Below are 115343 nucleotides of genomic sequence, written 5' to 3'. Positions count from 1 at the left end.
AATAGGGCAACTGACGATGTCGGCGCAAACAGAACGAGATGATGTACTTATTCACGTCATTGATGATGGTCGTGGGATTGACATAGCCAATGTCCGGCGTAAGGCAGTTGAGCGCGGTTTAATAAGCAAGGAAGCAGCAACTACGCTCGACGATGATGCGGTACGTGCCTTTCTTTTTGAACCCGGCTTTTCAATGGCGCAGGAAGTAACAGAAATATCAGGGCGTGGTGTCGGACTGGATGTTGTGAAGCTTGCTATTGACTCGCTCGGCGGGCAGCTGCGGGTCGATTCGACGCTTGGAAAAGGCACTACGTTCACGCTGGTGCTGCCCACTTCTATTGCTGTGAAAGGAGCTCTGCTGTTTGAGTTGGATGAGCGCAGCTATGCCATTCCGCTCATGCACACCGACTCGGTAGTATCGTTGTGGCCAGAGCAGCTGCACATTGTTGGGGGTACATTACTTGCTGATATTCAAGAGGAAAGTGTGCCTGTTGTCAGCTTACGGCGTCTGCTGCACAATGGCGATGGACCGTTAAAGCCCGTGCATCGCGCGGAGGTGACTGGCCGGCAGGACATCATCATCGTGAATTACAACAACCGCAAGCTAGGCCTGATCGTGGACCGCTTTCTGCGCCAGCAAGCTATTGTGATCAAGTCTATGAGTAAGCCGCTAGACACCATTGATCTGTTTGGGGGCGTCACCTTGCTAGGAAGTGGGCAGGTTTGTCTGGTGCTCGATGTGCCAGCACTTACCCGCCTTTTTCTAGCCAAGAGGCCATAAAAAACGTATTGCAGAATTCAACTTGCTGCCGAGTTGTAGCAACTTGCCAATTGATTGATTATTATGGATTTGCACATGACGGAGCTGGAGCGGGATATCATCCGGGAAATTCTCAACATCGGCTTGGCCCGAGCAGCTGACTCGTTTGCGGTTATTGCGCAGGAGAAAGTTCTGCTTGAGGTTCCGAATCTGGATATTATGCCAGTTCGCAGCATCCTAGACAAAGTGCACGATTATCAGAATGGGCACGCTGTCATCCAATCTGATATCAAAGGTGACTTCAATGGCACCACGCTCATGTTTTTTTCCGGGCAGCATGTGCAGCGACTTTCCCGCGTCTGTTTGCGGCTGAACGTACCTGAATCCACTGATATCAATGAGATGCAGGAATCGCTGTTACTGGAAATCAGTAATATCATCACGGGGGCTTTGGTAACGCAGCTAGCTAATATCCTGAAAGCGCGCATCTATGGAGCGCCGCCCGTAGCGCCAAAAGGGGAGCTAGCCGAAGCGCTGAATAGCCTGTTGCTTCATAAACCAATGGTGCAGCCCCTTATTTTCTCCGTAATCACGCAATTTTCAGATAAGGAAAACTCAGTTGAGTTGCCGCTGATGTTGTTCTTCGATCGGCAGACGTTCGAAAAGATTTTGGAAATCATTCGTACCTACGATTTTTTGGGCGGTGTTAAGCCTTCCTAGCTAAGCTAGATTTTTATTCTCTTCATTGTCTGCGCTGTCATCCCGGATTAAGGCTTGCGTTTGCGCCAAGCAGACGCATGGCTGAGCCGTCTCTGACAGTTTTTATTTTTCTCTACGACTTTTTATGTCCGATTCTGCCTCTGGCTTGGCCCAGAAACTCGCCAACTTCGACCCTAATGCTCTCGGCGATGCAGCAGGTGGTTTGTACGGTTTGCCCTTCACAGTGGAAGAAGCGCAAGTAGTAGTAGTACCTGTACCGTGGGAAGTAACTGTATCGTACCGGGCTGGTACGGCGCAAGGCCCCGAAGCAATTCGGGAAGCTTCGCTACAAGTAGATCTTTACGATCCGGATATTCCCGACGCTTGGCGCCTAGGTTTGGCGATGGAAGAGGAAGACGAGCAGTGGTCAAAGAAAAGTCAGGAACTGCGTGCGTTTGCGGCCGATTATATCGGGTGGCTCGAAGCTGGGCAGCCCGCTACAGATGGGGCCGGGTTTGCGGATGTGCCAGCCCGTGTGACAGCCAGTAGCACGTCATTGCTAGGTTGGCTGAAGCAGAAAACCGGCGCTTACCTTGATGCTGGTAAAGGCGTGGTGGTGTTGGGCGGCGACCATAGCACGCCCCTAGGTTATCTGCACGCGTTGGCCGAGCGCCACGAAGAGTTTGGTATTCTGCAATTTGATGCGCACTGCGACTTGCGGCCGGCCTATGAAGGCTTTCAGTACTCGCATGCCTCCATTATGTACAATGCCTTGCAGCTGCCCCAGATCAAGAAGCTGGTGCAGGTAGGCATCCGCGACTATTGCCAGCAGGAAGCCGAGTTGGCGGAGCGGAGCAACGGGCGCGTCATCATGTTCACGGATCGGTTTCTGCGGGAGGAGATGTACGGCGGCAAGTCGTGGCGGAAGGAGTGCAAAAAGATCATTGCGCAACTCCCACAGAAGGTGTACATCAGCTTTGATATTGACGGCCTAGACCCGAAGCTATGCCCTGGCACCGGCACGCCCGTACCCGGTGGATTAGAGTTTGAGCAGGCTTTGTATCTGATCCGCATGGTGGTGCGCTCGGGTCGGCAGATCATTGGCTGCGACCTGAACGAGGTAGCCCCCGGCGATACTGACTGGAATGGCATTGTAGGCGCCCGCTTGCTGTATCACCTGTGCAACTGGATGGCAGTGTCGCAGGGACGACTGCGGGCACGAGAGTTGGAAAAATAGGCAGGATCAACATAAACCTAGGTTTTGCGTATCGTTGTCCGGCTGTTGTACGCCAACATTCTCTCCTAACCTAATTGCACCATTCTCATGGGTTTCATCCTCAAGTTCATTCTGACGGCCATTATCACTTATGCCCTAGGTAATTTTCTGCCGGGCGCGCATCTGGAAGGGTTTAGCGATGCCATTTTGCTCGTGCTCGTACTGGCTGTGCTCAATGCCGTTCTAAAACCCATTCTCAAGATTCTGGGCTTTCCGATTACGGTCCTGACCCTAGGTCTTTTCTTGCTGGTTATCAATGCCGTTATCGTGTTAATAGCGGCTGCGATTTTGCCGGGCTTCAAACTTGATGGATTCCTCGCTGCCGTGCTGTTCAGCATTGTGTTGTCCCTTGCGACGTCGGTAGTAGATATGGTAACTACCTAGGTTGCCGCCGAAAACAAAGCACAAAAAAGCCCCGCCTTTCTATAAGGCGGGGCTTTTTTGTGCTTGATAAATAGAGCTTTACTTTACAAACGACGAATCTGCGCACCTAGGGCGTTCAGACGCTTGTCGATGAACTGATAACCGCGGTCTATCTGCTCGACATTTTCAATTACGCTGCGGCCTTCAGCGGAGAGAGCCGCAATAAGCAAGGCTACACCAGCCCGAATATCCGGCGAGGTCATCGTGATGCCATGTAAGCGGGTGCGCTTGTTCAAGCCGATGACTGTTGCGCGGTGCGGGTCGCAAAGGATAATCTGCGCGCCCATATCGATCAGCTTGTCAACAAAGAACAGGCGCGACTCAAACATCTTCTGGTGAATGAGTACTGTGCCTTGTGCCTGCGTTGCTACGACCAAGATAACGCTAAGCAAGTCGGGCGTGAGGCCCGGCCACGTGTGGTCGGATACCGTCAGGATACTGCCATCGAGGTAGGTGGCAATTTCGTAGTGGTCTTGGGCTGGAATGAAGATGTCGTCGCCGCGAAACTCCAGCTGAATACCTAGCTTTCGGAAAGTGTCCGGAATCAAACCTAGCTCCTGAATCTGACAGTCTTTGATCGTGATTTCGGAACCCGTCATGGCGGCTAGGCCAATGAAGGAGCCGATTTCAATCATGTCGGGCAGCATCCGGTGGTCGGTGCCGCCGAGGCTCTCCACACCTTCAATCGTCAGCAGGTTAGAGCCGATGCCGTTGATTTTAGCACCCATGCGCACCAGCATTTTGCAGAGCTGCTGCAGATAGGGCTCACAGGCCGCGTTGTAGATGGTCGTGGTGCCTTCTGCCAGCACGGCCGCCATCACGATATTAGCCGTACCCGTTACAGATGCTTCGTCGAGCAGCATGTACGTGCCTTTCAGGCCATTCGGCGCTGAGATGCGGTAAAAGTCATTTCCTTCCAGCGTGAGCTGGCCGCCCATCTTCTCCAAACCTACAAAGTGCGTATCCAAGGGCCGACGACCAATCTTGTCGCCGCCTGGTTTTGGTAATTGGCACTTGCCAAACCGCGCCAGCATAGGACCTAGGATCATAACCGAACCACGCAAAGCCCGGCCTTGGGTCACAAACTGCTCTGAATCAAGGTAGTTTAGGTGAACGTCATCAGCCTGGAAGCGGTACGTGTCGGGTGAAAGCTTACCAACTTTCACGCCCATGTCGCGCAACAGTTCAATTAGCTTATTGACGTCGCGAATGTCCGGAATGTTGGAAATCGTGACGGGTTCCGACGTGAGCAGTACGGCACACAAAATCTGAAGCGCCTCGTTTTTAGCGCCTTGTGGTATAATTTCTCCTTTAAGCGGGGTGCCGCCGATTACTTCAAAACAAGCCATTGATCTTGAGCTATTAGCTTTCAGCTGCTAGCTTTTAAAATTATGAGGAACGGGAAAACTAAACTGGATAATAGCTAACAGCCAGTAGCTAACAGCTGGCAGCTTTCCGAGTTACTGTGGGGGTTGTTGAGGTTCTTGGCGCTTCTTGCCGCCCCGGCGCTGCTTGTCGCGGCGGTTGTTGCCATTGCCGCGGCGCACTTCACGGTCGCCACGCTCGGGCCGTTCGTTGCGGTCGTTGCGCGGCTGAGGCACGATAAAGGGGGCCGGTCGGCCGGTCGTGGCAAATTCAAAGAGGTTCTGCGCTTCTACCTGAGCCGGATCTAGCTCCAGCTTGCCTCCGGAAAGCTCTTTCAGGTGTTTCAGAATCGTGATGTCCTTGGCGTTTTCCTTGTTGTGGGAGCGGTACAAGAACTTCATCGTGCGCCCAATGGCGATGGTGGCTTGTTCGCGCTCAGCCGGATCTTCGAGGGTTAAGGCCTTCTCAATCAGTAGCTCCACGCTGCGGCCGTATGCCTTCAGCTTCGGGGAGCCTTTGGGATAAGCAACGCTCTCAGGATCTTTCTCAAGGTCTAAGCCCTTGAGTGGGAAGGGGCTATCTACGTCCAGGTCCTCGTCGGCCATCACAAACAGATGGTGCCATACTTTCTGCTGCGCGTCCGGCTGGTCGCGCAAGCTAGGGTTGAGGCGGAAAATAAGCTGTACAATCTGCTGGGCGCGTCGGGTGCGCTCGGCTTTGTCCTCGATGGTGCGCAGGGTTTGCACCAGTTCGTAGGTACTCTGGCCATATTCACGCAGCAGCAGCTCGTTTTTATAAGGGGAGGGAAGGTATGTCATCTAAAAAGAAGGAAAGACCTAGCTTTCGCTTGGGATGAAGCGCAGCCAGATCCTAGTTGTAAATATAGGCAGAACCTGATGGATAAAGGCTCTGGCAAGCTAGGTTGAGCGGGCACTTAGAGCACCCGCAACTTAGCAAAACTCAGCAGCAAGGTCTTCTCGCCAACCTCTTCAAACTGGATAATAGCCTTGGTAGAACCAGCTTGGGTTTCGAGCTTAGCCACCGTGCCAAAGCCGAATTTGGGGTGCTCTACGCGTTGCCCGGCAGCAAGGTTGGAAGTGTCACTGGGTTGAAAATCAGCAGGTGGCGTGTAGCCTTTTGCTACCGTCTTACGGGGAGCAGGGGGGATGAGGTTGCTGCGCCGCTCCAGCACGTGGCCGAACGGCGACTCGCCCGCGCCCGGACCGGAGCTGGCCGAGAACTTGAAGTCGACAAACTGCGGGTCAATTTCGTCCAGAAAACGGCTTTTCTCGCAGCTGCGCAGGTTGCCCCACTGATAGCGCGAGGTAGCGTAGCTGAGCGTCAGCTTCTTCTCGGCCCGCGTGATAGCCACATAAAACAAGCGGCGCTCTTCCTCTAGATCGGCGCGCGATGTAATCATCATCTGCGACGGGAAAAGGTTTTCCTCCATGCCCACGATGTACACGTTGCGGAATTCCAAACCCTTGGCTGAGTGAATCGTCATCAGGGTCACCATTTCGCCGTCTTGCTGGGCATCTTTGGTGTCGGCGTCGGTGACGAGGGCAATGTCTTGCAGGAAGGAAGCCAGCGACTTGTCCTCGCGTTCCGGATCATCGACGTACTCTTTGATACCGTTGAGCAATTCCTGAATGTTCTCGTAGCGCGACAGTCCTTCGATGCTCTTATCAGCGTATAATTCCTCGATCATGCCGGAGTTCTTGGCAATGAACTTGGCCGCTTCGAACGCGTCTTCCTTGCCTGCTACTACCGTGTAGCTCTTAATCTGCTCCGCGAAACCAACCACCGGATTGGCTACCCGCGTGGGCAAGAACTTGTCGGCATTGCTCACCACTTCCCAGATGGTGTGGTTCGACTCTTCCGCAGCGTTGATGAGCTTGCTTATCGTCGTGTCGCCGATACCCCGTTTTGGGTAGTTGATAACGCGCCGTAAGGCCTGCTCGTCGTTCGGGTTCACCGTCATGCGCAGGTAGGCCACTAAGTCCTTGATTTCCTTACGCTGGTAGAACGACAGGCCACCGACGATTTTGTACTTGATGTTGAGCTTGCGCAACGCTTCTTCCATCGCCCGGCTTTGGGCGTTGGTGCGGTAGAGGATAGCGAAATCATCGTAGGACAAATGCTGGTTCATCTTGTCCTCGTAGATCGAGTTGGCCACCAGTTTGCCTTCCTCGTTGTCGGAGGCCGCCTTGATAACCTCGATTAGCGTGCCTTCCTCATTCTCCGAGAAAACGTCTTTGCGCAGCTGAGCTTTGTTGTTCTTAATGACCGAGTTAGCCGCTTTTACAATGTTCTTGGTAGAGCGGTAGTTTTGCTCTAGCTTGAAAACTTGCAACTCAGGATAGTCTTTCTCGAAGTTGAGAATGTTGCTGATATCGGCGCCACGGAAGGCATAAATGCTTTGCGCGTCGTCACCTACCACGCAGATGTTACGCTCCTTGGCCGCCAGCTTGCGCGTGATGAGGTACTGCGAGTAGTTCGTATCCTGATACTCGTCGACCATCACGTACTTGAAGATGTTCTGATACTTGTTCAGCACATCCACATGGTCCTTGAAGAGCACGTTGGTCTGATAGAGTAGGTCATCGAAGTCCATGGCGCCGGCCTTGAAGCAGCGCTGGGCATATTGCTGGTAAATAACGCCAATCTTAGGTCGTAGCGCCGCCTCGTCGTCCTGGCGAATAACCGGGTCGTTAAGGTACTGCTGCACCGAAATCAGCTTGTTCTTGGCCGCCGAGATTCGACCTAGCACCATGCTAGGTTTGTAAAGCTTATCATCCAGCTCCAACTCCTTCACAATCTGCGACACCAGCGTTTTGCTGTCCTGCGTGTCGTAGATCGTGAAAGAGCGCGGATAGCCAATCTTGTCAGCCTCCGAGCGTAGGATACGGGCAAATACCGAGTGAAAGGTGCCCATCCACACGTTCTTGGCATCCGGGCCGACCACTTTCTCGATACGGGCCCGCATTTCTTTGGCCGCCTTATTGGTAAACGTCAGGGCCAGGATGTTGAACGGGTCCACACCTTTTTCCAGCAGGTGCGCAATGCGGTACGTGAGCACGCGCGTCTTGCCCGAGCCGGCGCCCGCGATAATCATGCAAGGACCCTCGGTGTTCATCACCGCGCCCGCCTGGGAAGGATTCAGTAAGTTGAGATAATCTAGTGCCATTCTTCAGTATACAACCAACACTGCTGCTTGAGCAAAGGTAGAGCTTTGACAGTGGAAAGCCGAGTAGCTGCCAATCAGCAGCCTGCGCTTTTCGAAAACGGTTTTGGCGCCGCTTTGGTGCCTTTTCCGGCGCCTGCCTGCGCTGAGTAAACGGGTATCACACGCCGTAGTCAGCCAAGGTGCTTAAAAGCATGAGCCATGCTTGCACGAACAAAGTTACGCAACGAAAATGGGCTTGCTGTTTTCCCGCCAAAACCTACTCACCTTTGTTCATTCGAAAGCTAGCCTTTCTCATTACGTGTAGCGCATGGCAGAGAGTAAACAGCCCCACAACACTCAACATAAAGTAGATTCATCGACGCCGAACCTAGGTATTCTGTGCCTATCGCGGAGTTGGGGTGGGTTGGAAATTAATACCGTCAAACTAACGCGGTGGATGCAAGCCAGAGGTTGGCAGATCACCCTGTTTGCGCCGCCCGATTCCCCGGCGTTAAAGCAAGCACAGCAGGAAAACTTGCTGGTTCAACAGCTGAGTAGTCGCTCGAAGACCTTTAGCCTAGGGGCCGCCCGCCAGATGTCAACGTACCTGCGCCAACAGCAGATTCGGGTGCTCATCGTTACCCAGAACCGCGACCTAGGTTTGGTGAGCTTAGTAAAGCTGCTCATGGGCAAGCAGATACATCTTGTCTATCAGCAGCACATGCAGCTAGGTCCTCCCAAGCGGGACTGGTTTCATACCCTGCGCTTTCGAGTCCTTGATGCCTGGCTTTCCCCTTTACCCTGGCTAGCAAAGCAGGTTACTGAGAAAACCCGCTTCGATCCGGCCAAAGTCCATGTGGTGCCGCTCGGCATTGAGTTGGCTAGCTTCATTGATCCAGGCCTGACGAAAGCCGCTGCTCGTGAGCAGCTAGGTTTACCGGCCACCAGCACGTTGCTAGGGCTGCTCGGTCGCCTTGATGACGGCAAGGGCCAGGACTTCGTGATTGAGGTAATTCAGCAGCTACGAACGCAGCATCAGCGAGCGGTAGAGCTGGTGTTGATGGGGGAACTTACTAAAAATGAAGGAGATGAATACCTGGCGAAGCTGCACCAGCTAGTACGAGACTACAACCTGGAGCAAGTCGTCCATTTTCGCCCCTTCAGCGCGCAAACCGAAGTTTTCTACCGAGCTATTGATGTGTTCGTGATGGCTTCCACAAACGAAACCTATGGTATGGTGACGATTGAGGCTATGGCGGCCGGTCTGCCGGTGCTAGGTACCCGCATCGGTGGCACCGCCGAAATCATCAAAGACGGCCAAACGGGCCTGCTCTATCCGGTCGGCGATACGGAAGCCTGCACGCAAGCTGTTTTACGTTGCCTCAACAATCCGGCGTGGGCACAACACCTAGGTCAGGCAGCCCAGCAAGAGGCCATCCGGGAGTATGCACACGAGCGCCAATGCGCGCTAACGGAACAGATTATCCGAAGGGTGACTTCGTCAGAGTAACTGAGTAGTGATGTTCAACGATTTACTCAGTCACTCTTCTGTATCTTTGTAGTCCGTTTGTCTGCAATACCATGATTATCATTCAAAATACCGTCATTTCCGACGACATCCGTGACAACTTCTTTGTCTGCAACCTGGAAGCTTGCAAAGGCGCTTGTTGCGTCGAAGGCGACCTAGGTGCTCCTTTGGAGGAAGAGGAGCTAGCTATTCTGGAAACCGAATACGATAAGATCAAGCCGTTTCTCACCGAAGCTGGCCGGGAAGCTATTGAAGCACAAGGCCTTTACATCAAAGACTGGGAAGACGACTACAGCACGACTACGATCAATGACCGGGAGTGTGCCTATGCGCTTTACGATGAGCGCGGCATCCTGAAGTGCGGCATCGAGCAAGCGTATTTGGCTGGTGCTACGAGCTTCAAAAAACCCATCAGCTGCCACCTGTACCCGATTCGCATCACCAAGTACGAGGACTTTGAGGCGCTGAACTACGACCGTTGGAACATCTGCAACCCGGCTTGTTCATTCGGCGCCAACCTAGGTGTGCGGATTTATCAGTTTCTGAAAGAGCCGCTTATTCGCAAGTACGGGGAAGGTTGGTACGGCGAGTTGGTGCAGGAAATTGAGAATCCAGTAGGCTCTTAAATACCTGACTAAGTGCTTAAAATGAAAAGGCCAGCTAATATTAGGTGGCCTTTTCATTTTAGAAGAACGAGAATTCTACAGCACCGAGAAGTCAAACGACTCCAAGAACGCTGTTGTGAAATTGCCAGCGCGGAAATCTACGTTGTCCATCAAAGCTAGGTGGAAGGGGATAGTGGTTTTTACACCTTCTACCACAAACTCGCTTAGCGCACGCTTCATCTTCACGATGCACTCCTCGCGGGTTTGTGCTACTGTGATGAGCTTAGCAATCATCGAGTCGTAGTTCGGCGGGATGGTGTAGCCAGCATATACGTGCGTATCAACGCGCACGCCGTGACCACCGGGAATGTGCAGCACGGTGATTTTGCCGGGCGACGGACGGAAACCATTCGAAGGGTCCTCGGCGTTGATGCGGCACTCCATGGCGTGCATTTGGGGGAAGTAGTCTTTACCCGAAATCGGCACCCCAGCCGCTACTTTAATCTGCTCTTTGATAAGGTCGTAGTTCACGACTTCCTCCGTAATCGGGTGCTCAACCTGAATACGGGTGTTCATTTCCATGAAGTAGAAGTCGCGGTTCTTATCAACCAGGAATTCGATGGTACCCACGCCTTCGTAGCTGATAGCCTTGGCACCAGCTACGGCAGCTTTGCCCATCTTTTCGCGGAGCTTATCTGTCATGAAAGGAGAAGGGGTTTCCTCCACCAACTTCTGATGACGGCGCTGAATAGAGCAGTCGCGCTCCGAAAGGTGAGCCGCGCGGCCGTACTGGTCACCTACGAGTTGGATTTCGATGTGGTGCGGCTCTTCCACATACTTTTCCAGGTAGATGCCATCGTTGCCGAAAGCTGCCTGTGCTTCGGTGCGGGCACTGTTCCAGGCCTTTTCAAACTCTTCATCGTTGCGCACGATGCGCATGCCGCGGCCACCGCCACCAGCCGTAGCTTTCAGGATGACGGGGTACTTCACTTTGTGCGCTACTTTCAGGCCTTCCGCAATGGACTCAAGCAAGCCGTCAGAACCGGGAATGGTAGGCACGCCGGCTTTCTTCATGGTGGCCTTTGCCGAAGCCTTGTCGCCCATCGAGTTGATCATCTCCGGGGTGGCACCGATGAACTTAATGCCGTTTTCCTGGCAGATGCGCGAGAATTCCGCGTTTTCGCTCAAAAAGCCATAACCAGGATGAATAGCATCGGCATTCGTGATTTCGGCGGCGGCAATCAGCGTCGGGATATTGAGGTAGGACTGCGCCGAGGGAGGCGGGCCTATGCACACCGCTTCGTCGGCGAAGCGTACGTGCAGGCTTTCCTTATCGGCTGTCGAGTAAACGGCTACCGTCTTGATACCCATCTCCTTGCAGGTGCGGATGATGCGCAGCGCAATTTCGCCCCGGTTGGCAACTAATATTTTCTTGAACATTGGGATCTTAGGGTCTTAGGAACTTGGGGTCTTCGTAAAAGAGAAAAGGGCCTCGGGAACCTAGGGGTGGTTTTGTGCAAACCCAAGACCCTAAGCTACCAAGACCCCAAAACCCAAAATTACATCGGCTCGATCAGGAAGAGCGGCTGGTCATATTCGACCGGGTTGGCATTCTCCACCATCACTTTCACTACGCGTCCTGATGTTTCGGCTTCTATCTCGTTGAACAGCTTCATGGCCTCGATAATGCAGATTACCTGACCCTGTTCTACTAAGTCGCCTACGTTCACCAGCGCCGGGCTGTCGGGGCTGGCTGCCCGGTAGAAGGTGCCAATCATGGGCGACTTGAGCGGCACGTAATTGTTGCTGGCGGGAGCAGCAGGTGCGGCCGCCGCCGCTGGGGCAGCAGGAGCCGGCGCCGCAGCCGCCGGGGCAGGAGCAGCCCCGGCTGGTGCTGGCGCCGCCGCCGCACTGATTACGGGCTTGTAGCTAGGCTCGCGCTGCACCGAGATTTTGAACTCCTCGGTTTCAATGTTGACTTTGTTCAGACCCGACTTGGCGATAAAGTCGATCAGATCCTGGAGTTCTTTTGCTTTCATAGCAGGCTGCTTCTGCGGGGAATTATTTGACTCGTTCGACATAAGAGTAGTCACGCGTATCTACGCGGATTTTCGTGTCTTGCTCGATAAACAGTGGCACCTGAATACGGGCTCCTGTTTCCACTGTTGCCGGCTTGAGCGTATTAGTGGCAGTGTCGCCGCGTAGGCCGGGCTCGGTGTAGGTTACCATCAGCTCTACGAAAGGCGGCAGCTCAGCGGTGAGAGGCTGTTCGGTTTCGGCGTGAAACAGAATCGTAACCTCTTGTCCGTCTTTCAGCAAATCATGAAAAGGCACCATCGACTCGGGCAGCGTTACTTGCTCAAAGTCAGCGTTGTTCATGAAGTTGTAGCCATACTCGTCTTTGTACAGGAATTGGTGTGGGCGTTGCTCCACGCGTGCCGTCGTCACTTTTACACCTGCGTTGAAGGTGTTGTCGATGACCTTACCGGTTTTGATGTTGCGCAGCTTGGTACGCACGAAGGCAGGGCCTTTGCCCGGCTTTACGTGCTGAAATTCCGTGATAATGTACAAATCGCCGTTGTACTCAAGGCAGAGGCCGTTTTTAAAATCTGCGGTGGTTGCCATTTATAAGAATGTTGAATTTTAAGTTTTGAATTTTGAATTAGAGTCTGAAAGCTGAATAGATAGGATTGCAGAGACCTGATAATTCAACACTCAACACTCAACACTCAGCATTCAAAATTAAAAAGAAGTGCCGTCCCGTAAGATGGCGGGGCGGCACAACGGGAGTGCAAGTATAGAGGTTTTCCGCGTTTAGCCCATTACGTGAGCCGATTGCGGATCAGGTTTTGGGTCGTAAGCCCATTTAAGGTACAAAGCGCCCCAGGTAAATCCTCCTCCAAACGCAGCAATGATCAGGTTGTCTCCTTTGTGAAGCTTCGACTCATAATCGGCTAGGCACAGCGGAATGGTACCGTTAGTGGTGTTGCCGTAGCGGTGAATGTTAAGCATCACTTTCTCTTCACCCACACCCATGCGGTGCGCTGTGGCATCAATGATGCGCTTGTTGGCCTGGTGCGGTACCAGCCACGCTACGTCGTCGGCGGTAAGGCTATTGCGCTCCATCACCTGATGAGCCACATCAGCCATGTTCTTCACCGCAAATTTAAACACCGTAGCACCTTCCTGATGCACATAATGCTCACGGTGAGCGACCGTCTCAGCTGATGATGGCCGACGGCTGCCACCGGCTTTCTGGTGCAAGTAGGGCTCGCCATTACCATCAGAGCACAAAACCTGGTCCTGCAAACCTAGGCCTTCGGTGTTCGGCTCGAGCAAAACAGCACCGGCGCCATCACCAAAGATGATGCACGTAGCCCGGTCAGTATAATCAATGATGCTCGACATTTTGTCGGCCCCGATTACAATTACTTTTTTGTAAGCGCCCGTCTGAATGAACTGAGCTCCAGTCGTCAACGCGAAGATGAAGCCTGAGCAGGCTGCCTGCATATCGAAGCTAAAGGCGTTGTTGATGCCTACAGCTGCCGAAATTATATTAGCAGTAGCTGGAAATACCAGATCAGGCGTAGTAGTAGCGCAGATAACTAGATCTATTTCCTCGGGCTTGGTACCCGTTTTTGCCAGCAGCTGTTCTACTGCCTTCACGCCCATTACGGAAGTGCCTTGGTTCTCACCCTTTAGAATATGGCGCTCCTCAATACCCGTTCGACTAACAATCCACTCATCGGTGGTTTCTACCAGCGTTTCGAGTTCCTTGTTGGTGAGGATGTAATCGGGCACGTAGGCGCCCACCCCAGTAATGGCGGCGGTAATTTTCATTGAGGGCGCAAAAGCAGCTTGCAGGTAGGAAAACTCCTACCTGGCTCAGGACTTGAAAGTAGATTTAATCTGATCCGCGATACCGGATTTAGCCATTTGGTAGCCTTGCAACAGCATGTTGCAGATAGCCTGAGGTGTACTGACGCCGTGCCCAATAATAGCATTGTCATTAATGCCTAGAATTGGACTTCCTCCAATAGCTTCGTAGTTGAACTTGTCGAAAAACGGGTCATGCATCTGTTTCTCAGCCAAGATGTCGTAGATCGACTCGGCCATCTTCAGAATCACATTACCCGTATAGCCGTCGCACACAATAACATCGGCCTTCGAGTTGAATAAGTCGCGTCCCTCAAGGTTGCCAAAGAAGTGAATATGAGGGTTCACTTTTAGCAACTGGTGCGCGGCTTGGGTGATAGCAGTACCCTTACCTTCTTCCTCGCCTAGGTTCATTAATCCAACCGTCGGCTTCTCAATGCCAAGTACATATTGTGCGTACAGCGAACCCAGCTCCCCAAACTGCTCCAACATCTCAGGCTTGCATTCGGCATTGGCTCCTACATCGAGTAGGATGCCGTAGCCACCAGTTAGCTTCGGAACAAAGTTGGCAATTGCTGGCCGCAACACACCGGGCACGGGCTTCACGCTGAACATGGCGCCTACGAGCATAGCGCCCGTATTGCCTGCCGAGCAGAAAGCTTCTACTTCGCCCGCGTGCAACATGCGGTAGCCAACGGCAATGCTGGAGTCCTGTTTTTGCTGATAGGCTTTGGCCGGGTGCTCTCCCATTGCAATTACCTGGCTGGCAGGGGCAAGGAGAAGGCTTTCAGCCGCGGACCCATGCTGCTGGAGCATGGGCCGCACGGCTTCTTCTTGGCCAATAAGCACAATCTGAGCTGAGCCAGCTAGCTTTTCAGCGGCCAGCACAGCGCCATCGACGGCAGCCTGGGGGGCGAAATCGCCTCCCATTGCGTCCAGGGCAATCTTCATGTACGAGGAATCAAGGGGTACGTAGTCGGGAAAGCGAGCCGATGGTAATCGGCAGGGCGGGGATTATTCCTCGTCGGTAGAAGGAGCAGCTGCAGCAACAGGAGCGAAATCCTTAATTGCTACTTTGCCATGGAGGTAAAGGTCGCCGTCTACTACATATGCCTTATGACGCAGGTGGAATTCACCGGTGTTCTGGCAGATGGTAACAGCTTTTGGAGTCAATTTGTCGTGGGTGCGACGCTTGTCGCGGCGGGTCGAAGATTGGCGGCGCTTAGGATGAGCCATGGTTAGGGAATTATAAGTGTTGAGTTTTAAGTTTTAAATTCAAGCTAGGTGTAGCGCCTAGTTCAGGTTCCGAAGGGCATCCCAACGTGGGTCAGTGAAGTTGTCATCATCGTCATCACCTTCTTTTTTGGTGGTAAAGATGAGTTTAGCATCAGCGTCAGGATTTTCGTCAGGCTCATTCTGAAAGCGTGGGTGCAGCTTTTTCATCGGAATAGCTAGCCCTATGTAGTCGAAGAGGTGCTGTGCGATGGGTAGGGTTTGAGTGTCCGGCGTGATTTGCAGCACGTCATCATCTAACTCCATTTCCTGGTCGCCGAAGCGAACTAGTAGCTGGTGTTGCACATCGATAGGCTGGTCGAACTCATCGAGGCTTCGGTCGCAGATTAGCTGTACGGTACCTGTTATGTGAAAATCTAGAGTCAGCAGAAGTTCGGTCTTGGTCAGATCTACGTCAGCGTGGAGTTTGCCGTTCTGAATCAGATTCTGGTCAAACTGCGCAAAAAAATCCGGACCTAGTTCAAACGCGAAATGATGCGTTTTGAGAGCTAGCTTGGCAATTGCCAAATCGTATTGAGGATCCTTTTTCACGGCGGGAATTCGTAATAGGGGGCAAAAGTAGGAAGATTTCCCCGTTTTATAAAAGTGTGAGGGATAATACCAGCCGGTTACGCCTTTTTAAGGATAAACTCGGGGCTGATGCCAAGCCGCTCGTAAAGCTTTTTGGCTAAGTCGAGAGTAATGCGGCGCTTGCCGCTGAGAATCTGCGAAAGACGGCCTGCCGGTACTTCCAGTAATTGAGCAAGATCTTTTTGCTTAAGTCTCAGTTGCTGACGCTTCAGTTCGATCATGTCGACCAAAGTATTCGGCAAGGCAGGCAAAAGCATCAGATGCAGCCGCTCTTCATACGTTTCGATAGCGGAAGTGAGTTGGATTATTTCTCCTGCCTTCTCCTGGTCATCCGCTACGTTGCTCATCATCAACACGTCTAGCTGACGAAGAGCTTCCTTGTATTGTTGCGGTGTCGTGATACTCATAGAAGGAAGCAGACAGAACCTAAATGTCAGCCAATAGATGCTAAAGAGATGCAAAGGTGTAAAAAGAATGGATTTATAGAGAAATAAATTTCGTTTTTGGAAAGAAAATTTACTTGCTGTTGAGCAGTACAGCACTTGTCAAACGAAACTACCCATCAGCTCGTAAAGCCAATGGGTAGTTTTTATATGCGCCAAGTTCTCCTTTATGCCTAGCGTTTTTCAGTGGGCTGCCCCGCTCGTTGCCTCACTAAGTCACAAGCTAGATACAAGGCTTCACGGAAGGAAGTGGGGTCGGCTGCGAATTTACCAGCCAGCCCGTAAGCGGTGCCATGATCGGGCGAGGTACGGATGACAGGCAAACCGGCTGTGAAGTTGACCCCACGCTCAAAGGCGATGGTTTTAAACGGAATCAGGCCCTGGTCGTGGTATAAAGCCAAGGTAGCATCGAAGCTGCGGAACTGGCCCGTGCCGAAGTAACCATCGGCGGGGAAGGGGCCATACACGAGATGCCCATTCTCCAGAAACTCCTGAATGAGAGGCGCTACGGTGTTGTTTTCCTCTGTGCCCAGTAGCCCGTTTTCGCCAGCATGTGGGTTCAGCCCTAGCACGGCCACGCGCGGTTTGTCGATGCCAAAATCCTGCTTCAATGATTGTAGCAAGATGCGCAGCTTCGTAGCAAGCAACTCCTTGGTAATCTTGCCCGGTACGTCTTTCAAAGGCATGTGGCCGGTGACAGTTGCCACGCGCAGCTCTTCGCTGGCCAGAAGCATCAGGCTTTCGGGGGCACCAAAGAAGCTGGTAAGGAACTCGGTGTGGCCGGGGTAGCGGAAGTCGTCGGCCTGGGTGTTTTCCTTGCTGATGGGGGCCGTAATTAGGCCATCGAGCAGACCTAGCTTTAGGTCGCGGCAGGCAGCCAGCAACGACTGACGAGCAGCGCGGCCGGAGGCTTCTGTGGGCTGACCCGGCGTCAGGGCAAAGTCCTCATCCCAGCACGTAACGGCGTTCAGCTTCCCCGGATCAATATCGGCGGCGGCGCGCACTTGACGAAACGTGAGTGGGCTAGCTTGCTTATCAACCGGAAAATCATCGAAAAGCACGGTTGCGGTGCCATACACGACAGGCGTGCAGTACTTGAGCAGGCGGCTGTCGAGAAAGGTTTTGTAGATAATCTCCGGCCCAATGCCGGCGAGGTCGCCGACCGAAATACCTAGGCGGGGCAGGTTGGTCATGAAGTGGTGAAATGGTGAGGTGATGAAATGGTGAGTAATATTCAGGATACCATTATTACTCCTTGTACCTGTGCTTTTAAGAAATCATATAGCAGTCGTACGGTTGTGCCGGTGCCACCTTTTCCGCGGTAGTTGTCGGGAGCAGTTAGGAAGGCGGGACCGGCGATGTCGAGGTGTACCCAGGGGTAGCCTTCGATAAAGCGCTCCAGGAACTTGCCGGCCGATATGGCGCCCGCGTCGGTTTTCCCTAGGTTGGCAATGTCGGCAATGTCGGATTTGATGTGGTCAGCGTATTCATCCCAAAGCGGAAACTCCACGATGCGCTCGTGTACGCGGTGGCCGGCTTGCTTGAGTTGGTGCAGGCGCTCCTCATCGGCCGTGCCCATCGCCACGATGCCTTCTTTGCCAATGGCGCGGGCAGCAGCGCCCGTGAGCGTGGCAATATCAACCACCATTTCAGGCTCATATTTGCGGGCAAACGCCAAAGCATCAGCCAAGAGCAGGCGACCTTCGGCATCGGTGTTGAGCACTTCCACGGTGAGGCCGCTGTACATGGTAATTACGTCGCCTGGCACGAAGGCGTTACCGCCGGGGCGGTTGTCGGTGGCGGGCACCAAACCGATAACGTGCACGGGCACTTGGTTCTTGGCTAAGGCGTAGAGAACCCCTGCAACAGCTGCGCCCCCGGCCATGTCGCACTTCATCAGGTCCATGGAGTTTGGCGTAGGCTTCAGGCTCAAGCCGCCCGTATCGAATACCACGCCCTTGCCTACCAGCACATAGGGTTTGACATTTCTGGCGTTTTCCGGCTTCCATTCCATGATCGTGAACGTAGGCGGCTCGGGGCTACCTAGGTTCACGGCCAGCAGCCCGCCCATGCGCAGCGTTTCGATGTGCATCATGTCCAGAATTTCGGTGTGAAAGCCAGCCTCGTCGCCGGCCGCAGCCATGCGCTCGGCAAACTGGGTGGCGTTGAGCTTGTTTAAGGGTGCATTCACCAAGTCACGCGTTAAATAAACACCTTGCAGCAGACCCTCCAGCTCCTGCACCTGCTCCGCCGAAACGCCAGCACCCGTAAGAATCAGCCGCGCAAGGCGAGCGGGCGCTTTGCTCTTGGCATCTGTCTTATAGCCTTCAAATTGATAAGCGGTCAGGTAAATGCCCTCGGCCAGAGGAAGAGCGGCAGTGCCTGCTGTGGTCAGGTCGCGGATGTATAGCTCCTGCACTTTCGTTGCTTTCAGCAGGGCGTGTAGCTGGTAGCCCGTTTTGCGCAGCTCCTCGGCTACCAGATCTGGCGTTGCCTTCTTGGCTGCTACTACAAAATAGTGCTGATGCGTGAAATGGTTGACCGTGATAAGCTTAGCTTCTGAGGCCAGTTGCTCGTGCACGTACTGGCGGGCCGCTTCCGGTAGATCGGTTAGATCGGCGGACAACTCTTTGGTATCGGCCGATAAAATGAAAACGGAGTTGGCGCTTTGGGGTAGATCAGCGGCATACGCGAGTTGAAGGGGCATGGGAGTAGAAGCTAGGGGACGCAATACAGGAGCTAGGCTTACGCACAGAGACCACAATCGGCCGCAACGCACGTATCTTTGACGCGCAAGGTAGCCGTCTTTTAAGAGATGTTAGTACAGAGAAGTAAGAAGTGAGACTCTGTATTGCCGTTTTTCAGGCAGCTGTATTCGCACCGGATTTTTCTCGCTTCTTCTATTACCGCACATACGTTACGAAATGGACCACGTTAGCCCCAAAAAACACCTAGGTCAGCACTTTCTAGCTGAACCGTCTATCGCCCAGCGTATTGTCGAGTCGTTGCAGCTGCCTGATGGTGTAACGGAAGTGCTGGAAATAGGACCCGGCATGGGCGTGCTCACGGCTAATCTGCTGCAACACACCGAGTACCAGACGACCGTCGTGGAAATTGACCGCGAATCGGTGACGTACCTGAAGGAGCATTTTCCGTCCCTGCAAGACCGCATCATTTCTGCCGATTTCCTGCGGCAGGACCTAGGTCAGCTGTTTCCGGGTAAGCCGCTCAGCATTATCGGCAATTTCCCTTATAACATCAGCACGCAGATTTTCTTTCAGGTGCTCGATCATCGTCAGCAGGTGCGCGAAGTGGTGGGTATGCTGCAAAAAGAAGTGGCTGACCGCATGGCTGAGCCGCCCGGCTCAAAAGTGTATGGCATCACGAGCGTGCTGCTGCAAGCTTACTATACTATAGAGATGTTATTCACGGTGCCGCCGCACGTGTTCATTCCGCCGCCCAAAGTGCAATCGGCCGTTATCCGCCTCACGCGCAACGACACGGAAAAGCTGGACTGCGACGAAAAGCTGTTTTTTAAAGTAGTGAAGCAAGCTTTCCAAACGCGCCGCAAAACGCTGCGCAATGCCCTGAAACCCTTCGGAATGCCCGCAGAGCTGACAACTGATCCGATTTTTGACAAGCGCGCCGAGCAGCTAGGAGTGCCGGAGTTCGTGTGGCTAACGAAGTGGATAGAACAGAATCGGGCAACTGTATAATATGTCACTGCGGCATCCTCTTATGAAATTCAATCTGGTTTTAATTATTGCATTGGCAGTTACACTAAGTGCTTTCACAAGCGGCGAAAAGTTCTTTAGTGGCCGTATTATCTACAAGAATTCATTTACTAACCTTCAAGGAGATGATATTTCAGATAAGCTTGCTCCCTTTTTTGGTGCTGAGCAGCACTATTATATAAGCGGCCCGAATTACAAGGCTTATAATGAGAAGCAGCAGTTGCTACAGCTGTATACAGGTGCAAACAATGAGTATATCTATTTCAAAGATGGACAAGTAGCTCAAAAGTTTGACGCTGCCAAGCCAAGCTCTACTGATACGAAAGTGACGCCTCTAGCACAAACGGCAACGGTGCTGGGACATCCTTGTAAAGCTGTAGAAATAGTAGCTGGTGGAGTCACTACAGTGTATTTCTATGCTACCGATTTGAAGGTAAGACCTAAAGATTATGCTAAACACGCATTCGGCGACTGGTACACCTATCTAAAGGCAACCCAAGGGGGCTTGACATTGAAATATATGAGCACCAATCCAAAGGTTGGCTATGTTATGACTAGCGAGGCTGCCTCCGTACAGGCTATGCCTTTAACCTCAACTGAATTCTCCGTAACTGCGTCAGAACGCCAGTAAAATCCCATTACCAGAATGTCTCTTTGCCTTGTCATTGATGAAATGCACCCGTCGTTGGAGGCTATGCTCCGCGAAATTGGCGTACAGATTCATTTTCGGCCCGATCTGAAAGCTGCGGAAGTGTCGGCGGCCCTGGCCGCTCATCCGTACGATGGCCTGATGGTGCGCAGCAAGCTGCGCATTACGGCCGACGTGTTGGCTCACGGTCCGCACCTGCGCTATGTAGCGCGCGCCGGGGCCGGCGTTGACAACATTGATGAAGAAGCTTTGGCGGCGGCTGGGGTTACGCTGCTCAACGCCCCCGAAGGCAACCGCGACGCGGTAGGAGAGTTTGCTATTGGCTTGCTGCTGAGTTTGTTTCGCAACGTGGTCCGGGCTGATAAGGAAGTGCGGCAGGGCGTGTGGCGTCGCGAAGCAAACCGGGGCGAGGAGCTAGGTGGCAAAGTTGTGGGCATCATTGGCTATGGCCACATGGGGCGGGCTTTTGCGCGGCGGCTTTCGGCTTTTGGCTGCACCGTGCTGGCCTACGATACCGACCCAACCGTGCAGGCCGATCAATATGCGACCCTCGTGACCCTGGCCGAGCTGCAAGCCCGTGTCGAAGTAGTGAGCCTGCATTTTCCGTACTCCAAGGCCAATCACCACTTCATCAATGACGCGGTGCTAAGCGCTTTTCAAAACCCGATCTGGTTTATGAACACGGCCCGCGGCGAGGTGCTCGACCACGCCGCGCTGGTAGCGGCGCTGCAAAATGGCCGGGTGCGCGGGGCGGCGCTGGATGTGCTGGAAAACGAAAAGCTAGGTACGCTTACGCCCGAGCAGCAGGCGCGCTTCGATTACCTGAAAAGTGCTGATAACGTGATTTTATCCCCGCACATTGGGGGCTGGACGCACCAGTCGTACTATCGCATCAACGAGGTGCTGACCCGCAAAATCGCTGCTTTCCTGGCGCGCAAACCGGCGCAAGGGTAAGCAGAAGTTTAAAGCAGATTCGTATATTTGTCTCAAACCTGTTCGGAGAACGGTTGGCTTGGCCGACCGTTCTCCTTGTTTTTTAGCTTACCACCCTCCGACATGGCTACCATCAATTATTACACTCCCGAAGGCTTGCAGAAACTGAAAGATGAGCTGCAGGAGCTTAAAATCCGCGGTCGGGCGGACGTAGCCCGACAACTTGCCGAAGCCCGCGACAAAGGCGACCTAAGCGAAAACGCTGAATACGACGCCGCCAAAGACGCCCAAGGGCACCTGGAGCTGAAGATTGCAAAACTGGAAGAAGTGCTCGGCAACGCCCGCGTTATCGACGACACAAATATGGATACCAGCAAAGCCTTGATCATGAGCAAGGTAAAGCTGAAGAACCTGAAGAATAACGCCGTGCTCGACTACACCCTCGTAGCTGAGGAAGAGGCAAACCTAGCCTCCGGCAAAATCTCGGTGAAGTCGCCAATTGGGAAAGGACTGCTCGGTAAGTCGGTCGGCGATGTGGCCGAAATCACAGTGCCTGCTGGCAAGCTTCAGTTTGAGATTCTGGAAATCAGCCGTTAAGGTGAGATGGTGAACTAGTGAAGCGGTGAGTTTGCCGTTGCATTGTTCAAAGTTTACGAGAGGGTGAAGCCAGCGGCTTCGCCCTTTTTCTTTTTGCAGCGTACTTTGGCGCAGTAACTCTATTGAGTAGAGCCCACTCACCACTTCACCATATCACCACCTCTTCCTATGCCTTCCATCTTTTCCCGAATTGTGAGCGGCGAGCTGCCGGCTTACAAAGTTGCCGAGGATGAGCACCACTTGGCTTTTCTGGACATTACGCCGCTTGTAGAGGGACACACGCTGGTGATTCCGAAGCGCGAAATCGACTACATCTTCGACATGCCGCCGCAGGAACTGGCCGAGCTGAACTTGTTTGCCCAACGCGTGGCGCAGGGTGTGCGGGCCGCCGTGCCCTGCAAGCGCATCGGGGTGGCGGTCATTGGGTTAGAAGTGCCGCACGCGCACATCCACCTCATTCCGATGAACCACGTGTCGGACATGAACTTCGCTAACCCCAAGATTAAAGTGCCGGAAGACCGGATGCGGGAGCTGGCCGCCGCCATCATGGACAAGGTACCTAAGTCGGAACCACGCGGCGCGGCCGCCGACCCGGCGCTGGCTACCAAGAACGAAGAAACCAAAGCCGTGCGGGAGAAGGCTGCTACCACCGGGCCCGGCGAATCGACGGGCGGGCAGCTGAGCCAGCTCGTGGCCGGTTTGTATTTCGTGAGCGAGTCGGACGCGCCGCTCTCGCCCGTGAGCTACGACGCGCCCAGCGGGGAAATCACCGCCGAAGCCGTTCTGAAGGTGCTAGGGCAGCCCGCCGATACGAAAGTAGAAACGCAGGAGCTGACGTATTTCCTCCGTAACCACACCGCCGACCAGGGCGTGTTGAACGACGTGGACCTGGCAAACCGCTTCAAAGCCTTGCAGATGTATATGAAGCAGGAGTTGGAAGATACGACTGTGTACCGCCTTGGTACCGGGCCGCAGATCCAAGTGTACGCACTAGGCAAAACGGCTGATGGCAAGCTGTCCGGCTTCAAAACCGTGCTGACGGAAACCTAGGATAAACTGCTGCATTGCGCAAAAGCCCATCATGCTCTATTCGGCAGATGGGCTTTTTTTACGTGCTTTGAACACGAATCAATGCCTATTAAGAAAAACTCAGCAATGAAAATAAATGCTTTAGCTGCCTTGGTGAGCGGCGTGCTGGCGACGCAAGCTGCTCTGGCTCAAACACAATCAGCTTTCACCGTGCCTCAACCTGTCGAGCAGGCGCTGGCGCAGGTGCAGCCCAACGACATTAAAGCCCACATTCAGTACCTGGCAGACGACAAGCTGCAAGGGCGCCTACCTGGCACGCCTGGCTACCAGATGGCCGTAGATTACGTCACCGAGCAGCTCAAAAAGCTAGGTGCGCAGCCGGCCGGCGAGAAAGGAACCTACGTGCAGAAAGTGCGGCTGCGCCGGGCCTTCACCGCGCCCGGCGCCACGCTTTCGGTACAAGCCAAACAAGGACAAGCACCGGCTCTCACGTACGGGCAGGATTTTATGTTTTACCCCAACCCCGAGGAAACCCAAGTGAGCGTGCAGGCTCCGCTGGTGTTTGCGGGCTATGGCATCAGCACGCCCGAGCTAGGCTACGACGACTATGCCGGTCTCGACGCCAAGGGTAAAGTGGTGGTAATCGTGCGGGGAGCGCCGAAGAAGTTCTCTTCCACGGTGGCCCTCTACAACGAAGATCTGCTGACAATCATGCAAACCGCCGCCCGCCACGGTGCGGTGGGGGTGATGGTGGCGAGTACCAAGCCGAACGTCAGGCTGGTTACGCAGCCCAAAGGCGTAATCAGCGTGCTCGGGCCCAATGGGAAAGTGGCCGTTTCGCGCAGCTTCGCTACCAAGCAGATTCGGATGCTAGGCGCGGTAAACGCTGCTACGCTGCAAAACTTGTTTGTGGGAGCCGCTGCTGATACCGGACGCGTGCTGGCCTCGCTGCGCACCGACAAGCCGATGTCGCAGCCTTTAGCCGGCAACCTGACGGCGCAGTTTCGCTCGACTTACAAAGACGTGGACAGCTACAACGTGGTGGGCAAGATTCCCGGCTCCGATCCGAAGCTAAAGGACGAGTACGTGGTGCATAGTGCCCATCTCGACCACCTAGGTATCAGCACGCCGGTGGAAGGCGACTCGCTCTACAACGGCGCCCACGACAACGCCTCGGGCGTAGCGAGCGTACTGGAAATCGGGAAAGTGTATTCGCGGCTGAAAGAGAAGCCGAAGCGCTCGGTGCTGCTGGTGCTGGTGACGGGCGAAGAAATGGGCCTGATGGGCTCAGGCTATTTTGCGAAATACCCAACGGTGCCAAAAGCCCAGATCGTGGCCGACGTGAACACCGACATGCCCACCATCATCGCGCCGCTGCTGTCGGTGGTGGCGCTGGGAGGGGAGAATTCGTCGTTGCAAACGCAAGTGACCAATGCCGCCGGCCACCTAGGTCTGACCGTGGAGCCGGACCCCGAGCCCGACCAGAACCGTTTCATCCGCAGTGACCAATACAGCTTCGTGGCTCAGGGCATCCCGGCGCTACACATCAAATACGGCAACAAAACCCCCGACGGCCAGAACAACCTCAGCCAAACGGTGCAGCAGTGGCGCGCCAAGTATTACCACAAGCCCCAGGACGACATCAACGGCATGTTCGACTTTGAAGCCGGTAAGAAATACGTGCAGCTGAACTTCCTAATCGGCTACCAGATTGCGCAGAACCCTGTGCGGCCGACGTGGAACCCTGGTAATTTCTTCGGCCAGAAGAAGGTGCAGTAAGTCAGTTACTAGTTACCAGTTACCACAACACTACTAACCTAGGTATCAGGTAATCAAATAGTGGTAACTGGTAATTGGTAACTGATACCTGTATACCTGATTACTGTTCATTGTCAACTTTTGCTTGCAGGCGAGTTTGCACGTCGGGTGGCAGCTTGCTGAGTAAGTCGAGGCCGGTGGCGGCTTCGATGGCGTCGATGGACACGCGGTATTGATGCCAGTCGGGGCTGATGCTGTTGTCGTTTGGGGTATCGACGGCGATGATGCGCGCCTGACCGGCAGCAATGCGCTGCAAGTCGTTGCTGCCTTCGGGCAAGACGACCAGCACTTTCCATACGCGCTTCGGCACCGTCACGCGGCCGTTGTCAATAGTCGTGGCCAAGCCGTTGGCGCCAGTGCCGCCTTTGCCGTAGTTGCCCATGATGATGTAGATTTCGTTGCCGCGGTCGACCAGCGTGCGGCCATATTCTTCCAACCCCGACCACGTCCGCTGGTTGTTGTTGGGCGCCTGCGGAATCATGTTGGTCATCAGGAAGGTAGCCGAGTTGTCGTCGAGGTCGGTCGTACGGTCGGCGCTGGGGCAGTTGTGGCCTTTATCGAAGCCCGAGCCGCTGTAGCTGCGGGGCGTGACCTGGTAGAAGCCGCGGGGCAAAGCTAGGTCGGGGCGGAAGTCATCCTGGCGCGGGGCCGAGCCTCGCCAGGCGCGGTTCAGGTGCCAGCTCACCCAGGTTGGCGTGCCGCGGTTGGCATTGTAGCCAATCGTAAACTGCGGATGCACCAGCAGGTAGTTCGTGGCGTTGGCCGGGTTGCTGGTGGCGCCGCTCGGATTACCCAAGGCCATGTTATCGTCGCGCCCGACGACAATGGCGGTTGCTTGCCGGGAAGCGGGGGTAGCTTTCGGGCTAGGTGCCGGGGCGCTTTTCGCGGGCGTGCTGGCTACCGAGTTGCCGGTGGCATCCAGGCCGATATCATCAATGTTCAGGCGGTTCTTGCCTTTGTCTGTTTTCCGAATTTCAAGCCGAAGCGGACCCGTGCCGGGCGCCGCGAACGTAGTCGTGACCAGCCGGGTGCCGCTGGTGCGCACCGGCTGACCGAGGCGCACGAAGCGGCCGCCGCCGTCGGTGCTGGCCCACAGCTCCCAGGTGCTCGGCGCGTCGTCGCCGTAGCTGGCGCTGCTGATGCGGATGGTGCGCACCCCACGGCCCGCGTCGAAGTTCATGCGCAGCCGGCCTTGGTCACGGATGCGGGCGGCGTGCTCGCCGTGCTTGTGGTCTTGCTCGGAGGTGCCGATCAGCGCATCGGTGAAGTGCCAGGAGCCGGAACCTAGGTTCTCGTCGGCGTCGGCGTAAGCGCCTTTGCTGCCGGCTTCGAAGGTTTCGGGAAAGCCGCCGATGGAAGCCGCCGGCTGTTGGCTTTGCACCGCAATAGCTGGCGAGTCGGCAGGAGCACGCGCCGAAACAGTTTCAGGCTGTTGCTGCGAGCAGGCGAGTGGGAGAAGGGTAAGAAGAAACAGAGTCGTTGGGCGGCGCATTATACAGTTGAAATAAGGCTGTGCAAGATACGCGGCTCAAGCTAGCTGTTAGGTCGTAGGCAGCTATGAAAGGAGGAGCTTTCTAAGGTCTGATTCATCACTGGCTCCTACGAAGACCTAGGTCTGGCCGGGCAGCGGCATAACCTGCAAAGAAGCGTTGCTACATCTTACAGGCTATACACGTACAAGGCGAAAACTCCCGTACTTAGCTTCATGTTAAAGCGCCTGCACGTCCGCAATTTCACGGTTTTTGAAGATGCCAATTTCGAGTTCAGCGAGGGGCTGAATGTTATCGTGGGCACGAATGGCACGGGCAAAAGTCATGTGCTGAAGCTAGGGTATGCGGTGGAATATGTGAGAGATGAAGTAGAGGCAAATAGAGCTAGAGAGTCAAATGATGATCCGAGTTCTGAGGGTAGGCGACTTGATTGGTTAAGTGCTTTACGCCATTATTTAGGCGAAGTATTCCTGACGGGACCTGTTCGTAATCTTATTAGACGGGGAGCAGAAAAGAAGGGCGCTAAAGTCGCAATGTCTTTTGAAGAAGTAGATAGAGAATTGGACTTTGAGATTTCGGACGACTGGACAGTATCTGAAAGTTCTATGTTATCCTATAAGCTTCCTTCTGGAAATGGTGAAGTAGGAATTCCGATTTTTATTCCCCCTAAAGAGGTACTGTCTTTCTTTCCTGGTTTTATTAGTCTTAATAATAAGTACAGACTCAGTTTTGATATAACCTATGCTAATCTTTTTGATGCGTTAGCTTTACCCCTTTTGCGTCAACCCCCGCTCTTTGTTGAACCTATTATGAATAGCTTACAGACTATCATGAAAGGAAGAATCAGCTTAGAGAATGGACAATTCTACTTATACCCAAAGGATGGAAGACCATTTGAAATTAATCTAGTAGCCGAAGGCATTCGCAAGTTTGGAATGCTAGCACAGTTGCTTAACAACGGTAGCCTGACACCCGAAACAACTCTCTACTGGGACGAACCCGAATCCAACCTCAATCCTGCGCTGCTTAAACAACTAGCGGCGCTGCTAGTACAATTAGCTGCTCAAGGCTTTCAGATTATTCTAGCTACGCACAGTCTATTCCTGCTGAAGGAGTTTCATATTCTCTCCCGCGAACAGCCGCAGGCAAAAGTGCGGTACTTCGGCCTGACGGCCAAGCCCGGCGAAGCCACGCAGGTCGCCACTGCTGATAACCTAGAGCTGCTGCCCGACATTGTAGCGCTGGACGCGGAGCTGGAGCAGTCAGATCGTTTTCTGGACGTCTTGAACCAGGAGGATGCAGGCGTTTGATGAAGGAAGCATCCGCTTCACCTTTCCCGATAGTTGGTTTGTGCTGAAATACGATGATTGTCCGTACTACCGCGGTCCGGTTGTGCGAACCGGCACCGATGCGGCAGCCGTCGATTTTATCGTAGCGTCGCCAACCCAGCCTGCAACATTGATTTTAATAGAGGTCAAAGACTTTCGCCGATATGAGGTAGAAAACCGTTCGCGGCTCGTATCAGGAGATTTGGCAACGGAGGTGGCGCGTAAGGTGCTGGATAGCCTAGGTGCTTTGTTTGTAGGCGCTCGGGCCAACTATGCGGAGCTACGGCCCTTTGCGTCAATGCTATTGTTGCCACCTGACCAAATCCAGGTAGTGCTGTTGCTGGAAGAAGATCAGTTTACCCGCGGCAGTGGCAACACTCGTTCACGGCTGAAGCAGGACACGCAGCTAAAGCGCCGTGGCGATCTGCTGCAAGATTTAAAAACAAAGCTGAAGCCTTTCCGCATTTCACCTTCTCTCCATGATGCAGCCAATGTGCCTACCCAGGCTGGTTGGAGTGCGGTAGCCTTTCCTATTACACTAGCGTAAAGAACATTATAACCTAAACAATACCGATTAGTAATTCACTGCATGACCCACCTTTCCTCCCCCAAACTTCTCTTCGCCAGCCTCGCCGCGGCTGCGCTGCTCACCAGCTGCGGCGGCAAATCGGACACGCGCAAGCTGGCCGAGGCCGACGCCCAGCCCGAAGCCGTGTTCGAGCGGTTCAAACCTAGGTTCATCGATTCGCTTTGGTACTACAATCCTGAGTGGGCTTCCGGCGCCGGCTACCACAAGTACGATTCGCTGCTGGTGGTGCCCAACGCCGGGCGGCGGCAGATCGATTCGGCGTTTCAGGCGCGGGCGCGCAAGCAGCTGCTGAGTATCGATGTGCAAAAGCTCTCGGTGAACAACCAGACCGATTACCGGCTCATTGAGAACTACTTAAACGGCGTCCGCTGGTACGCCGACACGCTGCGAGACTGGGAGTGGAACCCTGCCAATTACAATCTGGCTTCGTCGGTGGCCGAAATCCTGAATGGGCGCTACCAGCCCTTGGATCGGCGGCTGCGGTCCATTTCGTTGAAAATCTCGCGGGCAACCGATTACTACGAAGCCGCCAAGGCCAACGTTAAGCAGCCGACTAAAGAGCACACCGAGCTAGGTATCTTGCAGAACCAGGGCGGACTGAACGTGTTCGGAAAAGCGCTGCTGGATTCGGTAGCTAGGTCGGGCTTGTCGGGACAGGAAAAGCAGCAGCTGCGCGACCGAATTACGGTTGCGCGGGATGCCATTACGGCATACGTCGACTTCCTGAAAAAGGAAATGCTGCCCGCCGGCAAGTTTCGCAGCTTCCGGTTGGGTAAAGCGTTGTTTGATCAGAAGTTCAACTACGACATCCAGTCGAGCTACACCGCTGACCAGGTGTACCAGAAAGCCCAGCAGCACCGCACCGAGCTGCTGCACGATATGGGCAAACGTGCCGCCCGGCTCTGGCCCAAGTACTTCGCCGGTCAGCCGATGCCCACCGATTCCGTGGTACTTATCAAGCAGGTAATCAGCAAGCTCTCGGAGAAGCACACCACGCAGGCCGGCTTCGTGGCCGCCGTGAAGGCGCAGATTCCGGTGCTGGTGAAGTTCGTGAACGACCATCAGCTGCTGACGCAGGACCCAACCAAGCCGCTGGTGATACGCGAAACCCCGCTGTATATGCGTGGCAGCGGGGCAGGAGCTTCCGTGTCGGCGCCCGGTCCTTACGACAAAGCGGCCGATACCTACTACAACGTGGAGCCGCTGGACGGACAACCGGCGGCGCAGGCGCAGAGCTACCTGCGCGAGTACAACGACTACACGCTGCAAATCCTGAACATTCACGAGGCCATTCCGGGTCACTACACGCAGCTCGTGTACGCCAACCGTTCACCTTCTATCATCAAAGCCGTGTTCAGCAACGGCGCCATGATTGAAGGCTGGGCCGTGTACGCCGAGCGCATGATGCTGGAAAGCGGCTACGGCGCGGGCACCGACGAAATCTGGCTGATGTGGGACAAATGGAACATGCGCGTGACGCTAAACACCATCCTCGACCATGAAGTACACGTCGGCACCATCACCGAAGCCCAGACCCTGGCCCTGTTGCAGCGCGACGGGTTTCAGGAGGAAAGCGAAGCCCGCAATAAGTGGCGCCGCGCCACCCTGTCGCAGGTGCAGCTCAGCAGCTACTTCACCGGCTACACCGCCATCTACGACCTGCGGGAGGAGTTGAAGAAGCGCGAGGGCAATGACTTCAGCCTCAAAGCGTTCAATGAGCAGTTTCTCAGCTACGGCAACGCGCCGGTTAAGTATATCCGGGAGATGATGCTGAAGAAGTAGGGCCTTTACCAGCGCTGGTAGCTTTTCGGCCCAGAGCTACCAGCTCTGATAAAGAAGCGAGTTGCAATACAAAAAGCAGCCGGAGCGGGAATTTTTGGGTGGTACTTGCTTGTCTGTGCTCCAACAAATTCTTTAAATCTAACTACCGGGAAGCTGAGTTAGCTTAGTCGCCCGTGAAGCCCTTCTTTTACCTGCCTATGAAAGTATCTGAACGCATGCGTGTCGTGGATGCGGACGATGAAAGCCTGCGCCGGCTGACCCACGAGCATCTAAAGGTGTTTGCCAAGTTCACTTCCGAAAACTGCGACATCTGTGAGCAGCTGGCGCCACCCTTTACCAAGTTCGCCGACCAGAAACCGTTCGAGCACGTTCTGTTTCTGCGCCTGAACTCGGATGAAAACCCCGTGGCGAAGAAGCTGATGCAGGAGAAAGTAGCGCCGTTCTTCGTAAGCTATTGCCAGGGGAGGATCTTGGAATGTGACGCCCTCACGACGGAGCAGGAAGTGCACGACATGCTCCAGCGCCTGCGCGATTTTGTGCCGGTCAGTGCCTAGGTAACTCTTTCGTTAAAAAAGCAAAACGGTGACGCGGCACAGGCTGCGTCACCGTTTTGCTTTTCAACCTAGCTTCTTTTGACCTAGCTTCGCAGGCGTGTTTTTTCTGCTTTCCAAACTTCTGTACTACGCCGTCATGCCGGCTACCTGGATGGTGGTGCTGCTGGTGGCGGCGCTGCTGGCCCGGCAGCCACGCTGGCGCAAGCGCTTCGTGGTGGCGGCGCTGGTACTCACGGTTATCGGGACCAATGCCGGCCTGGCCAACCTAGCCCTGCTTGCCTGGGAACTGCCTCCCGTGCCCTTGCGTACCATTGCCCCGCACGACGCGGGCATTCTGCTGACGGGCATGGCCAACACCCACAAGTCGCCGCACGACCGGGTGTACATTTCCAGCGCCGCCGACCGCCTCACACATACGCTGTGGCTGTACCGCACGCACCGCATCCGACGTATTATTGTGTCGGGAGGCTCTGGCGACGTTGATAAGCGAGTGCACACAGAAGCCGAAGAAGTGAATACGCTGCTGCGGCTTTCCGGCGTGCCGCAGGCGGACATTCTGCTGGAAGACCGCAGCCGCAACACCCGCGAAAATGCGCTCTATACGAAAGAGCTGCTTGCCAAGCATCCCGAAATCAAGTCATTAGTGCTGGTGACGTCAGCGTTTCATGAGCGGCGGGCCCTAGGCTGCTTCCACCGTGTAGGCCTCCACCCAACGCCGTTTCCCGTCGACTTCCGCACCACCGACCCTGAAGATTCGGCGGCAGGCTACTGGCCTATTCCCGAGGCCGGAGCGCTGGTCACCTGGAGCTTGCTCATCCACGAGCTAACCGGCTACGTGACCTACAAGCTGATGGGATATTGTTAGAAATGTTGAGTGTTGAGTTTTGAATGTTGAATTAGCAGATGAGAAGTTCTAAAAAAGAATTATTCAACCCTCAACCCTCAACACTCAACACTTCCTTACTCTACCTTTTTCTTTTGAACAGGTGCTTCGCCGCCGATCCAGATCGTTTTCTGGTTCACAAACTCGCGAATACCTAGGTGCGACAGCTCGCGCCCGTAGCCGGACTTCTTAACGCCACCAAACGGCATTTCCGGCGACGATTTCACCATCGAGTTGACGAACACCGCGCCCGACTCCACGCGACGGGCTAGGTCTTCGCCGCGCTTCACATCACGCGTCCAGACGGAGCCACCCAGGCCGAAGCGCGAATCGTTGGCCAGGCGCACGGCATCATCCGCATCTTTGGCTTCGAGCACAATAGCCACGGGGCCGAACAGCTCCTCGTGGTACGCGCGCTGGTTGGGCTTCACTTTCGAGATAATCATGGGGCGGAACAGGGCCGAGCCAGGCTTGTCTTGCCCACCGGCCAGCTCCACTTTGGCGCCGGCGGCCACGGAGTCGTTTACCTGCTGGGCCAGCTCGTCGGCGAGGTCGGGGCGGGCCAGGGGGCCAAACTGCGTGGCCTCATCGAGCGGGTCGCCGGTGCGCATGGCTTGCAAGTGCGCTCTGAGCTGCGTGATAAACTCCTTGACAACCGGCTTCTCCACGATAAAGCGCTTGGCGGCAATGCAGCTCTGGCCCGAGTTGATCATGCGGGCTTGGGCGGCGGTTTTGGCAGCTAGCTCCAGATCGGCATCGGCCAGGATGATGAACGGGTCGGAGCCACCTAGCTCAAGCACCGTTTTCTTGATGTTGGCGCCGGCTGTAGCGGCTACTTTCGAGCCGGCCAGCTCGCTGCCTGTGAGCGTGACGGCTTGCACGCGGTCATCCTCAATCAGCTTTTCCACCAGGTCGGAGCCGATGAGTAAGGCGCGGAACGTAGTAGGAGGGAAGCCCGCGTCGTGGAAGATTTTTTCCAAAGCTAGGGCGCACTGCGGCACGTTGGAAGCGTGCTTGAGTAAGCCCACATTGCCCGCCATCAAAGCCGGCGCTATAAAGCGCACGACCTGCCAGAATGGAAAGTTCCAGGGCATCACGGCCAGCACCACGCCCAGCGGCTGATACGCAATGAAGCTGCGTTGCGCTTCTGATTCGATGACTTCGTCGGCTAGGAAGGCTTCGGCGTGTTCGGCGTAGTAGTCGCAGGTGAGGGCGCACTTCTGAGCTTCGGCGCGACCATCAGTAATTGGTTTGCCCATCTCCAGAGCCATCAGGCGGGCTAGCTCGTTCTGGCGCTCACGCAGCAGCGTGGCGGCGCGGCGCATACATTCGGCGCGGTGCGCAAAGGTGGTGGTGCGCCAGGTGCCAGCAGCCTGGGCGGCTTGCGCCAGGATGCGCTCCGTTTTAGCCCAGGAAAAAGCGGTAAAGCGCTTCAGTACTTTGCCCGTGTAGGGGTTGAACGACTCGATTGCCATAAGAAGCAGATAATAAGAATGATGCGGTAAGCACAAAATCTTTCGGTGCGGTAAAAACCAGAACCTAGCCTACTTTGTAGTACTGCTTGCTATGTACCGCCAAAAGCCCGCTGCGGTTGGGAAAACCAGCTGTGGAAACTTAACGGTTGAGCACCCGTAGCATGCTACAACTGGCCGTGAAAAGACCATTTTGCTGGTTCTCATTGTCAAAGTGCGAGCTTAATCGTTTACTTTCGCCGCGTCATCTGCTTTTGTGGCTGGTGATTAGTTTAATTCCCTGCTGTAACCGTGTCTGCGACTCCCCCCGAATTACCTACGCCTGTTTCTGAGGATCTACTCGTGCAGCGCCTTCGGGCCCGGGACGAGTCTGCCATGACGCTCTTCTACGAAAAGTACTCCGCCGCGCTCTACGGCGTTATCTTTCGGATTGTAAAAAAAGAAGAAGTAGCGGAAGATGTACTACAGGAAAGCCTGGTCAAAATCTGGCATTCGTTCCAATCGTACGATGCTTCAAAAGGTAGGCTGTTTACCTGGGTTCTGAACATCAGTCGAAATTTAGCGATTGACAAAATCCGGTCTCGGCAGTACCGCGTAAATAGTCGTACGCAGCCGATAGAAGAAAGTGCCGCGCTACGTCAGGCCGCCGAACCCTCGTTTCGGCCTGAGCACATTGGTTTGCAGGAAATGACCCGCCAGCTCAACCCTGAGCAGAAGCAAATTATTGACCTGCTTTATTTTGGCGGATTTACGCAAAGCGAAGTGGCGGAAGAACTCAACTTACCCCTTGGCACGGTGAAAACCCGGGCCCGGGCAGCAATCAAAGTCTTAGCAAAATTGATTCGATAGTCGTGAACATCCAGGAATACATCGAATCAGGTATCCTCGAACAGTACGCACTCGGCGAACTGGACGACGCACAACGCGCTCAGGTAGAGCGTATGGCCACGGAGCACCCCGAGGTTCAGGCGGAGCTGGAGGATGTGCAGCGGGCCTTGAATGCCTACGGCGAAGCGCACGCCCTGACGCCTCCGCCGGGCATGAAGGAACGCGTGCTGGCCAATTGGCAGGCTGCCATCCAATCAGAGCCCGGGCAAGCACCCGCGGCACCCGCCACGGAGCCCGTGGTGCGCCAACTGACGCCACCTAGGTCTGAACCGGCCGCAGCAGAAATTGCACCTTCCCGTGTAAGCTGGAGCATGGCCGCAGCAGTTGCGCTGCTCTTGCTGAGCGCGGCTGCTAACCTGGTTTTCTACAATAAGTGGAAACAGGCGGAGAATGACCTGGCAGTAGCACAAAACCAACAAGCTAGCTTGGCTTCGACCATGCAGGCCGTGAACAAAAACCTGACGTACCGAAACCAGGAATTGGCTGTGCTGCGCAGCGAGCAGTTCAAGACGGTGGCCTTGCTGGGTACGCCCGCCGCGCCCGATGCCCGCGCCCGGGTGCTCTACAATCCCACTACCAAAGCCGTGTACCTCGACGTACGGAAGCTGCCAGCGCCGCCCTCGGGCAAGCAGTACCAACTTTGGGCGCTCGACCAGGGAAAGCCAGTGGATGCGGGTACGCTGGCTGCCGCTACGGTCGCCGGCGACAGCTTGCAGCAAATGAAGGATATAGCTAGTGCTCAAGCCTTTGCCATGACTGTGGAAAACGAAGGCGGCAGCCCGACGCCAACGCTTTCAACCATGACGGTGCTGGGCAAAATGTAAGCAGCCAACGCTAGGCTAGGTTCCGTATCTTTACAAATGACGAACGGCGCAGGAGTTTACCATAACTTCTGCGCCGTTTGTTTTGTATCTATCATTTGCGTCAGAAAGAGCACAACGACAACTACACCGGACAGGAAAATGGAAAAACCGACTTACTACAACCCCGCCGACCTCGCCAAGTTTGGCAACATCACGGAGTGGCAGCCCGAAATGGGCCGTAAGTTCTTCGACTACTATGCCGAAGTATTCAAGGATGGCGCCCTCACGGAGCGCGAAAAATCCCTGATTGCCCTGGCCGTGGCCCACGCCGTGCAGTGCCCTTACTGCATCGACGCGTACACGACCGACTCTTTGCAGAAGGGCGCCGACGAGGCGCAGATGATGGAAGCCGTGCACGTTGCGGCGGCCATCAAAGGCGGCGCTGCCCTTGTGCACGGCGTGCAGATGATGAACAAGGCTAAAGAGTTATCGATGTAATGCGCTGATGTGCTGATGAGGTAATGTGCTGATGGGTAGACATGCTAATGGTTGAAAGTCAGTACCTAGGTTTGCACGTAGTCAGCAGGTTAGTTGTTTGCTATTCTCGCATATCAGCCACCCATCAGCATATTACCTCATCAGCACATCAACAACCCATCAGCAAATCAACAATATGAAGTCTCTTCACGCGCAGCAGCATCCCTTGGCGGATACCGACTACCAGCTAGCCGTGCTGAACCAGGCGGAAGCGGCAGGGGCGCAGCTGCCGGCCTTCGCGACCCGGTTGCGCGAAACCGGCCTGCTGCCGCTGCGGCCCACCGGCATCAGCGTGATGCAGATTAATGTGGGGAAGATGTGCAACCAGACGTGTCGGCATTGCCACGTAGATGCCGGTCCCGATCGCACGGAAATCATGACGCGGGAGACGATGCAGCTCTGCCTCAATGCCTTGGCGCAAACGGATATTCCGGTGGTAGACCTGACGGGCGGCGCGCCCGAGATGAATCCGGATTTCCGCTGGCTGGTGGAGCAGATTTCCAAGCTAGGTCGGCAAACGATTGTTCGTTGCAACCTGACCATCATCGTCGCCAACCCAAAGTACCACGACTTACCGGTGTTTTTTGCGCGACATGGAGTGCGCGTGGTGTCGTCGCTGCCGCATTTTTCTGCCAGCCGCACCGATGCGCAGCGCGGTACGGGCGTGTTTGAGCGCTCCATTCGGGCGCTGCGGATGCTGAACGAGGTTGGCTATGGGGTAGAAGGCTCGGGGCTGATGCTGGACCTGGTGTATAATCCGGCCGGCGCTTTCCTGCCTGGTAGCCAGGCCGGCCTGGAGCGTGATTTCAAGCAGCGGCTGTTGCGCGAGCATGGTGTGGTGTTCAATAATCTGCTGACAATCACGAACCTACCGGTTAGTCGTTTCCTCGATTATCTGTTGGAAAGCGGCAACTACACGGCCTACATGGAGAAGCTAATTGCGGCCTACAATCCCGCCGCGGCTGCCAACGTGATGTGCCGTAGCACGCTTTCCATTGGTTGGGACGGGCAGCTCTACGACTGCGACTTCAACCAGATGCTCGACCTGCTCGTGGATGCCAAGGCGCCGCAGCACATCCGCGACTTCGACCTAGGTGCCCTCACCCAGCGCGCTATCGTTATCAACCAACACTGCTACGGCTGTACGGCCGGCGCCGGCTCCAGCTGCGGCGGCGCCACCGTTTAGAAAAACAAAGTTCTGCTCGTGAACCACTTACTCATCTTTGCGCGGCATCCGGAGCTAGGGCGGGTGAAGACGCGGCTGGCGGCTACCATAGGGGCGGAGGCCGCTTTGGCAGTGTACCACGAGCTGCTGCACCGGACCCGGCTCGCCGCCGATGGGCTGACCGGCGCGCACAAAACCGTATGGTTTGCGGAGGCCACAACTGCTCCAGACCTAGCTAGCGCATGGCCCGGCTACGAGCAGGCGTTGCAGCCCGGTGGCGACCTAGGTCAAAAAATGCAGGAAGCTTTCAAACAAGCATTTGGCCAAGGCGCAACGGCAGCGGTGGTAATTGGCACCGATTGCCCAGGTCTCACAGCCACCCACCTGACGGCCGCCTTTCAGGCCCTGACAACGCATGATCTGGTCTTGGGGCCAGCCGCCGACGGGGGCTATTACCTGCTCGGAATGAAAGATTTACACAAAGGTCTGCTCCGTGATAAGCCCTGGAGTACGGCTCAGGTGCTGCCCGCAACGCTGGCCGATGCAACAAACCTAGGTCTGAGTGTGGCGCTGCTCCCTGTGCTGCACGATGTGGATACCGCCGACGATTTAGCGGCCTGGCGAAAAGCTGAACGGTAGAAGTCACAAACACCCGCTGAGTTTCCGCGTATGGAGGGGCTACCACTTGCTTTTCGCCCGCCATGCGTGTTGCTGCTCACCAGTACTTTCTTCCGCTATTCTTGCTGCTTGGCATTACGGCCTGCTCATCTGATCCGCGAAAACCGGTGCCGGTCGAAACGCACGCGCGGGCTACAGTGCTCACCAAGCTAGGTCCGTACTTCGATTCGCAATGGGCGATGAACGAACTGTGGGAAGATAGCCTTGCCGAAGTGGCCACCTATGCCGCCGAGCAGGTCGTTGACGACGAAATCCGCCGCTTCGACTGCACGCTGATTACTCAGAAGGAGGAATTCACGCCGCAGTACAACGTCAAAACAGACGACTACGCACGCAAAGACTTGTTTCCGGTGCTGAAAGTCAGTCAGATGTATTCGGTGCCTACTGATCAGTACCCTAGGCATTTCCTCACGTCTTTGTTCTTCCGCCGCGACCAACCGGTGCCGCTCTACAAGCTCACGACTTCGGTGCAGGATGGGTGCGGCACCACGTTCAAAGCCATCAACGATGATGGCTTGCAGTACCTGGAAGTGTATGATTCTTACCGCGATAAGCAAGGCGCGGGGCGGCGGCAGCTGCGCCACGAGGTATTGTTTGAAGATGCCCTGCCATACACGCTGCGGAGTCTGCGCTTTGCCCGGTTTCCGGCGTTCAGCGTAGCCGTGTGCGCCACCCGGCAAACCAATGATGCCCAACCACCAGCTTATTACGCGGCCCAGGTTCGGGTAGCAGATGGCCTCATTGCCGACACTGCCGAACCAGCCTGGCGCGTGACGGTTGCGCTGGCTGATCGGAAAGAAAACGTGTATTGGTTTGGCAAGCAGTACCCGAATCTGCTGCTGCGCCAAACCACCTGGGACGGCCGCAACCTGACGCTGAAAAGTACCCGCCGTGCGCCCTGTCCTAAACCATAAAGAGGCGCATCGCACCCGGAAGATAGCGACTAAGCCAGGGTTATGGTTCAGCTTACGCCCAAGTAAGCGCAAGAATAGCATGTCACAAACGAAGGCTTTTTTGCCTTTCGGTGCCACAAATAGCCGTCTAGTTTTGGTCACTGGATCTTTCCCTACTCGACCCAAACGGCTACTTGATTCGGCTGTTTCCCTCAGTTTCCTGTAATGTGCTCTGCGTGTTCTTCCCCTCTTTCTGCGGCTCTGGCCTTGCAAGCAGCATCTGCTCGGCTGGAGCTAGGTTTTGAAACTATCGATGGTTATTTTATCTCCTTCGAAGAAGGTGAGGCGGCCCTGCACAGCGGCAAAGCCGTGCTGGTAGGCGGCTTGCTAGTGGGCTTTATTGCTTTGCCTGCTTCTGCAAACCTGCTTGCTCAGGATGCCGTAACTTGCTGTGAGCTGCACTAAAATCAGTTGCTGATCAACATCGGACTTAGCCTGCCGTGTAGCCTTAGGCAAATAGCTTACGTAGATAACAACAACAATAGGAGCTTCTGGCGACCTTTCGGCTGCTTAGTAGAGCCGCTTTTTGTTGTTACTTACTTTTTTGCCGCTATGTCTGATCAGGGTCTTGAAGTTTTTTTAGATGAGCTTGCCACCAGCAACGAAAGTGTCACGCAGGCCGCGAGCCTAGGGCGGGCCGAGGTGCAGGATGTCATTCAGATTACCGAAGAAAGTCACCCGTGGTTTGGCTGCCTGCTGATCGTAGCCGAGGTTACACTGGTAGGTGTGAAGGCGTACCTGCCGCAGGTCGGCAGCGAAAACGGCACGCAGAACCACTATTCTGATTTCTCATTCCAACAGTTTCAGCGCATTGGCCGGGCTGTTGTGCTGCGTCCTTAAAAGCTAGGTCAGTCGCGGCAGAATGATGTAGCGCGAAGCCTGCGCTTCGCGTATCGCTCGCTACTGATTCGCGCTATTGGCACACCAAAATGCCAGACTTGCCTAAACAATAGATACAGCTGTTAGTTTTCGGCGGGTTAGGCCGCGGCTTCTGGGTTTTCCAGCTAAGCCAGCGCCACCCGCTTATATTCCTCCCATGCTCCAGATTGGCGACCAGGCTCCCGATTTCTCCCTGAATACCACCACCGGCGAAACTTTCCGCCTGAGCGAGCAGCGAGGCCACCGCAGCATCGTGCTGTACTTCTACCCGAAGGATGATACGCCCGGCTGCACGGCCGAAGCCTGTTCCTTTCGCGACCAGTACGAAGACTTTCAGGACCTAGGTGCTGAAGTAGTCGGCGTCAGCTCCGACAGCGAGGCGTCGCACCAGAAATTCACCCAAAAGCACCGCCTGCCTTTCCCCTTACTCGCCGACCCCGGCGGACAGGTGCGCAAGCTCTACGAGGTGCCTCGCGCGCTGCTAGGATTATTACCGGGGCGCGTGACGTTTGTGATTGACAAAGCGGGTATAATCCAGTATATTTTCAATTCGATGAGTCGGGCCACCGACCATGTTGCCCAGGCCAAGGAAGTATTATTGAGGTTAGAGCAATGAAATTATAACTTGCACTGCATGCCGATCTTTGCACGCCTCTGAATAAGGCTAGGTTGGCCCCTCCGCAATGATTTAAAACGACACGCTTGTGGCAAAAAAAGCTTCCATAACAGATATAGCAAAACAGTTAGGCCTTTCGGTATCAACTATTTCGCGGGCGCTAAACGGTCATGATGACATCAGTGAGGCCACCAAAGCCCGTGTTTGGGAGCTAGCCAAAGAGCTGAACTACCAGCCCAACCATTTGGCCGCGGCCCTGCGCAAAGGCCGCAGCAACATGCTCGGCCTCATCGTGCCGCACATCAATGGTTATTTTTTTCCGTCGGTGATGGATGGCATTGAAGCCGTAGCCAGCAAGGCCGGCTTCAACGTGATGATGTGCCAATCGAACGAGGATGTGCGCCGCGAAAAGAAGAACATCGAAGCCCTGCTGAACGCGCAGGTTGAAGGTATTCTGGTGTCGATGTCGCGCACGACGCACGAGTTTCAACACTTCGAGAAAGTACAGCAGCAAGGTATTCCGCTGGTGTTCTTCGACCGGATGCCGGACTTGGCCAACGTCAATGCCGTGATTTTGGACGATTACCAGGGTGCGTACCAGGCCGTGAAGCACCTGGTTGAGCAGGGTTGCACACGCATTGCGCACTTCGCCGGACCGCAGCACATGAACACCACCCGCAATCGTCACCTAGGTTACATGGATGCGTTGCGCGCTCACGGCCTGTCGGTGGATGAGCAGCTGGTGTACTGGCTGCCCAACTCCAGCCACGCTTCCGGCGAGGCCGGTATGAAGGAGCTGCTGAAGCTCCCGGAGCGCCCCGATGCCATTTTCTCCTCCTACGACTTTCCGGCGGCCGGCGCCATGATGGTGCTGCACGAGCACAACATCCGGGTGCCCGAAGACATGGCGGTGGCTGGCTTCAGCAACGAGCCCTTCACCGCCCTGACCCAACCCCGCCTGACTTCAGTCGACCAGCGCGGCGAGCAGATGGGCGAGTCGGCGGTGCAGCTGTTTCTGCAAATGCGCAAGCGCACGGAGAACTTTCCGGCCCAGCGCATCGTGCTGAAACCCAAGCTCCTGATCCGCGATTCGTCGTTGCAACTGGAAGTGAAGAAAAAGTAGCTGGCTTCTGCCTAAGTCAGCTCGTATCGGAGCTGGCAAAAGCCCATTCGCCTATGTTGTTGTATTGCCTGAGTCCGTACGAGACTGGCAGTACAATTGCATAGGCGAATGGGCTTTTGTATGAAGTCTTTCGCGGTTTTTACCGCAGCCTTACGTGCTTCACAGCCTGTCGTTTCGACCAGCGGGAGAAATCTCGCGTGCTTTACCAGAACGTCATTCCGAGGTAACGCGAGGAATCTCGCGTGCTGAGGTTGTGCTGGTAACGTCCTGACGATTGGAGTTAGCCTTACACGCGAGATTTCTCCCGCTGGTCGAAATAACGATTTGGTAGTAGTTATTAGCTGAGTAGGAGTATTTAAAATAAAAGAGGAACATAAATAATTACTTAGGTTACTGTTTAATGGGAAACTTGATTGCTGAATTATTAGAAAATGCTCGTTTAGGGAAACGAATTGTTACGCTACGCACCAACCAGAGCGAACCTAGCCGATTTGCCCTAGGGTATGTAGTACAGCATAACGACGAAACAGTGTTGCTGAAGATGGTGAACCCCAATGGTTTAGTGCACGGGTTGCGAGCTGTTCGCACATTAGAAATATTTCAGGTAGATTATAATGATCGATATATCCGAAACGTGGAATTAAAAGAAAATAACCTCGATCAGATATACGGCCGCGTGAAAAGCCCTGATTTCGTTGGTGAGGTTTATTTAACAGTTCCAGAATTGCTGCAAAAGTCAATGCAGCTGCGGCATGTGTTGTATTTTCATACGTATTCGGGAATGAATTATTACGGTGCCGTTTCTCGAATTACGGAAGATGAGTTTATTGCCGACTGCTTCAACGAATATGGTGAGGCGGATGGCACATCGGTATTCCGGCTCGACGACGTGAAGTCGGTGGTGTGGTCGGATGAGGATACGCGCGCGATAGAGCTGCGCCTCGCCATGCGGAAGCAGGAAAAGTAGACAGTCAGGATGTAGCGCGAAGCTCCCGCTTCGCGTATCGTTGAACGACTTGCACTTGCAACAACCGAGGTGTTATCGTTCAACGATACGCGAAGCGGGAGCTTCGCGCTACACTCTAACTGTCTACTTTCGGCGGCGCAACGCGTATCAGCGGGTAACTAATAGTTGTTACCCACATGAATCGTTTTCGCTTTCTTTTATTCCTAGGCCTGATGCTAGGTCAGGTTTTGACCAGTTTTGGTCAAGCTTCGCAAACTCCCGCTTCGCTCAACGCCACGCTCGACGGCTACGAGTACCCGTACCCGGTGAAGTATTTGCCGCTGAAGCAGGAGCACCAAACCATGCGTATGGCCTACATGGATGTGCCGGCCAGCGGCAAAGCCAATGGCCGCACGGTGATGTTGCTGCATGGCAAAAACTTCTTCGGAGCCTACTGGCGCGGCACGATTCAGGCGCTGACTAAAGCCGGCTTCCGGGTGATAGTGCCCGATCAGATTGGTTTTGGCAAGTCGGATAAGCTGGCTATTTATTACTCCTTTCATCAGCTGGCGCGCAACACCAGGCACTTGCTTGATACCCTAGGTATCCAGAAAACGGTGGTCGTTGGGCACAGCATGGGCGGCATGGTAGCCACGCGTTTCACACTGATGTACCCGGAGACGGTCGAAAAGCTCGTGCTGGAAAACCCCATTGGCTTGGAGGATTACCGCCTGGGCGTCCCTTTTCAATCCGTCGATCAGGCGGAAGCTACGGAGCTGAAAAGCACTGAGGAGAGCATCCGCAAGTACCACGGCAGCTATTACCCCAACGGCTACCCGGCGGCTCACGACGAGTGGGTGCGGCCCCTGGCGGCCCAGACCCGCCACGCCGACTTCCCGAAAGTAGCCCTGGCCAACGCCCTGACCTTTGAGATGATCTATCAGCAGCCTGTGTGCTACGAGTTTGGTCGCGTAACGGCGCCTACGCTGCTGATCATTGGGCAGGCCGACCGCACAGTAGTCGGAAAGGGGCTGATCAAAGACCCGAAAGTGCTGGCCACGATGGGGCAGTACCCGGAGCTAGGTCGGCGCACCGCCGCTCAGATAAAAGGCGCTAAGCTGGTGCCGATCGAAAAGGTAGGCCATATTCCGCACCTGGAAGCTCCGGCGCAGTTCTACGAGGCGTTGCTATCCTTCTTGCGTTAACCAAGTACCTAGGGTACAAGAAAGCGTGAGCCGGTGGGATGTCCAAGGCATCCGACCGGCTCACGCTTTCTTGTTTAGTCGTTTTAAACTGTCTTATGACGCCACTTGTAAAGCTTGAGCGTCAGGATGGTATCGGGGCGCTTCCGGAAGTTGTTGGTGAGGCTGTCAAGCGCGGCCTCACCGTAAAGCAGGAAGTTGTAGAGGCGATTTGCGCGCTTAGCCAGCGCCTGCTGCATCGTGGCTTTCGCGGCCCAGGTGGCAAACAGCACGCGCCCAATGGTCTTGCCGTGCTGGTTTTGCAGAACGCGCCGCTGGTTGCGCACGGCGTAGTACTGCTTCCAGGCGGCCGGCCACGGAATACCGTCGCGGTCGAAGGACGGCGGGTGGTAGAACACGCTGCTGGGCACCGTCACAACGGGGAAACCTAGCTTTTGAGCGCGTGTCATGTACTCCACCTCATCGCCCCAGATAAATAGATTCTTATCCGGAATGCCGATGGCTTTCACCACCTCCGAGTGGATGAGCGTGCCGTTGAAGAACGAGGCTACGCCGTACACCAAGTCGACCGGCGCCATGTCCGCTACTTTGCGGTATTCCTTGTTTGGTCGGCTCACAAAGAAGGCTAGTTCGTCGTGGTCCTTCACGCTCACCGACATCGAGTTCTTGATGCACGGACCTAGGTTCGGCGAAGCCAGCAGCTTCTCCAGGGCGTCGGGGGCCGCCAGGCAATCGTCGTCCATGCACCAGAGCCAGGTGAAGCCAGCCTTGTGAGCCGTGTCGATACCGGTGGCAAAGCCGCCCGCGCCGCCTAGGTTCGCTTGGTTCGTCACCTGCAAATCGGGCTGGGTAGCCAGCCACTCCGTGGTGCCGTCGGTGCTGCCGTTGTTGATGACGATGAACGCATCAAGCTTGCGGGTTTGCTGGCGCAGCGTATCGAGGCACTTTTTCAGGTCATTCAGGCGATTATACGTGACCACTACGGCCGCTACAGTTTCCATGTTTATCGGTGAAGTATTGTTTGAAGACGTGCTTTGGTGAAGAAGAAGGCTTCGCGCAGGTGGGAGAGTTTGACCACTTCGATGCCTTTGTAGCGCAGGTAGCCATACATGGCCAGGGTAATGTACAACTCGGTAATTACCAGCGCGTAAGCGGCACCTAGGTGCGCAAACTTGTGGATCAACAGCATATTAAGTCCCACGCCCAGCACCGACCCGATGGCCGTAACCATGAAGAAGGCTTTGTCCATGCGCAGGTTGAGCATGGTGTGCATGCCCAGCAGGTTGCTCATGCCAATGATGAGCGGCAGCACGCAGACAGTGCGCAGCACCGTGATGGAGCCGATAAACTTGGCTCCGTACAGAAGCTTGATGAACAGCGGCGCCACCACCCACAAGCCCAGACTCACGCACGACATGAGGATGAACAGCGGGAAAAAAGTGTTGCGCACCATACGCAGACCTTGCTCGCGCCCTTGCCCGAAGGCGTTGGCGACGATGGGGAAGAAGGCCTGATTTAGCGCCAGACCCACAAAGGTTTCGGCCATGCCTTCTAGGCGCGTGCCGGCCGAGTAGATGCCGACGTTGTAAGCCGGCGCGAGCAAACCCAGGAAGAACACGTTGGAGCTAGCGTAGATCGTAATCATCACCGACGAGAAGAAAATCGTGCGGTCCTCCTTGAAGCGGTTGAAAAGCTCGGGGCGAGTGGGCCAGCTGAACCGGATGCCGAAGCGCCTCATAGCCACGTACAACGCCGTGACGCTCACCGCAATCTGCGATACGCTGATGGCCAGGTTCTGGTAGAAGTAGTCCTCGGCGTGCCGAATCAGCAGCAGCACCGATAGGGAGAAAATCAGCTTTACGGCCAAGTTGAAGATGGCCACCCGACCTAGGTCTTCCATGGCCTGGTAAAGCCAAAACGGCGAAAGCACCGTGCCGATGCAAACCAGATACGTGCAGACGTGCAGAAACCAGTGCTGCCGGAACTCGGGCTGGGAGAACGTGACGGCCGCGAAAATCAGGGTGGAGAGCAACCAGAGTAACGTTTTGCCGGCCATCACCTGACTGAAAATCTTGTTGGTCGCTTCCTTATCGTCGCGGTTGGCGGCGATGGAGCGCACGGCGGCCATGTCGAAGCCGTAGTTGATCAGCAAGCTGAAATACGTGACGTAGGCTTGCGAAAAATTCAGCAGACCTAGGTTGGCGGGCCCAATGATGCGCACCACGTAGGGCACCGTCAGGAGCGGCAGCAGGAAGTTGGCAATCTGCACGCTGAAGAGCGAGGCCACGTTAATTGCGAAGCGCTTCATGCGCGGCGGGGCAGGAGTGGGAGCAGCAGCAGGAACTTCCCCTGTTTCTTCTACTACAGTCGTATTTGGTATCACAGAGAAGGTGCGGAAAGCTCTCGAATAAAATCAGCCCGGTAGTAGTAGAAAGGACAGCAAGCGATGTGCTTTGAAAAGTTCAATAGTTGAGCTTTTGTTACATCACGTAACATCCTTACTACAATTAGCTTACGCAGGTTGCAGTTTAGCTTGCCAGTTGTTTTTAAACCCAACCAGATAGCGATGTTGTTCGGAAGAACCTAGGTCAGACAGATAGTATTCGCGAGCGGTTTAAGTGAAGATTAAATGTGAAAAACGTAACCTGGCGCGTTGCGGCGGCTACTGGCACGTTAGTGCGAGCTGCTGGCTGTTGTCAATGACTTGCGGGCCGTAGCAGCTCCAACAGATTTCGTCGGCGGGCCGATCGGGCGTGGGCACCAGCGGGAAGGTGGCCGCCGATGTGCGGGCGGACCGCCGGGCATCGGTCAGGTCGTAAAGCTGGGCGTAAGCTACTTTGTAGCCTATCGACTCGTCAGGCATGCGGCTCAGCACAGTAATGCGCCGGCCAGGTCGCCCGATGGTGCTCAGGTAAGCGGTCAGGTCTTTTTCTTCATAGGGGTCGAAGTGCATCATAATCAGCCACATTTGGCGGCCGCGGAAGGCGTCTACTTCCTTCAGATACTGGCGTTCGGCGCCCGGCTCGTGGCGGTAGCAATGACCTAGGTAGTAGCTGGCAGGACTAAAGCCGTACTGCGGCCCATACCAGCGCAAGTACTGACCATTGCCATAATAAGCGTAAATGGCCTCATTCGGCTGCCGTACCCGCGCGAGCTGCGCGTACAGGGTCTTGGCGTCTTCCACGCAGAAGGGCGGCAGGTTGTGGCGCGTCGTGCTGTAGAAAACCGGCGCGGCGCACGCAAGCAAGGCGGCAATACCTAGCCCTCGGCTTCGGCACCAAGCCCAGCGAACCATAGTCTGGAAGGCCACGAAGACAAACAGAATAAGCGTGGGAACCAGAAAATCCATCAGGCGTTGCCGCAGCGGAAACTGCTGGAGCACCGCCGCCGCCGCGCTCAGCACCCATGGCACCGTAAGCAGCAAAGCCACACGCCATTGCTGCCACCACAGCAGCGCCACTCCCACAAAGGTCAAGGCCACCCAAATGCTGGTAGGGTGCGGCCAACCGAGGCCATTGGCCCAGCGCTCGGCCAGCTCCCCGGCGAAAACAACCGGCAGACGGCCGGTGAGCGGCAGCATGCCTTCGCGCCAGAAATAGTGCATAAACGCCTGATCAGTTGACAAAAGGGTCTGCTTGGCCAACACTAGACTCAGCAAGCTACCCACGGCCCAGGCACCTACTACGGCCAACGTAGCACGCAGCCGCGGCCGACCTAGGTCGAGGAAGGCCAGCAGGAGCAGCGCCGCGCCGCACCCGGCGAAGAACATCAGGGAGGCCTGGGAGTAGAAGGGCAGGACCAAACCCGCCAGCGCTGCCGCTACCCAGAAGCGCGCCGAAGGTGCCCGCACATCGCGCAGGCGCAGGGCCAGCCACAGCACCAGCAGACTCACGGTGGTGTCGCTGGCGTATTGTTTCACCTGGTTGCTGTAGTGCACGAACGTGAAGCCAACGGCAAACGTGAGCAGCGCCAGCGGCACCATGCGCGCATCGAGTACGTGCCGGGCCACCGCCCACAGCAGCAGCAGCGCCGCCAGCGAAGCCAGCAGCGGCGGCAGCCGCAACGATAGCTCCGAAGAGCCAAACACCTTCAAGCAGGCTTGCTCGACTACCAGAAAGAGGGGCGGCGCCACCTGCGCCTCGTCCAGCGGCGTGCTTACCAAAGCGCCAACCGGCCGGCTAACCAGATTATGGATGACGGCCAGCTCGTCGATAAAGAAGGATGTGCCCAGCCACCACTGCCAGACACGTAGCGTAACTCCCACCAAAACAGCACCTAATGCCAGCCACCACCACACGGTGCGGCCGGCTGGCACCACGCCATTGTCAAAATGCTCCATAGAAAAGAGTAGTGCTTCACACTGCCGCGACTAGGTGGGAGGTCGGTAGGCGCCGGCTTCAGATACTGCGCGTTTTTTCGGCAGTGCCGCTCCCTGTACGGAAGGTGGAGCCCTAAGGATTGCCCAAGGCACAGAATATCAGGGTAAATAGTTGATTCTTAATAAAATATAATTGTAAATAAAATGTAATATTAACTTAGAATGTTCACGTTCTGCAAAACGGGTTTTTCAACGACAACAGTCTAAAGCAACAACGGCAAGCCAAGCGCCCAGGCTAGGTATGCCACGGGCAGCCGGCTTGCCGAAAAAAACTAGGTTGCAAGCTAGGTTTACGCTTAATGATGGTGGTGATGGTGGCCTTCGCTGGGCTTGCCGAACAGATTCAGCAGGGAGCCAATGATGTACAGGCCCGTCCAGCACACGTAAAGCCAGTTGAAACCGGGCACGGAATGGTGCACGAAGAAATGCAGAATCAAATGAGCTGCCGCGCTCATAATCAGCCCCGTGACGGCGATGAACTGGTAGCTATTAAGGGCGCTGGGGCGGTAGAGTTTGGAGAAGTCCATGCGAGGCTAGTAAAGCGCAAAGATAAGTCGGTGAGTTGGATAGCAGAGCCTGCGCCAGCGGCTAGGTTAGCATCAGGGGGTAGCCGGGTCTGGGTGGCGGTGTTTGCTATGTACGGGTTTTTTGCCGGGCCGGCTGCCACACAGGTCAGGAGCAGCAAACGAAAACCATCCTTCCCATACCGCGTAAGTGCTAATAGACGTACACGTTACCATCCACCTTTTAAACTTCTCAACTGATGATACTCGATAGTCTTTTCGACAACAACGACGACAACCAGAACGAAAACGCCAACATCAAAGAAGGCATTGCCAAGAACGAGAACCTGGAGCAACACAAGAAGGTGAAGGAGCAGGAAAGTAATGGCAAGGAAAGCAACGATCCTTCAGCTTACCGCAACGTAGGTGCTAACGGCTATGATCAGCGCAGCAACCAGAAAGACCAACTCGAAAACCTGCACATCGGTGGCAGCGAAACGTCACCGCAGGGCGGCAACGACCACGATAACGCCGGCGAGCAGGCCCAGGGTCCTGGCTTCGAAGCCGAAGGCAGTTACGAGCTAGACCACTCGGTGCGCAGCCACGCGCAGGAGTTCGGCGAGAAGGAAGCCAACGGCCCGCGCGAAAACCCCATCAACGTGAATACCGACCGGCCGACGCAGCAGCCGTAAGGAAACCTAGGTTTGTCATAAATCAGAGCGGCCGCCCATTTTCATGGGCGGCCGCTCTGATTTATAAGTAGGTGCTGGTCTGGTGCTGGCGCGAGTTTAGCGCAGCGTAACTTGTGCCTAGCTTTCGGGTGAGGCGCAGCCTCGCAATAGAACGACTCCAACACGTGCTTGCCGCTGCCGCGGCAGTGGAGGTTGTACCTCCACTCAAAGCTAGGCACAAGTTACGCTACGCTAAACTCGCGCCAGCACCGGGGCTAGGTTCGCCTACTCCGTCGGAGGCTCGCCACTATTGCTGGCGAAGCGCTTGCCGAACAGGAAATAAACGGGAATACCCAGGGCCACCAGAATCAGGCCGCGGCGGGAGAAGTCGGCGGTTTCGGGTTGGGTGAGCAGGATGAGGCAGAAGCTGGAAGCCAGCACAATATAGAGTAGCGGAATGATGGGGTAGCCCGCCGCGCGGTAGGGGCGAGGCGCATTGGGCCGGGTGCGGCGCAGTACGAAAATGCCGATGATGGTGATGACGTAAAACAGCACCACTGAGAACATTACGTAATCGAGCAGCTGACCGTAGGAGCCGGACAGGCAGAGCAGGCAACCCCACGCGCATTGCACCCAAAGCGCCACCCCGGGCACGCCGGCTTTGTTGAGCCGCGCCATGGCCGGGAAGAAAACGCCGTCTTTGGCCATGGCATAGTACGCCCGCGCGCCCGACAAAATGGTGCCATTGTCGCAGCTGAAGGTGCTGACCATGATGAGCACCGCCAGCACGTAGGCACCCATCGGACCTAGGAAGCTTTCGGCTACTGCCGTGGCTACCAGGTCGTTGGTGGCGTACATGAGGCCGCGACCCGCCAGGGTGGTGGCCTGCGGATCGCCGTGCAGAGGCAGCACCATCAGGTACATCAGGTTGATGAGCAGGTACAAGGCCGTCACGATGGCCGTACCGATAGCCATGCTCAGCACGATGGTGCGCTGCGGATTTACCACCTCATCACCCGAAAAGCCGATGTTATTCCAGGAGTCGGAGCTGAACAGGGAGCCGACCATTGCCATGCCGATAGCAATGATGAGCGCCGAGCCCGAGAGCGGCACGGCCGGCTGGTCGGCAACGTGGCGGGCGGCAAACCACACGTTGTGGAAGTTGGCTGAAACAGCTTCCTTGTTAATGCCAATGGCAAAACCGAGCACGATCAGGCCGAATAGCGCAATGAGCTTCGTCGAGCCGAAGATGTTCTGGATGAGCTTACCCGTGCGTACGCCGCGCGTGTTGATGGCCGTCAGGCTCACAATCAAGGCAATAGCCAGCAGCTGCACGGTGGTAAATTGAAACGTATAGGGTGTGTCGCGGAACGGCAGGGCCAGCGGACCTAGCTCCAGCAGCACGTTCTTTTCGCTGAACCACGGCAGCAGCACGCCGGTGAAGCGCGCAAACGCCACCGCCACAGCGGCAATAACGCCGGTCTGGATGACGAGAAAGAGCGTCCAGCCGTAGAGAAAGGCCACGAGTTTATTGTAGGCTTCGCGCAGATACACGTACTGGCCGCCCACTTTCGGGAACATGGCGGCCAGCTCGCCGTAGCTGACGGCCGCCGCCAGCGTGATAAAGCCGGTGAGCAGCCACACCACCAGCAGCCAGCCCGCCGACCCAACCTGCCGGGAAATGCCCGACGACACAATGAAAATACCGGAACCAATCATGCCGCCCGTGACGAGCATAACGGCATCAAAAAGGGTAATGGCACGCTGAAAGTGGCCTTGTTCTTCGGGCATACGTGAGGATAGTAGTGGTTTTATCAGCGCGGAAGATACTACAACGCCGGCGGCAACCACAACAAAAGCAAAGCTCCACCAAGCCGCGCGGCCTGGTGGAGCTTGGAAAATGTAGTGCGAAGCCTGCGCTTAGTGCCTCGTTGAACAGTGTAGCGCGAAGCTCCCGCTTCGCGTATCGTTGAACGACTTGCACCTAGGTTAGTAACAACGGTTATCGTTCAACGAGGCGCGAAGCGGGAGCTTCGCGCTACACTGTTCAACGATACGCGAACTACAGCGTGCGGGCTACTTCACCGAGTGAAGGCCCGGCGCACTACTTCCTGCACGTCGCTGGGGAGCTTCGCGACCTGAATGCCGTTCAGCTCCGCCACCACGCGCACCTCTTGGTCGAGTTGGGCGCGCAGGGGCTGCGGACCTAGCTTCAGATCGGGCACCGGCACTTTGAACCGATACAGCGAAATCTTCAGCTTCGGTAAATCCTGCAAGCTGATCCGTTCGCTGGGTACGCGCAGGTTGAAGTCGAAGCTAGGTAGCACCGTGACGTAGTGTTCGGTAGTGCCGGGGCGCGGGTAGCTGCGCTGCTCGCCATAATCCGGTACCGAGCCGATACTTAGCCGCTTGTCGTCGATCAGGGCTTCGTAGGTCAGGCCATCCTGCACGATTTCCTCTTCGGCTAGCAGCGGACCATCTACACGTTTGGAGCCAATTACGGCCATCTTACCATCTTGCACGCGCATGCGCAGCACCACATACGAGGTATCAAGTGTGGCGCGCGTCAGCCTGGGTTCTTGGTCGGGAAGCACGCGCGGCACCACGCGAATCGGGCCGGCCTGGTCCACAGTAAACGCGCCCATCGAGGGCTTGGAGGTATCGACTGTAGGCGGCTGCGCATCATCCATCAGGCGGGAGTTGGCGTCGCGGGCTGGTGCTTGCTGCATGGGGGCCATGGCATCAGCCATGGTGGGCAGCTTGGCGTTTTCGATAATCGGACGGGCGGCGGCGTCCATGGGTTTAGCGTAAATACCGCGGATTGATTTTCTGTTCATCGTACACCTCCTTGCTTACCAGTTCCGGCCGTAGCGGTAGTTGTGAATATACTTGTAATAAAGCTTTTGCAACGTCAGCGTGGGCGTGGCCTTGATCATGCCAAACCAGTTCTGGTTATGCACAAACAGGTCGCGCTTGCCGGCCGCTCCCTCGAAGTTGCACGGGATGAAGCGGTCCACGGAACCTAGGTTCCACTCGCCCACCCAGTCCTCCTTCCAGGCGCAGGCCAGGTTGGCGCCGTCCGAAACCATGGTGCCGAGGTACTCCTTGCCCCAATCGGTAGCGTTGTACACGAACAGGTCTGCTTTCTTGTCGCCGCTGATTTCGGCTACGTAGTGCTGATCGTTTTTGCGCATCTGCCAGCCCGGCGCGTTGCCGTCGTAGCGCCGCGTCATCGAAACGGCCGCGCCATTGGAAGCCATCATGGCCAGGTACGCCATGCTCCAGTTTTCGCCGTTGAACACGTACAGATCCGTTTTGCCGTCGCCGTTGAAGTCGCCGGGGTAAAACTTGTCGCCTTTGGTCATGTTCCAGCCGGCCAGGTTGGCGTCGTAGCGCTTCACCATCGTGAAGGCGTTGCCGGTGCTGCGGTGCATGGCCAGGTACGGAATCGACCAGTTGTCGCCGTTGAACACGTACAAATCCTGTTTGCCGTCGCCGTCGAAATCGCCCACGTAGAATTTGTCGCCGGCCGTCATTTGCCAGCCGGCAAAGTTGCCGTCGTAGCGGCGCACGAGGCTGAAGCCGGTGCCCGAGCATTGCAGCATACCTAGGTACGGCATGCTCCAGTTGGTGCCATTGAACACGATCAGGTCTTTCTTGCCGTCGCCGTTGAAATCGGCTACGAAGAACTGGTCATCTTTTTTGAAGTCCCAGTTCGGCATGGTGTTGTCGTAGCGGGCAATCAGCTTGAGGCCGTTTTTGCCATCATCAGCCAGCAGACCTAGGTACTCCATGCTCCAATCGGAGCCGTTGAACACGGCTACTTCGTCTTTGCCGTCGCCGTTGAAGTCGCCGATGTAAAAGCGGTCATTGGGTTTGAACTGCCACGAGCCCGGCACCCGCTCCACGGCGCTGAACACCACATCAAGCTGAGCACCGTTGGAGCGGCAGATTATGATGGAGTTGCCGTTGTGCATGAGCAGGTCGCTCCGGCCGTCGCCGTTGAAGTCGCCGGCGTAGCACTTCAGGAAGGTGCGCCCGGTGTAGGGGTGCATCTTATTTTTGAGCGTGGTATAGCAAATCGGGCAGAACTCGGGCGAGTTGCCGCGCATCCGGCAGTTAATCACCGGGCGGTACATGCCCCGGTTGTTGGTGCCGCCGCCCTCAAACAGGCCCACGTCCTGCGAGTCGCTCCAGCTGGCAGGTTTCGCGCCAGCCGTGTAGCCGGCACAGTTGCCCGTGCCGGTCGGAATGGGCGTGCTCGGGTTGATGAAGTTGCGCCACTTAAGCGTGTTGCGGTTCGTGTTAACGGTCACGTTCACGGCGCCCGGCTCGCCGCCCGAGTACACGTTGGTGGTGCAATATTCGTCGGCCATGCCGCCCGTGCCGTGACCAAACTCGTGGGCCAGCACTTCCCAGCCGATGCCCAAGGAAACAATCTGGAAGCCGCCACCGCCGCAGCCACCAAACCTAGGGTCGTTCAGGAGCACAACTACCAGGTCATAGTCGGGTACCCACTTATTGAGCGCCGCCTGCACCAGCGCCGACGTGGTAGCGGAGCCCTCCAGCCAGCAGTGCGCCCACGAGCCGCTGAAGATGTACTTCAGGGCCGTGTCCTTCATCGTGGTGCTGATGATGCTGTCGTCCTTGGGGGCGTCGGGGGTGCCGTTCTCGTTGTACTTACGGGTGCTCATGCCCGATTCCTTGGAAATCAGATTAACCCGGAAAATGTTAAACGCCTGATTATCTTCGTAGAAGTAGTCGTGTCCGAACACGCCATCCATCAGAAGCTGCTGCACTTTCAGGTTATAGGCGTCCTGATCGGCGGCAGCAAAACCGTCGCCCAGCACGGCAATGTTCAGCTTCGAGCCCACCGGCCCGGCGCTGAGAACCTGGGTCACGCTATCCGTCACGGGCGCCGCGGCTGGCATCGGCCCCGGCCGGTCAACGTGCAGCGCAACGTCTATGGCGCCGGGGTCGAGAACTTTGGATTTGTTGTCTGGCATCGTGGTGGTTTATTAAGGATTAACTACTAAGGATGAATAGGTTAGGCGGTAAAAGCTAGGTTGGCCTAGGTACGGCAGGCCGCGTCCTACACCTCCGCGGCGACGCCGTTGGCGCTGCTCGCATACACGTCCATGCTGTCCTCCGACGATTCGACGGGCGCAAGCGTAGCCTGCGCGGCGGCGGTAATAGCTTCGTCCGGCACGTCTTCCTCCATCGACCAATCTTCGGTCGAATGATCGTGCATATGTGTATGATCATCAGAGTGTTGTGCCGACGTATGAAAAGGAAGCTTGGGGTAGATGCTGGCCACGTAGGCATAATCCAGCAGATTGATGTCGATGCCGCCCAGAATCGGTTTGCCGTCTTTAGTAATAGAGCCCGGCAGCTGGTAGCACATGATGGAGGTCTGGTCGGCGAGCGTACCCACAATCTCCGTGTTTTTGAGGGGCGTAAGCACCTGCGCATCCACGGTGGCTTTGTTCCAGCCCTGGGTCTGCCAGAAGTAGGCGTAGGCTTTCTGCGGATCGATGCGGGAAATCAGCTCCTGGCGCATGTGCTCGTGCGGGAAACCCAGGGTGTGCCCCGCCTCGTGCCGCACCACGCGCTTGTACTCTGATTCGGGCGTATTCATTGTGAAGCCTTGCAGGTTCATCGTGGGCTTGTTCTGCGGAATCAGTAGCACGTCCGTACCTAGGTATGACCAGTAGCCACCCGCCCCGCGCGAGATGCGGATCTGGCCGATGCCGGTCGTTTCGCGGAAGGAAATGCAGCCAGTTTTGCTCCAGGCATTCAGGTGGCTGACAATGCGCGCCCGCAGATCGGCAGGAGTGGCCTCCATAAAGCTCACCGTGAGCACGCGCGGCGAAGGCCCCCAGTACTTGCTGGTGAGCAAAGTCAGAAACTGCGGGTCCGACACGGCCGCGGCCGCGTCGCCGCCCAGTGCGGCCAGCGAAGGCGCATTGACGGGGTTGATGCGCGTGGCCGTTTCGGCCGCTTTCACCCGCAGGCGCTCCGGTACTTGCTTGATGCCGCAACCTAGGTTGGCCGCGGCCGGAATGTCAGCGGTGGCGCTATCGGAGCTGCCGTTGCTGCTGTCGTGGCCAGTGCTTTGCTCCGAGGTGTCGCCGCTCGCAACAATGGAGCTGGCTAACTTGGCGATTTTGGCCAAGGTGTCGCGGAGCTGTTTTTCGCTCTTATTCATGAGATTATAAGGTTATAATGGGTAAAAGGGGTGGGAAATGCGCAGCAAGCCCAGGTGGGCCTGGGAAGCCTGCGAGAAGTTGCGGTCGGATGTAGCGGAGGGAAAGTCACCCCAGCCATTCGGCCTGAATGGCTGGCGCGGGCGCCTGGCGCCATGAGGCGCAGCCAATAGGGGAGAGTGGCTGACAGATTCAGGCGATAAAGCCGAAGGTCAGCGCGAGAAAGTAGGTGTTGGATAGTAGCCGGGAGCCGGAAAACCGGCTGCCGGGAAGCCGAAGGCTATCAGATCCTGCGCGGCAGGATGGAAGGGTATCAGGTGTGAAAATACCCTTGAGAACAGAAAGAAGAAGCGGCGGAACGGATACGTAACGTGTTGTAAAGGAACAGCAATACTTGCTCACTGTCAATCACATATAAATGTGATACCTAGTTTATGTGCTCCATAAACAGTGTAGAGACACATACTTGTGTCTCCTCCTCGTTGCGGATGTTGTTTACCTAGGTTGTTCTTGCCCGGTGCAATTTCAGTCGTTCAACGACGCGACGCGATGTGTCGCGTCTCTATACGAGCTTGGCCGCCCGCAACCTTCCCGCGTACCTATTCGAATAGCTAAGCTACTTTTGCGGTTCTGTTGCTCTTCCCACCCCTGAATGTCGAATAAGCTACTGGTGTTTCTGGTTGGGGTGCTGTTGGTTTCGGCCCTCGGCTCCTACGTGTACTACCGGCACACCGTGGCGCGCACGCCCGTCGACCCCTGGACGCTGGTGCCCGACGACGCCGTGCTGGTGCTAGCCACCCACGACCACCCCACGCTGGTGCGCCACCTGAAGGAAACCCAGCTCTGGGACAACCTCATGGGTGTGCGCTACTTCCAGCAGCTCGAAGATGAAGTGACGCTGGTTGATAGCCTGACCAACACGCGCAATAGCTTTCTGCGCTTTCTGGGCAGTAAGACGGTGCTCACCTCCGTGCACGTCACCAGCCCCGGCACCTTCGACGTGCTGTTTCAGGTGCCAATCCGCACGGTGCGCGAATACCGGCAGGTCCGGACGCTGGTCGATGCGCTGGCCCGCGACCCTGACTACCTCGTGACCACGCGCGACTACCACGACGAAACGCTCACCGACATCCGGGTGAAAAGCACGGGGGAGGGAATAACCTTCTATAACTACCGCAACCACTTGCTGCTGAGTGCTAATGCGGCCCTGGTAGAAGCCGTGGTGCTCCGCCTCGAACATCCCAACCTTCCCACCGTCGCCGCCGAGTTTCAGAGTACCGATTACCTTCAGCTCAAAGACGTAGATGCCACGCTGCTGATCAACTACCGGCGACTGCCGCAGTTCCTCGGTCTGTTTTTCCGCCCCGACTTAGCTTCCGGCATAACCACCCTGACCAGTCTGAGCAGCAGCGGTCAGTTGGAAATGAAGCTCGCCGGCAACAAGGTTCTGTTTAATGGGTTTGCCAACCCCGAAACGGCCCGCGGCTCGCTGCACCAGAAGCTGCGCGACCAGCCGGCCCAACGCCTCCGCATGGCCGACGTGCTGTCGATTCGGACGGCAGTGCTGGTGCACCTAGGCCTAGGTTCGGTAGCCGCGCTCCGCACGCCGCCGGCGCTGCCACCCGATTCCATCTCGCTGCGGACCGCGCCGCTGGTCGATAGCATTGCGGCTTCGCTGGAGCAGGAGGCGGCGCTGTGCTACCTGGCTTCAGCGTCGCCGCGCCAAAGTCCGGCAAAGCTGGCGTTGGCGTATTGCGCCAACCCGACGCGGGCCGCCATCTTTTTGGGGCAGTTGCGGCGGGCGGTCGGCGCCAGTCCTTCGTTCGAGCGGGTGGGCACGTACCAGATCTACCAGACCGGCGTGGCGGAGCTGCCGGCGCAGTTGCTGGGTTCCTCGTTCGCGGGCTTCAAGATGCCGGCCGTGGTGCAGGTCGGCAACTATCTGGCTTTCGGGGAGGATGCCGCCGCGTTGCGCCTGTGGCTCACCGATGTAGTAGCCGGCGAAGTGTGGAGTCGCTCGCCCACGCAGGTCGCTTTTTTGCAGGAAATGCAGCCCTTGGCGCGCCTGAGCATCATCGTGGACACGCGCAACAGCTGGAATGTGCTGCTGCGGGCGCTGGTGGAAGAGCGCCGGGCGGGGCTGCTGCGCAGTGAGTCGCTGGTGAAGCGCTTCCCGCAGATTGCCTGGCAGTTTGTGCCCGCCGCCAACGAAGCCGAGGTCGGCGCACAGTATTTTACGCAGCTCATCTTGCGGCACCCGGCCGTCGGAACTGCCGTGGCCAGCGCGCAGGCGCAGAACGACGATGGGGCGCTGCTCACCTTCAAAACGCCGCTCACCAGCACGCCCGCGCTAGTGCCGGTGGCCGGCGCGCGCACGCCCGGCGTGCTGGTGCAGGATGAAGCCCGTGTGCTGCACTACGTCACCCCCGACAACGTCGTGGCCTGGTCCGATTCGTTGCCGGGGCCGCTCGTGGAGCCGTTGCGGCGCTTGCCCCTGGCGGGCGGCACGGGTTTGTTGTTCGCCACGCCCGACCGTCTGCACCTGCTGGATGAGCGCGGCCGCGAAGCCCCCAACTTCCCGCTCAACCTGCCCGACACCGTGCAGGCTACTTCCCTGACGCCCTCGCCCGCGGGCAGCGGCCCCACGCGGCTGCTGGTTGCGGGCGGCGGCGGCAACTTGTTTCTGTACGACACCAACGGCAACATTTTCTCTAACTGGCAGCCGAAGCGCCTGGATTTCAGCTTGGCCGGCAAACCTAGCTATCTGGTGGTGGGCGGGCGCGACGTGCTGGTGGTGCCCTTGGAAAATGGCTACATCTATGCGTTCGACCAACAAGGCAGCGTGTATCCGGGCTTTCCTATCAGCGTGGGGGCGCGGCTTAATTCGGAGGCCTTCGTGGAAACTGGACCCACGCTGCGCCGCAGTCGCCTGACGGTGGTCACGCAGCACGGCGAGCGGGTGAGCTTCAACCTCAGCGGCGACATCGTGAGCCGCAACCGGGTAGCGACCTGGAGCCGCACCAGTCGCTTCCGGCTGGTGCCCGATCAGCAGCAGCGCAGCTACGTAGTGGTCCGTGAGGATGGCGGCAACCTAGGTTTGTTCGAGCCGACGGGGCGCCAGCTGCTCACCCAAAACTTCGTTACGTCCGGCGCCCGGCCGGTGCAATATTTTGACTTCGGCAACGGGCGGCGCGTATTTGTGCTCACCGAGCCTGGTCCGCACAAAGCCTACCTCTACGATGGGCAGGGCCGGCTGCTCAGCGGCCAGCCCTTCGCCAGCAGCGCCCCCGGGGTCGACATGACGTATGACCCCGCCACCAACACCTATCAGCTGTACCGCACCATCGGCAACGAGCTGCGCCGCACGGCATTTAGGAGTAATTAAATTCTTCGAGTAGCTGAGTAAAACTGCCTGTCATCCTGACGAAGATTCCGCGCATCAAGCGGCGTGACCTTCGTCAGGATGACAGGCAGTTTTTTACTCAATCATTCGTGAGCCAGCCTTTGCGGTAGAAATACACGAGTTGCACGGTGACGATCAGGATCAGAACGGCGACGGTAATGGGATAACCCAGGGGGCTGTACAACTCCGGCATGTTCATCGGCATGACGTGGCCGTGCTCATCTTCACGTTGAAAATTCATGCCGTACAGACCCACCACGAAGCTCAGCGGGATGAAAATGCTGCTGATGATGGTCAGCACTTTCATCACTTCGTTCATGCGGTTGCTCTGGCTCGAAAGGTACAAATCCACGAGGCTGCTGATGGATTCGCGGTAGCTTTCGGCCAGGTCGAGGGCCTGAATGGCGTGGTCGTAGCAGTCGCGGTAGAAGAGCTTGATGTTTTCGGGCAGCACGTCGTCGGGCAGGCGCAGCAACTCCGCAAGCTTGTCGCGCTCGGGGTACACGAGGCGCCGAAAGCGCGTGATGTCCTTCTTGATGCGCAAAATGCGGGCAAGCAGCCGCCGGTTTGGCCGTCCCCGGAAAATGTCGTCTTCCAGCGTCTCAATGTAGTCGCCGATGGCCGCCATTGTGGGGTAATAGTGGTCGAGTACCACGTCGGTGAGGGCATAAGCTAGGTACTGTGGCGAGCTGCGTAAGATCTGACTTTTGCCCGAGCGGATGCGGTTGCGCACCGAGTCGAGGCAGTCCTCATAGTCATCCTGAAAAGAGATGATAAAGTTGGACCCGGTGAAAATGGAAAGCTGGTCGTCCTCAATGTCGCAGTTCGGGGTGAAATCCGTCATGCGCGACACCAGAAACAGCTGATTATCACCGAAGACGTCCACTTTCGCGCGCTGATAATCGCCCAGCACGTCTTCCATTTGCAGCGGCGGCAAGTCAAAGTCATTCATGATGCGCTCCATCAGCGGCAGGTCGCCGTAGCCGCGCACATCAAGCCAGTGCTGCTGCTGAGGCGTTGAAAGATAGTAGGTGCGAAGCTCATCGTAGCTCGTAAACTCCCGCTCCTTGTAGGATTTCTCGTCGTACGAAATCATAAACAACCGCGGCTTCAGGGCATTTTCGCGGATCTGCAACGTGCCGGGCCGCTCGCCCACTTTCTGCTCGCGGGCCTGGCGCACCGCGTCGCGGTCGGTGACGCCGCGTAGCGCGGGAGCCGCGTCATCATCTACAGGAATCTCGTCGGTAACAGCGGAGTCAGTATCAGTAGTCATGAGGGGAAAGGTAGGGCAGCTGAGTAATGCTATGTACGAGGAGAAGCGGTGCCAGCGTTGGCAGCCTCTTCAGAAAGTTTGACGCTGGGCGTGTTCTAGGGAGTGTGGACACAAAGTAAAAAAGGCGGTCATGCTTCATCTGGCGTCCGCTTGTCGAAGCATCTCTACCGCTTCGTTGGGCTAGCATTTGGGTTTACCATTGCAGTAGAGATGCTTCGACAAGCGGACGCCAGATGAAGCATGACAATTACCATTGCACGCGAGATTCCTCCCGCTGGTCGGAATGACAGGCTAAGCATTAACTCCAACCTAGGTTTTTGCCGTATTTCCAAGCAGTGGCATTTTGCTTGTACTTTCGCCCTTCCTACGCTTTTTCACCTCACCGCCTTGTCTTCGCCCGCTGCTTCTTCCCGTTTGCTCCCCCTTGCGCTTGAAGGCGGTCGATACCTGGTGCGATACAGTGCTGGTGAAGAGGCGCTTACGGCAGTGCTGCCTCTGGCTTTTGAGCCGTTCTTGTATCTCACCCCCGCGCACCTGGCCTTGCAGCCTCACACCGGCGGGCAGCTCGGCTTTTACCTGGAAGATGAGCGCCAGGCGGCGACGGTGGCCATCTTCCATGTATTTGTGGATGAGGCTGATATCAGCCTGGCACATAGTCCGTGGCAGGCGCCTTTTGGGGCCGTGCAGCTGGCGTCCGGCCTGGCACCGGCTACGGTACTGGCGTTTCTGCAACGGGTACAGCAGGAGCTGAAAGGCCAGGGCGTGAAACAGTTACAGGTACGCAGCTACCCTTTCGCCTACGACCCGGCTGGGAGCACACTGCTGACGCAGGCGCTCTTGCAGCTCGGGGCCCGCGTTACATTGGCGGAGCTGAACAATCATCTGGAGCCCACCGACCTAGGTTTTGAAGCCCGGCTGCACCCCTCCGAGCGCCGGCGCTTGCAGAAGTGCCGCCGTGCGGGCTTTCAGTTTGAGCAGGAGCCGCCGCTGCTGCTGCCCGCCGTCTACGATTTTCTGCGGCAGTGCCGGGCCGAAAAAGGCCAAACCCTGAGCCTGGGGCTGGAGCGCTTGCAGGAGCTATTTCGGTTGTTTCCGCAAGACCACTTCTTGTTCTCGGTGCGCGATGGAAGCGGAGCCTGGGCCGCTCTCACGGTAGCCATTCGCGTGAGCGGCCAGATTCTGTATAACTTCTACCCGGCCAGCCCGCTGGCTTACAACGTGTTCAGTCCGGTGGTGCTACTGAACGAAGGCCTCTACGCCTTTGCGCACGCCAACAACATGCGCCTGCTCGACCTAGGTACTTCCACGCTGCCCGACGGCCCGAACCATTCGCTGTTGCAGTTCAAGCGGCACCTGGGCGGCGTACTTAGTCTCAAGCTGACGTTTGCGTGGGAGCTGGCGTAGGATTTCTGGCCTAAACTTCTGCCGGCATGGCGCCCCAACTTCCTGCTTCCGCTGCTCCTTCCTCCCCCGAAACCCGGGGTACGGTGGCGCGGCGTTTTTTGCGCAACTCTCTGAGTTCAGGCATGGCAGTCGGGGCGCGAACAACCGGGGCATTGGTGCTCAACAAGCTCATGGCCGTGTACGGCGGGCCGGGTGCACTCACGCTACTGGCTCATTTTCAGAACTTACTGGCGATGTTCACTGCGCTGCCGGCCGAGGGCGTGCACGTGGGCGTCGTGAAATACCTGGCGCCGTTGCGGTCCAGCTCCGGGCGCTATCAGGCGTGGCTGGGCGCGGGCATTGTGCTGAACCTAGGTGCGCTGCTGCTTGGGTTTGGGGCGCTGCTGGGCGCTCCTAAGCTGCTGCTCGGGGCGTTCGACGCCTCGCTGATTTGGATGGCGCTTTTTGTAGTCGGCATGATCCTGCTGATTGCGCAAGCCTTCCTGACGGCCGTGTTGCTAGCCGCCGGGCAGTTGCAAGCGTACGTGCGGCTCACGGTAGCCCTAAGCGGATTGGGGGTGGGTGCGGCGGCCGTGATGCTGGTAAGCGGCAGAGGCGCCGAGCAGGCGCTGGTGGCGTATTTGCTGGGGCAAGGCCTGGTGGCGCTGCCCGCTTTCTGGATGGCGCAATGGCACGGGCTGTTACCTAGGTTGCATGGGAAAATCAGCCGAACGGCCGTGCGTCAGCTCGGGCAGTTTCTGCTGATGGCGGTGAGCGTATTGCTGTTCAGCTACGCCGTCAATTTTGAGTTGCGCAGCGTGCTCATCCGGCGCTTCCCCATTGCTCAAGTTGACTTGTGGCAAGCCGTCGCCAAGCTCTCCGACAACTACACAATGGTGTTTTCTGCCCTGATGAGCAGCGTGTACTACCCGCGGCTAGCCGCCCTGATCGGCCGCCCCGACGTATTGCGGACGTATGTGCGCACACTCGTACTACTTGTGGCCGTGCTGGCGGCACTAGGGCTAGGATTCCTGTTCTTGCTGCGCAAATGGCTGCTGGTCTTGCTGTTTGATGCGCATTTTGCGGCTGCCCGCGACCTGCTGTGGCCCCAGCTACTCGGCGACTGGGCGAAGTTCCTGACCTGGATGCTCCTGTTTCTGCTCATGGCACAGGCGCGGGTGGGGCGCTACGTAGCCGTGCAGGCCGTGTCGGCGGCGATGTATGCGGGGCTGCTGGCGGTGTTGCTGCCGCGCTACGGACTGCTAGGTGCGCCGCTGGCGCATGCGGCACGGTTTGGCCTGTTGTTGCTCGGGTGCAGTGTTTATTTCCGAAACTACCTACGGCGTTGAAGATAGAAGACGAGCATGCTGCCTCCACTCGCCCCGCTGCTGAGGCCCTGCCACTGGTCACGATTGTGGCGTTGTGCTACAATCACGCCCAGTTTCTGGCCGAAGCGCTGGATTCCATTCTAGTCCAAACGTATCCAAACCTGGAAGTTATCCTGGTTGATGATGCCAGCACCGACGCTAGCCCCGCTATTCTGGAGCGCTATGCCGCGGCTAACCCGACGTGGCAGCTGCTGCTTTTGCCCCAGAACCTAGGCAACTGCGCCGCCTTCAACCGGGCATATCGTCAGTCGCAGGGCGGGTTTCTGATTGACTTTGCCACTGATGACGTGCTGCTACCCAACCGCATAACGCAGCAAGTGGCCGCCTTTCAGCAGCTTGAGCCTAGCTATGGCGTCGTATATTCAGATGCCGAGCTGATTGATGAGCACTCGCGCTTGGTGCGCCGGCACTACCGCCGTGATGCCCGCGGCCGGCTTCATCCGCAGCCAGCCTCCGGCGACGTCTTCGCCGATGTGCTCAGCCGCTACTTTATCAGTACGCCCACCATGCTCATGCGCCGTGCCACCCTCAACGACCTAGGTGGCTACGACGAAACCCTCGCCTACGAGGACTTTGATTTCTGGGTGCGGGCGGCGCGCAACTGGCAGTTTCATTTTCTGAATGAGGTCACCACCCGCAAGCGCCTGCACGCGGCTTCTATGTCGCGCCGCGGCTACCGGCCCAACGACCCTTTTCTGGCTTCCACCATCCAGGTTTGTCGCAAAGCCCTGATGCTGTGCCGCACCCCCGCCGAGCGGGCCGCTTTGGCTGTGCGCCTGCGCTGGGAAATGCGGCAGGCAGTCCGCTGGCATAATTTCCCCGAGGCCCGTGAGTTGTACCGGTTACTGCAAAAGACGACGCGCCCACACTTGGTAGATTGGGTATTGAGCCAGTGGGCTAAAGTTGGTGGCTTCGCTAGAGGGTAACTGAGTAGCTGATCAGTTACTCAGTTACTCAACGGAGTACAGCGTCACCTTGCCGTCTTCAGCGACCGTGCGCCTTTGCGGAAAGCGCTGTAGTACATCCTGTTCTGAGTAGCGAATAAGCTTGCGGGTAAGCTCGTCGTTGGTGAGGGTGCTGCGGTTGAGCAGCAGCCAGGCGTGCTGGCCCGAACCTAGGTGCACCGAATCGGCGGCGCTGTAGCGACGGAAGGTAAGCCCCGGTGGCACTTGGTAGCCGTAGTAAAAATCGTAGCTATCGATCAGAAAATCATCTACAAACACCACCCCACGGGCTGGCGCCTGCAAGTGCTGGCGAATGATGCGGTTTTGAGCGAAGTGGGATGATACGCTGGGCTTACGCATAAAATAAACCGGTCGAATTGCCGTGCAGACTGCCACTGCCAACAAAGCCACACTCACGAAAGCTGTCGTGCCGGCTTGTTTCTTCGCTGGTCCAACCCACCAACTCGCGCCAAAGAAGTAAAGGCTCAGGCCGCCGTAAATGAGCGAAACGCTGCTGCGCACCCACACCGCAGCAGCCAGCATGGCTAGGCCCAGGAGCCAGCCACCGCGCCCGGTTTGCACGAAGTTGCGCAGCCCAAACCCGGCGGCCAGACACAGCGGCGGCAGCAAGGGCGTCGTCATGCGCGGCAGTAGCGTGATAGGGTTGTATTGGCTCAGGGAAGTGCTGCCGAGCCAGTAAAACGCCAAGGTCGTAAACGCCAAACCTAGCCAGTAGCCAGCGTCTGAACCCTGATGCTGACGCCGGCCAAAAAGGGCGGCTACGGCTAAGATCAGCACCCCGCCCAGGCCCGTGTCCACAAAAAAGCTAAGTGGTTGCCAGGTGATGCGCGCCACCAAAGCCGCCCGATTGCCTTCCAGATAATTTCCTTCTTTCAGGAAGTCATTGGTCCGCTCGATGAGGTGAATACGGTACAGCGCATCATTAGTATAGAGTTGATAATAAACCAAGTACCCCGCCAGTAAAACCAAGCCTAGGCTCAGCGCCACGCCCCAGAACCGATAATGCCGCTGGTAACGCAAATCGAGCAGTAGCAGGGCGGCGTAGAAAGGAAAGTAATACACAATGGTTTCTTTGCTCAGCAATGCCGCGAAGGTGAGCAGGGCAAAACAGGCACCCCAAACACCCGCAGCCCGTTCCGGTCGTCGCCCGATCAGCAGCGCCGCCGAGCTAGCCAGGCACCAGAACATCAGGATATTATCTGGATAGAGGTAGTTGCTGAGATTGAGTGAGAAGTAATGCAACCCCAGCAGCAGCATGGCCGCCGATGCCACCATCGGCTCGCGCCGCCGGTAGAGCGCCCAGAACAGCCCCACGCAACCTAGGGTGCACAGCAGCGGCCAGAGCGTAGTAGTAATAATGTCGACGCCAAACAGTCGATACAGCAGCGCGACCGGCGCAAAGATCAGCACCCGCTCCCGTAAGGGGTCGTGCAGTAAGCCCTGCGGATCGGGGGCTAGGTGGAAGGTGCCGGTGGCTAATTGATAGGCATAGCGCGAGTAGAAATAATCATCAATAGCATAAAGGCCCTCATGCGTGAGAAAAAAGTAGGCGAGGGTAAACAGGCCGACAAACACCAGCGTGTAGGTGGGCAAGCGGAGCAGAGTGCGGTTCACAGGTGCAAAACAAGCATTTAAAACAGGTTCGCGGGCGTGCGGCCGGCAACACAAACCCGCCGCAGCTCGTGCGCCCGGCCGCAGGCACAACACAAAAAAGGCTCCTGGGAAGGAGCCTTTCACGTTTCAGGACAAATATTAAGGAAGCTACGGCCCTTAACCGTTGGCGGTTGTAGGCGTGCTCCAAGCCTCCGCGCGGCTTGTCGACCGAACCCAATCGGCCATGTTGATGGTGCGGCAGGGAGGAGTCTTGGGGATGCCTTGGCAGGCTGCCACGGCGCGGTGAATGTTCGTAATCAGGCTTGAGTAGTCAGAAGCCGGCCGGATATGACTTAGCTTGTCCTCATGCGGTCCATAATACGTGGCCTTGTAGCGAGCACCCAGCAGGGAGATGCGGATATCAAATTCGCCCTCAAAATCAGTTATCGTATACGTGTGCAATAGTATGTAGCGTAAAGTGAGACGAAGTTGGACAAATATAATAGGGTGTGCTGCGGTTGTTATGTAACTATCTGATGATAAATTTGATCTATAGCATAGTAAAAGCTAAACATATAACTATTTTGTTTTAGTCTGCTCTCGATTCTAGTTTAGTCTACTGTTGATGCGTTCTTGTTTTTTTGCAGCAACTGAGGCTAGGCAAGTATTGTGCCTGCTAGCGGAAAAGGGCAGATTTAGCGGATTTTTGGCCTTTGAATATGCTATATAAAACTTAGATTTGATTACCTTTTAGTGGCTAAATCCTATTTGCTGTATCCTGATTACCGCAACTTTACTTGTCCCTTACCAATGGCAGGTATTTTTATATCCTAAAATTTGTATTTAGCTGTTGTATAATACTGTACCGGCTCCCGGAATCACACTTGTGGGCTAGCTCAGCACTGCCATAAGTGGCCATTCGGAATGGCTCGGCTTGGTTCAGCTGCTCACTGTGACCCTATTGTTCTCGCACTAGTAAAATCTTGCTTTCTGTGTAAAATTGAGCGTCGTATTCTACCCGGCACTTTTCCGCTCAGCTTCTGACACGCGCTACTTCCTTGAAATCTTCCCGCTTGTTTCGTGTGTTGGTGCTGCCGGGCTTGCTGCTGCTGGCCACGGGGCTAGGGCTAGGTTGCTACTACGAAACCAACGACGACCTCGCCATCACTCAATTGCTGTGCGGCGCCTCGGCGGCAGCGCCCGTCACGGATCTGCACCTGTACTTTCACGGCCTAGCTAGGGTGCTAGCGACGCTCTACCAGGTTGCGCCGATGTGGCCCTGGTACGGGTTGCTGCTCTACGGCCTGCTTTATGTGGCTACCGTCAGCGCCTTTACCATACTTGATAAGCTGCTGCATGAGCGCGTGCCCGCTGCCGGGCTGAACCTAGGTCTGGTAGTGTTTTTTACGCTGACTTGGTTGGAGCATAGCTTGTGGTTCAACTACGTGCGGGTACCTATCCTGCTGAGTGGCATGGGGCTGCTGCTAGCCGCTCAGCACGCACGCCGGAAACAGGTGGTTGGCTTAGGTTTGCTAATGGCCGCGCTGGCCTGGGCAGTGCGCCCCAGCGCGGCGGCGCTCGGGCTGTTGGCCGCGGCGCCCGGTGCCTGGTGGCTGGGAGGAAAGCCTGCGCTGCGAGTTCTGGCTGCGGCAAGCGCAACGATAGTACTGGCTAGCCTAGGATTGCTGCTAACCAGCTCGCCGGAAGCAGCCGCGTATCGCACGCTCGATGTGCTCAAATCCAACCGTAACGATTACCAGCTTTACCGCACCGCGCCCCATACCGCAGTCGACAGCCTAGGTTTGCAGGCCGTCGACCACTGGCTGCTGGGCGATTCGGTGCTGGTGAACGACGCCTTGTTCCAGCGCGCCGCCCAGTTCGATGTCGGTTACTTTTTGCAGCGGGAGGCGTTTGGGAAGCTTTGCACAACGCTAAGCCTGCTGACGCGTGACTACTTCCCGCTGCTGCTCGGGCAGCTAGCACTTTTCTGGCTGGTGCGGCGCCGACCTGGGCAGCGGTTGTTTTGGCTGGTACAGCTGGCGTATGGGCTGTTGGTGCTCGGTCTAGGTGTTTGGCTGAAGCTGCCGCCGCGTCTGGGGCTGCCGCTCATGAACCTTTGGCTGCTGAGTAACCTAGCTTACGTGCTGACCACTCCCTTCCTAAAAGTGCCTCCTTACGGGTGGCGAATGCTAGGTTTAGGTGTGGTGCTACTGCTGGCCTTATACAGCTACAAAACGCTGCACCGCGTCCAAATCCTGCGGCGCGAGCAAGCCGCGCACGAAGCGTACCTAGGGGAGGTGCAGCGCTTCGCTGCCGGTCGCCTCATCGTGACGGCCAACTTAGAGGTGGCGTACAAAAGTCTCTCGCCGTTTAAAGTTTACAACGTCAGCCGTCGCCCGACGCTCAGCCTCACCGGCTGGCCCACGCTCGATCCTTCGAATGCGGTGCTGCGCCAGCAGCTCACCGGCACTCGCGACCTGCCCCTCGCTTTGCAGTGCCTAGCTTCGCAGCCCGATGTAGTATGGCTGCTTACGCCCCCGATGGCTCGCTTCCTGACGAGTTACTTGGCAGCTACAACCTCGGCAGCTAACCTAAGTTGGCGGCTTCAGGTCGGCGAGCCGCTTAGCGCTGATACCCTGCTGCCCAGGCCGTACCAAATAGATGTAGAACCGATGAAATAAATCGAAAGGCCAAAATTTTATTAAGTCCAAGGGCAACCTATTTCGCGTATCCCTGAAAGTAGGTGCCGTACCTTTGATCTCCCTTTTTCACCAGAATCTTCTCCCGTCGCCATGCTTTCCACCGCTCTTGCCTCCCGTGCCGAGGTGCTCGTATCGCTCGAATCCTTTATTCGAGAGAACATGGACTCCTTTCTGAAAAAAGTTGAAGACAACTGGCAACCGTCTGATTTTTTGCCTGATTCGCGGCTTGATACGGATGTTTTCTTCAATGAAGTAAAGCTGCTGCGCGAGCGGGCCCAAGGGCTGAGCTACGACTTGCTGGCCGTCCTCATCGGCGATACCATCACCGAGGAAGCGCTGCCCAACTACGAATCGTGGTTTCACGACCTCGAAAACCTTGACCGCGATGACCACACCAACGGCTGGGGGCAGTGGATTCGGGGCTGGACGGCGGAAGAAAACCGCCACGGCGACCTGCTCAACCGCTACCTCTACCTGACTGGCCGCGTGAACATGCGCGAGTTTGAGAACAGCACCCAGTACCTCATTGCCGACGGCTTCGACCTAGGTACCGGCCGCGACCCATACCGCTCCTTCGTGTACACCAGCTACCAGGAAGCGGCTACCAACATTTCGCACCGCCGCGTGGGCACGCTAGCCCGCAAAGCCGGCGACGCGCAGCTTTCTAAGATTTGCGGCATGATTGCCGGCGACGAAGCCCGCCACGCCCGCGTGTACAAGACCTTCGTCGACAAGATTTTCGAGCTAGACCCATCGGAAATGATGCTGGCCTTCGAAGACATGATGCGCAAGAAGATTGTGATGCCGGCTCACTACATGCGAGAGCTAGGAGTGGAAATGGGCAAGACCTTCGGCCACTTCACCGATGCTGCCCAGCGCCTCGGCGTGTACACCAGCCAGGACTACACCGACATCCTCGAAGACCTGATTCGGGACTGGAAAGTGGAGCAAATCACAGGCCTGAACGAAGCCGCCGAAAAAGCCCGCGACTACATCGTGGCGCTGCCTAATCGTCTGCGCCGCGTCGCCGACCGCATGCCGGTGCCGAAGCTGGAGTACAAGTTCAAATGGATTGACTAAAAAGCTAGGTCTGAAATTCAGATCAGATAAAAAGAACGTCATGCTGAGCTTGCCGAAGCATCTTGCGTGTAGTAGTAACTCCAATCATTAGGGAATACTATTACACGCGAGATACTTCGGCAAACTCAGCATGACGTTCTACTTTTCGGCGGAGGCCTTTACTTCTTCGCCTGGTCGGCAAAAGAAACCTGCTGAAAAGCCACGCCCGTTTCGGGGAGCTTGTAGCGCACCGTGCGCGTACCGCCGCTAGGGCAGCAATTCGGGTCGGCGGGCTTGTAGAGGGGAAAGGAGCGGAGCAGCTCCTGGCCTTGTACTTTGAACACGTCTTGACCCTGGTAACCCTCGGCGGCAGCGCCGGTCAGATCGGGTAGGGTAAGCGCCCGGCGGCCTTGGTCTAGAAAGCTATAGCCAACAACCTGGCCGTAGGAGCCGCTGCCCGCATCGGAAACGAACACCAGCAGCTCCGGAAACTTGTCGTTGTTGAGGTTGGTAGCCACTACGTTGGTCACGGTGCCGTTGAGGGCCTGCGTGTTGGTAGTCAGGTCGCGGCCGTTTTTTTCGGCGCTGAGCGTGAGCTGGCGTTGGCTGCCTTCGCCTTTTGTTTCTACCACAAAGCGATGGTCGCCCTCGGTCACTTCCTTGTGGTAGCTGACAGCCGTAGCCGAAACACGCGGAGGTGTAGCAGTCGGCGCTTCGGTGGCAGTGCTGCTGCGTAAGGAGTTAGTCGGGTCGGCAGTTTCGGTAACGGAACGTTGCGTGTCGCACGCCGAAAGGCTAGCTAGCGCAAGTAGAACAGCGGCAGAAAATAGGTGCGGAGCAGGTGATTTCATAGCGAGGAAGGCAATAGAGAACCTAGGTCGGCGCAACGGCCAACAGCAGCACTAACGCCCCACAGCGCTTGAGGTTACACCTGCCGTAGCGCATCCGTAGCGCGAAGCCTGCGCTTCGCGTATCATTGCACGATCCATCGCTGGCGCAATCCTAGGTGCGAGTCGTTCAACGATATGCGAAGCAGAGCTTCGCGCTACAAGCTAGCTTTAGGGTACAATCTGCACGCCTTTCCAAAAGGCCACGCGCCCTTCGATGTGCTTGGCGGCCTCCTTGGTTTCGGGATAATACCAGGCCGCATCCTTGTTCAGCTCGCCGTTCACGCGCAGGGAGTAGTAGCTGGCGCGGCCCTTCCAAGGGCAGCTGGTGTGGGCAATGCTGTCCTCGTAATATTCGCGCTTAATAGAGTCGGTCGGGAAATAATGATTATTTTCGACTACGATGGTGTCGTTGCTATCAGCTACGACGGTGTTGTTCCAGATTGCTTTCATAGTGGGTTTGGGTTTGTGGGTGTTCGTTTTTGGCTTTCCAGAACGTCATTCCGACGCTAGGAGGAATCACGCGTGCTGATGTTGCAAGGGTATATCCCTGCCGGATTGAGGTTGCCATTGCAGGCGAGATGCTTCGCTGCGCTCCGCATGACGTTCTAACCTCGGTGCAGCGACAAACCAAAAACCAGTACCGATAAACCAACTTCACTCCTCCGTTGTTCTCCTAGCCTAATCCCCGTCTTATGTCTGCTGGCTTTCGTTTCCGAGATTTTGTGCCTGAGGAATCGCCTGAGAAAGGCTTTGACTCTCTTTTTAAACTATTTATGCAACTGGTCACCATCACGTCGGGCGACGTGGCGGAGGCGCTGTCCTGGCTCTCTCAGCTCGATAAACAATATGGTCTTACCGACGACAATTACGGTATGGGCAACTTTATCGACGACCTGAAAAAGAAAGGCTTCATCGACGAAGACCCGCAGAAAAAGGGTTCCTTCCAGATTACGGCCAAGAGCGAGCAGAACATCCGCAAGAGCGCGCTGGAGGAAATCTTCGGTAAGCTCAAAAAGAGCAACACCGGCAACCACCGCACGCCGCACACCGGCCAGGGCGATGAGATGAGCACCGACATGCGCGAGTTCCGCTTCGGTGATTCGCTGGATCAGATTTCAATGACCGAGTCGATTCGTAACGCCCAGCTCAACCACGGCCTCACCGACGACTTTATGCTGGCGGAAGGCGACCTGGAAGTGCGCGAAAACGAGCACAAGTCGCAGACCAGCACGGTCTTGATGATTGACATCTCGCACTCAATGATTCTGTACGGCGAGGACCGCATCACGCCCGCCAAAAAGGTAGCTATGGCCCTGGCCGAGCTGGTAAAGCAGAAATACCCCAAAGACTTCCTCGACGTGATTGTGTTCGGCAACGACGCCTGGGAAATCAAGGTGAAAGATCTGCCGTACCTGGAAGTAGGCCCGTATCACACCAACACGGTGGCCGGCCTGGAGCTAGCCTTGGATCTGCTGCGCAAGCGCAAAACGCCGAACAAGCAGATCTTTATGATCACTGACGGCAAGCCAACCTGCCTCAAGGAAGGCAACGGCTACTACAAAAACAGCTTCGGCCTCGACCGGAAAGTGGTGAACAAGACGCTGAACCTAGCTGCCTCAGCCCGCCGCCTGAAAGTGCCCATTACCACCTTCATGATTGCTTCCGATCCTTATCTGAAGCAGTTCGTGGAGGAGTTTACGGAGGTAAACCAGGGCAAAGCGTACTACAGCAGTCTGCAAGGCCTAGGTCACCTGATCTTCGAGGATTACAAGAAGAACCGCCGCAAGAGTTTGTAAGAACAACCCGCACTGTCATCCTGCCGAAGATTCCGCGCATCAAGCGGCGTGACCTCCCTGTTATAAGCACCAAGCCTTATTTTAAACCCAAAAGCTCCTAACTAACCTTATCGGGTAGTTAGGAGCTTTTGGTGTATAGGAAAGTTTGTGGCTTAGGCGAGGAAGGTCACGCCGCTTGATGCGCGGAATCTTCGGCAGGATGACAGACGTTTTAACCCAGCTTACTTCGCGGCCACGGCGCCTTTATCCTCCGGCGTAGCATTTTTGATTTTGGGGATGCTTTGCAGATAGGCGTAAATAGCCGCCGCGTCCTCGTCGCTCATGGTGGAGTACTTCGGCATGGGCGCGCTCAGCGGGCCATTGGGCGACATACCAAACTTCACCGCTTGCTGAAACTGGCCAGCCGTCCAGTCGCCGATGCCGGTTTCCGGGTCGCCGGTGATGTTGCGCGACACGATGTCTCTGCCCTGCTCATTGAGCAGGTGGTTGCCGCCACCTAGGTAGCCTTCCGACTTTTCTGGCTCCAGGGCGTTGTTGGTTTTGAAATCCTTGGAATGGCACTCGTAGCACTGGTAGCGGCCCACGATAAGGTAGCGGCCGTACGCAAGCTGGTCCGTGGGGGCAGGCGCTACCACAGGCTGTGCCGGCATGGGCGTCGGCTTCATTACGGTGTTTACCAGGGTTTTAACAAGCAGGCTAGGTTCCTGCGCGGGAGTGGTCGTTGGGTCGGCTTGCACCCATTGATGGTCGGAGCGCAGGAAGGCCACAATGCTGTTCACATCCTCATCCGACATATGCACGAAGTGCGGCATAATGATGCGGTAGCGCCCATCGCGCCCGATGCCCGTGCGTAGCAATGCAATGACTTCCCCATCAGTCCAGTTGCCGATGCCGTGGTCCTTGTCTTGCGTAATATTCGCGGAGTAGAGCTTGCCGAACTCCTGGGGTACGTCCAGCATCTGGTGACCCGAAAGGGTGTTGGTCTGCTTATTCATATGGCAGTCGACGCAGCTAGCCAGCACCAAGGAACGTCCCATCGCTAGGCGCTCCGGCGTAGCAGCTACGGCGGTAGTAGGCGTGGGAGGCTTGTCGTAAGTCGGGATGCCGCGCGCCTGTACCCACACAATAAATCCTACGACGGCCAGCACTACTACACCTAGCACGCCACCCAGTATTTTAAAGAATTTTTTCATGTAGTATTGGGGTAAGGTTAAGAGCCACAATACTATAGGTTCTGCATGCGTGCCCCAAACCTAGGGCATCACATATATATGTGAGTGGCAGCGATTAGTGAGTGAATAACAAATGCCGCGTTTTTCACCGGCTGCCATTATTGCCTTCGAACCAATGGTGGGGTTAGGCAGTTATATGACTTAGTTGTCTGCTCCTCCGATCTTTTGCCCATCTATCACTCCGGCAGACATACTTTTCCCTCTTTATGATCTCAACCAACATCCGTACCCTAGGCGAACTGAAAAAGTCCGGCTATCAGCCTCGCTCAGTGAAGCAGGAATTGCGCGATAATCTGATTGCCAAGCTCCAAAGCAAAGAAGAAGTGTTTCCGGGCATCTACGGCTACGAGGAAACGGTTATTCCTGACTTGCAGCGCGCTATTCTGAGTATGCACCACATCAACCTGCTAGGTTTGCGTGGTCAGGCCAAAACGCGTATTGCTCGTCTGATGGTAGACCTGCTCGACGAATATATTCCGGTGGTGGAAGGCTCGGAGTTGAACGACGACCCGTTGCAACCACTGTCGATTTATGCTAAAAATCTGATTGCCGAGAAAGGCGACGCAACTCCGGTGTCTTGGCTGCACCGCTCGGACCGCTACACGGAAAAGCTAGCTACGCCCGACGTATCAGTAGCTGACCTTATCGGCGACGCTGACCCCATTAAAGCGGCCACGCTGAAGCTGCCGTATTCGGATGAGCGCGTGATTCACTTCGGCCTGATACCTAGGTCCCACCGTGGCATTTTCGTTATTAACGAGTTGCCCGACTTGCAGGCACGCATTCAGGTGTCGCTGTTCAACATCTTGCAGGAAGGCGACATTCAGATTCGCGGCTTCAAGGTGCGTTTGCCGCTGGATATCCAGTTTGTGTTCACCGCTAACCCCGAGGACTACACCAACCGCGGCTCCATCGTGACGCCGCTCAAGGATCGTATCGATTCCCAGATCATCACGCACTACCCCAAGTCCATCGAGATTGGAAAGCGCATCACCAAGCAGGAAGCTCGCATCAAAGAGGAACAGAAAGGCATGGTGACCACCAACGAAATCGTGAGCGACTTGGTGGAGCAGGTGGCCGTAGAAGCCCGCGGCTCCGAGTTCGTGGATGCGAAAAGTGGTGTATCGGCTCGTCTGACCATTGCCGCCTACGAAAGCCTGATCAGTGCGGCCGAGCGTCGCGCTTTGATCAACGGCGAGAAGAAAACCTACATCCGCGTAGCCGACTACCTAGCTGCCGTGCCGGCCCTCACGGGTAAGGTGGAACTGGTGTACGAAGGCGAGCAGGAGGGAGCCGGCATTGTGGCCGAGAAGCTCATGGGCAAAGCCATCCGCACGCTGTTCCTGAACTACTTCCCCGACCCCGATAAGCAGAAGAAAAAGAAGAACATTCCGAACCCCTACAAAGAGGTGCAGGATTGGTTCGGCACCGGCAACACCGTCGACGTGCTCAATGATGGTTCCGACAAGGATTACCAAAAGGCGCTCGATCAAGTGCCCGGTCTGCGCAACATCGTCACGTTCCTGCACCCCAACGAGGACAAGGAAACGACCTACTTCCTGATGGAGTTCTGTCTGCACGGCCTGGCCGAGCACAGCCTCATCTCGCGCAACCGCGTCACGGCTGGCACCCAGTTCAAGGACCTGCTCAGCTCGATGTTCACCATGCCTAGCTTCGGCGGCGATGATGACGACGAGGACGAGGACGAAAAGCCCCGCGGCCGTCGTCGGTAAGTCTGACTTAGTAGCTACTGTAGTAGGAATACCAAAAAAAGCCGCTCCTGATTCCAGGAGCGGCTTTTTTGTTGATAGCGGAAGAGCAACCTAGGTTATCCTTCGTTTACCACGATCTTCTCAATCTCGTCGTTCTGGCGAATCTGGTCAATCACCTCTTCGCCTTCTATCACGCGGCCGAACACGGTGTGTACCCGGTCGAGGTGGGCGGTGTTCTGGCGGTTATGCACGATGAAGAACTGCGAGCCACCGGTGTCTTTGCCGGCGTGGGCCATGCTAATCACGCCACGGTCGTGGTACTGGTTGCCGCCGGAGGTTTCGCACTTGATTTTGTAGCCTGGGCCACCTGTGCCGGGCATACCTTTCGCGCCGGGCTTCGTGTTCGGGTCGCCGCCCTGAATCATGAAGTTTGGGATGACGCGGTGAAACCTGGTGCCGTCGTAGAAGCCGCTTTTGGCCAGGTCGGTGAAGTTCTTAACGGTGTTCGGAGCGTCTTCTTCGAAGAACTCCAGCTTCATAACGCCTTTGCTGGTGTGAATTTCAGCAGTTTTCATGTCTGGAAAGTTGTAGGTGGGGAAATGGTGCTTCCGCCGCTAAAAGGGCGAAAGTGGGGCAAAGGTAACTATTTCACTCTGGGAGCGGCATCCACCAGCCCGGCGGGTGCGTAGGTTGCGGCAGGAGCAACGGCGGCGTATTTTCGCCTTTTCTTATCCGACTCATTTATTCATTTCGATTGCTCAACTTATACATGAAAAAGACGTTCCGAACGACTTCATTTTTCCTGCTCAGCACGACGCTCCTGGCCGCTGGCCTCGCCGGGTGTGGCAACGACAACAGCAAAGGTGCTGATGTCACGACCGAGGCACCTAGCTCCGGCATGACCGTCGCAGACTCGGCCAACATGCCCACCGACTCCGCCCGCATGGGCAAAGCCGACGGCGTGATGGTCGATGGCGTAGCCATGACCCCCGACCGCAGCATCGTGCAGAACGCCGTGCAGGCCACAGGTATGCGGACGCTGGTGCAAGCCGTGCAGGCTGCCGGCCTCGACGGCACGTTAAGCGGCCCCGGCCCGTACACCGTGTTTGCGCCCTCCAACGCGGCCTTTGATAAACTCCCCAAAGGCGCAATGGCCGGCCTGATGAAACCCGAAAGCAAAGACAAGCTCGCAGGCTTACTCAAGTACCACGTCATTGCCAGCCGTCTGCTCGCCGCCGACCTGCGCGACGGCCAGGAGCTAACCACGATGAACGGCGAGAAAATCAAAATCTCGGTGAAAGATGGTAAGGTGATGATCAACAACGCCACCGTCACGACGCCTGATGTAGTTTCAAACAACGGCGTAACGCACATCATCGACACGGTACTCATGCCGCCCGCCGAGACGGAGTAACCTAGGTTTCGTGCTTATCTTTTCTTGTCTGTCATCCTGAGGAACGAAGGACCTCCCTTGCCTAAACCCCAACTATCCTAAAAGCACCAAACCCTTGATTAACCTAGGTGGTTGATCAAGGGCTTTTGGTTGAAAAAGAACTTGTCGGTAAATAGAGGGAGGTCCTTCCTTCGTCAGGATGACAGAAGAGGAGTATCCATTAATGCCGGTTGTCCTCATTATTGAGCATACTCAGGTAGCTGTCGTAGCGGGGGAGGGCAATTTTGCCTTTCTCCACGGCTTCGCGGACGGCGCAGCCCGGCTCGTGCACGTGGGTGCAATTGTGGTAGCGGCATTGGTTGAGCAACGCTCGCATTTCTGGGAAGAAGTGCGCTAGCTGCGCCGGCGGAATATCTACCAAACCTAGCTCCTTAATACCTGGCGTATCAATTAAATACGTGCCGGGTCGTACTTCCAGCATTTCGGCGAAGGTGGTGGTGTGCACGCCCTTATCGGAGAACTCACTGATTTCGGCGGTTTTCAGATCCAGGTCCGGGACCAGCGCATTGATAAGCGTGCTTTTGCCCACGCCCGAATGACCGGAAAGCAGCGTGAGTTTGCCATCCAGCAGCGCATCAATCTCAGCGACGCCCTCGCCGGTGCGGGCTGCGGTGAGCAGGCTAGGGTAGCCCGTGCGCTTGTACATCTTCTGAATCTGCTGCTGATACTCAGCTAGTTCTTCGTCGTAGAGGTCGGCTTTGTTGAAGATAATCGTGACCGGAATGCTGTACGCCTCCGCCGTCACCAGGAATCGGTCGATAAACCCGAACGACGTGGCCGGCGACACCAGCGTGACCACCAGCAAGGCTTGGTCGAGGTTGGCCGCTACGATGTGGGCGTGCTCCGTTTTGTGCACCGAGCGACGAATGATGTAGTTGCGGCGCGGCTCGATGTGATGAATCACGCCCGCGCCTTCCGTCTGCTCTTCCACCGTGAACTCCACCTGGTCGCCCACGGCCAGCGGGTTGCTCACCTTCAGGCCCTTGTTCTTGAATTTGCCCCGCAGCCGGCAGCGGTGCAGCTGCCCCGTACCTAGGTCGCGCACCAAATACCACGAGCCCGTTGATTTAACGACAATACCGGTCATAGAGTAATTGAGTAGCTGAGCACCTGAGTAAATGGAAGAGAGGCTAACAAGGGGGTAATACTAAAGGATTGTTCAAGGAAAATTACTCAGCTACTCAATTACTTAGTTGCTCTTTAGGCAAAGCTGCCATGATTTTGGCCGTGGCGCCGGCGTGGTCGAGCACGTAGTTGCGGTTGGTGCTGCTGGCGGCTTGGCGTAGTTGCTCGTCTTGTAGCCACGCCCGCAGAACACTTTCCAGGTGCGCACTGGTTTCTACCGTTTTTGCACCACCTAGGGCAACTAAGTCGTTGGCTTCCTGAAACTTTGCGTAACGTGGCCCAAAGGCCAGAGGCAGCCCAAACACGGCTGCTTCCAACGTGTTGTGTAAGCCTTTTCCGAAAGCACCGCCCACATAACCTATTGACCCATAGCGGTACAGCTCGCGCAGCAAGCCAATGGAATCAATAACCAGAATGCTAGCTTGTGCTACCGTCGCAGGCTGCGCAGCGGAGTAGCGCACGGCCTGCCCCGGCACGATGGCTTCGAGCTGCCGTAAGCCCGATTCGTGCAGCTCGTGCGGCGCTACGATAACGCGCAGCTTAATATTATCCGCCATCATGTGCCGCAAGGGAGGAGCTAGTACCGAAATATCTTCCGGCCAGCTGCTGCCCACCACCAGCACCGGGGCCTTGTCGGCCACAAAAGCTTCCAGCAGCGGCAGCGACCTAGGTAGCATGGCGGCCGTACTCACCACCGTATCAAACCGCGTGTCGCCGGCTACGCTTACCTGCCTGATGTCAATGCCGCGCAACAGCTCCGCGGAGGTTTCATTCTGAGTGAAAATATGCGTGAAGCTGCCGAGAATACGCCGGAACAAACCGCCCCAGGGCTTGAAAAAAGCTTGATCGGACCGGAAAATAGCTGAGACGCAGATCGTCGGGACGTGGCGGCGGTGCAGCTCGGAGAGGAAGTGGTACCAGAACTCGTACTTCACAAAGACCGCTAACCTAGGTTTTACCACGTCCAGAAAGCGACGCGCGTTGGCCGCCGTGTCGAGCGGCAGGTAAAATATGTAGTGCGCGCCAGGCCAGTTCTTGCGCACGCTGTAGCCCGAGGGGGAAAAGAACGTCAGCACAATTTTGTAGTGCGGGTACTGCTGTGCAAACGCCTCTATGAGCGGCCGGCCCTGCTCAAACTCGCCCAATGAGGCGCAGTGAAACCAGGCCAGCGGCGCCGTCTCAGCGCGTAGCGTTGCCTGAATATGCACCAGCAAACCGCGCCGACCGGCTACCCACTGAGCTGCTTTGGGGTTAAAGGGCGCTACTACTTGCAGCAGCAAGGCATACAAACGGAGCGCAATGTTGTAAAGCAATAACAAGGATGAAACGCCGAAAGCGTAGTAGTTGAGAGTACAAAAGTACGCGTTTGCCGGCCTTCCAAACGAGAAGAAGCCTCAACGCCGGGCGCTGAGGCTTCTCTGAGAAGCTAGAAAGCTAGCTTTTGCGCATTATTTCAAAGCACCCTGGCTGGTTGATTCGTGCCAATCGGCGGGGCAGGCCTCGCCGTTCGTCTCGAAAAATTGCAGCGCCGCCACTATACGCAACGCCTCATCGATGCTGCGGCCTAGGGGGCGGTCGTTCACAAGCTGATGGCGCACAATGCCATCTTTATCAATGAGAAACAAGCCCCGATACGCCACCGGCGAGCCCACAAACACCATTTCGCCCGCGTCGTTGTAGTCGTAGTGACCACCCAGTACATCGTAGTTGGCCGAAATGGTTTTGGTTGCGTCGGCTACCAGCGGGTACGTGACGCCCGCGACGCCACCCTGGTTGCGCGGTATCTGCTGCCAGGCCAAGTGGGCGCTGTGCGAATCGGTGGAGCAGCCGACTACAGCCACGCTTTTAGCGTCAAATTCAGCCAGTCGGTCCTGAAAAGCAAGCACTTCCGTAGGGCAAACCGCCGAAAAGTCGGAAGGATAAAAGTAGAAAAGCACGTGCTTCTTACCCAGGTAGCGGTCGAGCGAAAATTCATCTTCAATCTGACCGTCAATAACGGCTTTTGCGCGGAAGGATGGAGCACGTTTACCAACGAGAACGGCCATAAGAGTCAATACGGTTTGGTGAGGGAAATGCTGGCTGGCGTACGCAGCCTGGAGGCTAGCTTGTGGACAGCTGATAGCCGCCTCTAGCCCAGGTGAGTACGCGCTAGTTATAGAAGCAGAAAACGTTGCTCCAATTCTAGTAGCCTTATACCACGGATAAAGCAAAACAGTTGGCTGCCAGCTCTTCTACAGCTTTGTTCCCCCAAAGGAAACAGGCGAGCCTTGCGCTACCTAGGTTGATAAACCGCCGCGCAGTTGCTGATCCTGTTGCTTTGTTTTTACACCTATATAGTCATGTACTTTGACTTTCCGGGTAAAATCTCTTTCGTTTCCGGGCAAAGTTCTATTGCTGAACGCCGAAAAAGGTTACTTTTGACTGCATACTACTGCTTCTTTCTTTTCCTTATTTATGGATCATAACTCACTGGCGCTGCCCGTTGGGACTACCCTCGACCGCTTTATCATGCGCAAGCAGGAGGATTTCCCGTATGCTACCGGCGAACTCTCTCAGCTGCTACGCGATATTGCACTCGCTACCAAAATCGTTAACCGTGAAATCAATCGCTCGGGCCTGATAGATATTGCCGGTGCTTACGGCAACCGCAACGTGCAGGGCGAGGATCAGCAAAAGCTAGATGTCGTTGCGAACATTCGCTTTATCCGGGCGCTGCGCAATGGGGGCGAGGTCTGCACCATTGTGTCGGAAGAAGACGAAGAAGTGATTCAGACCGGGAACAACCAGGGCAAGTATGTAGTGGCCATGGACCCCCTGGATGGCTCTTCCAACATTGACGTCAATGTCAGCATCGGTACTATTTTCAGTATCTACCGGCGCATATCAGCTACGGGCACCGTCGGCAATGACCAGGATTGCCTGCAACCCGGCACGCTTCAGGTCGCGGCTGGCTACGTTATCTATGGCTCCAGCACCATGCTGGTGTACACCACGGGCAATGGCGTGAATGGCTTCACCTATGAGCCTTCGCTCGGCGAGTTCTTCCTTTCGCACCCCAACATCACTATTCCAGCTACCGGAACGGTTTACTCTATTAATGAAGGTAGCGCCAATTCTTTCTCAGAAGGATTGAACGCCTTCATTGCGCACTGCAAGGACCAGAATTATTCGGCCCGCTACATCGGCTCCTTAGTTGCTGATTTCCACCGCAATTTGCTGAAGGGAGGGATTTACATCTATCCGCCGACCAAGAAAGCGCCTAGTGGTAAGCTGCGCCTGCTTTACGAGTGCAACCCGTTGGCCTTCATCGTGGAGCAAGCCGGTGGCAAATCCAGCAACGGTCGCCAGCGCACCATGGAAATCGAGCCTACCGGTCTGCACGATCGTTGCCCGCTCTTTATCGGGTCCAAGGAGTTGGTTGAAAAAGCAGAAGAGTTCCTGGCCGCTGAATACTCCGACGCGTCGGCCGTAAATAGCTAGCTTCTACACAATCGTTAACGTGAGAGTCCCAACACGAAGAAGGCCGCCCGATATGTTCGGGCGGCCTTCTTCGTGTTGGGACCGTACCGACCGAGGTCGGCAGAGGATAGAACCTAGGTTCTACGCGGTTTTTTCAGCGGCCTCCGGATTGCCTTCTGCGGTTGCGTCGGCTTCCGTTGGGATGATGCCGGCGGTGCTCAGCGCTTCGTCGGCGGCAGGCTGCTCCTGCTGCGTGCCCGCGTCAGTAGTTTCCTCAGTGGCGGCCTGATACTCTAAGCGGCTGCTCACGGCCTGGTACCACGTCACCAGCTTCTTGATATCCGACAGATACACCCGCTGCCGGTCGTAGTCGGGGATGATTTCGCCCATAAAGTTCACCAAGTCACGGTCATCCGATTTGTTGGTCACGGGGAGATTGGTGCCGTATTTCTGGTACACTCGGTCGAATACCTCCGTCAGCGGTATCGTCTGGTCGTAGTCCTGAGTGTAAATGGAAATCTCCTGCAACAGCGAAACCTTGTTGCGGGCCGAGGCTACGGAGCGCGTAGCACGCTCGTCCAGTGATTCGATAATCACGCCGGCGCGGGTGGGGCGCACTAAGCGGTAAAGACCGGGCATTCCGCTGATCGCGGCAATTTCCTTCAGGTCGTAAGGCATGGAAAATAAATTAAGCGAAAGATGCAAAGGTAGGGTAGTAGCCGCTAGCAAAGCTAAGTTGGCTTACAGCTTGAATACAACAGGCAGGCTCGTCAGCACGGCGTAGTCGGGCTTCTTGAATTGCAGCAGCTTCACAACGCGCAACGCTTCCTCGCCGCAGCCGCCGCCCACGCCTTTCACCAGCTTCACGCCGGTCATGGTGCCGTCGGTGTTTAGCGTAAAGCTCACAATACAAGTGCCTTGAATACGGTTACGCTTAGCAAGAATAGGGTACTTCAGCTCTTTTTCAATAAAGGCGTACATGGCCTCCTGCCCACCTTCATAATACTCCGCTACGGGAATGTTTTTGCCAACGTGGCCCGGTGCTGCTGGAGCAGCCTCGGCGGCAGGAGCCGGAGTAGTCGCGGGAGCCGGTGCATTGCTCTTAGTCGGAGCCTTTTGTGCGAAAGCCGGGGCAGTTGTGGCCAGCATGCCGAAAGCCAGCGCAAATGTGATTTTTTTCATGAAATAAAGACCAAAAGGAGAAAGCAATGAAAAGTTATTGTCAGGAAAAGGCAATTACAAAGCCAACTTACGAATCCTGAGCCGTTTGGGCCAGCTGCCGATTCACGTCTTCGATGAAGTTCAGAATCTCAGCGCGGCCCGTCTTCTCCGCCGCCGACGTAATGAAGTGACGCGGCAGTTCATCCCAGGTTTCCTGTAGCTTAGCCAGATAATCAACCACGTTCTGCTGGGCCCGCGAGTTCGATAGTTTATCGGCTTTGGTAAACACCAACACAAACGGAATACCTTCCGTGCCCAGCATATCAATAAACTCGATATCGGGGGCCAGTGGCTGATGACGCGAGTCAATCAGTACAAATACGCAGGCTAGGTTTTCGCGCTTCCGCAGGTAGAAGTTGATCATCTTGCTCCACTGCGCGCGCGAATCCTTACTTACTTTAGCGTAGCCGTAGCCAGGCAAGTCGACTAGATACCACTCCTCATTTATTAGGAAATGATTGATTAGCTGTGTTTTACCAGGGAGCGACGAGGTTTTCGCCAGGCTGTTTTGCCCCGTGAGCATATTAATTAAGGAAGACTTGCCCACGTTGGAGCGGCCAATGAAGGCATATTCGGGCAAAGTAGGCGGTGGGCACTGCTCAACCCGCGAATTACTCATGACGAACTTTGCTTCGCGGATGATCATAGGCGAAAAATCAGGTTAGTTGCGTACAAAGGTAGGAGAAAGAGAAAGCCTGAAGAGTGCATAAATTTCTAATAATACCCTTGTTGTTAATGTTGTAGCCCTATATTTGCGCGACTTGGCGGGTAAGGTGATTGCCTCATTCTTTGCTGCTATTGTACTTTACTATGTATGGTATCTATCTTGAAATATTGGATGCTGTAAAGAATGTATTATGAAATCCCTATCTTTGTTCAGTTGTTGATTCTTGCCGCAGATAACTGAATAAGCTTAGAATGAAGTAGAAAGCTGATTTTAGGCTTTTCAAACGCTAAAACATTCTTTGGTTTGAGTTAACCCTGGAACTAGTTTTCAGTATAAAACGCATCTTTCTTAAAGAGTGGCATTCGAACCTGCTACTTTTTACCGAACACCTTCGTAACCGCTTATTTCCAAAACTCCTCCTACAATGGACAACTTAGTCAGAAGGTTATTGAAAGCCTCTTGCGCCTTAGCGCTCGGTGCGGCAATGGCCCAGCCTGCGCTGGCCCAGAGCACGCGCAAGCAGCTGAAAAGCGCAAATAAGTTCTTCGATCAAGAGAACTATCGGGCCTCCATCCCTTACTATGAGCAAGTGTTGGCCAAGGAGCCGAATAATGCCCAGGCGCTGTTCCGGGCTGGTATTGCTTATATGTCCTTTGATAAGGAGAAAGCCAGTGACTACATCTATAAAGCGCAGCGCCTAAAGCCAAAGGTGTCGAAGGATATAGAGTACTGGCTAGGTCGCGTCGACCACCTCAACTACAACTTTGATGAGGCCATCACGCACTTCCAGGCGTACAACGCTACGCTGAAGAAGAAAACCGACACCCGCAAAGCAGAGCTGGCGCAGTTGATTCAGCACAGCAAAAACGCGAAGGTGCAGTTCAACAGCCCCAAGGACATCTTCGTGAAGAACCTAGGTCCGACCATCAACACGGCCTATTCCGAGCACAGCCCCGTAATTTCCGCAGACGACAAGCTGCTGCTTTTCACCTCGCGTGGTCAGGAAGTAACAGGGGCCAACACCAAAGGCAAAGGCATTGCTTCCGACGGAGAGTACTACGAGGATATCTTTGAAACGAAGCGCATCAGCGATGATGAGTGGGAAAAGCCACGCTCACTGAGCGGCGCTCTCAACGGGAAAGGCCACGACGCTTCCATTCAGGTATTCGACAATGACCAGAAAATGCTGCTATACCGGCAAGACGAAAATGGTGACATTTTCTTCTCCGAAAAGGCGGGCGGCGACTGGGCACCGCCGAAGAAGCTGAACGGTAACATCAACTCTAAAGGCTTCGAATCGGATGCCTTTATCACGCCCGATGGTCTAACGATCTACTTCTCAACCGGTAAGTATTCGGAAGATGGAACGCTAGATCTGTACTACGCCACGCGCGAGCCCGGCGGCGACTGGGGACAGGCCAAGTCGCTAGGCAACGTGGTCAATACCAAGTACGACGACGACAGCCCGTACCTGAGCAAGGATGGTAAGACCTTGTACTTCAGCTCACGCGGCCACAACACGATGGGCGGCTATGATATTTTTAAGTCGCAGTGGGATTCGGTGGGCCGCAAGTGGGGCCGTCCTGAGAACATGGGCTATCCGGTCAATACGCCTGATGACGATACTTACTATCGTCTGAGCCCGGATGGTAGCTACGCTTATCTCTCCAGCTACCGCATTGGAGGCTACGGTGAGAAGGATATCTACACCATCAACTACATCAAGAACATCAACATCCGGGGTAAGGTGTTCAGCGCCCGCGACAGCAGTTCTGTGATTCCGGGCGTTGAGCTGGTTTTCTCGGGCACGCAGGCTGATAAAACAGCCCTGAGCTACCGCGACGTAACAAAGCCTGAAACAGGTGATTATGGAGTGAGCGTACTCTCAGGCCGCACGTACCAGGTTTCTGTGTCGAAAGACGGGAAGAACATTACCACGGAGGAATTTGCCGTGCCGATTTCAACCGACGACTCGACCACGGTTACCAAGAACTTCTACGTGCCGTACGTTGATACGACAAGCCAATCAGCTTACGCATTCAAGAAGCTGTACTTCGATACTGACAAGTATAACCTGCGCCCGGAGTCGATTAAGGAACTGGATAATATCGCACGGATCCTGAAAGCAAATCCAGGCCTGAACATCTCGGTGGAAGGTCATTGCGACTCGCGTAACACTGACGAGTACAACATAGAGCTAGGTAACAATCGCTCTACGGCTGCTTATAAGTACTTGCTACGCAAAGGTATATCGGATGCCCGCTTAGTAACGGTAAGCTACGGCGAGCGTCGGCCGGCGGCGCCTAACGATTCGCCCGAGAACATGCAGCTGAACCGCCGCGTGGAGTTCCGGGTGATTCTGAAGGAAGGTGAAACGGCTCCCTCCATCAACTCTGCACAGTCAGGACCAACTGGCACGAGCATGTCGTCGAGTGAGCCTTCCAGCGCTCCGCTCACCACGACCACTGCCCCGCTGGTACCTGGCAAAACCAAGATAAAGCAGGCAGACGGCACAAAGATCAAAACCAAGGTCGACGAGAATTCTGACAAGGTGAAGGTGAAAGCCAAAGGCCCGCAGGGCGAAGAGGCGAAGACCAAAACCAAGAATGGAACCATCGACTCGAAGGCAAAAGACGCCAACGGTGAAAAAACTAAAGTGAAGACCGACAACGACTAAGCCGGCTCACAAACCCTAGGAAACGGGCTGGGCACTGTGTCCGGCCCGTTTTTTTTCAACATAATCGAGGGCGAGGCGTTATGTTTGGACAATTCGTCCTTTCTTTCTTCGTTCTTGGCCTCAGACGTATGACCGTTGTACCCTACAAAGATGACGCTGCCAGCAAAAAGTCGCAGGTAGCCCAGATGTTCAACAGCATAGCTGGCAAGTATGACTTCCTGAACCATTTTCTGAGCGCAGGCACCGACATTTACTGGCGGCGCAAGGCGGTGGGGGAGTTGAAAGAACTCCGGCCAGCGCGCATTCTGGACATTGCGACGGGCACGGCCGATTTCGCGATTGAGACGCTGCGTGCCGCCTCACCTGAAGCGCAGATAACCGGCGTTGATATCTCGGAAGGAATGCTGGACGTTGGTCGGCGCAAGCTGGCAGAAAAGGGGCTCACGCACCGGATTCAGCTGGAGCTAGGTGATTCTGAGAACCTACCTTTCCCGGATAATCACTTCGATGCAGTGACGGCTTCGTTTGGCGTCCGTAACTTTGAGAACCTGAAAAAAGGCCTCGCTGAGATGCAGCGGGTACTACGGCCCGGCGGTAAAGTGGTGATTCTGGAGTTTTCCAAGCCCACGGCTTTCCCGATGAAGCAGGCCTATAACTTCTATTTCCGGCATATTCTGCCGGTGTTTGGCAAACTGATTTCTAAAGACCGCGCCGCCTACACCTACCTGCCCGAATCGGTGCAGGCGTTTCCGGATGGGCCGGCTTTTCTCTCTATTCTGGCGCAGGTCGGCTTCAAAAACCCCTCATGGCAACCTCTTACCTTCGGCATCAGCTCTATTTACACGGCTCAAAAATAACGCGTCTGGCGCTGGTTGCGCTGGCGGTAGTGGGCCTGGCATCTTCCGGGCACGCGCAGGAAAAAAGCCGCACAAAGTCCAGCCGCAGTAAAAGTGGGCATGTGAAGTCTATTACCACCGACAACCTGCCGGGCTACGACGACAAGTGGTTTCACCCCGGTTTTTACATAGCGCCGAACTTCTCGCGCTACCGCATTGAGCAGTCACCTAGCTACATACAGGCCATCAACAGCGGACAGGGCATATCGGCTAACGCGCTGAGCAGCCCTGGCTTCTCGGTCGGCTTTGTCGGTGATGTGCGAATCGCTGATTTCCTGAGCCTGCGCTTTACGCCGGGTGTCAGCTTCTTGTCGCGCCGTATCGAGTTCAAGCCTCAGGGCTACTCGGGGCAAGATACAATTGTGAATCAGGAAGTTGGATCCACCCAGATTGACTTGCCTCTGCTGTTTAAGTTCAAATCGCAGCGGCGCCGCAATACGCGGGTGTACGTGGTAGGGGGCATCAAACCTAGCTTCAACGTAGGCAACCGTCGCAAGGACCCGGAGCTTTTCAAGCTGCGTGCCGCCGACTCAGACCTAGCTATTGAATACGGCGTAGGGCTGGACCTGTTCTATCCCTTGTTCAAGTTTGCGCCAGAGCTGCGCTTTTCCAATGGACTGCGGAACCTGCTGATACCCAGCAACGACATCTACAGCCGAAGCCTGCAACGCCTGACCAGCAACACCGTAACGCTGTACCTGACATTCGAATAGATGATCATTTATCATCTAACATTTACCATTGACCAGTTCTTTTTCTGTTGTTAACAGTGGCTTGATAGTCAATGGGTTGTTAGAATATCTGATAAATGATAAATGGTAATTGCTAAATGAAAAAGACTGCTTTCATAACGGGCGCTTCGTCCGGAATTGGCCGCGCTACGGCTGTTGCGTTAGCCAAATCTGGTTTCCAGTTGGTTATAACAGGTCGGCGCGCTGAGCGGCTGCAAGAGCTAGCCCAGGAGCTAGCTCCTACGCCTGTGCATATTCTCACCTTCGATGTACGCGACCGAGCTGCGGTAGAAGCCGCCGTAGCTAGCCTGCCCACTGATTTTCAGGCTGTTGATGTACTCGTTAATAACGCGGGGAATGCGCACGGGCTAGCGCCCATTCAGGACGGTGAGCCGAACGACTGGGACCTGATGCTGGATGGCAACGTGAAGGGTTTGCTATACGTCAGTCGAGCCTTATTGCCGGGCATGACGCAACGCAAGCAAGGCCACATCATCAATATTGGCTCTATTGCGGGCCTGGAAGCCTACGCCAACGGCAACGTTTACTGCGCTTCAAAAGCGGCAGTTCATGCTCTCACTAAAGGCATGCGGATTGATTTGCTGCCGCAACACATTAAAGTGGCCGAAGTAAATCCGGGCGCGGTGGAAACGGAGTTTTCGGAGGTGCGCTTCAAAGGCGACTCTGAGCGGGCCGCGAAAGTGTACCAAGGCTACGAGCCATTACGCGCCGAAGACGTGGCCGATGTTATTCATTTTATGGTAACGCGGCCGCCCCACGTGAATGTAGCGGAAGTGCTGCTGCTGCCAGCCGCCCAAGGAGCCGCTACGTTGATCAACAAAGAATAAAGCACCTAGCTTTTCTACCTTTAGACAAGAATCTGGAGCAGAATGATTTACTTCGTTCTGCTCTTTTTTATTCCCTATGTCTGGTTATCAATCCCTAGCCGATATTGCTGCTATTGAGCAAACCCCGCTCAGCGCCCGTCCTATAGCTCCGAACACCTTTGAAATGCTGCGGCGTGGCGCAACCATCAACCCCCAGGCTGTAGCGCTACGCTTCGTTTTCAGTGGCGAAAAGCCGACGAACTCGGTCGATTTTCGCTACGTAGAGCTGCTGAAGCGCTTCTACCAGGCGGCTAACCTGTTTCATAACCTAGGTATTGGAACAACGGACGTAATATCCTACGTGCTGCCCAACTTACCCGAAACGGCTTTTACGCTTTGGGGCGGTCAGGCAGCAGGCATTGTGAACCCGATCAATCCGTTGCTGGAACCTAGCCAGATTGCGGAGATTTTGAATGCAGCGGGTACGAAGGTGTTGGTCACCCTACGGGCGTTCCCTAAAACGGATATCTGGCAAAAAGTAGAGGCCATAGCCGCGTCGGTGCCTAGCCTGGAGACGGTAGTTGCCGTTGATTTGCTGTCGTATCTTCCACCGCTTCAAAGGCTTGCAATTGGTGCCATGCGCCTGGGCAAAGGGCGCCCTTCACTGCCAGGCAAGCGCGTAGTAGACTTCAATCAACTACTGAAGCAGCAGCCCGACGACCGGCTCGTATCGGGGCGGCAGATTGCGCCGACTGATACCGCTTGTTATTTCCACACGGGCGGCACCACCGGCACCCCAAAGCTAGCTCCGCTGACGCATTATAACCTCACGACCATTACCTACAGCGCCTCGCAACTGCTAGGCGACAGCACGGATAAGCTGGTGTTCTTCTGCGGGTTGCCGCTGTTTCACGTGAATGGCGTGGTGGTGACGGGTAGCATTCCGTGGTCGTTGGGGCATACGCTAGTGCTAGGTAGTCCGGCGGGCTACCGTGGGCCGGGCATTCTGACCAACTTCTGGCAACTCGTGGAGCATTATCGGCTCTCCTTGTTTAGCGGGGTGCCGACCATCTTCACCCGACTGCTGGAGTTGCCGATTGGCAGCCGCGACGTAAGCTCATTGCGTTACGCTATTTGCGGGGCTGCGCCGATGCCGGTCGAGGTAATTCGGGAGTTTGAGCGCCGCACGGGGCTGCGCGTGTCGGAAGGCTATGGCTTTACGGAAGGCTCTTGTATTAGCAGCGTCACGCCGCTGGGCGGGGAGCCGGTGCCGGGTTCTATTGGGTTGCGCGTGCCGTACCAAGAGGTGAAAGTGGTGGTGTTGGATGAGCAAACAGGTGATTACCAGCGCGACGCAGCCGTGAACGAAAGCGGCGTTATCGTGGTGCGGGGCGCGAACATCTTCCGAGGCTACCTGCAACCCGAGCACAACAAAGGCATTTGGGTCGACACCGGTGATGGTCACGGCGACTTCTACAACACCGGCGACCTAGGTCGGCAAGACGAGCGGGGCTATTTCTTCATCACCGGTCGGAAGAAGGAACTCATCATCCGGGGCGGGCACAATATCGACCCCAAAATTATTGAGGAAGCGTTGGCCCAGCACCCCGCCGTGGCCTTAGCCGCCGCCATCGGCAGCCCCGATAAGGATGCCGGTGAGTTGCCAGTTGCTTATGTGATGCTGAAAACCGGCCAGCAGGCGTCGGAGGTTGAATTGCTAGCTTTTGCTGAAGCCAATATCCCCGAAAGGGCGGCCGTGCCCAAGCACATCTTTATCGCCGCTGAGTTTCCGCTCACGGCCATTGGTAAGATTCTGAAGCCGGTGCTGGTAAAGCAGGAAATCTGCCGGGTGTACGGGCAAGAGCTCGCTAAGCTTTCTGACCTGAGTGTCAGCGGTATTTCCGTGCGAGAGGATAAAAAGCAAGGCTTGGTGGCCGAGGTGAGAGCTACTGGTGGCGTTGATGCAGCTAGCTCGATTAAGCAAGCCTTGAGCGGCTACGCGGTGCCTTGTGAGGTGTACTAGATTGTTTTATCAAACTGCTTATCAATTTCCTTTCGATCATAATCAAGGATCCAGTCATTATACTTAATGTAAAAAGGCTTTAAAGTCTCAAGATCAGGAGCGACAATATCAAGGCCTCTATCGTCATACATGTGAAAGACTAATCTTCGGGTTGTATTTATTAGATGTATTTCTTTGACACTGAGTATACTCTTTCCATCAAGTCGTGGTTGCCTTGGCGGGAAATCTGTATTAGCAATAGCTGATAATACATTTTGATAATTCAGGCGTTCTGCTTCTATTTTGACTATTGCAATAATTTTTTTGCCATTTTGTTCATCGGTTTTGTAAAGGAATGCAGGTCTTATATAGGTAACTTCTTCTTTTATTAAGTTTTGTATTTGCTTAAAAATATAATTTGAGAATCTTATTTTTCTTCTTTTGTATTTGTAGTCAGTAAGTACGAGAAATAAGGCTTCATCATTAGAGAAAGCAGCTTTAAATAGAGCTGTTGCGCGTCTTACAACTTCGATAAAATACTCATCTGTATCTGTCTTACCAGTTTGCAGGTCGAAGCGTAAGCTGAAAGGCCAGTTATAAAATAATGGCGTTCTTATTTCAAGGCCCTTGAAGGTAGTATCTAAGAAACTTCTGTATTCTTGTTTTATTGTTTGCTTTAAATCACCCATAACTTCTGTTTTCTACTTCCGCAAATACCTACTCAAATCTGATACCGACGCAATACCTAGTTGCGCAGCTTGTTGCTGTCGCATGAGCAAGGCATAGGTATTATTGAAGCCAATAGGCGTCAGCCACTCCAGCCCGTAGCGGCGCCGAAATCCTTGCTGCACATAGTGGTACACCGCTTTCGGGTCGCCTTGCAGCGAGTCGACGGTCGCGGGCGAGGGCTGGAGCAACACCAGCAGGCCGGTGCCGGTGTACTCCGGATACAGGTCGATGGCGCCGTTGCGGAGCGCTTCGAAGCAGATGCTGGTACCGCCCAGGCCGGTTTTGGTAGCAACATCCAGGTTCGTATAGCCGCGAATGAGTGCCGCATACATTTCGGCGAGGATATATTGCTCGGAAAAAATCTTGGAGCCTAGCACAATCGTAGCGCCGCGGACTGGCTGCGGAGCGCGCCACAAGCCTCGTTTGCGCAGGAACTCCAGGGCCACAGCGCGGGGCTCCTCGTGTTGGTAATCGACACGATAGTTTAGCTCCGTCATCACGGAGTCGTTGATCTGGCCAGCCAGCTTTTCCAGCACGGGCTGTAACTCGGGGTGTTCGGCTAGCACACGCTGGCGGACGACGGGCGCGGCAAAGTAGGGAGGGAAGGCGCGGCGGTCGTCGCGAAGCACGCGCAGGTGGTAGGCTTTGATACGGCCGTCGGTGGAGTAGCCGTCAATTACGTCAACGTCATGGTTATGAGCAGCTTCATAGACCAGCGCGGGTGCAATAACGACATTAGGAACCTCCAGATGATAGGTGTTGCGCACACCCGGCAAGCCATCGGCCCGCCCGACGAACTCGGGGCTGAACCCAGCCAGCAGCTTGCCTTTGGTGCGAGGCAGCAAATACAAGCCACTGAGCAACGGCAATGCCACCAACAATGCCCCGCCAACGCGCACTAGCCGGCGCACGCTCAGCCGTTGCAAACCGGCCAAGGCGGCATCAAAAGCTAAGGCCAACGCCGCCGCCGGAATAGCGCCCGCCAGAATCATGGCCGGATTATTCAGGGCAATGCCGCCGAAAATGAACTCACCTAGGCCACCCGCCGCAATGTAAGCCGCTAGCGTCGCCACGCCCACGTTGATGACCGTAGCCGTGCGAACACCCGCGAACAGGACCGGTAATGCCAGCGGCAACTCCACGCGGCGCAGAATCTGCCAATCTGTAAGACCTAGGCCCTTTGCAGCTTCCACCACCGCCGGACTCACGCCCTGCACGCCGGCCAGCGTGTTGCGAATAATGGGTAATAACGAGTAGAGGAACAGCGCGAAGATGGCCGGCTTAGGGCCAATACCTAGGGCCGGAATCAGGAAGCCGAGCAAGGCAATGCTCGGGATGGTTTGGAGTATGCCCGTGAAGCCGAGCACCGCCGGGGCCAGGCGCGGACGACGGGTAAGCAGCAAACCGACAGGCACGCCCACCAGCACCGCCAGCAGGAGCGAAGCCGCCGTCAGGCCGATGTGTTCGAGCGTTTGCTGACCTAGCTTACCGGCTTGCGCTTGCCAGAAGGTGAGTAGTTCGGTTAGAGTTTGCAAGCAGCCTCCTCTCGTTGTAAAGCTTCGCCAAAAGCAGCCATAAGTTGCGGTAAATCAATGTGATACTTGCCTGCTCCTAAATCGTTGCTGTTGATTGTAATTCGCTGATGTTTAATATTATGAGTAGCTAGGTCTATAGCCGCTGAGTGAGCAGTATCGCCGTTTGTCAGGTATTCCAATGCTTCCTGAACTGTAGCAGAAAGCGGCAGGCTGGGTGCGTCAGCAGGCGCAACTGGACCGACGGATAAAAACGGCAGCAAATCCGCCAGCCGTAGCGTGCGCAGTTGCAGACCTAGCCTTTCGGCCGCGAAAAAGCGGCGCACGAAGTCGTTAGCAGGCTGAAAAAGTAGCTCACGAGGCGTACCGAGTTGCTGCACGCGGCCGCTGTCGAGCAGGGCGATGCGGTCGGCTAGCTCGAAGGCTTCGACCACATCGTGGGTGACGAGCACGACGGTTTTGCGGCGCAATTCCTCCAACTCCTGAAACTCGTGGCGGATGCTGGCTCTGGTAATCGGGTCGAGGGCGCCGAAGGGTTCATCCAGGAGAATGATGGGCGGATCGGCGGTCAGGGCGCGGGCTAGCCCCACGCGCTGCTGCTGCCCGCCCGAAAGCTGCTGCGGGTATTGGTTGGCAAACCGTTCGGGCGGCAGGTGCAAGCGCGTGAGCAGGGCTTCTGTGCGCTGCGCAATGTCAGACGGCGTGTGCCCAAGCAGGCGCGGCACGATGCCCACATTCTCGGCCACGGTATAGTGCGGCAGCAGTCCAACTTGTTGAATAACATAGCCTATGCCGCGCCGAAGCTGTTCGGGTTGCTGGGCGCGCACATCCTGGCCGTTGACTTCCACAGTGCCAGCCGAGGGCTCGATGAGCCGATTCAGCATCTTGAGCAAGGTGGTTTTGCCGCAGCCACTTGGGCCGAGCAGCACCAGCGTTTCGCCCGCGGCTAGCTCGAAGCTAACATCCTGCACCACAGCCAGGTCGCCGTAGTGCTTACTGAGGTTCTGCACGCGAATGGCGGGAGCAGTGGAAGAAGGAGAAGACACGAATAGAAAAGCCGGACGGTAGAGCTGGTAAGTTAGGACGGATACGGCGAAACAACGAGCCAAAGCACGGCAGATGGTGGTTTGGCTTTATCTTGAGGGCCCGATTCACTCCAAGTTCTTCTCTTTATGTTGCTAAAACGCTTATACTTTTTCCTGGCTAGCTTGCTCCTGAGTTTCCCGCAAATGGCTCATGCGCAAGCCCCGATGGTCTACTCTGCTACCAATCCGCTCGCACATACCTTCTCCATCGTAGCCCGCGACCCTGCCACTGGCGACATGGCCGTGGCCGTGCAAAGTCACTGGTTTTCAGTGGGAACTTCGGTGAGTTGGGGTGAAGCCGGTGTGGGTGTCGTCGCTACCCAGTCCTTTACCAACAAATCATTCGGACTGAGAGGGCTAGCCTTGCTGAAGAGCGGCAAAACGGCCCAGCAAGCGCTTGATGAGCTGCTGGCCAACGACGAAGGCCGCGACGTGCGCCAGGTCGCCATCCTCGATGCGCAAGGCAACGTGGCCACGCACACCGGCAAAAAGTGCGTCGACGAAGCCGGCCACGTAAAAGGCAAGCAGTTTTCGGTGCAGGCCAACATGATGTTGAACAACACGGTGCCTGCGGCGATGGCCAAAGCCTACGAGCAGAACGCTGGCCTGCCCTTGGCGGAGCGGGTGCTGGCGGCGCTCGACGCGGCGCAGGCCGCAGGCGGCGACATTCGCGGACGCCAGTCGGCGGCGCTGCTGGTGGTGCGCGGCAAAGCGACGGAAGGCGCTTGGGCCGACCGCCTCATCGATTTGCGCGTGGATGATAATGACGTGCCGCTGAAGGAACTGCGTCGCTTGCTCAGCTTGCACCGGGCCTACGAGCACATGAACGCCGGCGACCTAGCCGTGGAGAAGAACGACGTGCCCGGTGCTATTCGCGAGTATCAGGCCGCCGAGAAGATGTTTCCTAATAACCTGGAAATGAAGTACTGGCATGCCATTTCGCTGGCTAATAAGCAGCAAGTGCCCGCTGCTATGGCCTTGTTGCGCCCTATCTTCAAACAGGAGCCCAACTGGCGCACCCTCACCGAGCGCCTGCCCAAAGTCGGACTGCTTACAGTGAGTGACGCCGAGCTAAAGCAGATTCTAAGCGTGAAGTAGCCAGGCAGATAGAACCCGTTTTACTATTGCGCTAAACCAATCCCACTCCATTTGCCATGCGTTTTTCTATATTTTTTGCTTTGCTCATCCTCTGGGTGCTGCTTGGCTGCAACCTAGGTCACCAATCAGAAAAGGCTTCCGAATCAGTCACGACCGTGTACCTAGTGCGCCACGCCGAGAAAGACCTCACGCCTGGCCTCACCGATCCGCCCCTGACGCCCGCGGGTCGGCAGCGGGCTATAGCCCTGCGCGATTCCCTGGCGCCGCGCAACCCAGTAGCCCTTTTCACCACCGACACCCGCCGCACCCGCGATACGCTCGTGCCGCTCGAAGCAGCGCTTCAGCTCACGCCCATGAGCTACGATGCCAAAGATCCGGCCGGGCTGGGGGCTCTTATTAAGCGCGAATACACTGGTAAAAAGGTAGTTGTGGTGGGTCATTCGAATACGCTGCTGCCCCTTATTGAAGCGCTTGGCGTGACGCGCCCCATGCGCGAAATTGCCGACGAGCGCTATGATTATCTATTCGAGGTGCGCTTGCCGGCTGAAGGCATCGGCACGATTGGCGTGACGCGCTACGGAGCTCGGCGGTAACCTAGCTTACCGCTCGGCCGGATTTGTAATCCGGCTGTCGGGAGTGGGGGATTTATAATCCCCGCCCGCAACGCGGGCACCTAGGTGTCGTGCCTCATGCGAAGCGGACGGCGCGGTGTCGGCGGATTGCAAATCCGCAGCTCCTCACAGCCGGATTACAAATCCGGCCGAGCAGATAGCTCCCGACGACCGGATTGCAAATCCGGCCAAGCAGTTAACCTAGCTTTTAACTCTCTTTTTCAATTCCTCCACCCGCATGAAGAAACCAGTTACCGTTCTGCTTTTAGCGCTTAGCTACTACCAGCTCACGTTTGCTCAACAAGGCAAGGTGCCTGTGCTGCAAGAAGCCAAACCTGAAACTGTTGGGATGAGCGCCGACCGTCTCCAGCGCATCGACCGGGTGTTGCAGGAATACACTTCGAAAAACCTGGTGCCGGGCGCTATTGCCTACGTGGTGCGCGACGGAAAAGTGGTGTACAACAAGGCGTTCGGGGTAGATGATGCAGCAGCTAAAACGTCCTTGCAGCGCGACGCTATTGTGCGCATTGCCTCCCAGACCAAAGCCATAACGAGCGTGGGCGTGATGATGCTCTACGAAGAAGGCCGCTTCCTGCTCGACGACCCAATTTCAAAGTACATTCCCGCCTTCGCCAACCAGAAGGTGCTAGCTTCCTTCAATGAAAAGGACTCCAGCTACACCACCGTACCGGCCAAGCGACAGGTGACGATTCGCCAGCTGCTCACGCACACGTCGGGCATTGGGTACGCGGTTATCGGGAGCAAGCAAATGAAAGCCATTTACGCCAAAGCGCACGTACCCAGCGGGATTGGTACGCCCGGCGGCTCGCTGGCTACGGCCATGAATACCCTAGGTACGTTGCCGCTGGAGCACCAGCCCGGCGAGCGATTTACCTACGGCCTGAACGTGGATGTGCTAGGTTACCTGATCGAAGTGCTGTCGGGGCAGTCACTCGATGTGTTTCTGCGGCAGCGCCTCTTTGAGCCGCTCGGGATGAAGGATACCTACTTCTACCTGCCCGCCGCCAAGCAGGCGCGCCTGGCCACGCTCTACACGGAAGATGCTACCCGCCACACGATTAAGATGGGAATGCGCGACGGCATGTCGCCCGACTATCCCAAAACGCAGGGCACGTACTTTTCGGGCGGCGCGGGCCTGTCGTCCACTATTCAGGACTACGCCATCTTTCTGCAGATGATGCTCAACGGGGGCGAATACAACGGCCGGCGGGTGCTCAGCCCCACCACCGTGCGCCTGATGACCATCAACCAGATTGGCGACGTAGACCAGGGTGCGGGCAACAAGTTCGGCCTGGGCTTCAGCCTGACCACCGCCAAAACTACCGGCAAGCTAGGCGAGTCGGAAGGTACGTTTGGGTGGGGCGGCATCTTCGGTACCACGTACTGGGTCGACCCGAAAGAAGGCATTGTGGCCCTGCTGTATACCCAAAAATACCCGAACAGCTACGGTGACCTACAGGATAAATTCCGCGTGCTGATCTACCAGGCTTTAACCTCGTCGCGAGTGGCGCACTAGCTGGTTCGTGACCTAGGTCGTGCAACCCAAGCTAGGTTTCCTTGTACCTTAGCCATTCCACGCGAGCTATTGCGTGGCTCGTTCCTGTTCTCAACCTTACACTTAATGATGCACTTCGCTCCGCGCTGGCTGGCTTTGGCTGGGCTAGCCTTCGTCACGACCGCCACTTCCGTATCGGCCCAATCGGGTACGAAAATCGACTCGACTAACATCCGCAAGATCTACGACGAAGCGCTGCTGCGCGGGCAGAGCTACGAGAACCTGCGCCAGCTCACCGGCAAAATTGGTGGGCGCCTGAGCGGTTCGCCGCAGGCGCAGCAAGCCGTCGATTGGGGCAAGGTGACCATGGAAAAGCTAGGTCTCGACCGGGTGTATTTGCAGGAAGTGATGGTGCCGCACTGGGTACGTGGCCCTAAGGAAAAGGCGCAGATCAAGCCCGCAAAAGGGAAAGGTATTGATCTGAATATTTGTGCTTTAGGTGGCTCCGTTGGAACCAACGGTAAAATGCAAGCGGGCGTGGTGGAAGTCGATAGCTGGCAGGAGCTGGCGGCCTTACCAGCTGAGAAAGTCAAAGGCAAATTCGTGTTCTACAACCGCCCGATGAACCCGACCTTCATCGAGACGGGGAAAGCCTACGGCGACGCCGGCGACCAGCGGCGGCGCGGCGCCATTGAGGCTGCCAAGCGTGGCGCGATAGGGGCGTTGGTTCGCTCCTTGTCCCTAGCCCACGACGATTTCCCGCACACTGGCACCATGAGCTACGATGAAAGCGTAACGAAAGTGCCCGCCGCCGCGCTCAGCACCAACGATGCCGATAAGCTCAGCCAACTCCTCAAAGTCGATCCTGGCCTGACAGTAGAGCTGGAAATGGGTTGCCAGCAGCTGCCCGAAGTGAAATCCTACAACGTAGTCGGCGAAATCAAAGGCTCGAAGTACCCTGACGAAATCATCAGCGTCGGCGGCCACCTCGACTCCTGGGACCTAGCCCAAGGCGCCCACGACGATGGCACCGGCTGCGTGCAAAGCATGGAGGTGCTGCGCCTGCTGAAAGCCACCGGTCTGCGCCCCGAGCGCACGGTGCGCGCTGTGCTCTTTATGAACGAGGAGAACGGCACCCGCGGCGGCAACAAGTACGCTGAGCTAGCCAAAGCCGCCAACGAGAAGCACTTAGCCGCCATGGAATCAGATGGTGGCGGCTTTACGCCGCGTGGCTTCGGCATCGAAGGCTCGCCTGCTGTGGTGGCGAAAGTGCAGCAGTGGCGCCCACTGTTTGCGCCCTACAAGAGTGAGGAAATCGGTCCCGGCCACGGCGGCACCGACATCGGCCCTTTGAAAGACCAGGTGAAAGCCCTCATCGGCTACGAGTGCGACGACCAGCGCTACTTCGACATCCACCACACCGCCGCCGACACCTTCGACAAGGTAAACCGCCGCGAGTTAGAGCTAGGTGGCGCCAGCATGGCGGCGTTGGTGTATTTGATGAGTAAGTACGGTTTGTAATCGTCTGTTTTAGTGGAAAAACGCAACCGTCTTTCATCCTGAATGCAGCATTCCGCGCAGCAAGCGGCGACGGAATGAAGGACCTCCCTCTCATAAGCAACTAACTTTCTAAAAAGCGAAAAGCCCTTGATTAACCACTTAGGTTGATCAAGGGCTTTTTGGTTAAGAAGAGAGCTTTTCGCTCATCGGAGGGAGGTCCTTCGCTTCACTTCGTGGCGCTCAGGATGACAGACGTGGTTTTTTTACGTAAGAGCGTAAGACGTAAAAAACGAAGCCAGTGAATACGCTCTACTTAGTTGCCTTGCTACCGCCCGAACCCGTGTTTTCCGAAACGTGGGCCATGAAGCAAGAAGTAAATCGGCTCACGGGCAGCCGTAACGCTGTGCGTCTGCCGCCGCACATCACGCTCATTCCGCCCACGCGGCAGCCAGATGAATTTGAAGCTAGGTGCACCGCCACGCTGGCAGATTTTGCGGCCACGCAGGCGCCGCTTACAGTTGGCTTGCACAACTTCGCTTGGTTTGGCAACCGGACGTTGTTTGTGCATGTGAGCGAAGCCACGGCGCTAAAAACCTTTCACGCGGCTCTTACCGATTGGTGTGCCACGCACTTGCCGGAGGTGCCCCGTGAGAACCGCGCTTTCACGCCGCACCTGACCCTAGCCACCCGCGACCTGCCCGTCGCACAAGTGCCGGAATTGAAGCAGCTTTTTGCGGCTCGTTCGTATGCAGCATCATTTGCTGTACAGAACTTTACGTTGTTTCGGCACAACGGGCAGCAGTGGCAGCCGCGCGGGACGTTCGATCTAGGTCGGTCTTAGAACATTCGCTTTAGTTCTTGTTTTGGTGATATGAAAATCATCATCGTCGGTGCTACGGGCACCATTGGCAAAAAAGTAACCGCCGCGCTGGAAAACGACCACGAGCTTGTAAAAGTGGGCTCGAAGAGCGGCGACATTCAGGCCGATATTACCTCGTCGGAATCCATTGAAGCCATGTACAAGCAAGTCGGCGCGTTTGATGCGCTGATCAGCACTGCCGGCGGTGCGCACTTCGGTCCTCTCACGGGCATGACGGCCACCGATTTTCAGAAGGGTCTGAATAACAAGCTGCTAGGTCAGGTAAACCTGGTGCTCATCGGCCAGCACTACATCAACCCAAAAGGATCGTTCACGCTTTCCTCCGGCATCTTGTCGGATGATCCAATTCGCAACGGCGCCAACATCACGACAGTAAATGCCGCCGTGAATGCCTTTGTGTTGGCTGCTGCCATTGAACTGGAAAATGGCGTGCGCATCAACGCCGTCAGTCCCGGTCTGGTCGAAGATTCGGCGGCCATGCTGCCCGCTTTTCCCGGCCATGCACTCGCCAAAATGGACGTAGTAGTGCGGGCTTACCTGAAGAGCGTACTCGGCGCTCAAACTGGGCAGGTGTATCCGGCTGTTTAACAAAGGCTACCGTTTTCACCTGCATTCAAGCAAACAAAAAAAGCCCAACGACCTAGGTCGTTGGGCTTTGCAGTTCCGGCCACGTAGCTGCAAAAGCAACTACGGTACGCTTAATTATTCCGAGCAGGTTGAGGAGTCCGGGTTTACAGACCTAGGTATCTACCCCAGATTCCTCGCCCTGCTCGGAATGACAAGCGCAGTTAGTTTGCTTCCAAAATCTGGAAAAGCTCGTCGAGCTTTGGCGTCAGGATGATTTCGGTGCGGCGGTTCAGGGCTTTGTTGGTGGGGGTGTCGTTGACGGCTACCGGCGAAAACTGAGAGCGGCCCGAAGGCGTCACCTGCGCCGACGGTAGGCCCGCTTGGGTCAGAATGCGCGTAATTTCGGTAGCGCGCAGCACGCTCAAGTCCCAGTTGTCCTTCATGCCCGCAATGCGGGCAATCGGCACGTTATCGGTGTGGCCTTCCACCAGCACGTTCACGTCCTGGTTGCCTTTCAGCGCTTCAGATAGCTTTTTCAGCGCATCGACGCCTTTCGGGTCTACTTTCGTCGAGCCGGACTTAAACAGCAGCTGCTCGGAAAGCGATACGTACACTTTGCCGTTCTTCACGTTCACTGTCAGGTCGTTAGCGTTGAAGCCTAGGAGCGCATCACCAACTTTCTGGCGCAACGCTCGCACGGCGGCATCTTTCTGATCGAGGATGCGCTGCATTTCGGCAATGCGGGCTTCCTTGGCTTTCAGGTCTTCCTGCGTGGCACCTAGGCTGGAGTTCAACTGACTAACCTGCTGATTTTTGCTGAGCAAGCTAGCTTTCAAGGCTTCTTCATTCTGCGCACTTTGCTGCTCCAGGGCAGTTTTTTGGGTTTGCAGCTGGTCGCGGGCGCTGGTGAGCTCAGCATTCTGAGCTTGCAGGGCTTTGTACTTCTTGGAGGAAACGCAGGAAGTACCGGCCGTGAGCAGCCCTACGCCGAGGAGAGCAGTCAGTGCAGTACGGGAGAAGGAAGGATGCATAGCGAAAGAGTGTGTAAGTGAGAACAGCTGATGAAGGGTGAAACGGTAGCGCTTACGGCTGAGTTGCGGACTGGTTAAGCCCGCGCCGCCAACCAGCACGAGGCGCGAAGTAACGTGAAAGTAAAATAGGATATCCATCTTTGAGCTCAGCTATTGGCAACCATTCGGGGAAGGAAGCGTAACGGCCCGGACGGCTACTGAAAGTCTGCCTGGCGAAGCAGCCAGATCGGTCGGGCCCGCGTATCTGTTGTAGCTGCTCATTCTAGTTGTTGTTCATTTGCGTATTCTGTCTCCTTTCTCTGGTCGTTTTTGGCGGTGCTTCTTGGTCTGCGTAGGCCTAGGTTGCCTGGGGTGGCCAGCGGTAAGCCTGGGCGCGCCGCCCACTGCGCACTATTGGGTTTTTCTGCGGAATAAGGCCGGTATGCGCCTGAATGCAGCCAAGTACTTCTCACCGCAGGCCCAAGCGCGGCGGCAGCGCCAGCACTTACCCGCCGCCGATAGCTCCGATTTCCCTGTACGGCCCGACTACGTGCGCCAGGTGCAAGCCCTCACTGATACTGTTACGTTTGTCAGTCGGTGGTTCAATGCCATTGCTTGCCAGGCAACACCCGCGCAGGTAGCGGCACTGCGGCAGCTGCCTGGAGTACGAGCAGTAGCAATTCGGGAGGCAATAGACCTAGCTCCCGCGAGCCGCGCCGAGCCAGGGAAGCCGGGCGAACAAGACCTCACTGCTGCCGACCGTCAACTGGCCCGGCGGCAAACGGCTAGCCTAGGTGCTGCCGCTTTCAAGAGTGCGGGGCTGACTGGCCGCGGTCTGCGCATCGCCATCTTCGACGTCGGCTTTCTGGGCGTCGACCGGCATCCGGCTTTTCAGCATATCATTCAGAATAAGCAGATTGTAGCCACGCACAACTTCGTGCGGGAGCATACGTCGGTGTTTGCCAGCGGCCGGCACGGCACCGAAGTGCTTTCCTGCATTGCCGGCGTGTTGCCCGATGGTACGAACCTAGGTCTGGCCCCGCAAGCGGAGTTTCTGCTGGCCCGCACCGAACGGCTCTACCGGGAGCTGTACGTGGAGGAAGAAGCGTGGCTGGCCGCCGTGGAGTGGGCCGACCGCAACGGCGCCGATATCATCAACTCCTCGCTGGGCTATACCAACCGGCGCTACTTCCCCGAGCAGATGAATGGCCGCACCAGCCTGGTAGCCCGCGCCGCCGAGCTGGCCGCCCGCAAAGGAATACTGGTCGTAAACGCGGCCGGCAACGACGGCGACGATGAAGAGTGGCACACCGTCGGCACGCCCGCCGACGGCGACTCTGTGCTGGCCGTCGGTGGCCTCGACCCCGACACGTATCTGCACATCGACTTCAGCAGCTATGGCCCGGCCGCCGGACGACTCAAGCCCAACGTGGCGGCCTTCGGCACGGTGCTGGCCGCCGCGCCGGGCGGCGGCTACGTGCGCACGCAGGGCACTTCATTTTCTAGTCCGTTGGTGGCGGGCTTCGCGGCCTGCGCCTGGCAGCAGAATCGGAAACTCTCGGTGATGGAGCTGTTCGCCAAGATTCAGGAATCGGCTAACCTGTACCCATACTACGACTACGCGCATGGCTACGGCGCACCACAGGCTAGGTTTTTCGTGAACAACGCGGGGAAATCAGGGCCTGAAACAAGCACACCTTCCTTCGATTTTGTACGCCAGGATAGTCTGCTGGCTGTCGTTATCCGGCCTGAAGCGGCCACCGAGCCGGTGCGCACGCTGCCGCTCTACGCCGACTCCGTGGTGGCCGTCACGCCGGCCACTTCGGCTGGCAACGTGCCGGCCGTCGGGCGCGAAGAGCCGGTGCGAACCTCCGCCGGAGATGCGCCGCCTACCGAGACGCTGGCCGATCCGGCCCCGCTGCCGCCCACTCACCCCGACTACCTGTACTGGCACCTGGCCAATGCGAAAGGCATGTTGCGCAGCTACGAAGTGCGCGACGTGACGCAGCGGGCTGTGCTGCGCATCGCGTTGCGGCGTCTTCAGCCCGGCGATGTGGTGCGGGTACATTACCGGGGCTACACCCAAAGCTACTCGCTCCCATGAGAATGAAGTCGTTGCTGCTGATGGGCGGCCTAGGTTTGTGGCTAGGGCTAGGTGTGCGCCCGGCGCAGGCCCAGCGCGTGCTGCTGCGCGCCGATGTGGCGGAGGATACCACGCGCACCAGATCCGGACCCAATCGCGCGTATTTTGGGCACCTATACCTAGGTTACGCACCCGTTGTGGGCCGGGCATCCGGGCCGGGGGCGGAACTGCGGTTTGGGCGTTCCGGAGAATTGCAGGTGGGCGTACGGAACAAGTTCCGGCTGACGCAAACTTTGGCCCTGGGCGCCGATCTGCGCTATGCTCGTCTGGTGTATCATTTGGAGCAAAATGACCAGAAAATCGTACCGACTACCACGCGTTACGAGCGGGAACGCCTCACCTTGTCGCAGTTGCAGGGCGAAGCCTTTGTGCGCCTCAATGCTGGCCGTCGCGGCAACGCTGTTGGGCGCTACCTCGATCTGCTCGGGTGGGGCGGCTGGGTGTTGGGCTCGGCGCATTATTACCAGGAGCCAGCGTCGGCCGGGGCTAAAAAGCGGAAGGTAACGGAGCGCGGCCTTGGGTATATGTCTCGCTGGCCCTACGGCGTCGGGGCGCGCCTGGGGTCGGGGCGCCTGGCCGTGGTGGGGCGCTATCGGCTGTCTAATACCTTTGTGGGAGAAGCGAAAAACCGCTACCCGGAACTACCGCGCTGGACGGTTGGACTGGAGCTGGGCTGGTTTTAGGTATATAGTAAAAGCCCAATTATGTCTTACTTTTTACATAAAACAAGCGCCTGTTGCGCATTCTGGTATAGAATTGGCTGCAAAGCTAGGGTATCCTGACCAGGCAGCTGAGAGATGCCGTACTTGCCGGACTGATATTGATGAATGTGGACCACTCAATTATGAAAAAACTTTTTCTCCCTGTTGCCTTCGTCGCTTTGTTGCAAATGACCTCCTGCATCACGACTGAACGGGAAGTAGGATCTGCTAAAAACCAGCAGAAATATACCCCTACGCCCGGCAACCGCATCACGGAGCGCAGCGTGCTGAATAAGGTAAATGCCCAGCATTATTTTACGAGCATCAAAGCTAAAGATCAGTTTGTGCTGCTGTTGCAGGGAAGCAAGATCGTGAACGCGCAGGCGCGCTTTATCATCCTGACCAGCACCGGCGACACGATCCGCAAGGAGACGATTCCGGCTGCCGCCCTGCTCAAAGCCAGCGACCTAGACGACCCGCAGGCCGCCACCGTCCGCGACAAAGAAATTGCCATTCTGAAGACGATGAACACCTTCTTCCGCGAAGACCACTTCACGCAGCCAGCTATTCCGCGCGCGGCCGTGCAGCCCGCCAACGTTGACGCCCAAGCTTGGTCTGCCGTGCGCGCCGATACTAAAGCCATCGGCTTCGACTACATAGCCGCCGGCGGAAAAGAACGCCGCATTGCTTACGCCAAAACCCTGCGGAAAGCAGTGATTATTGCAAACTAGGTTGGTTGTCTAACTTTCAGAAGGATATGTAAAAAGCCCGCATGTAGCGGGCTTTTTTGTTGGGCGTTTAGTGGCCCGTTTAATTTTAAACGCGGCTGACAGGTGCAGTAGGAACGCGCCACGGCGCGTTCGTCGTTGAACGGCTTGAGTTGAACAGTCTTTTACGGAAAGACAATCATTCAGCAAGCGGCCCGGACGAGGAACGCGCCGTGGCGCGTTCCTACGGCGCTTCGACCGCCGCCGAAATTCTACCTGGGTAGTACGGGTGTAAAACAAAAACGCAGCGCAGCACTCAGTACAAGTGCTACGCCGCGTTTACTAATCCAATCACCGCTGAAAAGGTACTTCCCCGCGCATGAATATCGCGTGAAGTAGCAGGTCAGGATTTAAGTAGTTGGGGTAAGCCAGCCCACCGTTCCTTTAGCGCTACGCACCAGCCGAAAGCCGGCAAACTCGCCTAGCACCGCCACGCTCGTGCGGGCGGGTAAGGTATCGAGTGTCACGGCCTTGGTAGTAGGCTGCGCGTACAGATCCATAGCAGCCGCCAGCGCCTCGCGCCGCAAGGGCGTGGTGCTAGCGGGCACCACCGCCTTCGCGGCCACGTAGCCAACGCGGCCATCCGGCCGTTCTACGCGGTACCAATCAGATTGCAAGCCAATTATCAACAGCGGCGTGTCGTGGGCCAGACCCGCCAACTGGCCGCCGTTCGCTGCCGGACTGCGGCGCAAATCGGTGCGCTTTTCCCGCACGCGCACCCACTGACCTAGCTGCTCGGGCGCAGTGCGCGGGGCTGCGGGCACCGCATCGGCGTGGCGCACAAACGGCAGCGGGTCGACGGCACCCTGCCCGGCGCGGTAGATGCCGAAGTGCAGGTGGGGCGAGGTGGTGCGGGCGTTGCCGGTGTTGCCCACCAAACCTAGGGTATCACCCACGCGCACCGTCTGGCCGGGCTGCACCAGCTGCTTGTCGAGGTGGGCGTAGTAGAGGTGCTGTCCGTGCTCGGCATCGGCCAGCCATACCACGTTGCCGCCTAGCTTCGTGACGCCGGTGCGGGTAATCAGGCCTGGCGCGGCGGCAATGGCGGGCGTACCGCGCTTAGCAAAAATATCAATGCCTTCGTGGCGCCGTGCGCCGCCGTCGCGCGCCATACCCCAGAAGCTGCCCACGGCCGCGTCGGTTTTGCCGCGCACCGGAAAGCCCAGCGAAGGCGCCCGCCGGATACTCAGCGTGTAGCGCCCATTGCGCAGCAGCTCCGGCTGCACCCGCAGCAGGTGCTGGTGGTCGTCTTCGGCCACGTAGCTGAAAGATAAATCGGCTGTATCGGCGGAGGCCAGCAGGCGCGGCGTACGGTTGTCGGGGTTCAGTTCAAAGGCATCGAGGAAGACGTGCGCATCGGTGCCGGCGCTGAGGGTGAGGTCGATACGCACGGTTTCGCCCGTGCGCACGCTATAGCGATACGAAGCCGACGTTGCCTTGTCGGCGCGGAAAAGGCCGGTTTCCTGGAACGGCAGCGTCACCACCAGCGAGTCGTGCAGAGCGCGGTCGGCGGCCGCCAGCCAGTCCCGACCTAGGGCGGTCTGGTCAAGGCCCGCCTGGCGCAGGCGCCGGGCGTACGTATCGTGCGGCGTAGTCTTCTGAAAAATAGCTTGCAGCGTTTGTTGTTTGCCGCAGGCGGTGAGCAGGAGAAGCAGGAAAGTGTAAGAAAGAAAAGCGCGAAGCGGCTTACGTAGCATAGAAATTTAGCGGTAAAACTATACTTTCTAAACCCTGCCCAGCCGCTACTAGTTCGTTCTAGGCAGCAACCTAGGTTTTGTACGCTGCATCGGCCCATTGATCCGCCGTAGCTGGTTTGCCGCTGTACGATGCGGGTAGGGGTGAGCGAAAATGCAAGCCCCGGCAGCCCCGCCAGGAACAATGGCGTAAGTTGAATTCAAGCTACTTTTGTTTACTGCCCTAACCCCGCCCAACCCATGAAACTTGTCGAATGCCCCCGCGATGCCATGCAAGGCCTGTCGGAGTTTATCCCAACTGCCCGGAAAATAGCGTATCTCAATAATTTGCTGCAAGTTGGTTTCGATACGTTGGATTTTGGCAGCTTCGTCTCGCCCAAGGCCATTCCGCAGCTGCGCGACACGGCCGAGGTGCTGGCTGGCCTCGATCTGAGCGCCACCGGCACCCAGCTGCTCGCCATTGTGGCCAACCTGCGCGGCGCCGAGGCGGCCGCCGAGCACCCCGAAATCAAGTACCTAGGTTTCCCGCTGTCGGTGTCCGAAACCTTCCAGCTGCGCAACACCAACAAAACGATGGCGGCGGCTCTGGCCGAACTGGGCGAGATACAAAACGTGTGCGAGCAGCGCGGCAAAACGCTGGTTACTTACCTGTCGATGGGTTTCGGCAACCCCTACGGCGATCCGTGGAGCCCGGAGGTAGTGGCGGAGTTCACCCGCGCGCTTTCCGACCTAGGTGTGCGCATCGTGGCCTTGTCGGATACGGTTGGCGTTTCGTCGCCCGCGCTGATTACGCCCTTGTTCTGCCAGCTCATTCCGGCGTTTCCCCAGATTGAGTTCGGCGCCCATTTGCACACCACGCCCGATACCTGGCGCGAGAAGATAGAAGCTGCCTACGCCGCTGGCTGCCGCCGCTTCGATGGCGCTATCGGTGGCATCGGCGGCTGCCCGATGGCTACCGACACGCTCACCGGCAACATGCCCACCGAGAATCTGATAGCTTATTTCGAGGAGCAGGGCGTAGCTTTGGCGCTCGATAAGCCGGCTTTCGCTGAGGCGCTTCAGGTGGCCGGTAAAGTGTTTCATCTGCCCCAAACGCCTTTTCAAACCTAGGTGCTCATTGTTAAATGTTAACTGTTAATTGAAAAAATGCCTGCCGTCGATTTATTCATTCCCTGCTTCGTCGATCAACTCTTCCCCCAAACGGCCATGAACATGGTGAAGGTGCTGGAAGCGGTGGGCTGCGAAGTGCATTACAACGGCAACCAGACCTGCTGCGGGCAGCCGGCCTATAATGCGGGCTATAAGGCCGAAAGCTGCCAGGTAGCGACCAAGTTCCTCAACGACTTCCCGAACGGGCCCGGGCGCTACATTGTGAGCCCATCGGCTTCGTGCGTGGGCATGGTGCGCGGCACGTATGCCGAGCTGTTTGAGGACACGAAAGACCAGAGCCGCTACCAGGGCCTGCAACGGCGCATCTTCGAAATGACGGAGTTTCTGGTCGATGTGCTCGGTATCACCCAGATTGAAGGCGCGCAGCTCGCCGGCAAATACACCTACCACGATTCGTGCGCCGCGTTGCGGGAGTGCGGCATCCGGGAGGCGCCCCGCACGCTGCTCGACAGTGTGCTAGGTCTGGAACGCCTCGAAATGGCCGAAACCGAAACCTGCTGCGGCTTCGGCGGCACCTTCGCCGTGAAGTTTGAAGCCATTTCCGTAGCCATGGCCGAGCAGAAAGTAGAGCACGCCCTGGCTACCGGCGCCGATTACCTCGTGAGCACCGACACCAGCTGCCTCATGCACCTTGATGCCTACATCCGCCGCCACGATAAGCCCATCCGCACCTTGCACGTGGCCGATGTGCTGGCCAGCGGCTGGTAGATTTTAGGCTTTTGATTGGAGCGAGAAAAAGAAGGATTCATAAATATAAAATAATATTTATATATTTATGACGTAGTAAAGCTTGGCTTGCTACTGTTCCTTCTACTCCTCATCTCTGATCAACACCCTATTATGGCTACCGTAGCAGCGCCGCAAGTATCATCTTATGCCCACCTGACCTCTATCGACAAGCGCAGCAATATTTCGCAGCGCGAGCTGATAGCCGAATACATCGAGCCTGGCATCCCCGTTGTGCTGACGGACGTGGCCCAAAAGTGGGGCGCGATGGGAAAATTTACCCCCGAGTTTTTCCGGAGCAAGTATGGGCATCTGACCAAAGAGATTAAAGGAAAAACCTACACGGTGGCCGAAGTCCTGGATCGGATCATGGTTTCTTCGCCCGAAAACCCGGCGCCTTATCCGTGTAACCTCAACATTGAGAAATACTTCCCGGAACTGCTGGAGGAACTGAAGCCTGAAGTCGTGTTCGGGAAGTCGGATCGGGTGAAGCACCCGCTGCTGCCGAAACTTATGCTGCGCGGCACCGAGGTTTACGAGCTTTTCCTGGGTGGCAACGGGGCCAGCTTTCCGTATCTGCACGTCGATGCGCTGTTCCTGCACACCCAGATTACGCAGCTCTATGGCGCCAAGGATTTTATCCTGTATTCGCCGGATCAGACCCCATACATGTACCCGAAACAGGAAAACAGGAAGGTCTCGCAGGTCGACATCTTGAACCCCGACTACGAGAAATTTCCTCTTTTCAGAAAAGCCAAGCCGATCCGGGTTACGGTGGAAGAAGGCGAAACCATCCTGTTTCCAACCAAATGGTGGCACACCACCCAGATTCACGAACCGAGCGTGTCCGTTGGTCGGGTTCACTTAAATAATTGGAACTGGGCCGATTTCACCCAGGATAACTACGATCTACGCAAGAAAAATCATCCGGCCGTGGCCTTGGCAACCCTAGCTTACGGCAAAATGCTTGGCCGTCTGATGGATGTGCAGGAAAAGCTGAGCACGCCAGCGCTGTAATAGCCAGAGAGCTGAACCTAGCCTACAAACGAGAAAAGGACAGAGGCCGAAGTGCTGTAGGAACGCGCCACGGCGCGTTCTCGTGCGTGCGTCGTGCTGAATGATTGTCTTGGCGTAAAAGACTGTTCAACGCAGGCTGTTCAACGACGAACGCGCCGTGGCGCGTTCCTACAGCGCTTCGGCCTCCGCCAACGAGAAAAGCAGCGTGCTACTTTGCACACTGCTTTTCTCGTTTTAAATCCATAAGATACTCAATATCAACTGCTAACCAGAATAGGACACAGCCAAACCTAGGTTTACAGCAGCTTCTGAATTCGTTCCTGCAAGCCGCCGGACGCCGCCAGCAGGGGCAAGCGTGCCGCCGCCGAGCACAAGCCCAGGGCCTCCAGCACGGCCTTCACGCCGACGGGGTTGCTTTCCTCGTACATCAAAGGGTTGAGCGGCAGGAATTCGTATAAAAGCTTGCTGGCTTCGGTGTAGTTGCCGGCCAGTGCGTGGCGCGTCATCTGACTCATGCGCTCTGGGAAGGCATTGCCGAGCACGCTGATAATGCCCACGGCTCCAAAGGAAATCATGGGCACGGTGAGCAGGTCGTCGCCGCTGATAAGCAGAAAGTCGTCGGGCTTGCGCGCGGCAATAACCATGCACTGTTCCAGGTTGCCGCTTGCTTCCTTGATGCCAATAATGTTATGATGCTGCGCCAGGCGCAGCGTCGTCTCAGCCGTCATGTTGGAGCTGGTGCGGCCGGGCACGTTGTAGAGAATAACCGGCACCGGCGAAGCATCGGCTATGCGCAGATAGTGCTGAATGATACCTTGTTGCGTCGGTTTGTTATAAGCCGGGCTGACGGAGAGGATAGCGGCGATGCCCGTCAGGTCGGTGGTGTGCAGCTGAGCTTCCACGCCGGCCGTGTCGTTGCCACCGATGCCATACACGAGCGGCACGCGGCCGGCTACGTGCTCTTTCGCCACGCGCAGAATTTCGGTTTTCTCCGCCGCAGTCAGCGTGGGCGACTCAGCCGTGGTGCCGTTGATGACAAGATATTCAACCCCGCCTTCAATGGTGAAATCGAGCAGCCGACGCAGGGCTACGTAGTCTACCGCGTGGTCGGGGGTGGGCGTAAAGGGTGTAACGAGCGCAATGCCCGTGCCTCGGAATTGGTCCATGTAAAGAAAAAGCTGTTGCTTTGAGCCTGGAAAGGCGGACGCGAAGGTACAAACTCCCGTGAAGTACGGCTTGGCCTCTGCTTTGCTTTCCTAAAAATACCCGGTTTTTCTTCCCTGGGCCGGCATTCTCATTCTATGCATTTGCTTCGTACTACTCTCCTCACAGCTGCCACTGCCCTGGCGGCTGCGCTTACGCTCTCTTCCTGCGAAACCAAGTCGGCCGGTGCTACCGAAGTAGCCGACAAAGCCAAGCTAGCCAGCGCTCCCGCCAAAAGCGCCGCCGCGCCCGCTGCTGCGCCCGATCCAACCAGTATTCCGGCCAGCAAGATTGCCCCGGCTGCTACCATCTACGGCCGCGAGCAGGTGCCGATCCTGTGCTACCACCAGATTCGCGATTGGCGCCCCCGCGATTCGCGCACGGCGAAAGACTACATTGTGCCGGTTACTACCTTTCGCGAGCAAATTAAAATGCTGGCTGACAGCGGCTACCACAGCATTCTGCCCGATCAGCTCTACGCGTATCTTACCACCGGCGCCCCGCTGCCAAGCAAGCCCGTGATGCTCACCTTCGACGACACCGACCTGGATCAGTACACCGTTGCGAAGCCTGAGTTGGACAAGTACGGCTTCAAGGCCGTGTACTTCGTGATGACCGTTTCGCTGGGCCGCCCGCACTACATGAGTAAGGCGCAGGTGAAAGAACTTTCGGATGCGGGCAACGTTATCGGCTCCCACACCTGGGACCACCACAACGTGAAGAAGTATCAGGGCGACGATTGGGCCACCCAGATCGACAAGCCCACCAAGCAGCTGGAGGAAATTACGGGTAAGCCCATCAAGTACTTCGCGTACCCTTTTGGGCTGTGGAATCCCGAAGCTATTCCCGAATTGAAGAAGCGTGGCTTCGCATCAGCCTTCGTGCTATCTGAAAAGCGCGACCAGCAGGAACCGCTTTATACCGTGCGCCGCCTCATTGCCAGCGGTTACTGGTCGCCCAGAACGCTGCACAACAGCATGGTGAACAGCTTTTAGCAAACCTAGGTTGGAGAGTAGGCGCTAGCCCCAGGTGGGGCGGTACCTGTTGTTGGAACCTAGGTGTCGCCCCGCTGGGGCTTGGTTTTCTTTTATAGGTTATGTTCTACCGATATACCACCCCGCTGGGGCTTTTACCCCTGGCTTGAGCAAGTAGAAAGCGCTAACGCAAAAAGGCCCTGATCGTGCAGAACAATTCGTTCTGGCACAATCAGGGCCTTTTTGCGTCAGGAAGGTGGGTTATTGGGTTTTTAGGCCGCTATCCTTCAGCGTTTTGAACCCGCCTGCATTCACCACTTTCCGGAAGCCCTGCTGTTGCATCATGGCCATCGCTTTACCGCTGCGGTTGCCGGAGGCACAGTAGAGTACGTACGTTTTGGTGGTATCCAGGTGAGCAATCTGGGTGGGAAAATCGGGAGCCTTGAAATCAAGGTTACGAGCATTCTGTAAATGGCCGCCAGCGTATTCGTCGGGAGTTCGTACGTCGAGCACTACTACGTCTGGCTGCTGCACGAGCTGCGCCGTAGTGGCTGGTGCTTCAATGGGTGTTTGGGATTGTGCACACCCAGCTAAGGAAAGTGCAATAACAACGGAGCAGAGGAGGCGTGAAGAAGTCATGCGGCAAAGCTACGCAAAACGCAGCGCCGGGCGCGGCGCTACAACCGTGAGTCAAAGGGTGGGAGTGGGTGGGAGGTTGGTTGACGGGCCCGGGTGGAAGCCGGTCCGACTCACGGTTGGAGCGCCGCGCCCAGTGGGCGGCTGTTTGATGGCACTAAGGTAAGAGCTATTTTTTATTATGCAAACGGTTGCAGAAAATTTATGCAAACGGTTGCGGTACCAACCTAGGTTTTAGTAAGCCCAGTAGACTTACCAAAACCTAGGTTCGAGCGCCGTTAATGCAGGATGTCATCGACCAGCTCGCTGGTAGTGTCTTCCAGGGCCGGAATCATCGCCAGCAGGTCAGTTTCGCTGATAATGGGCACCTTCAGCTCGGTGGCTTTCTCGCGCTTGGCCGGGCCCATTTTGTCGCCGGCTACCAGGTAGCTGAGCTTCTTGCTGATGGAGCCCGTAATCTTGCCACCGTTCTGCTGGATAAGCTGTTGCAGCTCGTCGCGGCTGTGTTGCTCGAACACGCCGGACAGCACGAAGGTCAGGCCCGCCAGCCGGTCGCTCACGGCTTTGGGTGGCTCGCCCGTCAGTACCATTTGCACCCCAGCAGACCGCAGCCGTTCAATCAGTTGGCGATTAACTTCATCCTCAAACCAGGCCGCCACCGATTCGGCAATGACACCGCCTACTTCGGGCACGGCGGCTAGCTCCGTCATAGAAGCAGCTATCAGCGCATCGATGGTGCGGTAATGATTCACCAGCTTTTCGGCCACCGTCTCGCCCACGTAACGGATACCTAGGCCAAACAGCACTCGGTCGAAAGGAACCTGTTTGCTGGCCTCAATGCCCGTAATCATGTTCTGAATCGACTTCTCGCCCAGGCGCTCCAACTGTACCAGCTCGGCGCGGCGCTGGGGCAGGTCGTAGATGTCAGCAGGCGTTTGCACCAAACCTAGGTCGAAGAAGCGGCCGATGGTTTCAGCACCCAGGCCGTCAATGTTCAGAGCCTTGCGCGATACGTAGTGCTCCAGCTTGGCTTTGAGCTGGGGCGGACAGCCCCGCTCATTGGGGCAGCGAAAGTGCGCCTCGCCTTCCGCCCGAACCAGGGGCGTACCGCAGCTGGGGCACTCGGTGGGGTACTGAATCGGCTGGCTGTCGGCGGGGCGGGCCGAAAGATCAACACCGGTGATCTTCGGAATGATTTCGCCGCCTTTTTCCACGAACACCATATCGTTCAGGCGCAGGTCGAGGGCGGCAATCTGGTTGGCATTGTGCACGGAAGCGCGTTTTACCACGGTGCCGGCCAGCGGCACCGGGTCGAGCAGGGCTACCGGCGTGACGGCGCCCGTGCGGCCCACCTGATACTGAATAGTATTTAGGCGCGTACGGGCTTTTTCGGCCGGATACTTATAGGCAATAGCCCAGCGCGGACTCTTAGCGGTGTAGCCTAGGATTTCCTGCTGTTGGAAGTCATCTACTTTAATCACGATGCCATCGGTAGCTACCGGCAACGTGAAGCGCTTCTTGTCCCACTCGTGCACGAAGGCCAGCACTTCCTCCAGCGAATGACACAGCCGCCAGGTGTCTGATACAGGCAAGCCCCAGGTATTCAGAGCGGTAAGGGAGGCGCTGTGCGTGGGAAACACCCCGCGCGTACTGCTCAGGAAGCTATACGCGAAAAAGCGCAGGCGGCGAGCCGCCACCAGCGCCGAATCTTGCAGCTTGAGGGCGCCGCTGGCGGCGTTGCGCGGGTTGGCGAGCAAGGCTTCGCCGTTTTCTTCGCGCTCGGCGTTCAGCTCGGCAAATACCGGCAGGGGCATAAAGATTTCGCCTCGGACCTCAAACTCCTGGGGCTGGTTGGCGGAGGGGCGCAGGTGCAGCGGTAGGTTTTTGATCGTGCGCACGTTGTTGGTCACCACGTCGCCGCGGGTACCGTCGCCGCGCGTGACGCCTTGCGTGAGCTGGCCGTTTTCGTAGGTCAGACTCATGGCCACGCCGTCGAACTTCAGCTCACAGACGTAGGCAAAATCATCGCCCAGGGTGCGGCGCACGCGCTCATCAAACTCGCGTAGGTCGGCCTCGGAGTAGGTGTTACCCAACGACAGCATAGGGTAGCGGTGCAGCGCCGTCGGGAACTGCTTGGTGATGGTACCGCCCACGCGCTGGGTGGGCGAGTTGGGGAGGGTAAATTCCGGATACTGCTTTTCCAGCGCTTGCAGCTCGGCCAGCATGCGGTCGAATTCCTGGTCGGGTACCTCGGAGATGTCGCGCTGATAATATTGGTAATTTAGGTGGTGGAGGCGCTCGGTGAGGGCCTGAATCTGCTGCTGAATGGAGTCGGGAGTAGGCATAGACCGCAAAGGTATTCGGGGCCGGCCATGATGTAAACGGGGCCGGCGGGGTTACCTGATCTTTGTTCCAACGCAAAACGGCTGCCCAGGTTGAGCAGCCGTTTGGCAGGATGGAGTAAGCAGCTAGGTCCTAGGTTATTCGAAATCGAGACCGGCCGAAGAAAGCACTTGAGGCGCGGCTTACTCGTTCTTTTTCATTTTCTCTTTGGCAGTGCTCGGCGTGACCTTGCCACCTAGGTTGCGCTCAGCCAAAACCCGTGTTTGCTCAATCTTGCCCTTTTTGTCGTAAATCTCGGTTTTCACAATGCCCACGTTAGGCGAGTAGTAGTCAACGACTTTGCTGGTGCTGCGCAGGATCAGGTCCACGCGGGCCAGGGTTCCCATTTCCCGCTCCGACTCTATCTTATAGCACGGGAAAGTGCCGGCCGGCGTAACTACCGGACTGAGGTCGCTGACCACGCGGCGGTTTTGCACTTTGGTGAAAACCTTGGCAATTTCTACCACCGAGCTGCTGACGTCTACCGTGACGCCGCCGCCCGGCAGCTCGCTGCCCACAGTGGGCTGATTGGGCCACGCCAGCGGCACCGGCGCGTAGGCTAGGCGCCGGTCGCGGAAGCGGTTCAGGTTATCAAAATTTACTTCGCTCAAGCCGTCGGTGAAGCTGGTATCCTGGCGGCAGCGAAAGGTAAGATCCTGAGAATGAACAAGGCGTTGTTTCTTGTCATAGATGCCGCTCTTGAGCAGCACCGTATTGGTGGTAATTGTCTGCTTTTTGTTTGTTTCAGAGCCCAGGCTCACTACTCGGTTGCGAATAATGCCCGAAACCTTGCCGTCGCCGTCGAGCAGCTGATAGACGTATTCGGTGTTATCTTCCAGGCCAAACGGGTGGATGCAGCCGCCGGCATCGGCTGCTGAGGTGGGTTGGCCGGTGGCAGGCGTTTGGGCCAGGGCCGAAGCCAGCGGCAGACAAGCCAGGGTGCAAAGAAGGAAGGGACGGAAAAGGGCGGGGCGGATCATACAAAAGACAGGATGATTACTAGAGAATAGTAGTACTACGAGATTTTTCCAGATTGGATTCTGTAAAGACTCGCTGCCTGGAGCTGAACCATAAATTGGTCGGGTCGATTTTCTGTCTTAACGTTGCCGGCGGCAAAACGCCGTCGGCAACCTAGGTTTGGTGGGTGGCGCAACTCGCACCGCTCCCACACGTTTCTTGCTGCATCCTACACTGTTTATTTACCCCCAAACCTCATGGCTGACGCTACTTCTCAAGGTGCCCCAAGCTGGGCCGATACGGCGGCTTCGCTGCTGTCCAAACTCTCCGGCGGCGTGGAGCTGACCTGCGCTTTCGACCAGATCGAACTGCAAGTTCCGAATGCTCAGAACCCGAATGCCGCGCCCGCAACCTGGCGCCTGAATGGCTCGCTGCGCATCAAAACGCGGGGGGAAAGTCCGGCCACGGGTTCGTCGTCGGTTTCGAGTTCTGCGGCTGCCGCCAACTCGCGCCTTGGCTAGCGGCCTCGAAATAGACGCGCGCCTGGTCGTTTCGTTCAATGGGGATGATATTCAGATAGCCGGCTCGGGCAGCTACCTGATTATCAACTTCCCCAGCCAGCGCGTGTTCGATACGCTCACCAGCGGCCCGCCGGGCAGCGGCCCCGAGAAACCCAAAAAACCGAAAGGATTCGACCCCTTGCAGCAGCTCAACGACCTGGCCCGGGAGCTAGGTCTGGTGCTGGAGCTGCGCGTGGCCGGCAAAACCCACGTTACGTTCGGGGCGGGCCGCTCGCCGAAGATTACCTTCCACGCGGTGCTCGGCAAGATCGGCTCTTTCTTCCGCGGCGACTAAGGAAAAGGTGCCTTTAGGAACGCCGCTAACCTAGGTCGCGCCGCCCGAAAACAGATGCTCGCAGCGCCTGATTTTTGCGTACCTTGCCCTGAGGCCAGTTGCTTTGCCGGAAGTAAGAAGCGCGGAACTAAAGGCTCTCAGATTGGTTTGCCAAAACACACTGCTGTCATTCCCGCTGATGAATTCCGATCAAGAACGCAATAAAGTCGGTGCGCGCCGAACCTCTTCCGCTTTTGCCCGCATGGAGCGCATGCCGCCGCTGCTGATGCTGCTGTACCTAGGTATGGTAGGCATCACGGTGCTCTTCGTGATTTTGGTGGGCGCTTACGCCCAAACCCGCTACTTCAGCGCCTTGCCGTCGGGGCTGCATCCATTTCCGCGCTACTTCTCAATTAGCACTATTGTGCTGCTGGTGAGCAGCTACACGGTCAACCAGGCCCGCCGCATCTACCAGCAGGACGACACCAGCAACCTGGTGCGGTGCCTGGGCGCTACGATGCTGCTCGGGGCTATCTTCACAGGGCTGCAAATCCTAGGTTGGCGTGAGCTGGCTACGCAAGGCGCCTTCTTCACTTCCGAATCGAGCTACACCTACATCTACCTAATTTCGGGCCTGCACATCGCGCACGTGCTGGGCGGACTGGTGTTCTTGCTGGTGCTGCTGCTGCGCACCCTGCACGCCTCCCGCGACGCGGTGCGTACCCTGGTATTCATCCGCAACCCTTA

General features: G+C 56.4%; 106 protein-coding genes (2 of these 106 running past the window's edge). 61 read left to right on the top strand and 45 right to left on the bottom strand.

What is annotated here, in order from left to right:
- From IEX74_RS11225 to IEX74_RS11210, 4 genes are all read left to right on the top strand, one after another.
- Positions 1-781: the 3' end of a chemotaxis protein CheA gene (locus IEX74_RS11225; RefSeq protein ID WP_188814062.1), read on the top strand. It extends 863 nt beyond the left edge of the window; only the last 781 of its 1644 coding nucleotides appear in the window; the start codon falls outside the window, past its left edge; its stop codon occupies positions 779-781.
- A 63-nt stretch (positions 782-844) separates the two neighbouring features.
- Complete coding sequence (locus IEX74_RS11220) at positions 845-1480, top strand: chemotaxis protein CheC (protein ID WP_229755213.1); 636 nt, start codon at positions 845-847, stop codon at positions 1478-1480.
- Positions 1481-1604: 124 nt separating this feature from the next.
- On the top strand, positions 1605-2696 hold the full coding sequence (locus IEX74_RS11215; RefSeq protein WP_188814061.1) for an agmatinase family protein: 1092 nt from the start codon (positions 1605-1607) through the stop codon (positions 2694-2696).
- An 87-nt stretch (positions 2697-2783) separates the two neighbouring features.
- Entirely contained in the window at positions 2784-3119 is a 336-nt protein-coding gene (locus tag IEX74_RS11210) for a phage holin family protein (RefSeq protein WP_188814060.1), read from the top strand.
- Between the two features lie 83 nt (positions 3120-3202).
- Here IEX74_RS11210 and murA read toward each other — a convergent pair whose 3' ends face one another.
- From murA to IEX74_RS11195, 3 genes are all read right to left on the bottom strand, one after another.
- On the bottom strand, positions 3203-4507 hold the full coding sequence (gene murA / locus IEX74_RS11205; RefSeq protein WP_188814059.1) for a UDP-N-acetylglucosamine 1-carboxyvinyltransferase: 1305 nt from the start codon (positions 4505-4507) through the stop codon (positions 3203-3205).
- A 111-nt stretch (positions 4508-4618) separates the two neighbouring features.
- A complete protein-coding gene (locus IEX74_RS11200; RefSeq protein WP_188814058.1) occupies positions 4619-5341 on the bottom strand; it encodes a DUF4290 domain-containing protein in 723 nt (240 codons plus the stop codon).
- Positions 5342-5457: 116 nt separating this feature from the next.
- Positions 5458-7710: an ATP-dependent helicase gene (locus IEX74_RS11195; RefSeq protein WP_188814057.1), complete on the bottom strand. Its 2253-nt coding sequence runs from the start codon at positions 7708-7710 to the stop codon at positions 5458-5460.
- A 307-nt stretch (positions 7711-8017) separates the two neighbouring features.
- On the opposite strand from IEX74_RS11195, the gene IEX74_RS11190 reads away from it, so the two are divergent.
- Entirely contained in the window at positions 8018-9199 is a 1182-nt protein-coding gene (locus tag IEX74_RS11190; protein WP_188814056.1) for a glycosyltransferase family 4 protein, read from the top strand.
- Positions 9200-9270: 71 nt separating this feature from the next.
- Entirely contained in the window at positions 9271-9843 is a 573-nt protein-coding gene (locus tag IEX74_RS11185) for a DUF3109 family protein (RefSeq protein WP_188814055.1), read from the top strand.
- Positions 9844-9918: 75 nt separating this feature from the next.
- Here IEX74_RS11185 and accC read toward each other — a convergent pair whose 3' ends face one another.
- The 10 genes from accC to IEX74_RS11135 all read right to left on the bottom strand — a co-directional run bounded on the left by accC (position 9919) and on the right by IEX74_RS11135 (position 18711).
- A complete protein-coding gene (gene accC, locus IEX74_RS11180; protein ID WP_188814053.1) occupies positions 9919-11262 on the bottom strand; it encodes an acetyl-CoA carboxylase biotin carboxylase subunit in 1344 nt (447 codons plus the stop codon).
- A 119-nt stretch (positions 11263-11381) separates the two neighbouring features.
- The gene (gene accB, locus IEX74_RS11175) at positions 11382-11861 is read right to left on the bottom strand and encodes an acetyl-CoA carboxylase biotin carboxyl carrier protein (protein WP_188814051.1); all 480 of its coding nucleotides are present in this window, start codon (positions 11859-11861) and stop codon (positions 11382-11384) included.
- Between the two features lie 22 nt (positions 11862-11883).
- Positions 11884-12447 (bottom strand): elongation factor P, encoded by a 564-nt coding sequence (gene efp, locus IEX74_RS11170; protein ID WP_086593220.1) that lies wholly within the window; start codon positions 12445-12447, stop codon positions 11884-11886.
- Between the two features lie 189 nt (positions 12448-12636).
- Positions 12637-13662 carry a beta-ketoacyl-ACP synthase III gene (locus tag IEX74_RS11165; protein WP_188814049.1) on the bottom strand — a complete coding sequence of 342 codons (1026 nt, stop codon included), beginning with the start codon at positions 13660-13662 and terminating at the stop codon, positions 12637-12639.
- A gap of 45 nt (positions 13663-13707) precedes the next feature.
- Positions 13708-14649, bottom strand: a complete 942-nt coding sequence (gene plsX / locus IEX74_RS11160; protein WP_188814047.1) for a phosphate acyltransferase PlsX — start codon at positions 14647-14649, stop codon at positions 13708-13710.
- Between the two features lie 63 nt (positions 14650-14712).
- A complete protein-coding gene (gene rpmF, locus IEX74_RS11155; protein WP_188814045.1) occupies positions 14713-14934 on the bottom strand; it encodes a 50S ribosomal protein L32 in 222 nt (73 codons plus the stop codon).
- A gap of 57 nt (positions 14935-14991) precedes the next feature.
- Positions 14992-15522 carry a YceD family protein gene (locus tag IEX74_RS11150; RefSeq protein ID WP_188814043.1) on the bottom strand — a complete coding sequence of 177 codons (531 nt, stop codon included), beginning with the start codon at positions 15520-15522 and terminating at the stop codon, positions 14992-14994.
- 77 nt (positions 15523-15599) lie between these two features.
- Positions 15600-15968: a helix-turn-helix domain-containing protein gene (locus tag IEX74_RS11145; RefSeq protein WP_188814041.1), complete on the bottom strand. Its 369-nt coding sequence runs from the start codon at positions 15966-15968 to the stop codon at positions 15600-15602.
- 209 nt (positions 15969-16177) lie between these two features.
- Positions 16178-17197 (bottom strand): 4-hydroxythreonine-4-phosphate dehydrogenase PdxA, encoded by a 1020-nt coding sequence (gene pdxA, locus IEX74_RS11140; protein ID WP_188814039.1) that lies wholly within the window; start codon positions 17195-17197, stop codon positions 16178-16180.
- Positions 17198-17238: 41 nt separating this feature from the next.
- The gene (locus tag IEX74_RS11135) at positions 17239-18711 is read right to left on the bottom strand and encodes a leucyl aminopeptidase family protein (RefSeq protein WP_188814037.1); all 1473 of its coding nucleotides are present in this window, start codon (positions 18709-18711) and stop codon (positions 17239-17241) included.
- 217 nt (positions 18712-18928) lie between these two features.
- Between IEX74_RS11135 and rsmA the strand changes: the two genes are divergently transcribed.
- From rsmA to IEX74_RS11105, 6 genes are all read left to right on the top strand, one after another.
- Positions 18929-19720, top strand: a complete 792-nt coding sequence (rsmA, locus tag IEX74_RS11130; RefSeq protein ID WP_188814035.1) for a 16S rRNA (adenine(1518)-N(6)/adenine(1519)-N(6))-dimethyltransferase RsmA — start codon at positions 18929-18931, stop codon at positions 19718-19720.
- A 22-nt stretch (positions 19721-19742) separates the two neighbouring features.
- Positions 19743-20369 carry a hypothetical protein gene (locus tag IEX74_RS11125; RefSeq protein WP_188814033.1) on the top strand — a complete coding sequence of 209 codons (627 nt, stop codon included), beginning with the start codon at positions 19743-19745 and terminating at the stop codon, positions 20367-20369.
- 15 nt (positions 20370-20384) lie between these two features.
- Positions 20385-21341, top strand: a complete 957-nt coding sequence (locus IEX74_RS11120; protein WP_188814032.1) for an NAD(P)-dependent oxidoreductase — start codon at positions 20385-20387, stop codon at positions 21339-21341.
- 102 nt (positions 21342-21443) lie between these two features.
- On the top strand, positions 21444-21917 hold the full coding sequence (greA, locus tag IEX74_RS11115) for a transcription elongation factor GreA (RefSeq protein ID WP_188814029.1): 474 nt from the start codon (positions 21444-21446) through the stop codon (positions 21915-21917).
- A 168-nt stretch (positions 21918-22085) separates the two neighbouring features.
- Positions 22086-22967, top strand: a complete 882-nt coding sequence (locus tag IEX74_RS23450; RefSeq protein WP_188814027.1) for a nuclease A inhibitor family protein — start codon at positions 22086-22088, stop codon at positions 22965-22967.
- A 105-nt stretch (positions 22968-23072) separates the two neighbouring features.
- On the top strand, positions 23073-24725 hold the full coding sequence (locus IEX74_RS11105) for a M28 family peptidase (protein ID WP_188814025.1): 1653 nt from the start codon (positions 23073-23075) through the stop codon (positions 24723-24725).
- Positions 24726-24825: 100 nt separating this feature from the next.
- Here the strand turns inward: IEX74_RS11105 and IEX74_RS11100 are convergent, their stop codons facing one another.
- Positions 24826-26256 (bottom strand): DNA/RNA non-specific endonuclease, encoded by a 1431-nt coding sequence (locus IEX74_RS11100; RefSeq protein WP_188814023.1) that lies wholly within the window; start codon positions 26254-26256, stop codon positions 24826-24828.
- A 213-nt stretch (positions 26257-26469) separates the two neighbouring features.
- Here IEX74_RS11100 and IEX74_RS11095 point away from each other — a divergent pair, with 213 nt between their 5' ends.
- The 5 genes from IEX74_RS11095 to IEX74_RS11075 all read left to right on the top strand — a co-directional run bounded on the left by IEX74_RS11095 (position 26470) and on the right by IEX74_RS11075 (position 31372).
- A complete protein-coding gene (locus tag IEX74_RS11095) occupies positions 26470-27564 on the top strand; it encodes an AAA family ATPase (protein WP_188814021.1) in 1095 nt (364 codons plus the stop codon).
- Positions 27551-28129, top strand: a complete 579-nt coding sequence (locus IEX74_RS11090) for a hypothetical protein (RefSeq protein WP_188814019.1) — start codon at positions 27551-27553, stop codon at positions 28127-28129. Before IEX74_RS11095 ends, IEX74_RS11090 begins: the two co-directional genes overlap by 14 nt.
- 42 nt (positions 28130-28171) lie before the next feature.
- Positions 28172-29953, top strand: a complete 1782-nt coding sequence (locus tag IEX74_RS11085) for a DUF885 domain-containing protein (protein WP_188814017.1) — start codon at positions 28172-28174, stop codon at positions 29951-29953.
- Between the two features lie 197 nt (positions 29954-30150).
- A complete protein-coding gene (locus tag IEX74_RS11080) occupies positions 30151-30507 on the top strand; it encodes a thioredoxin family protein (RefSeq protein ID WP_188814015.1) in 357 nt (118 codons plus the stop codon).
- Positions 30508-30643: 136 nt separating this feature from the next.
- A complete protein-coding gene (locus IEX74_RS11075) occupies positions 30644-31372 on the top strand; it encodes a YdcF family protein (RefSeq protein ID WP_188814014.1) in 729 nt (242 codons plus the stop codon).
- A 95-nt stretch (positions 31373-31467) separates the two neighbouring features.
- Here the strand turns inward: IEX74_RS11075 and IEX74_RS11070 are convergent, their stop codons facing one another.
- Positions 31468-32865 carry an NAD-dependent succinate-semialdehyde dehydrogenase gene (locus tag IEX74_RS11070; protein WP_188814012.1) on the bottom strand — a complete coding sequence of 466 codons (1398 nt, stop codon included), beginning with the start codon at positions 32863-32865 and terminating at the stop codon, positions 31468-31470.
- 372 nt (positions 32866-33237) lie between these two features.
- Here IEX74_RS11070 and IEX74_RS11065 point away from each other — a divergent pair, with 372 nt between their 5' ends.
- From IEX74_RS11065 to IEX74_RS11010, 12 genes are all read left to right on the top strand, one after another.
- Positions 33238-33711, top strand: coding sequence for an RNA polymerase sigma factor (locus tag IEX74_RS11065; protein ID WP_188814011.1), 474 nt, complete (start codon positions 33238-33240; stop codon positions 33709-33711).
- A gap of 2 nt (positions 33712-33713) precedes the next feature.
- On the top strand, positions 33714-34574 hold the full coding sequence (locus tag IEX74_RS11060; RefSeq protein WP_188814010.1) for an anti-sigma factor: 861 nt from the start codon (positions 33714-33716) through the stop codon (positions 34572-34574).
- 138 nt (positions 34575-34712) lie between these two features.
- On the top strand, positions 34713-35051 hold the full coding sequence (locus IEX74_RS11055; RefSeq protein ID WP_188814009.1) for an arsenosugar biosynthesis-associated peroxidase-like protein: 339 nt from the start codon (positions 34713-34715) through the stop codon (positions 35049-35051).
- Positions 35052-35226: 175 nt separating this feature from the next.
- Positions 35227-36276: an arsenosugar biosynthesis radical SAM (seleno)protein ArsS gene (arsS, locus tag IEX74_RS11050; RefSeq protein ID WP_188814008.1), complete on the top strand. Its 1050-nt coding sequence runs from the start codon at positions 35227-35229 to the stop codon at positions 36274-36276.
- A gap of 18 nt (positions 36277-36294) precedes the next feature.
- Positions 36295-36894 carry a TIGR04282 family arsenosugar biosynthesis glycosyltransferase gene (locus IEX74_RS11045; RefSeq protein ID WP_229755211.1) on the top strand — a complete coding sequence of 200 codons (600 nt, stop codon included), beginning with the start codon at positions 36295-36297 and terminating at the stop codon, positions 36892-36894.
- A gap of 62 nt (positions 36895-36956) precedes the next feature.
- Positions 36957-37847, top strand: a complete 891-nt coding sequence (locus tag IEX74_RS11040; protein WP_188814006.1) for a hypothetical protein — start codon at positions 36957-36959, stop codon at positions 37845-37847.
- Between the two features lie 246 nt (positions 37848-38093).
- The gene (locus tag IEX74_RS11035) at positions 38094-38291 is read left to right on the top strand and encodes a hypothetical protein (protein ID WP_188814004.1); all 198 of its coding nucleotides are present in this window, start codon (positions 38094-38096) and stop codon (positions 38289-38291) included.
- Between the two features lie 147 nt (positions 38292-38438).
- Complete coding sequence (locus tag IEX74_RS11030; RefSeq protein WP_188814002.1) at positions 38439-38726, top strand: hypothetical protein; 288 nt, start codon at positions 38439-38441, stop codon at positions 38724-38726.
- 196 nt (positions 38727-38922) lie between these two features.
- Positions 38923-39381, top strand: a complete 459-nt coding sequence (locus tag IEX74_RS11025) for a peroxiredoxin (RefSeq protein ID WP_188814000.1) — start codon at positions 38923-38925, stop codon at positions 39379-39381.
- 88 nt (positions 39382-39469) lie between these two features.
- The gene (locus IEX74_RS11020) at positions 39470-40504 is read left to right on the top strand and encodes a LacI family DNA-binding transcriptional regulator (RefSeq protein ID WP_188813998.1); all 1035 of its coding nucleotides are present in this window, start codon (positions 39470-39472) and stop codon (positions 40502-40504) included.
- 400 nt (positions 40505-40904) lie between these two features.
- Positions 40905-41471, top strand: coding sequence for a hypothetical protein (locus tag IEX74_RS11015; protein WP_188813996.1), 567 nt, complete (start codon positions 40905-40907; stop codon positions 41469-41471).
- Between the two features lie 176 nt (positions 41472-41647).
- Positions 41648-42655 carry an alpha/beta fold hydrolase gene (locus tag IEX74_RS11010; protein ID WP_188813993.1) on the top strand — a complete coding sequence of 336 codons (1008 nt, stop codon included), beginning with the start codon at positions 41648-41650 and terminating at the stop codon, positions 42653-42655.
- A gap of 83 nt (positions 42656-42738) precedes the next feature.
- Here IEX74_RS11010 and IEX74_RS11005 read toward each other — a convergent pair whose 3' ends face one another.
- From IEX74_RS11005 to IEX74_RS10990, 4 genes are all read right to left on the bottom strand, one after another.
- Positions 42739-43653, bottom strand: coding sequence for a glycosyltransferase family 2 protein (locus IEX74_RS11005; protein WP_188813991.1), 915 nt, complete (start codon positions 43651-43653; stop codon positions 42739-42741).
- 2 nt (positions 43654-43655) lie between these two features.
- Entirely contained in the window at positions 43656-45035 is a 1380-nt protein-coding gene (locus tag IEX74_RS11000; RefSeq protein ID WP_229755208.1) for a flippase, read from the bottom strand.
- 279 nt (positions 45036-45314) lie between these two features.
- On the bottom strand, positions 45315-46991 hold the full coding sequence (locus IEX74_RS10995; protein WP_188813990.1) for a glycosyltransferase family 39 protein: 1677 nt from the start codon (positions 46989-46991) through the stop codon (positions 45315-45317).
- Between the two features lie 335 nt (positions 46992-47326).
- Complete coding sequence (locus tag IEX74_RS10990) at positions 47327-47557, bottom strand: hypothetical protein (protein ID WP_188813988.1); 231 nt, start codon at positions 47555-47557, stop codon at positions 47327-47329.
- A 236-nt stretch (positions 47558-47793) separates the two neighbouring features.
- Here IEX74_RS10990 and IEX74_RS10985 point away from each other — a divergent pair, with 236 nt between their 5' ends.
- On the top strand, positions 47794-48225 hold the full coding sequence (locus IEX74_RS10985) for a hypothetical protein (protein WP_188813986.1): 432 nt from the start codon (positions 47794-47796) through the stop codon (positions 48223-48225).
- A gap of 264 nt (positions 48226-48489) precedes the next feature.
- Here the strand turns inward: IEX74_RS10985 and IEX74_RS10980 are convergent, their stop codons facing one another.
- The 4 genes from IEX74_RS10980 to IEX74_RS10965 all read right to left on the bottom strand — a co-directional run bounded on the left by IEX74_RS10980 (position 48490) and on the right by IEX74_RS10965 (position 54412).
- Complete coding sequence (locus tag IEX74_RS10980; RefSeq protein ID WP_188813984.1) at positions 48490-49995, bottom strand: APC family permease; 1506 nt, start codon at positions 49993-49995, stop codon at positions 48490-48492.
- 290 nt (positions 49996-50285) lie between these two features.
- Entirely contained in the window at positions 50286-51041 is a 756-nt protein-coding gene (locus IEX74_RS10975) for a hypothetical protein (protein ID WP_188813982.1), read from the bottom strand.
- A gap of 15 nt (positions 51042-51056) precedes the next feature.
- Positions 51057-53210, bottom strand: coding sequence for a M64 family metallopeptidase (locus tag IEX74_RS10970; RefSeq protein WP_188813980.1), 2154 nt, complete (start codon positions 53208-53210; stop codon positions 51057-51059).
- An 86-nt stretch (positions 53211-53296) separates the two neighbouring features.
- Positions 53297-54412 carry a M12 family metallopeptidase gene (locus tag IEX74_RS10965; RefSeq protein WP_188813978.1) on the bottom strand — a complete coding sequence of 372 codons (1116 nt, stop codon included), beginning with the start codon at positions 54410-54412 and terminating at the stop codon, positions 53297-53299.
- A 650-nt stretch (positions 54413-55062) separates the two neighbouring features.
- Here IEX74_RS10965 and IEX74_RS10960 point away from each other — a divergent pair.
- Positions 55063-57795 (top strand): hypothetical protein, encoded by a 2733-nt coding sequence (locus tag IEX74_RS10960; RefSeq protein ID WP_188813976.1) that lies wholly within the window; start codon positions 55063-55065, stop codon positions 57793-57795.
- Positions 57796-57892: 97 nt separating this feature from the next.
- Here IEX74_RS10960 and corA read toward each other — a convergent pair whose 3' ends face one another.
- Positions 57893-59086 carry a magnesium/cobalt transporter CorA gene (corA, locus tag IEX74_RS10955; RefSeq protein WP_188813974.1) on the bottom strand — a complete coding sequence of 398 codons (1194 nt, stop codon included), beginning with the start codon at positions 59084-59086 and terminating at the stop codon, positions 57893-57895.
- Positions 59087-59473: 387 nt separating this feature from the next.
- On the opposite strand from corA, the gene IEX74_RS10950 reads away from it, so the two are divergent.
- From IEX74_RS10950 to IEX74_RS10940, 3 genes are read left to right on the top strand one after another with little or no spacing between them, the layout of a single operon-like run.
- Positions 59474-60490 (top strand): GNAT family N-acetyltransferase, encoded by a 1017-nt coding sequence (locus tag IEX74_RS10950; protein ID WP_229755207.1) that lies wholly within the window; start codon positions 59474-59476, stop codon positions 60488-60490.
- 26 nt (positions 60491-60516) lie between these two features.
- Positions 60517-61818 carry an MATE family efflux transporter gene (locus tag IEX74_RS10945; protein WP_188813970.1) on the top strand — a complete coding sequence of 434 codons (1302 nt, stop codon included), beginning with the start codon at positions 60517-60519 and terminating at the stop codon, positions 61816-61818.
- Positions 61815-62783, top strand: a complete 969-nt coding sequence (locus IEX74_RS10940; protein WP_188813968.1) for a glycosyltransferase family 2 protein — start codon at positions 61815-61817, stop codon at positions 62781-62783. The genes IEX74_RS10945 and IEX74_RS10940 overlap by 4 nt, the downstream gene beginning before the upstream one ends.
- 24 nt (positions 62784-62807) lie before the next feature.
- On the opposite strand, the gene IEX74_RS10935 is transcribed toward IEX74_RS10940, so the two are convergent.
- Both IEX74_RS10935 and IEX74_RS10930 read right to left on the bottom strand, forming a co-directional pair.
- Positions 62808-64436: an ArnT family glycosyltransferase gene (locus IEX74_RS10935; protein ID WP_188813966.1), complete on the bottom strand. Its 1629-nt coding sequence runs from the start codon at positions 64434-64436 to the stop codon at positions 62808-62810.
- Between the two features lie 156 nt (positions 64437-64592).
- Entirely contained in the window at positions 64593-64877 is a 285-nt protein-coding gene (locus tag IEX74_RS10930; protein ID WP_188813964.1) for a hypothetical protein, read from the bottom strand.
- Between the two features lie 596 nt (positions 64878-65473).
- Here IEX74_RS10930 and IEX74_RS10925 point away from each other — a divergent pair.
- Together IEX74_RS10925 and IEX74_RS10920 are read left to right on the top strand one after the other, a co-directional pair.
- Positions 65474-67096, top strand: coding sequence for a hypothetical protein (locus IEX74_RS10925; protein ID WP_188813962.1), 1623 nt, complete (start codon positions 65474-65476; stop codon positions 67094-67096).
- A gap of 111 nt (positions 67097-67207) precedes the next feature.
- A complete protein-coding gene (locus tag IEX74_RS10920) occupies positions 67208-68197 on the top strand; it encodes an acyl-ACP desaturase (protein ID WP_188813960.1) in 990 nt (329 codons plus the stop codon).
- A gap of 158 nt (positions 68198-68355) precedes the next feature.
- Here IEX74_RS10920 and IEX74_RS10915 read toward each other — a convergent pair whose 3' ends face one another.
- Positions 68356-69027, bottom strand: coding sequence for a PliI family lysozyme inhibitor of I-type lysozyme (locus tag IEX74_RS10915; RefSeq protein WP_188813957.1), 672 nt, complete (start codon positions 69025-69027; stop codon positions 68356-68358).
- Positions 69028-69234: 207 nt separating this feature from the next.
- Complete coding sequence (locus tag IEX74_RS10910; protein WP_188813955.1) at positions 69235-69516, bottom strand: DUF427 domain-containing protein; 282 nt, start codon at positions 69514-69516, stop codon at positions 69235-69237.
- 242 nt (positions 69517-69758) lie between these two features.
- Between IEX74_RS10910 and IEX74_RS10905 the strand changes: the two genes are divergently transcribed.
- On the top strand, positions 69759-70862 hold the full coding sequence (locus IEX74_RS10905; protein ID WP_188813952.1) for a vWA domain-containing protein: 1104 nt from the start codon (positions 69759-69761) through the stop codon (positions 70860-70862).
- A gap of 221 nt (positions 70863-71083) precedes the next feature.
- On the opposite strand, the gene IEX74_RS10900 is transcribed toward IEX74_RS10905, so the two are convergent.
- Positions 71084-72055 (bottom strand): c-type cytochrome, encoded by a 972-nt coding sequence (locus tag IEX74_RS10900; RefSeq protein ID WP_188813950.1) that lies wholly within the window; start codon positions 72053-72055, stop codon positions 71084-71086.
- Between the two features lie 245 nt (positions 72056-72300).
- On the opposite strand from IEX74_RS10900, the gene IEX74_RS10895 reads away from it, so the two are divergent.
- The gene (locus IEX74_RS10895) at positions 72301-73827 is read left to right on the top strand and encodes a sigma 54-interacting transcriptional regulator (protein WP_188813948.1); all 1527 of its coding nucleotides are present in this window, start codon (positions 72301-72303) and stop codon (positions 73825-73827) included.
- Between the two features lie 95 nt (positions 73828-73922).
- On the opposite strand, the gene IEX74_RS10890 is transcribed toward IEX74_RS10895, so the two are convergent.
- A complete protein-coding gene (locus IEX74_RS10890) occupies positions 73923-74381 on the bottom strand; it encodes a peptidylprolyl isomerase (RefSeq protein WP_188813946.1) in 459 nt (152 codons plus the stop codon).
- A gap of 194 nt (positions 74382-74575) precedes the next feature.
- Between IEX74_RS10890 and IEX74_RS10885 the strand changes: the two genes are divergently transcribed.
- Positions 74576-75220, top strand: a complete 645-nt coding sequence (locus IEX74_RS10885; RefSeq protein WP_188813944.1) for a fasciclin domain-containing protein — start codon at positions 74576-74578, stop codon at positions 75218-75220.
- Positions 75221-75419: 199 nt separating this feature from the next.
- On the opposite strand, the gene rsgA is transcribed toward IEX74_RS10885, so the two are convergent.
- The 3 genes from rsgA to IEX74_RS10870 all read right to left on the bottom strand — a co-directional run bounded on the left by rsgA (position 75420) and on the right by IEX74_RS10870 (position 78429).
- Complete coding sequence (rsgA, locus tag IEX74_RS10880; RefSeq protein ID WP_188813942.1) at positions 75420-76346, bottom strand: ribosome small subunit-dependent GTPase A; 927 nt, start codon at positions 76344-76346, stop codon at positions 75420-75422.
- 94 nt (positions 76347-76440) lie between these two features.
- Positions 76441-77697: a 3-deoxy-D-manno-octulosonic acid transferase gene (locus IEX74_RS10875; protein ID WP_308421121.1), complete on the bottom strand. Its 1257-nt coding sequence runs from the start codon at positions 77695-77697 to the stop codon at positions 76441-76443.
- A 135-nt stretch (positions 77698-77832) separates the two neighbouring features.
- Positions 77833-78429 carry a peroxiredoxin gene (locus IEX74_RS10870; protein WP_188813938.1) on the bottom strand — a complete coding sequence of 199 codons (597 nt, stop codon included), beginning with the start codon at positions 78427-78429 and terminating at the stop codon, positions 77833-77835.
- Between the two features lie 409 nt (positions 78430-78838).
- On the opposite strand from IEX74_RS10870, the gene fbp reads away from it, so the two are divergent.
- Positions 78839-79864, top strand: coding sequence for a class 1 fructose-bisphosphatase (gene fbp / locus IEX74_RS10865; RefSeq protein WP_188813936.1), 1026 nt, complete (start codon positions 78839-78841; stop codon positions 79862-79864).
- A gap of 120 nt (positions 79865-79984) precedes the next feature.
- On the opposite strand, the gene IEX74_RS10860 is transcribed toward fbp, so the two are convergent.
- From IEX74_RS10860 to yihA, 3 genes are all read right to left on the bottom strand, one after another.
- Positions 79985-80521, bottom strand: a complete 537-nt coding sequence (locus IEX74_RS10860; RefSeq protein ID WP_188813934.1) for a DUF5606 family protein — start codon at positions 80519-80521, stop codon at positions 79985-79987.
- A 63-nt stretch (positions 80522-80584) separates the two neighbouring features.
- A complete protein-coding gene (locus IEX74_RS10855) occupies positions 80585-81025 on the bottom strand; it encodes an energy transducer TonB (protein WP_229755205.1) in 441 nt (146 codons plus the stop codon).
- A 67-nt stretch (positions 81026-81092) separates the two neighbouring features.
- The gene (gene yihA, locus IEX74_RS10850; RefSeq protein ID WP_188813932.1) at positions 81093-81710 is read right to left on the bottom strand and encodes a ribosome biogenesis GTP-binding protein YihA/YsxC; all 618 of its coding nucleotides are present in this window, start codon (positions 81708-81710) and stop codon (positions 81093-81095) included.
- A gap of 445 nt (positions 81711-82155) precedes the next feature.
- On the opposite strand from yihA, the gene IEX74_RS10845 reads away from it, so the two are divergent.
- The 5 genes from IEX74_RS10845 to IEX74_RS10825 all read left to right on the top strand — a co-directional run bounded on the left by IEX74_RS10845 (position 82156) and on the right by IEX74_RS10825 (position 88885).
- A complete protein-coding gene (locus IEX74_RS10845) occupies positions 82156-84408 on the top strand; it encodes an OmpA family protein (protein ID WP_229755203.1) in 2253 nt (750 codons plus the stop codon).
- A gap of 128 nt (positions 84409-84536) precedes the next feature.
- A complete protein-coding gene (gene ubiE, locus IEX74_RS10840; protein ID WP_188813930.1) occupies positions 84537-85265 on the top strand; it encodes a bifunctional demethylmenaquinone methyltransferase/2-methoxy-6-polyprenyl-1,4-benzoquinol methylase UbiE in 729 nt (242 codons plus the stop codon).
- Positions 85214-86017 carry a type IX secretion/gliding motility protein PorT/SprT gene (gene porT / locus IEX74_RS10835; protein WP_188813928.1) on the top strand — a complete coding sequence of 268 codons (804 nt, stop codon included), beginning with the start codon at positions 85214-85216 and terminating at the stop codon, positions 86015-86017. Before ubiE ends, porT begins: the two co-directional genes overlap by 52 nt.
- Before the next feature lie 116 nt (positions 86018-86133).
- Entirely contained in the window at positions 86134-86883 is a 750-nt protein-coding gene (locus tag IEX74_RS10830) for an SDR family NAD(P)-dependent oxidoreductase (protein WP_188813925.1), read from the top strand.
- A 76-nt stretch (positions 86884-86959) separates the two neighbouring features.
- Complete coding sequence (locus tag IEX74_RS10825; RefSeq protein WP_188813923.1) at positions 86960-88885, top strand: acyl-CoA synthetase; 1926 nt, start codon at positions 86960-86962, stop codon at positions 88883-88885.
- Here the strand turns inward: IEX74_RS10825 and IEX74_RS10820 are convergent.
- Genes IEX74_RS10820 through IEX74_RS10810 form a run of 3 tightly spaced genes read right to left on the bottom strand, consistent with a single transcriptional unit; the run spans position 88882 to position 92171 of the window.
- Positions 88882-89553, bottom strand: coding sequence for a DUF3885 domain-containing protein (locus IEX74_RS10820; protein ID WP_188813921.1), 672 nt, complete (start codon positions 89551-89553; stop codon positions 88882-88884). The genes IEX74_RS10825 and IEX74_RS10820 overlap by 4 nt on opposite strands.
- A 12-nt stretch (positions 89554-89565) precedes the next feature.
- Positions 89566-91128, bottom strand: coding sequence for an ABC transporter permease/substrate-binding protein (locus IEX74_RS10815; RefSeq protein WP_188813918.1), 1563 nt, complete (start codon positions 91126-91128; stop codon positions 89566-89568).
- Positions 91116-92171, bottom strand: a complete 1056-nt coding sequence (locus tag IEX74_RS10810) for an ABC transporter ATP-binding protein (protein ID WP_188813916.1) — start codon at positions 92169-92171, stop codon at positions 91116-91118. The genes IEX74_RS10815 and IEX74_RS10810 overlap by 13 nt, the downstream gene beginning before the upstream one ends.
- A 126-nt stretch (positions 92172-92297) precedes the next feature.
- Here IEX74_RS10810 and IEX74_RS10805 point away from each other — a divergent pair, with 126 nt between their 5' ends.
- The 6 genes from IEX74_RS10805 (at position 92298) to IEX74_RS10780 (ending at position 98403) form a co-directional block, all read left to right on the top strand.
- Positions 92298-93308, top strand: coding sequence for a DUF1028 domain-containing protein (locus IEX74_RS10805; protein ID WP_373285561.1), 1011 nt, complete (start codon positions 92298-92300; stop codon positions 93306-93308).
- 56 nt (positions 93309-93364) lie between these two features.
- A complete protein-coding gene (locus IEX74_RS10800) occupies positions 93365-93901 on the top strand; it encodes a histidine phosphatase family protein (protein WP_188813914.1) in 537 nt (178 codons plus the stop codon).
- Positions 93902-94157: 256 nt separating this feature from the next.
- On the top strand, positions 94158-95456 hold the full coding sequence (locus IEX74_RS10795; RefSeq protein ID WP_188813912.1) for a serine hydrolase domain-containing protein: 1299 nt from the start codon (positions 94158-94160) through the stop codon (positions 95454-95456).
- A gap of 108 nt (positions 95457-95564) precedes the next feature.
- Positions 95565-96956 carry a M20/M25/M40 family metallo-hydrolase gene (locus IEX74_RS10790; protein ID WP_188814124.1) on the top strand — a complete coding sequence of 464 codons (1392 nt, stop codon included), beginning with the start codon at positions 95565-95567 and terminating at the stop codon, positions 96954-96956.
- Between the two features lie 277 nt (positions 96957-97233).
- Positions 97234-97776, top strand: a complete 543-nt coding sequence (locus IEX74_RS10785; RefSeq protein ID WP_188813910.1) for a 2'-5' RNA ligase family protein — start codon at positions 97234-97236, stop codon at positions 97774-97776.
- A gap of 30 nt (positions 97777-97806) precedes the next feature.
- Positions 97807-98403 (top strand): short chain dehydrogenase, encoded by a 597-nt coding sequence (locus IEX74_RS10780; protein ID WP_188813908.1) that lies wholly within the window; start codon positions 97807-97809, stop codon positions 98401-98403.
- 200 nt (positions 98404-98603) lie between these two features.
- On the opposite strand, the gene IEX74_RS10775 is transcribed toward IEX74_RS10780, so the two are convergent.
- Entirely contained in the window at positions 98604-99551 is a 948-nt protein-coding gene (locus IEX74_RS10775; protein ID WP_308421119.1) for an OmpA family protein, read from the bottom strand.
- A 139-nt stretch (positions 99552-99690) separates the two neighbouring features.
- Here IEX74_RS10775 and IEX74_RS10770 point away from each other — a divergent pair, with 139 nt between their 5' ends.
- From IEX74_RS10770 to IEX74_RS10760, 3 genes are all read left to right on the top strand, one after another.
- Entirely contained in the window at positions 99691-101496 is a 1806-nt protein-coding gene (locus tag IEX74_RS10770; protein ID WP_188813906.1) for a S8 family serine peptidase, read from the top strand.
- 2 nt (positions 101497-101498) lie between these two features.
- Positions 101499-102218 (top strand): hypothetical protein, encoded by a 720-nt coding sequence (locus tag IEX74_RS10765; protein WP_188813904.1) that lies wholly within the window; start codon positions 101499-101501, stop codon positions 102216-102218.
- 161 nt (positions 102219-102379) lie between these two features.
- Positions 102380-102967: a hypothetical protein gene (locus IEX74_RS10760; protein ID WP_188813902.1), complete on the top strand. Its 588-nt coding sequence runs from the start codon at positions 102380-102382 to the stop codon at positions 102965-102967.
- A 386-nt stretch (positions 102968-103353) separates the two neighbouring features.
- On the opposite strand, the gene IEX74_RS10755 is transcribed toward IEX74_RS10760, so the two are convergent.
- The gene (locus IEX74_RS10755) at positions 103354-104700 is read right to left on the bottom strand and encodes a M23 family metallopeptidase (protein WP_188813900.1); all 1347 of its coding nucleotides are present in this window, start codon (positions 104698-104700) and stop codon (positions 103354-103356) included.
- A gap of 237 nt (positions 104701-104937) precedes the next feature.
- Here IEX74_RS10755 and IEX74_RS10750 point away from each other — a divergent pair, with 237 nt between their 5' ends.
- The 3 genes from IEX74_RS10750 (at position 104938) to IEX74_RS10740 (ending at position 107610) form a co-directional block, all read left to right on the top strand.
- Positions 104938-105807, top strand: a complete 870-nt coding sequence (locus IEX74_RS10750; protein WP_188813898.1) for a hydroxymethylglutaryl-CoA lyase — start codon at positions 104938-104940, stop codon at positions 105805-105807.
- Between the two features lie 36 nt (positions 105808-105843).
- The gene (locus tag IEX74_RS10745) at positions 105844-106575 is read left to right on the top strand and encodes a (Fe-S)-binding protein (RefSeq protein WP_188813896.1); all 732 of its coding nucleotides are present in this window, start codon (positions 105844-105846) and stop codon (positions 106573-106575) included.
- Between the two features lie 132 nt (positions 106576-106707).
- Positions 106708-107610: a cupin-like domain-containing protein gene (locus tag IEX74_RS10740; RefSeq protein WP_188813894.1), complete on the top strand. Its 903-nt coding sequence runs from the start codon at positions 106708-106710 to the stop codon at positions 107608-107610.
- A gap of 296 nt (positions 107611-107906) precedes the next feature.
- Here IEX74_RS10740 and dapA read toward each other — a convergent pair whose 3' ends face one another.
- On the bottom strand, positions 107907-108776 hold the full coding sequence (dapA, locus tag IEX74_RS10735) for a 4-hydroxy-tetrahydrodipicolinate synthase (protein WP_188813892.1): 870 nt from the start codon (positions 108774-108776) through the stop codon (positions 107907-107909).
- Positions 108777-108911: 135 nt separating this feature from the next.
- Here dapA and IEX74_RS10730 point away from each other — a divergent pair, with 135 nt between their 5' ends.
- Positions 108912-109808, top strand: a complete 897-nt coding sequence (locus IEX74_RS10730; RefSeq protein WP_188813890.1) for a polysaccharide deacetylase family protein — start codon at positions 108912-108914, stop codon at positions 109806-109808.
- A 240-nt stretch (positions 109809-110048) separates the two neighbouring features.
- Here the strand turns inward: IEX74_RS10730 and IEX74_RS10725 are convergent, their stop codons facing one another.
- The 3 genes from IEX74_RS10725 to IEX74_RS10715 all read right to left on the bottom strand — a co-directional run bounded on the left by IEX74_RS10725 (position 110049) and on the right by IEX74_RS10715 (position 113785).
- Positions 110049-110426, bottom strand: coding sequence for a rhodanese-like domain-containing protein (locus tag IEX74_RS10725; protein WP_188813888.1), 378 nt, complete (start codon positions 110424-110426; stop codon positions 110049-110051).
- Between the two features lie 275 nt (positions 110427-110701).
- Positions 110702-112768, bottom strand: a complete 2067-nt coding sequence (gene ligA, locus IEX74_RS10720; RefSeq protein ID WP_188813886.1) for an NAD-dependent DNA ligase LigA — start codon at positions 112766-112768, stop codon at positions 110702-110704.
- Between the two features lie 180 nt (positions 112769-112948).
- Positions 112949-113785: a TapB family protein gene (locus tag IEX74_RS10715; RefSeq protein ID WP_188813884.1), complete on the bottom strand. Its 837-nt coding sequence runs from the start codon at positions 113783-113785 to the stop codon at positions 112949-112951.
- Between the two features lie 234 nt (positions 113786-114019).
- Here IEX74_RS10715 and IEX74_RS10710 point away from each other — a divergent pair, with 234 nt between their 5' ends.
- The 3 genes from IEX74_RS10710 to IEX74_RS10700 form a co-directional block, all read left to right on the top strand.
- Entirely contained in the window at positions 114020-114283 is a 264-nt protein-coding gene (locus tag IEX74_RS10710) for a hypothetical protein (RefSeq protein WP_188813882.1), read from the top strand.
- The gene (locus IEX74_RS10705; protein WP_188813880.1) at positions 114276-114617 is read left to right on the top strand and encodes a hypothetical protein; all 342 of its coding nucleotides are present in this window, start codon (positions 114276-114278) and stop codon (positions 114615-114617) included. The genes IEX74_RS10710 and IEX74_RS10705 overlap by 8 nt, the downstream gene beginning before the upstream one ends.
- A gap of 178 nt (positions 114618-114795) precedes the next feature.
- Positions 114796-115343: the 5' portion of a cytochrome c oxidase subunit 3 gene (locus tag IEX74_RS10700; protein ID WP_188813878.1), read on the top strand. It continues 94 nt past the right edge of the window; the window shows 548 of its 642 coding nt (coding positions 1-548); the start codon lies at positions 114796-114798; its stop codon lies beyond the right edge, outside the window.

The organism is Hymenobacter cavernae (assembly GCF_014641455.1).
Lineage (GTDB): Bacteria > Bacteroidota > Bacteroidia > Cytophagales > Hymenobacteraceae > Hymenobacter > Hymenobacter cavernae.
Note: the sequence above shows the minus strand (reverse complement) of the source record. Positions and strands in the feature narration are given on the sequence as shown.

Bases quoted from the DNA above. Each gene is read 5' to 3' on its own strand.
- efp (WP_086593220.1), bottom strand. From the start codon at position 12,447: ATGGCAACCACCGCAGATTTTAAAAACGGCCTCTGCCTTGAGTACAAC.
- IEX74_RS10755 (WP_188813900.1), bottom strand. From the start codon at position 104,700: ATGCTACGTAAGCCGCTTCGCGCTTTTCTTTCTTACACTTTCCTGCTT.
- IEX74_RS11075 (WP_188814014.1), top strand. From the start codon at position 30,644: ATGCCGGCTACCTGGATGGTGGTGCTGCTGGTGGCGGCGCTGCTGGCC.
- IEX74_RS11040 (WP_188814006.1), top strand. From the start codon at position 36,957: ATGCGTGTTGCTGCTCACCAGTACTTTCTTCCGCTATTCTTGCTGCTT.
- ubiE (WP_188813930.1), top strand. From the start codon at position 84,537: ATGACCGTTGTACCCTACAAAGATGACGCTGCCAGCAAAAAGTCGCAG.
- IEX74_RS10885 (WP_188813944.1), top strand. From the start codon at position 74,576: ATGAAAAAGACGTTCCGAACGACTTCATTTTTCCTGCTCAGCACGACG.
- IEX74_RS11105 (WP_188814025.1), top strand. From the start codon at position 23,073: ATGAAAATAAATGCTTTAGCTGCCTTGGTGAGCGGCGTGCTGGCGACG.
- IEX74_RS10780 (WP_188813908.1), top strand. From the start codon at position 97,807: ATGAAAATCATCATCGTCGGTGCTACGGGCACCATTGGCAAAAAAGTA.
- dapA (WP_188813892.1), bottom strand. From the start codon at position 108,776: ATGGACCAATTCCGAGGCACGGGCATTGCGCTCGTTACACCCTTTACG.
- IEX74_RS10890 (WP_188813946.1), bottom strand. From the start codon at position 74,381: ATGAAAACTGCTGAAATTCACACCAGCAAAGGCGTTATGAAGCTGGAG.
- IEX74_RS11095 (WP_188814021.1), top strand. From the start codon at position 26,470: ATGTTAAAGCGCCTGCACGTCCGCAATTTCACGGTTTTTGAAGATGCC.
- IEX74_RS10750 (WP_188813898.1), top strand. From the start codon at position 104,938: ATGAAACTTGTCGAATGCCCCCGCGATGCCATGCAAGGCCTGTCGGAG.
- IEX74_RS11055 (WP_188814009.1), top strand. From the start codon at position 34,713: ATGGAAAAACCGACTTACTACAACCCCGCCGACCTCGCCAAGTTTGGC.
- IEX74_RS11065 (WP_188814011.1), top strand. From the start codon at position 33,238: ATGACGCTCTTCTACGAAAAGTACTCCGCCGCGCTCTACGGCGTTATC.
- IEX74_RS10870 (WP_188813938.1), bottom strand. From the start codon at position 78,429: ATGGCCGTTCTCGTTGGTAAACGTGCTCCATCCTTCCGCGCAAAAGCC.
- IEX74_RS10795 (WP_188813912.1), top strand. From the start codon at position 94,158: ATGAAGAAACCAGTTACCGTTCTGCTTTTAGCGCTTAGCTACTACCAG.
- IEX74_RS10970 (WP_188813980.1), bottom strand. From the start codon at position 53,210: ATGCCAGACAACAAATCCAAAGTTCTCGACCCCGGCGCCATAGACGTT.
- IEX74_RS10990 (WP_188813988.1), bottom strand. From the start codon at position 47,557: ATGGACTTCTCCAAACTCTACCGCCCCAGCGCCCTTAATAGCTACCAG.
- IEX74_RS10900 (WP_188813950.1), bottom strand. From the start codon at position 72,055: ATGAAAAAATTCTTTAAAATACTGGGTGGCGTGCTAGGTGTAGTAGTG.
- IEX74_RS10975 (WP_188813982.1), bottom strand. From the start codon at position 51,041: ATGAACAGAAAATCAATCCGCGGTATTTACGCTAAACCCATGGACGCC.
- IEX74_RS11120 (WP_188814032.1), top strand. From the start codon at position 20,385: ATGTCTCTTTGCCTTGTCATTGATGAAATGCACCCGTCGTTGGAGGCT.
- fbp (WP_188813936.1), top strand. From the start codon at position 78,839: ATGGATCATAACTCACTGGCGCTGCCCGTTGGGACTACCCTCGACCGC.
- IEX74_RS10965 (WP_188813978.1), bottom strand. From the start codon at position 54,412: ATGAATAAGAGCGAAAAACAGCTCCGCGACACCTTGGCCAAAATCGCC.
- IEX74_RS10790 (WP_188814124.1), top strand. From the start codon at position 95,565: ATGCACTTCGCTCCGCGCTGGCTGGCTTTGGCTGGGCTAGCCTTCGTC.
- IEX74_RS10745 (WP_188813896.1), top strand. From the start codon at position 105,844: ATGCCTGCCGTCGATTTATTCATTCCCTGCTTCGTCGATCAACTCTTC.
- IEX74_RS10855 (WP_229755205.1), bottom strand. From the start codon at position 81,025: ATGAAAAAAATCACATTTGCGCTGGCTTTCGGCATGCTGGCCACAACT.
- IEX74_RS11030 (WP_188814002.1), top strand. From the start codon at position 38,439: ATGTCTGATCAGGGTCTTGAAGTTTTTTTAGATGAGCTTGCCACCAGC.
- IEX74_RS11025 (WP_188814000.1), top strand. From the start codon at position 38,923: ATGCTCCAGATTGGCGACCAGGCTCCCGATTTCTCCCTGAATACCACC.
- rsgA (WP_188813942.1), bottom strand. From the start codon at position 76,346: ATGACCGGTATTGTCGTTAAATCAACGGGCTCGTGGTATTTGGTGCGC.
- IEX74_RS11125 (WP_188814033.1), top strand. From the start codon at position 19,743: ATGAAATTCAATCTGGTTTTAATTATTGCATTGGCAGTTACACTAAGT.
- IEX74_RS10915 (WP_188813957.1), bottom strand. From the start codon at position 69,027: ATGAAATCACCTGCTCCGCACCTATTTTCTGCCGCTGTTCTACTTGCG.
- IEX74_RS10715 (WP_188813884.1), bottom strand. From the start codon at position 113,785: ATGATCCGCCCCGCCCTTTTCCGTCCCTTCCTTCTTTGCACCCTGGCT.
- greA (WP_188814029.1), top strand. From the start codon at position 21,444: ATGGCTACCATCAATTATTACACTCCCGAAGGCTTGCAGAAACTGAAA.
- accB (WP_188814051.1), bottom strand. From the start codon at position 11,861: ATGAAAGCAAAAGAACTCCAGGATCTGATCGACTTTATCGCCAAGTCG.
- IEX74_RS10820 (WP_188813921.1), bottom strand. From the start codon at position 89,553: ATGGGTGATTTAAAGCAAACAATAAAACAAGAATACAGAAGTTTCTTA.
- porT (WP_188813928.1), top strand. From the start codon at position 85,214: ATGGCAACCTCTTACCTTCGGCATCAGCTCTATTTACACGGCTCAAAA.
- rpmF (WP_188814045.1), bottom strand. From the start codon at position 14,934: ATGGCTCATCCTAAGCGCCGCCAATCTTCGACCCGCCGCGACAAGCGT.
- IEX74_RS11135 (WP_188814037.1), bottom strand. From the start codon at position 18,711: ATGCCCCTTCAACTCGCGTATGCCGCTGATCTACCCCAAAGCGCCAAC.
- IEX74_RS10960 (WP_188813976.1), top strand. From the start codon at position 55,063: ATGTCGAATAAGCTACTGGTGTTTCTGGTTGGGGTGCTGTTGGTTTCG.
- IEX74_RS11165 (WP_188814049.1), bottom strand. From the start codon at position 13,662: ATGAAAATTACCGCCGCCATTACTGGGGTGGGCGCCTACGTGCCCGAT.
- IEX74_RS10830 (WP_188813925.1), top strand. From the start codon at position 86,134: ATGAAAAAGACTGCTTTCATAACGGGCGCTTCGTCCGGAATTGGCCGC.
- IEX74_RS11100 (WP_188814023.1), bottom strand. From the start codon at position 26,256: ATGCGCCGCCCAACGACTCTGTTTCTTCTTACCCTTCTCCCACTCGCC.
- IEX74_RS10765 (WP_188813904.1), top strand. From the start codon at position 101,499: ATGAAGTCGTTGCTGCTGATGGGCGGCCTAGGTTTGTGGCTAGGGCTA.
- IEX74_RS10905 (WP_188813952.1), top strand. From the start codon at position 69,759: ATGTCTGCTGGCTTTCGTTTCCGAGATTTTGTGCCTGAGGAATCGCCT.
- IEX74_RS10730 (WP_188813890.1), top strand. From the start codon at position 108,912: ATGCATTTGCTTCGTACTACTCTCCTCACAGCTGCCACTGCCCTGGCG.
- IEX74_RS11085 (WP_188814017.1), top strand. From the start codon at position 28,172: ATGACCCACCTTTCCTCCCCCAAACTTCTCTTCGCCAGCCTCGCCGCG.
- IEX74_RS10760 (WP_188813902.1), top strand. From the start codon at position 102,380: ATGAAAAAACTTTTTCTCCCTGTTGCCTTCGTCGCTTTGTTGCAAATG.
- IEX74_RS10775 (WP_308421119.1), bottom strand. From the start codon at position 99,551: ATGGATATCCTATTTTACTTTCACGTTACTTCGCGCCTCGTGCTGGTT.
- IEX74_RS11190 (WP_188814056.1), top strand. From the start codon at position 8,018: ATGGCAGAGAGTAAACAGCCCCACAACACTCAACATAAAGTAGATTCA.
- IEX74_RS10725 (WP_188813888.1), bottom strand. From the start codon at position 110,426: ATGACTTCTTCACGCCTCCTCTGCTCCGTTGTTATTGCACTTTCCTTA.
- IEX74_RS10920 (WP_188813960.1), top strand. From the start codon at position 67,208: ATGCTTTCCACCGCTCTTGCCTCCCGTGCCGAGGTGCTCGTATCGCTC.
- IEX74_RS10740 (WP_188813894.1), top strand. From the start codon at position 106,708: ATGGCTACCGTAGCAGCGCCGCAAGTATCATCTTATGCCCACCTGACC.
- plsX (WP_188814047.1), bottom strand. From the start codon at position 14,649: ATGAAGATTGCCCTGGACGCAATGGGAGGCGATTTCGCCCCCCAGGCT.
- IEX74_RS11200 (WP_188814058.1), bottom strand. From the start codon at position 5,341: ATGACATACCTTCCCTCCCCTTATAAAAACGAGCTGCTGCTGCGTGAA.
- IEX74_RS11090 (WP_188814019.1), top strand. From the start codon at position 27,551: ATGCAGGCGTTTGATGAAGGAAGCATCCGCTTCACCTTTCCCGATAGT.
- IEX74_RS10985 (WP_188813986.1), top strand. From the start codon at position 47,794: ATGATACTCGATAGTCTTTTCGACAACAACGACGACAACCAGAACGAA.
- IEX74_RS10860 (WP_188813934.1), bottom strand. From the start codon at position 80,521: ATGCCTTACGACCTGAAGGAAATTGCCGCGATCAGCGGAATGCCCGGT.
- arsS (WP_188814008.1), top strand. From the start codon at position 35,227: ATGAAGTCTCTTCACGCGCAGCAGCATCCCTTGGCGGATACCGACTAC.
- yihA (WP_188813932.1), bottom strand. From the start codon at position 81,710: ATGATCATCCGCGAAGCAAAGTTCGTCATGAGTAATTCGCGGGTTGAG.
- IEX74_RS11005 (WP_188813991.1), bottom strand. From the start codon at position 43,653: ATGGAAACTGTAGCGGCCGTAGTGGTCACGTATAATCGCCTGAATGAC.
- accC (WP_188814053.1), bottom strand. From the start codon at position 11,262: ATGTTCAAGAAAATATTAGTTGCCAACCGGGGCGAAATTGCGCTGCGC.
- IEX74_RS10825 (WP_188813923.1), top strand. From the start codon at position 86,960: ATGTCTGGTTATCAATCCCTAGCCGATATTGCTGCTATTGAGCAAACC.
- corA (WP_188813974.1), bottom strand. From the start codon at position 59,086: ATGACTACTGATACTGACTCCGCTGTTACCGACGAGATTCCTGTAGAT.
- IEX74_RS10800 (WP_188813914.1), top strand. From the start codon at position 93,365: ATGCGTTTTTCTATATTTTTTGCTTTGCTCATCCTCTGGGTGCTGCTT.
- IEX74_RS10910 (WP_188813955.1), bottom strand. From the start codon at position 69,516: ATGAAAGCAATCTGGAACAACACCGTCGTAGCTGATAGCAACGACACC.
- IEX74_RS11070 (WP_188814012.1), bottom strand. From the start codon at position 32,865: ATGGCAATCGAGTCGTTCAACCCCTACACGGGCAAAGTACTGAAGCGC.
- IEX74_RS11220 (WP_229755213.1), top strand. From the start codon at position 845: ATGGATTTGCACATGACGGAGCTGGAGCGGGATATCATCCGGGAAATT.
- IEX74_RS10980 (WP_188813984.1), bottom strand. From the start codon at position 49,995: ATGCCCGAAGAACAAGGCCACTTTCAGCGTGCCATTACCCTTTTTGAT.
- IEX74_RS10945 (WP_188813970.1), top strand. From the start codon at position 60,517: ATGGCGCCCCAACTTCCTGCTTCCGCTGCTCCTTCCTCCCCCGAAACC.
- pdxA (WP_188814039.1), bottom strand. From the start codon at position 17,197: ATGACCAACCTGCCCCGCCTAGGTATTTCGGTCGGCGACCTCGCCGGC.
- murA (WP_188814059.1), bottom strand. From the start codon at position 4,507: ATGGCTTGTTTTGAAGTAATCGGCGGCACCCCGCTTAAAGGAGAAATT.
- IEX74_RS11080 (WP_188814015.1), top strand. From the start codon at position 30,151: ATGAAAGTATCTGAACGCATGCGTGTCGTGGATGCGGACGATGAAAGC.
- IEX74_RS10995 (WP_188813990.1), bottom strand. From the start codon at position 46,991: ATGGAGCATTTTGACAATGGCGTGGTGCCAGCCGGCCGCACCGTGTGG.
- IEX74_RS11195 (WP_188814057.1), bottom strand. From the start codon at position 7,710: ATGGCACTAGATTATCTCAACTTACTGAATCCTTCCCAGGCGGGCGCG.
- IEX74_RS10805 (WP_373285561.1), top strand. From the start codon at position 92,298: ATGTTGCTAAAACGCTTATACTTTTTCCTGGCTAGCTTGCTCCTGAGT.
- IEX74_RS11210 (WP_188814060.1), top strand. From the start codon at position 2,784: ATGGGTTTCATCCTCAAGTTCATTCTGACGGCCATTATCACTTATGCC.
- IEX74_RS10845 (WP_229755203.1), top strand. From the start codon at position 82,156: ATGGACAACTTAGTCAGAAGGTTATTGAAAGCCTCTTGCGCCTTAGCG.
- IEX74_RS23450 (WP_188814027.1), top strand. From the start codon at position 22,086: ATGCCTTCCATCTTTTCCCGAATTGTGAGCGGCGAGCTGCCGGCTTAC.
- IEX74_RS11010 (WP_188813993.1), top strand. From the start codon at position 41,648: ATGAATCGTTTTCGCTTTCTTTTATTCCTAGGCCTGATGCTAGGTCAG.
- rsmA (WP_188814035.1), top strand. From the start codon at position 18,929: ATGGACCACGTTAGCCCCAAAAAACACCTAGGTCAGCACTTTCTAGCT.
- IEX74_RS11015 (WP_188813996.1), top strand. From the start codon at position 40,905: ATGGGAAACTTGATTGCTGAATTATTAGAAAATGCTCGTTTAGGGAAA.
- IEX74_RS10895 (WP_188813948.1), top strand. From the start codon at position 72,301: ATGATCTCAACCAACATCCGTACCCTAGGCGAACTGAAAAAGTCCGGC.
- IEX74_RS11185 (WP_188814055.1), top strand. From the start codon at position 9,271: ATGATTATCATTCAAAATACCGTCATTTCCGACGACATCCGTGACAAC.
- IEX74_RS10710 (WP_188813882.1), top strand. From the start codon at position 114,020: ATGGCTGACGCTACTTCTCAAGGTGCCCCAAGCTGGGCCGATACGGCG.
- ligA (WP_188813886.1), bottom strand. From the start codon at position 112,768: ATGCCTACTCCCGACTCCATTCAGCAGCAGATTCAGGCCCTCACCGAG.
- IEX74_RS11145 (WP_188814041.1), bottom strand. From the start codon at position 15,968: ATGAGTATCACGACACCGCAACAATACAAGGAAGCTCTTCGTCAGCTA.
- IEX74_RS11215 (WP_188814061.1), top strand. From the start codon at position 1,605: ATGTCCGATTCTGCCTCTGGCTTGGCCCAGAAACTCGCCAACTTCGAC.